The organism is Pseudomonas lijiangensis (assembly GCF_018968705.1).
GTDB lineage: Bacteria > Pseudomonadota > Gammaproteobacteria > Pseudomonadales > Pseudomonadaceae > Aquipseudomonas > Aquipseudomonas lijiangensis.
The window spans coordinates 4471170-4586512 of record NZ_CP076668.1; the positions used below are offsets into that span (position 1 = coordinate 4471170).

The 115343-nt window shown below is 57.9% G+C and carries 106 protein-coding genes and 1 pseudogene (2 of these 107 cut by a window edge); 60 read left to right on the top strand and 47 right to left on the bottom strand.

Annotation, left to right across the window (positions count from 1 at the left end; translation table 11 throughout):
• From KQP88_RS18665 to KQP88_RS18690, 6 genes are all read left to right on the top strand, one after another.
• Positions 1 to 737: the end of a penicillin acylase family protein gene (locus KQP88_RS18665; protein ID WP_216703873.1), read on the top strand. The gene continues 1741 nt to the left of window position 1, outside the view; only the last 737 of its 2478 coding nucleotides appear in the window; its start codon lies off the left edge, out of view; it ends in the stop codon at positions 735 to 737.
• 298 nt (positions 738 to 1035) lie between these two features.
• Entirely contained in the window at positions 1036 to 1818 is a 783-nt protein-coding gene (locus KQP88_RS18670) for a transporter substrate-binding domain-containing protein (protein WP_200992741.1), read from the top strand.
• Positions 1819 to 1901: 83 nt separating this feature from the next.
• Complete coding sequence (locus tag KQP88_RS18675; RefSeq protein ID WP_216703874.1) at positions 1902 to 2630, top strand: ABC transporter permease; 729 nt, start codon at positions 1902 to 1904, stop codon at positions 2628 to 2630.
• Complete coding sequence (locus KQP88_RS18680) at positions 2627 to 3337, top strand: ABC transporter permease (RefSeq protein WP_200992743.1); 711 nt, start codon at positions 2627 to 2629, stop codon at positions 3335 to 3337. Before KQP88_RS18675 ends, KQP88_RS18680 begins: the two co-directional genes overlap by 4 nt.
• 15 nt (positions 3338 to 3352) lie before the next feature.
• Complete coding sequence (locus KQP88_RS18685) at positions 3353 to 4471, top strand: succinylglutamate desuccinylase/aspartoacylase family protein (protein ID WP_216703875.1); 1119 nt, start codon at positions 3353 to 3355, stop codon at positions 4469 to 4471.
• Positions 4472 to 4480: 9 nt separating this feature from the next.
• Positions 4481 to 5245, top strand: a complete 765-nt coding sequence (locus KQP88_RS18690) for an ABC transporter ATP-binding protein (protein WP_200992745.1) — start codon at positions 4481 to 4483, stop codon at positions 5243 to 5245.
• 46 nt (positions 5246 to 5291) lie between these two features.
• Here the strand turns inward: KQP88_RS18690 and KQP88_RS18695 are convergent, their stop codons facing one another.
• Complete coding sequence (locus tag KQP88_RS18695; protein ID WP_200992746.1) at positions 5292 to 5504, bottom strand: hypothetical protein; 213 nt, start codon at positions 5502 to 5504, stop codon at positions 5292 to 5294.
• A 114-nt stretch (positions 5505 to 5618) separates the two neighbouring features.
• Positions 5619 to 6185, bottom strand: a complete 567-nt coding sequence (gene dcd, locus KQP88_RS18700) for a dCTP deaminase (protein ID WP_200992747.1) — start codon at positions 6183 to 6185, stop codon at positions 5619 to 5621.
• A gap of 315 nt (positions 6186 to 6500) precedes the next feature.
• On the opposite strand from dcd, the gene KQP88_RS18705 reads away from it, so the two are divergent.
• Positions 6501 to 6710 carry a cold-shock protein gene (locus KQP88_RS18705; RefSeq protein ID WP_002554837.1) on the top strand — a complete coding sequence of 70 codons (210 nt, stop codon included), beginning with the start codon at positions 6501 to 6503 and terminating at the stop codon, positions 6708 to 6710.
• A 189-nt stretch (positions 6711 to 6899) separates the two neighbouring features.
• Here the strand turns inward: KQP88_RS18705 and apbC are convergent, their stop codons facing one another.
• The gene (gene apbC / locus KQP88_RS18710) at positions 6900 to 7994 is read right to left on the bottom strand and encodes an iron-sulfur cluster carrier protein ApbC (RefSeq protein ID WP_216703876.1); all 1095 of its coding nucleotides are present in this window, start codon (positions 7992 to 7994) and stop codon (positions 6900 to 6902) included.
• A 160-nt stretch (positions 7995 to 8154) separates the two neighbouring features.
• Here apbC and metG point away from each other — a divergent pair, with 160 nt between their 5' ends.
• The 8 genes from metG to KQP88_RS18750 all read left to right on the top strand — a co-directional run bounded on the left by metG (position 8155) and on the right by KQP88_RS18750 (position 14911).
• The gene (gene metG, locus KQP88_RS18715) at positions 8155 to 10197 is read left to right on the top strand and encodes a methionine--tRNA ligase (RefSeq protein WP_200992749.1); all 2043 of its coding nucleotides are present in this window, start codon (positions 8155 to 8157) and stop codon (positions 10195 to 10197) included.
• A 123-nt stretch (positions 10198 to 10320) separates the two neighbouring features.
• Positions 10321 to 10899, top strand: coding sequence for an Rnf-Nqr domain containing protein (locus KQP88_RS18720; RefSeq protein ID WP_200992750.1), 579 nt, complete (start codon positions 10321 to 10323; stop codon positions 10897 to 10899).
• Positions 10896 to 11903, top strand: coding sequence for an electron transport complex subunit RsxB (gene rsxB, locus KQP88_RS18725; protein WP_216703877.1), 1008 nt, complete (start codon positions 10896 to 10898; stop codon positions 11901 to 11903). The genes KQP88_RS18720 and rsxB overlap by 4 nt, the downstream gene beginning before the upstream one ends.
• Positions 11890 to 12870: an RnfABCDGE type electron transport complex subunit D gene (locus tag KQP88_RS18730; protein ID WP_216703878.1), complete on the top strand. Its 981-nt coding sequence runs from the start codon at positions 11890 to 11892 to the stop codon at positions 12868 to 12870. Before rsxB ends, KQP88_RS18730 begins: the two co-directional genes overlap by 14 nt.
• On the top strand, positions 12867 to 13421 hold the full coding sequence (locus KQP88_RS18735; protein ID WP_200992753.1) for an RnfABCDGE type electron transport complex subunit G: 555 nt from the start codon (positions 12867 to 12869) through the stop codon (positions 13419 to 13421). The genes KQP88_RS18730 and KQP88_RS18735 overlap by 4 nt, the downstream gene beginning before the upstream one ends.
• Positions 13418 to 13987: an Rnf-Nqr domain containing protein gene (locus KQP88_RS18740; RefSeq protein WP_200992754.1), complete on the top strand. Its 570-nt coding sequence runs from the start codon at positions 13418 to 13420 to the stop codon at positions 13985 to 13987. The genes KQP88_RS18735 and KQP88_RS18740 overlap by 4 nt, the downstream gene beginning before the upstream one ends.
• Positions 13984 to 14622 (top strand): endonuclease III, encoded by a 639-nt coding sequence (gene nth, locus KQP88_RS18745; RefSeq protein WP_200992755.1) that lies wholly within the window; start codon positions 13984 to 13986, stop codon positions 14620 to 14622. Before KQP88_RS18740 ends, nth begins: the two co-directional genes overlap by 4 nt.
• 106 nt (positions 14623 to 14728) lie before the next feature.
• Positions 14729 to 14911: a PA3496 family putative envelope integrity protein gene (locus tag KQP88_RS18750; RefSeq protein WP_025261489.1), complete on the top strand. Its 183-nt coding sequence runs from the start codon at positions 14729 to 14731 to the stop codon at positions 14909 to 14911.
• A 110-nt stretch (positions 14912 to 15021) separates the two neighbouring features.
• Here the strand turns inward: KQP88_RS18750 and KQP88_RS18755 are convergent, their stop codons facing one another.
• Entirely contained in the window at positions 15022 to 15648 is a 627-nt protein-coding gene (locus KQP88_RS18755; protein WP_025261490.1) for a response regulator transcription factor, read from the bottom strand.
• A 1304-nt stretch (positions 15649 to 16952) separates the two neighbouring features.
• Here KQP88_RS18755 and KQP88_RS18760 point away from each other — a divergent pair.
• Positions 16953 to 17480 (top strand): hypothetical protein, encoded by a 528-nt coding sequence (locus tag KQP88_RS18760; RefSeq protein WP_236249856.1) that lies wholly within the window; start codon positions 16953 to 16955, stop codon positions 17478 to 17480.
• A gap of 292 nt (positions 17481 to 17772) precedes the next feature.
• Here the strand turns inward: KQP88_RS18760 and KQP88_RS18765 are convergent, their stop codons facing one another.
• Both KQP88_RS18765 and KQP88_RS18770 read right to left on the bottom strand, forming a co-directional pair.
• Entirely contained in the window at positions 17773 to 18990 is a 1218-nt protein-coding gene (locus tag KQP88_RS18765; protein ID WP_200992757.1) for an argininosuccinate synthase, read from the bottom strand.
• Between the two features lie 129 nt (positions 18991 to 19119).
• The gene (locus KQP88_RS18770; RefSeq protein WP_025261493.1) at positions 19120 to 20028 is read right to left on the bottom strand and encodes a flagellar protein MotY; all 909 of its coding nucleotides are present in this window, start codon (positions 20026 to 20028) and stop codon (positions 19120 to 19122) included.
• A 147-nt stretch (positions 20029 to 20175) separates the two neighbouring features.
• Between KQP88_RS18770 and pyrC the strand changes: the two genes are divergently transcribed.
• The 4 genes from pyrC to bfr all read left to right on the top strand — a co-directional run bounded on the left by pyrC (position 20176) and on the right by bfr (position 22954).
• Positions 20176 to 21222, top strand: coding sequence for a dihydroorotase (gene pyrC / locus KQP88_RS18775; protein ID WP_025261494.1), 1047 nt, complete (start codon positions 20176 to 20178; stop codon positions 21220 to 21222).
• Positions 21219 to 21896 (top strand): ribonuclease T, encoded by a 678-nt coding sequence (rnt, locus tag KQP88_RS18780; protein ID WP_025261495.1) that lies wholly within the window; start codon positions 21219 to 21221, stop codon positions 21894 to 21896. The genes pyrC and rnt overlap by 4 nt, the downstream gene beginning before the upstream one ends.
• Before the next feature lie 167 nt (positions 21897 to 22063).
• Entirely contained in the window at positions 22064 to 22282 is a 219-nt protein-coding gene (locus KQP88_RS18785; protein ID WP_025261496.1) for a bacterioferritin-associated ferredoxin, read from the top strand.
• A 201-nt stretch (positions 22283 to 22483) separates the two neighbouring features.
• Entirely contained in the window at positions 22484 to 22954 is a 471-nt protein-coding gene (gene bfr, locus KQP88_RS18790; protein WP_025261497.1) for a bacterioferritin, read from the top strand.
• 78 nt (positions 22955 to 23032) lie between these two features.
• Here bfr and grxD read toward each other — a convergent pair whose 3' ends face one another.
• The 3 genes from grxD to KQP88_RS18805 form a co-directional block, all read right to left on the bottom strand.
• Positions 23033 to 23359 carry a Grx4 family monothiol glutaredoxin gene (grxD, locus tag KQP88_RS18795; RefSeq protein ID WP_200986172.1) on the bottom strand — a complete coding sequence of 109 codons (327 nt, stop codon included), beginning with the start codon at positions 23357 to 23359 and terminating at the stop codon, positions 23033 to 23035.
• A gap of 87 nt (positions 23360 to 23446) precedes the next feature.
• Complete coding sequence (locus tag KQP88_RS18800) at positions 23447 to 25555, bottom strand: molybdopterin oxidoreductase family protein (RefSeq protein ID WP_216703879.1); 2109 nt, start codon at positions 25553 to 25555, stop codon at positions 23447 to 23449.
• A 119-nt stretch (positions 25556 to 25674) separates the two neighbouring features.
• Positions 25675 to 25968 carry a hypothetical protein gene (locus KQP88_RS18805; protein ID WP_025261500.1) on the bottom strand — a complete coding sequence of 98 codons (294 nt, stop codon included), beginning with the start codon at positions 25966 to 25968 and terminating at the stop codon, positions 25675 to 25677.
• Between the two features lie 414 nt (positions 25969 to 26382).
• On the opposite strand from KQP88_RS18805, the gene argF reads away from it, so the two are divergent.
• The gene (gene argF, locus KQP88_RS18810) at positions 26383 to 27303 is read left to right on the top strand and encodes an ornithine carbamoyltransferase (protein ID WP_200992760.1); all 921 of its coding nucleotides are present in this window, start codon (positions 26383 to 26385) and stop codon (positions 27301 to 27303) included.
• Positions 27300 to 28373, top strand: a complete 1074-nt coding sequence (locus tag KQP88_RS18815; protein ID WP_198727490.1) for an ABC transporter ATP-binding protein — start codon at positions 27300 to 27302, stop codon at positions 28371 to 28373. Before argF ends, KQP88_RS18815 begins: the two co-directional genes overlap by 4 nt.
• 50 nt (positions 28374 to 28423) lie before the next feature.
• Here the strand turns inward: KQP88_RS18815 and ybaK are convergent, their stop codons facing one another.
• The gene (gene ybaK / locus KQP88_RS18820; protein WP_200992761.1) at positions 28424 to 28894 is read right to left on the bottom strand and encodes a Cys-tRNA(Pro) deacylase; all 471 of its coding nucleotides are present in this window, start codon (positions 28892 to 28894) and stop codon (positions 28424 to 28426) included.
• 349 nt (positions 28895 to 29243) lie between these two features.
• On the opposite strand from ybaK, the gene KQP88_RS18825 reads away from it, so the two are divergent.
• The 11 genes from KQP88_RS18825 to KQP88_RS18875 all read left to right on the top strand — a co-directional run bounded on the left by KQP88_RS18825 (position 29244) and on the right by KQP88_RS18875 (position 41515).
• Positions 29244 to 30095, top strand: a complete 852-nt coding sequence (locus KQP88_RS18825) for an MIP/aquaporin family protein (RefSeq protein WP_200992762.1) — start codon at positions 29244 to 29246, stop codon at positions 30093 to 30095.
• 28 nt (positions 30096 to 30123) lie between these two features.
• Positions 30124 to 31629 (top strand): glycerol kinase GlpK, encoded by a 1506-nt coding sequence (gene glpK, locus KQP88_RS18830; RefSeq protein ID WP_216703880.1) that lies wholly within the window; start codon positions 30124 to 30126, stop codon positions 31627 to 31629.
• A 92-nt stretch (positions 31630 to 31721) separates the two neighbouring features.
• Positions 31722 to 32477, top strand: coding sequence for a DeoR/GlpR family transcriptional regulator (locus KQP88_RS18835; protein ID WP_200992764.1), 756 nt, complete (start codon positions 31722 to 31724; stop codon positions 32475 to 32477).
• Between the two features lie 274 nt (positions 32478 to 32751).
• Positions 32752 to 34278, top strand: coding sequence for a glycerol-3-phosphate dehydrogenase (gene glpD / locus KQP88_RS18840; RefSeq protein WP_216703881.1), 1527 nt, complete (start codon positions 32752 to 32754; stop codon positions 34276 to 34278).
• A 328-nt stretch (positions 34279 to 34606) separates the two neighbouring features.
• Positions 34607 to 35521: a glutamate/aspartate ABC transporter substrate-binding protein gene (locus KQP88_RS18845; protein WP_200992768.1), complete on the top strand. Its 915-nt coding sequence runs from the start codon at positions 34607 to 34609 to the stop codon at positions 35519 to 35521.
• A gap of 192 nt (positions 35522 to 35713) precedes the next feature.
• On the top strand, positions 35714 to 36460 hold the full coding sequence (locus tag KQP88_RS18850; RefSeq protein WP_025261518.1) for an amino acid ABC transporter permease: 747 nt from the start codon (positions 35714 to 35716) through the stop codon (positions 36458 to 36460).
• The gene (locus tag KQP88_RS18855; RefSeq protein WP_200992902.1) at positions 36457 to 37125 is read left to right on the top strand and encodes an amino acid ABC transporter permease; all 669 of its coding nucleotides are present in this window, start codon (positions 36457 to 36459) and stop codon (positions 37123 to 37125) included. Before KQP88_RS18850 ends, KQP88_RS18855 begins: the two co-directional genes overlap by 4 nt.
• The gene (locus KQP88_RS18860) at positions 37122 to 37856 is read left to right on the top strand and encodes an amino acid ABC transporter ATP-binding protein (RefSeq protein WP_025261520.1); all 735 of its coding nucleotides are present in this window, start codon (positions 37122 to 37124) and stop codon (positions 37854 to 37856) included. Before KQP88_RS18855 ends, KQP88_RS18860 begins: the two co-directional genes overlap by 4 nt.
• 68 nt (positions 37857 to 37924) lie before the next feature.
• Complete coding sequence (gene aauS / locus KQP88_RS18865; protein ID WP_216703882.1) at positions 37925 to 39820, top strand: two-component sensor histidine kinase AauS; 1896 nt, start codon at positions 37925 to 37927, stop codon at positions 39818 to 39820.
• Positions 39821 to 39831: 11 nt separating this feature from the next.
• Complete coding sequence (gene aauR / locus KQP88_RS18870) at positions 39832 to 41157, top strand: two-component response regulator AauR (RefSeq protein ID WP_198723826.1); 1326 nt, start codon at positions 39832 to 39834, stop codon at positions 41155 to 41157.
• Between the two features lie 19 nt (positions 41158 to 41176).
• The gene (locus KQP88_RS18875) at positions 41177 to 41515 is read left to right on the top strand and encodes a GlpM family protein (protein ID WP_198723792.1); all 339 of its coding nucleotides are present in this window, start codon (positions 41177 to 41179) and stop codon (positions 41513 to 41515) included.
• Between the two features lie 121 nt (positions 41516 to 41636).
• Here the strand turns inward: KQP88_RS18875 and KQP88_RS18880 are convergent, their stop codons facing one another.
• Positions 41637 to 42302: a GntR family transcriptional regulator gene (locus KQP88_RS18880; RefSeq protein WP_216703883.1), complete on the bottom strand. Its 666-nt coding sequence runs from the start codon at positions 42300 to 42302 to the stop codon at positions 41637 to 41639.
• Positions 42303 to 42554: 252 nt separating this feature from the next.
• On the opposite strand from KQP88_RS18880, the gene KQP88_RS18885 reads away from it, so the two are divergent.
• The 6 genes from KQP88_RS18885 (at position 42555) to KQP88_RS18910 (ending at position 51374) form a co-directional block, all read left to right on the top strand.
• Entirely contained in the window at positions 42555 to 43787 is a 1233-nt protein-coding gene (locus KQP88_RS18885) for an NRAMP family divalent metal transporter (RefSeq protein WP_216703884.1), read from the top strand.
• Positions 43788 to 43807: 20 nt separating this feature from the next.
• The gene (locus tag KQP88_RS18890; RefSeq protein ID WP_216703885.1) at positions 43808 to 44566 is read left to right on the top strand and encodes a LamB/YcsF family protein; all 759 of its coding nucleotides are present in this window, start codon (positions 43808 to 43810) and stop codon (positions 44564 to 44566) included.
• Positions 44567 to 44574: 8 nt separating this feature from the next.
• Positions 44575 to 46179: a 5-oxoprolinase subunit B/C family protein gene (locus tag KQP88_RS18895; RefSeq protein WP_216703886.1), complete on the top strand. Its 1605-nt coding sequence runs from the start codon at positions 44575 to 44577 to the stop codon at positions 46177 to 46179.
• Positions 46176 to 47915, top strand: a complete 1740-nt coding sequence (locus KQP88_RS18900) for an acetyl/propionyl/methylcrotonyl-CoA carboxylase subunit alpha (RefSeq protein WP_216703887.1) — start codon at positions 46176 to 46178, stop codon at positions 47913 to 47915. Before KQP88_RS18895 ends, KQP88_RS18900 begins: the two co-directional genes overlap by 4 nt.
• 149 nt (positions 47916 to 48064) lie before the next feature.
• On the top strand, positions 48065 to 49306 hold the full coding sequence (locus tag KQP88_RS18905) for an OprD family porin (RefSeq protein ID WP_216703888.1): 1242 nt from the start codon (positions 48065 to 48067) through the stop codon (positions 49304 to 49306).
• 184 nt (positions 49307 to 49490) lie between these two features.
• A complete protein-coding gene (locus KQP88_RS18910; RefSeq protein WP_216703889.1) occupies positions 49491 to 51374 on the top strand; it encodes a methyl-accepting chemotaxis protein in 1884 nt (627 codons plus the stop codon).
• Positions 51375 to 51547: 173 nt separating this feature from the next.
• Here KQP88_RS18910 and KQP88_RS18915 read toward each other — a convergent pair.
• The 3 genes and pseudogenes from KQP88_RS18915 to metE form a co-directional block, all read right to left on the bottom strand.
• Positions 51548 to 52195, bottom strand: a pseudogene (locus tag KQP88_RS18915) (DsbA family oxidoreductase).
• A 46-nt stretch (positions 52196 to 52241) separates the two neighbouring features.
• Positions 52242 to 53234, bottom strand: a complete 993-nt coding sequence (locus KQP88_RS18920) for an alpha/beta fold hydrolase (protein WP_200992779.1) — start codon at positions 53232 to 53234, stop codon at positions 52242 to 52244.
• Between the two features lie 126 nt (positions 53235 to 53360).
• Positions 53361 to 55670, bottom strand: a complete 2310-nt coding sequence (metE, locus tag KQP88_RS18925) for a 5-methyltetrahydropteroyltriglutamate--homocysteine S-methyltransferase (RefSeq protein ID WP_216703890.1) — start codon at positions 55668 to 55670, stop codon at positions 53361 to 53363.
• Between the two features lie 106 nt (positions 55671 to 55776).
• On the opposite strand from metE, the gene metR reads away from it, so the two are divergent.
• A complete protein-coding gene (gene metR / locus KQP88_RS18930; RefSeq protein WP_200992781.1) occupies positions 55777 to 56694 on the top strand; it encodes a transcriptional regulator MetR in 918 nt (305 codons plus the stop codon).
• 173 nt (positions 56695 to 56867) lie between these two features.
• Here metR and KQP88_RS18935 read toward each other — a convergent pair whose 3' ends face one another.
• The 3 genes from KQP88_RS18935 to KQP88_RS18945 form a co-directional block, all read right to left on the bottom strand.
• Complete coding sequence (locus tag KQP88_RS18935) at positions 56868 to 57275, bottom strand: NUDIX hydrolase (protein ID WP_216703891.1); 408 nt, start codon at positions 57273 to 57275, stop codon at positions 56868 to 56870.
• Complete coding sequence (gene ddlA, locus KQP88_RS18940) at positions 57272 to 58363, bottom strand: D-alanine--D-alanine ligase (protein ID WP_198723819.1); 1092 nt, start codon at positions 58361 to 58363, stop codon at positions 57272 to 57274. The genes KQP88_RS18935 and ddlA overlap by 4 nt, the downstream gene beginning before the upstream one ends.
• A 155-nt stretch (positions 58364 to 58518) precedes the next feature.
• Entirely contained in the window at positions 58519 to 58797 is a 279-nt protein-coding gene (locus tag KQP88_RS18945) for a type B 50S ribosomal protein L31 (protein ID WP_200992784.1), read from the bottom strand.
• Between the two features lie 321 nt (positions 58798 to 59118).
• On the opposite strand from KQP88_RS18945, the gene KQP88_RS18950 reads away from it, so the two are divergent.
• From KQP88_RS18950 to KQP88_RS18965, 4 genes are all read left to right on the top strand, one after another.
• On the top strand, positions 59119 to 59484 hold the full coding sequence (locus KQP88_RS18950) for a hypothetical protein (RefSeq protein WP_198723822.1): 366 nt from the start codon (positions 59119 to 59121) through the stop codon (positions 59482 to 59484).
• 126 nt (positions 59485 to 59610) lie between these two features.
• Positions 59611 to 59808, top strand: a complete 198-nt coding sequence (locus KQP88_RS18955) for a hypothetical protein (protein ID WP_216703892.1) — start codon at positions 59611 to 59613, stop codon at positions 59806 to 59808.
• Between the two features lie 157 nt (positions 59809 to 59965).
• On the top strand, positions 59966 to 61579 hold the full coding sequence (locus tag KQP88_RS18960; protein WP_216703893.1) for an FMN-binding glutamate synthase family protein: 1614 nt from the start codon (positions 59966 to 59968) through the stop codon (positions 61577 to 61579).
• Between the two features lie 162 nt (positions 61580 to 61741).
• Entirely contained in the window at positions 61742 to 62878 is a 1137-nt protein-coding gene (locus KQP88_RS18965; protein ID WP_216703894.1) for an OpgC domain-containing protein, read from the top strand.
• A 60-nt stretch (positions 62879 to 62938) separates the two neighbouring features.
• On the opposite strand, the gene KQP88_RS18970 is transcribed toward KQP88_RS18965, so the two are convergent.
• On the bottom strand, positions 62939 to 63859 hold the full coding sequence (locus KQP88_RS18970) for a hypothetical protein (RefSeq protein WP_253950503.1): 921 nt from the start codon (positions 63857 to 63859) through the stop codon (positions 62939 to 62941).
• A 312-nt stretch (positions 63860 to 64171) separates the two neighbouring features.
• Here KQP88_RS18970 and KQP88_RS18975 point away from each other — a divergent pair, with 312 nt between their 5' ends.
• The 3 genes from KQP88_RS18975 to KQP88_RS18985 all read left to right on the top strand — a co-directional run bounded on the left by KQP88_RS18975 (position 64172) and on the right by KQP88_RS18985 (position 66548).
• Entirely contained in the window at positions 64172 to 64858 is a 687-nt protein-coding gene (locus tag KQP88_RS18975) for a hypothetical protein (protein WP_216703895.1), read from the top strand.
• A 158-nt stretch (positions 64859 to 65016) separates the two neighbouring features.
• The gene (locus KQP88_RS18980; protein ID WP_216703896.1) at positions 65017 to 65703 is read left to right on the top strand and encodes a hypothetical protein; all 687 of its coding nucleotides are present in this window, start codon (positions 65017 to 65019) and stop codon (positions 65701 to 65703) included.
• Between the two features lie 158 nt (positions 65704 to 65861).
• Complete coding sequence (locus tag KQP88_RS18985) at positions 65862 to 66548, top strand: hypothetical protein (RefSeq protein ID WP_216703897.1); 687 nt, start codon at positions 65862 to 65864, stop codon at positions 66546 to 66548.
• Between the two features lie 58 nt (positions 66549 to 66606).
• On the opposite strand, the gene KQP88_RS18990 is transcribed toward KQP88_RS18985, so the two are convergent.
• Positions 66607 to 67509 (bottom strand): hypothetical protein, encoded by a 903-nt coding sequence (locus tag KQP88_RS18990; RefSeq protein WP_216705996.1) that lies wholly within the window; start codon positions 67507 to 67509, stop codon positions 66607 to 66609.
• A gap of 303 nt (positions 67510 to 67812) precedes the next feature.
• Between KQP88_RS18990 and KQP88_RS18995 the strand changes: the two genes are divergently transcribed.
• From KQP88_RS18995 to KQP88_RS19005, 3 genes are all read left to right on the top strand, one after another.
• Positions 67813 to 70920: a transglycosylase domain-containing protein gene (locus KQP88_RS18995; RefSeq protein WP_216703898.1), complete on the top strand. Its 3108-nt coding sequence runs from the start codon at positions 67813 to 67815 to the stop codon at positions 70918 to 70920.
• A gap of 71 nt (positions 70921 to 70991) precedes the next feature.
• Positions 70992 to 71588, top strand: a complete 597-nt coding sequence (locus tag KQP88_RS19000) for a PadR family transcriptional regulator (protein WP_200992791.1) — start codon at positions 70992 to 70994, stop codon at positions 71586 to 71588.
• On the top strand, positions 71585 to 72355 hold the full coding sequence (locus KQP88_RS19005; protein WP_216703899.1) for a siderophore-interacting protein: 771 nt from the start codon (positions 71585 to 71587) through the stop codon (positions 72353 to 72355). Before KQP88_RS19000 ends, KQP88_RS19005 begins: the two co-directional genes overlap by 4 nt.
• A gap of 29 nt (positions 72356 to 72384) precedes the next feature.
• Here KQP88_RS19005 and KQP88_RS19010 read toward each other — a convergent pair whose 3' ends face one another.
• Positions 72385 to 73047: a Pr6Pr family membrane protein gene (locus KQP88_RS19010; RefSeq protein WP_216703900.1), complete on the bottom strand. Its 663-nt coding sequence runs from the start codon at positions 73045 to 73047 to the stop codon at positions 72385 to 72387.
• A gap of 38 nt (positions 73048 to 73085) precedes the next feature.
• Positions 73086 to 73313 (bottom strand): VF530 family protein, encoded by a 228-nt coding sequence (locus KQP88_RS19015; RefSeq protein ID WP_025261551.1) that lies wholly within the window; start codon positions 73311 to 73313, stop codon positions 73086 to 73088.
• Between the two features lie 253 nt (positions 73314 to 73566).
• Between KQP88_RS19015 and KQP88_RS19020 the strand changes: the two genes are divergently transcribed.
• Together KQP88_RS19020 and KQP88_RS19025 are read left to right on the top strand one after the other, a co-directional pair.
• On the top strand, positions 73567 to 75597 hold the full coding sequence (locus KQP88_RS19020; protein ID WP_216705997.1) for a TonB-dependent receptor: 2031 nt from the start codon (positions 73567 to 73569) through the stop codon (positions 75595 to 75597).
• Between the two features lie 346 nt (positions 75598 to 75943).
• Entirely contained in the window at positions 75944 to 78364 is a 2421-nt protein-coding gene (locus tag KQP88_RS19025; RefSeq protein ID WP_216703901.1) for a glucose/quinate/shikimate family membrane-bound PQQ-dependent dehydrogenase, read from the top strand.
• A gap of 70 nt (positions 78365 to 78434) precedes the next feature.
• On the opposite strand, the gene KQP88_RS19030 is transcribed toward KQP88_RS19025, so the two are convergent.
• The 5 genes from KQP88_RS19030 to KQP88_RS19050 all read right to left on the bottom strand — a co-directional run bounded on the left by KQP88_RS19030 (position 78435) and on the right by KQP88_RS19050 (position 83785).
• Positions 78435 to 78932 (bottom strand): cupin domain-containing protein, encoded by a 498-nt coding sequence (locus KQP88_RS19030; RefSeq protein ID WP_200992795.1) that lies wholly within the window; start codon positions 78930 to 78932, stop codon positions 78435 to 78437.
• A gap of 539 nt (positions 78933 to 79471) precedes the next feature.
• Positions 79472 to 79894 (bottom strand): group I truncated hemoglobin, encoded by a 423-nt coding sequence (locus KQP88_RS19035; RefSeq protein WP_216703902.1) that lies wholly within the window; start codon positions 79892 to 79894, stop codon positions 79472 to 79474.
• Positions 79894 to 80757, bottom strand: a complete 864-nt coding sequence (locus KQP88_RS19040) for a DUF3034 family protein (RefSeq protein WP_216703903.1) — start codon at positions 80755 to 80757, stop codon at positions 79894 to 79896. Before KQP88_RS19040 ends, KQP88_RS19035 begins: the two co-directional genes overlap by 1 nt.
• A 2-nt stretch (positions 80758 to 80759) precedes the next feature.
• Entirely contained in the window at positions 80760 to 83114 is a 2355-nt protein-coding gene (locus tag KQP88_RS19045) for a bifunctional diguanylate cyclase/phosphodiesterase (protein WP_216703904.1), read from the bottom strand.
• Positions 83114 to 83785, bottom strand: a complete 672-nt coding sequence (locus tag KQP88_RS19050; protein WP_200992799.1) for a methylamine utilization protein — start codon at positions 83783 to 83785, stop codon at positions 83114 to 83116. The genes KQP88_RS19045 and KQP88_RS19050 overlap by 1 nt, the downstream gene beginning before the upstream one ends.
• A gap of 259 nt (positions 83786 to 84044) precedes the next feature.
• Here KQP88_RS19050 and lon point away from each other — a divergent pair, with 259 nt between their 5' ends.
• On the top strand, positions 84045 to 86462 hold the full coding sequence (gene lon / locus KQP88_RS19055) for an endopeptidase La (protein ID WP_200992800.1): 2418 nt from the start codon (positions 84045 to 84047) through the stop codon (positions 86460 to 86462).
• Between the two features lie 49 nt (positions 86463 to 86511).
• Here lon and KQP88_RS19060 read toward each other — a convergent pair whose 3' ends face one another.
• From KQP88_RS19060 to KQP88_RS19085, 6 genes are all read right to left on the bottom strand, one after another.
• Positions 86512 to 88506, bottom strand: a complete 1995-nt coding sequence (locus KQP88_RS19060; protein WP_216705998.1) for a polysaccharide biosynthesis protein — start codon at positions 88504 to 88506, stop codon at positions 86512 to 86514.
• 153 nt (positions 88507 to 88659) lie between these two features.
• A complete protein-coding gene (locus KQP88_RS19065) occupies positions 88660 to 89628 on the bottom strand; it encodes a UDP-glucose 4-epimerase family protein (RefSeq protein ID WP_216703905.1) in 969 nt (322 codons plus the stop codon).
• Positions 89625 to 90881 carry a glycosyltransferase family 4 protein gene (locus KQP88_RS19070; RefSeq protein WP_216703906.1) on the bottom strand — a complete coding sequence of 419 codons (1257 nt, stop codon included), beginning with the start codon at positions 90879 to 90881 and terminating at the stop codon, positions 89625 to 89627. The genes KQP88_RS19065 and KQP88_RS19070 overlap by 4 nt, the downstream gene beginning before the upstream one ends.
• 14 nt (positions 90882 to 90895) lie before the next feature.
• On the bottom strand, positions 90896 to 92026 hold the full coding sequence (wecB, locus tag KQP88_RS19075; RefSeq protein WP_025261563.1) for a non-hydrolyzing UDP-N-acetylglucosamine 2-epimerase: 1131 nt from the start codon (positions 92024 to 92026) through the stop codon (positions 90896 to 90898).
• A 23-nt stretch (positions 92027 to 92049) separates the two neighbouring features.
• Positions 92050 to 93168 carry a UDP-2-acetamido-2,6-beta-L-arabino-hexul-4-ose reductase gene (gene wbjC / locus KQP88_RS19080; protein WP_122321324.1) on the bottom strand — a complete coding sequence of 373 codons (1119 nt, stop codon included), beginning with the start codon at positions 93166 to 93168 and terminating at the stop codon, positions 92050 to 92052.
• 2 nt (positions 93169 to 93170) lie between these two features.
• Entirely contained in the window at positions 93171 to 94205 is a 1035-nt protein-coding gene (locus KQP88_RS19085) for a polysaccharide biosynthesis protein (RefSeq protein WP_216703907.1), read from the bottom strand.
• A gap of 746 nt (positions 94206 to 94951) precedes the next feature.
• Between KQP88_RS19085 and KQP88_RS19090 the strand changes: the two genes are divergently transcribed.
• The 3 genes from KQP88_RS19090 (at position 94952) to cmoB (ending at position 97144) form a co-directional block, all read left to right on the top strand.
• Entirely contained in the window at positions 94952 to 95344 is a 393-nt protein-coding gene (locus KQP88_RS19090; protein WP_095068631.1) for a protease inhibitor I42 family protein, read from the top strand.
• A 100-nt stretch (positions 95345 to 95444) separates the two neighbouring features.
• Positions 95445 to 96188 carry a carboxy-S-adenosyl-L-methionine synthase CmoA gene (gene cmoA, locus KQP88_RS19095; RefSeq protein ID WP_200992802.1) on the top strand — a complete coding sequence of 248 codons (744 nt, stop codon included), beginning with the start codon at positions 95445 to 95447 and terminating at the stop codon, positions 96186 to 96188.
• The gene (gene cmoB / locus KQP88_RS19100; RefSeq protein WP_216703908.1) at positions 96185 to 97144 is read left to right on the top strand and encodes a tRNA 5-methoxyuridine(34)/uridine 5-oxyacetic acid(34) synthase CmoB; all 960 of its coding nucleotides are present in this window, start codon (positions 96185 to 96187) and stop codon (positions 97142 to 97144) included. Before cmoA ends, cmoB begins: the two co-directional genes overlap by 4 nt.
• A gap of 52 nt (positions 97145 to 97196) precedes the next feature.
• On the opposite strand, the gene pdxJ is transcribed toward cmoB, so the two are convergent.
• The 11 genes from pdxJ to rpoE all read right to left on the bottom strand — a co-directional run bounded on the left by pdxJ (position 97197) and on the right by rpoE (position 107548).
• Positions 97197 to 97937, bottom strand: coding sequence for a pyridoxine 5'-phosphate synthase (gene pdxJ / locus KQP88_RS19105; protein ID WP_198726163.1), 741 nt, complete (start codon positions 97935 to 97937; stop codon positions 97197 to 97199).
• Positions 97938 to 97987: 50 nt separating this feature from the next.
• Entirely contained in the window at positions 97988 to 98671 is a 684-nt protein-coding gene (gene recO / locus KQP88_RS19110; protein ID WP_095068608.1) for a DNA repair protein RecO, read from the bottom strand.
• Between the two features lie 65 nt (positions 98672 to 98736).
• Positions 98737 to 99639 carry a GTPase Era gene (era, locus tag KQP88_RS19115; RefSeq protein WP_095068607.1) on the bottom strand — a complete coding sequence of 301 codons (903 nt, stop codon included), beginning with the start codon at positions 99637 to 99639 and terminating at the stop codon, positions 98737 to 98739.
• On the bottom strand, positions 99632 to 100321 hold the full coding sequence (rnc, locus tag KQP88_RS19120) for a ribonuclease III (RefSeq protein ID WP_025261572.1): 690 nt from the start codon (positions 100319 to 100321) through the stop codon (positions 99632 to 99634). The genes era and rnc overlap by 8 nt, the downstream gene beginning before the upstream one ends.
• Entirely contained in the window at positions 100318 to 100695 is a 378-nt protein-coding gene (locus KQP88_RS19125) for a DUF4845 domain-containing protein (RefSeq protein ID WP_025261573.1), read from the bottom strand. Before KQP88_RS19125 ends, rnc begins: the two co-directional genes overlap by 4 nt.
• 116 nt (positions 100696 to 100811) lie before the next feature.
• Complete coding sequence (gene lepB, locus KQP88_RS19130; protein WP_025261574.1) at positions 100812 to 101666, bottom strand: signal peptidase I; 855 nt, start codon at positions 101664 to 101666, stop codon at positions 100812 to 100814.
• 9 nt (positions 101667 to 101675) lie between these two features.
• Positions 101676 to 103472, bottom strand: coding sequence for a translation elongation factor 4 (lepA, locus tag KQP88_RS19135; protein ID WP_025261575.1), 1797 nt, complete (start codon positions 103470 to 103472; stop codon positions 101676 to 101678).
• A gap of 171 nt (positions 103473 to 103643) precedes the next feature.
• Positions 103644 to 105023 carry a DegQ family serine endoprotease gene (locus KQP88_RS19140; protein WP_253950618.1) on the bottom strand — a complete coding sequence of 460 codons (1380 nt, stop codon included), beginning with the start codon at positions 105021 to 105023 and terminating at the stop codon, positions 103644 to 103646.
• A 355-nt stretch (positions 105024 to 105378) separates the two neighbouring features.
• Entirely contained in the window at positions 105379 to 106335 is a 957-nt protein-coding gene (locus tag KQP88_RS19145) for a MucB/RseB C-terminal domain-containing protein (RefSeq protein ID WP_025261577.1), read from the bottom strand.
• A gap of 8 nt (positions 106336 to 106343) precedes the next feature.
• Positions 106344 to 106934, bottom strand: coding sequence for an RseA family anti-sigma factor (locus KQP88_RS19150; RefSeq protein ID WP_025261578.1), 591 nt, complete (start codon positions 106932 to 106934; stop codon positions 106344 to 106346).
• Between the two features lie 32 nt (positions 106935 to 106966).
• Positions 106967 to 107548, bottom strand: a complete 582-nt coding sequence (rpoE, locus tag KQP88_RS19155) for an RNA polymerase sigma factor RpoE (RefSeq protein ID WP_002554912.1) — start codon at positions 107546 to 107548, stop codon at positions 106967 to 106969.
• A 586-nt stretch (positions 107549 to 108134) separates the two neighbouring features.
• Here rpoE and nadB point away from each other — a divergent pair.
• Complete coding sequence (gene nadB, locus KQP88_RS19160) at positions 108135 to 109751, top strand: L-aspartate oxidase (protein WP_216703910.1); 1617 nt, start codon at positions 108135 to 108137, stop codon at positions 109749 to 109751.
• Here the strand turns inward: nadB and KQP88_RS19165 are convergent.
• Both KQP88_RS19165 and KQP88_RS19170 read right to left on the bottom strand, forming a co-directional pair.
• Complete coding sequence (locus KQP88_RS19165) at positions 109720 to 110184, bottom strand: protein YgfX (protein WP_216703911.1); 465 nt, start codon at positions 110182 to 110184, stop codon at positions 109720 to 109722. The two genes, nadB and KQP88_RS19165, sit on opposite strands and share 32 nt — an antisense overlap.
• Positions 110168 to 110422 carry an FAD assembly factor SdhE gene (locus KQP88_RS19170; protein WP_025261581.1) on the bottom strand — a complete coding sequence of 85 codons (255 nt, stop codon included), beginning with the start codon at positions 110420 to 110422 and terminating at the stop codon, positions 110168 to 110170. The genes KQP88_RS19165 and KQP88_RS19170 overlap by 17 nt, the downstream gene beginning before the upstream one ends.
• Before the next feature lie 142 nt (positions 110423 to 110564).
• Here KQP88_RS19170 and ygfZ point away from each other — a divergent pair, with 142 nt between their 5' ends.
• Together ygfZ and KQP88_RS19180 are read left to right on the top strand one after the other, a co-directional pair.
• Positions 110565 to 111506, top strand: a complete 942-nt coding sequence (ygfZ, locus tag KQP88_RS19175; RefSeq protein WP_216703912.1) for a CAF17-like 4Fe-4S cluster assembly/insertion protein YgfZ — start codon at positions 110565 to 110567, stop codon at positions 111504 to 111506.
• Between the two features lie 110 nt (positions 111507 to 111616).
• On the top strand, positions 111617 to 112438 hold the full coding sequence (locus KQP88_RS19180; RefSeq protein ID WP_198726145.1) for an HDOD domain-containing protein: 822 nt from the start codon (positions 111617 to 111619) through the stop codon (positions 112436 to 112438).
• On the opposite strand, the gene KQP88_RS19185 is transcribed toward KQP88_RS19180, so the two are convergent.
• Positions 112432 to 113817, bottom strand: a complete 1386-nt coding sequence (locus KQP88_RS19185; RefSeq protein WP_216703913.1) for a sensor histidine kinase — start codon at positions 113815 to 113817, stop codon at positions 112432 to 112434. The two genes, KQP88_RS19180 and KQP88_RS19185, sit on opposite strands and share 7 nt — an antisense overlap.
• Positions 113810 to 114481: a response regulator gene (locus KQP88_RS19190; protein WP_200992816.1), complete on the bottom strand. Its 672-nt coding sequence runs from the start codon at positions 114479 to 114481 to the stop codon at positions 113810 to 113812. The genes KQP88_RS19185 and KQP88_RS19190 overlap by 8 nt, the downstream gene beginning before the upstream one ends.
• A gap of 432 nt (positions 114482 to 114913) precedes the next feature.
• Between KQP88_RS19190 and KQP88_RS19195 the strand changes: the two genes are divergently transcribed.
• Positions 114914 to 115343 carry the 5' end (the start) of a Bug family tripartite tricarboxylate transporter substrate binding protein gene (locus KQP88_RS19195; protein ID WP_200992907.1) on the top strand. The gene runs 557 nt beyond the window's last position, so only the first 430 of its 987 coding nucleotides appear in the window; it begins with the start codon at positions 114914 to 114916; the stop codon falls past the right edge of the window.

Genomic DNA, 115343 nt, shown 5'->3' on the forward strand with positions numbered 1-115343 from the left:
CAGAAGCCGAGCGGGCCAAGGCTCGGGAAGCCTACAGCCGGCTGATGGCCTTCGACGGCAAGCTCACCCCGAACTCCGCCGATGCAGCACTGTATGAGCTGTTTCTGCTGGAAAGCGCCAAGCTGACCTTCCTCGATGAGCTGGGTCCGGAAAGCAGCCTGGCCTGGCAAGCCCTGAGCGCCAACGCCAGCTCGTCCTACTCGCCACAGGCCGATCATTTGCTGGGCCGTGAAGACAGCCCTTTCTGGGACGACCTCAAGACCCCGCAAAAAGAAGACAAGCCGGCCATTCTGGCCCGCAGTCTGGCAGCCGCCATCACCGCTGGCGACAGCCTGCTGGGCACGGACCACAAGGCCTGGCAATGGGGCAAGCTGCATCGCGAGAACTGGACGGCACATACCAGCCCTCTGGCCAAGGCGTTGGGCGGCAACCACTTCAATCGCAGCGCCAGTGCGGCAGGTGGCGATCACAGCACCATCAATGTTTCGGGCTATGAGTGGGGCAAGAGCCTGGATGCTCACGCGGTGCCTGCCTTGCGCATGATCGTGGACTTCAGTCAGGCAGAGCCGATGATGGGACTGATCAGCACCGGCCAGTCGGACAACCCGGCCAGCCCGCACTATGCCAACAGCATCGAGCCGTGGATCAAGGCGCAGTACCAGACGATTCCGCTGCAACAGTCCAACTATGAAAAAGGCTATGGCAAACAGCGCCTGACCCTGACGCCCGGCAAGTAACCCTCACAAGGCACCAAAATGGAGCGACATGCATGTGGCGCCCCATTTTGGACAGCCCTCTTGAGCAACAATCGTCCCTGTTGTCCCGACCTTACACAACACGTCCAATCCTGCGGCTTCTGCGTGCGCAGGCAGAAACACCGATGATGGCAAGCTAATGCAGCATTGCGACAACTGCTTACATTTAAAACGCACGTTCGTCTCTTTGGTTCGGAAATTGCTACTTCTTGCCCGTCTGGCATCCGCCGGTAGCAAGCCTGGCGTGTTCTCTACGCTCAATCTGGTTAAGGACTGAATAATGAAAAAAGCATGGCTGACCCTTTCCGCACTGGCTCTGTGCCTGGCCGCTGGTAGTTCCATGGCCAAGGAATACAAGGAGCTGCGTTTTGGCGTCGATCCTTCCTACGCTCCTTTCGAATCGAAAGCCGCTGACGGCAGCCTGCAAGGCTTCGATATCGACCTGGGCAATGCGATCTGTAAAGAACTGAACGTGACCTGCAAATGGGTCGAAAGCGATTTCGACGGCATGATTCCGGGCCTCAAGGCCAAGAAATTCGACGGCGTCATATCTTCGATGACCGTTACCCCGGCCCGTGAGAAAGTCATCGACTTCTCCAACGAGCTGTTCTCCGGCCCGACGTCGCTGGTGTTCAAAAAGGGTGCAGGCTTCACCGCTGACCCGGCCAGCCTGAAAGGCAAAACCGTCGGCTACGAGCAAGGCACCATCCAGGAAGCCTACGCCAAAGCCGTTCTGGACAAGGCAGGCGTCAACACCAAGGCCTACGCCAACCAGGATCAGGTTTACGCTGACCTGACTTCCGGTCGTCTGGATGCTTCCATCCAGGACATGCTGCAAGCCGAACTGGGCTTCCTGAAATCTCCGGCAGGCGCCGGTTATGAAGTCAGCGAGCCAGTAGACAGCCCTCTGCTGCCTGCCAAGACCGCCATCGGTATCGCAAAAGGTAACAAAGAGCTCAAGGCTCTCCTGGATAAAGGTATCAAAGCGTTACACGATGACGGCACCTACGCCGAAATCCAGAAGAAACACTTTGGCGACCTGAATCTGTACAGCGGTAAATAACACCCCCAACGCCCATCGATTTCGGCGATGATCCGCCGCCCTCGATGGGCGTTTTTGTTTGTTGCCCGCTCAAGGCTTGATCCATGCTCGATGCATTAATGCAAAACCTGGGACTCTCGGCATTCAGCTTGAAAGGCTTCGGCCCGCTGCTGCTTCAGGGTACCTGGATGACCATCAAATTATCGGTACTGTCGCTGTTTCTGAGCATTGTGCTCGGGTTGATCGGCGCCAGTGCCAAGCTGTCCAGCTCGGCGCTGCTGCGCGTGCCGGCACAGATCTACACCACCCTGATCCGCGGCGTGCCGGACCTGGTGCTGATGCTGCTGATTTTCTACAGCCTGCAAACCTGGCTCACCAGCTTCACCGACGCCATGGAATGGGAATACATCGAAATCAATCCTTTCGGTGCTGGGGTCATCACCCTCGGCTTCATCTATGGTGCCTATTTCACGGAAACCTTCCGCGGCGCCATTCTTTCGGTGCCACGCGGTCAGGTCGAAGCCGCCATCGCCTACGGCCTCAAGCGCGGCCAGCGTTTTCGTTATGTCGTGTTCCCGCAGATGATGCGCTACGCACTGCCGGGCATCGGCAATAACTGGCAGGTGCTGCTCAAGGCCACTGCGCTGGTGTCGATCATCGGTCTGGCCGATCTGGTGAAGGCTTCCCAGGACGCCGGTAAAAGTACCTATCAACTGTTCTACTTCCTGGTGCTGGCGGCCTTGATCTATCTGGTGATCACCAGCGCCTCGAACCTTGCCTTGCGTTGGGCCGAACGGCATTACGCCGCCGGCAGCCGGGAGGCCAGACGATGATCGAATTGCTTCAGGAATACTGGAAAGCCTTCCTTTATACGGACGGCGTCAACATTACCGGTCTGGCGATGACCATGTGGCTGCTCAGCGCCTCCATTGCCATCGGCTTCTGCCTGTCCATTCCGCTGTCCATCGCCCGCGTCTCGAACAAGCGCTGGGTACGCTGGCCGGTGCAGTTCTACACCTACCTGTTTCGCGGTACGCCGCTCTATATCCAGTTGCTGATCTGCTACACCGGTATCTACAGCATCGCGGCGGTACGTGAGCAGCCACTGCTGGATTCGTTCTTCCGCGATGCGATGAACTGTACGATCCTGGCGTTCACCCTCAATACCTGCGCCTACACCACCGAAATTTTTGCCGGAGCCATACGCACCATGGCTCATGGTGAAGTCGAAGCCGCCAAGGCCTATGGCCTGAGCGGCTGGAAGCTCTATGCCTATGTGATCATGCCCTCGGCGCTGCGGCGCTCGCTGCCTTACTACAGCAACGAAGTGATCCTGATGCTGCACTCGACCACCGTCGCTTTCACGGCCACGGTGCCGGACATTCTCAAGGTCGCACGCGATGCCAACTCGGCAACTTTCATGACCTTCCAGTCCTTCGGGATCGCGGCAATCATGTACCTGACCGTCACCTTCATTCTGGTCGGACTGTTCCGTCTTGCCGAACGTCGCTGGCTGGCCTTCCTCGGCCCGGCTCACTAGACAGGACGACAACTCATGGATCATCGGACCCACGACTTGCTGTCGCCGGTGCCTGGCACTGCGCGGCAAGTCCACAGCTTTCATTACGGGCCGCAAGACGGCACCTGCAAGATCTACATTCAGGCCTCACTGCATGCCGACGAATTACCCGGCATGCTGGTGGCCTGGTACCTGAAGCAGCGCCTCAGCGAGCTGGAAAATGCCGGGCGCTTGCGTGGGGAAATCATTGTCGTCCCGGTTGCCAACCCCATCGGCCTGGAACAGATCCTGATGGATACCCCGCTGGGCCGCTACGAGCTGGAAAGCGGGCAGAACTTCAATCGCTGGTTCACCGACCTTGGCGAACAGATCGGCGATGAAATCGAAAGCCGGCTCACCAAGGACGCGCAGCACAACGTGACGCTGATCCGCGACAACCTGCGCCTGGCGCTGGAAGCCCAGATCGCCACGACGCAGTTGCAATCCTTGCGACTGACCCTGCAAAAGCTGGCCTGCAAGGCTGACATGGTGCTGGACCTGCATTGCGACTTCGAATCGGTGGAGCACCTCTACACCACGCCCGAGGCCTGGCCGAAAGTCGAGCCGCTGTCGCGCTATCTGGGCGCACAGGCAAGCCTGTTGGCAACCGATTCGGGCGGGCAATCGTTCGATGAGTGCTTCACGCTGGTCTGGTGGCAATTGCAACAACGCTTCGGCGAGCGCTTCCCGATCCCCATGGGCAGTTTCTCGGTGACGCTGGAGCTGCGCGGCCAGGGTGATGTCAATCACGCTCTGGGCAGCCGCGACTGTCAGGCGATCATCAATTACCTGATCGACTTCGGCGCCATCGAAGGTCAGGCCCCCGAGCAGCCCGAGCTGCTCTACCCGGCCACGCCACTGGCAGCGGTCGAACCGGTTTTTACCCCGGTGGGCGGTCTTCTGGTGTTCTGCGCCCTGCCCGGTGAATACATCGAGGCCGGGCAACTGATCGCCGAAGTCATCGACCCGATCAGCGACGCCGTCACTTCCATTCACGCACAGAATGCCGGTCTGCTGTATGCCCGCTCATTACGACGCATGGCAACGGCAGGCATGGTCATCGCTCATGTCGCTGGCACTCAGGCCTATCGCAGCGGCTATCTACTTTCTCCTTGAGGACCTGACATGTACAAACTGACCATCGATGGCCTGCATAAAAGCTATGGCGACAACGAGGTACTCAAAGGCGTCTCGCTCAAGGCTCAAAGCGGTGATGTGATCTGCCTGATAGGCGCCAGCGGTTCGGGCAAGAGCACCTTCCTGCGCTGCATCAACTTTCTGGAGCAGCCCAACGACGGCGCCATGAGCCTGGATGGCCAGCAGATCCGCATGGTCAGCGACAAGGACGGCATGCGAGTCGCCGACGCCGACGAGCTGCAACGCATCCGCACACGGCTGGCCATGGTGTTCCAGCATTTCAACCTGTGGGCGCACATGACCGTGCTGGAGAACATCACCATGGCACCGCGCCGGGTGCTGGGCGTACCCAAGGCCGAAGCCGAACAACGCGCCCGCAAGTACCTGGAAAAGGTCGGCCTGCCCGAGCGTGTCGCCGATCAGTACCCGGCCTTTCTGTCAGGCGGCCAGCAGCAGCGCGTGGCCATTGCCCGCGCCCTGGCGATGGAGCCGGAGATCATGCTGTTCGACGAGCCCACGTCTGCACTCGACCCGGAACTGGTCGGTGAAGTGCTCAAGGTCATTCAGGGTCTTGCCGAGGAAGGCCGGACCATGATTCTGGTCACCCATGAAATGGGCTTCGCCCGCAAGGTCGCCACGCAAGTGGTGTTCCTGCACAAGGGGCAGATCGAAGAATCAGGTCATCCGGACGAAGTCCTCAACAACCCCAAGAGCGAACGCCTGCAGCAGTTCCTGAGCGGGAACCTGAAGTAAGGGGAAAAGCGCCAGAGCACACTGGCGCTGTTCCACCAGAAGACATTCAGGCGACAGGAACAGGCGGAGGCTCGTCTGGTAGCGTCGGCTCACCTGGCTCAGGTGGCTGAGGAGGAAACGGTGTGTCCGGCCCCGGATCGCCCGGAATACCGCCACCCACCATATTGAATTGAGAATCAGCCATCAGTGACCAGGCGAGCAGCCCGATCTCGTTGAGCTGAGGAAGCCTTTCCTGGCCAGAGGGTTTGAAATCTGTCATAGGGCACTCCCGATCATCTTCCCCCACACACGCTATGTATGAGGGGGGTCATGTCAGGAAATAGAGTGCATAAGCAGGCAGAAATTCAATTGCCCGAATGCCGCACCCCAAAAATCAGGTGCGTGGCAGGGTCACGCCACGCTGGCCCTGATACTTGCCACCGCGATCCTTATAGGACACTTCACATTCCTCATCGGACTCCAGGAACAGCATTTGCGCCACGCCTTCGTTGGCGTAGATCTTGGCCGGCAGCGTGGTGGTGTTGGAGAACTCCAGGGTCACATGACCTTCCCATTCCGGCTCCAGCGGCGTGACGTTCACGATGATGCCGCAGCGCGCATAGGTGCTCTTGCCAAGGCAGATGGTCAGGACATTGCGCGGGATGCGGAAATACTCAACGGTGCGGGCCAGCGCAAAGGAGTTGGGCGGGATGATGCACACGTCGCTCTTGATATCGACGAAGCTTTTTTCATCGAAGTTTTTCGGATCGACGGTCGCCGAATTGATATTGGTGAAGACCTTGAACTCATCTGCACAGCGTACGTCGTAACCGTAGCTGGAGACGCCGAAGGAAATCAGACGGTCGGGACCTTCGCCACGCATCTGGCGTTCGACGAAGGGCTCGATCATGCCCTGCTCTTGCGCCATGCGGCGAATCCACTTGTCCGATTTGATGCTCATGGCGATGTCCTGAATAGCGAGGTGAAAAAGATGTCCGCATCTTACCGGGCCGAGGCGTCCTGTTCAAAGCCAACAGATCCAGAGTTTACGGCTCCCGTACCTGTACCGGTCGTGAATGGAAATAATCCTCATAAGACCATTGGCACGTCCCGTAAAAAGGGTTAAGGTGTGGTCACTGTGTTGCTTGTGTCACTGAGAATCTCTACACGATGTTGAATTTCGATCCAACCATGTCCGAATTTTCCAGCTCTTTGCACTCAGTCTCGGCCAGGGCTTTTCCTGAGCCGCAGTTAACTTTGTACAAGGAGATATAATATGTCCAATCGCCAAACCGGTACCGTTAAGTGGTTCAACGATGAAAAAGGCTTCGGCTTCATCACTCCACAATCCGGTGACGACCTGTTCGTACACTTCAAAGCTATCCAATCCGACGGCTTCAAAAGCCTGAAAGAAGGCCAACAGGTTTCTTTCATCGCTACCCGCGGTCAGAAAGGCATGCAAGCTGAAGAAGTTCAAGTTATCTAACTTGTACTGATTCGCTTAAAAACCCCGCCCTCAAAAGCGGGGTTTTTTGTGCGCGCGTGGTTTGTGGCTACAAGCTACAAGCTACAAGCTACAAGCTACAAGCTACAAGCTACAAGCTACAAGCTACAAGCTACAAGCTACAAGCTTTTGACTTGAAGCTTGCAGCTCAAAGCTTACCGCTGCCCCGGCTCAATCATCGCTGACCGAAATGGTCGGCATCGCCGGGCTTGCAGCTTCCTGCAACACGATCCGGGCGCCCACATGCCGCGCCAGTTCCTGATACACCATCGCAATCTGGCTTTCCGGTTCGGCAATCGCCGTCGGTTTGCCGCCATCGGCCTGTTCGCGGATCAGCATCGACAATGGCAGAGAGGCCAGCAGTTCGACGTCATATTGCGAAGCCAGCTTTTCACCGCCCCCCTCACCGAACAGATGCTCGGCATGTCCGCAGTTCGAGCAGATATGCACCGCCATGTTTTCCACGACGCCCAATACCGGAATATTGACCTTGCGGAACATCTCGACGCCTTTCTTCGCATCCAGCAAAGCCAGGTCCTGAGGTGTGGTGACAATCACGGAGCCGGCAACCGGCACTTTCTGCGCCAGGGTCAGCTGGATGTCGCCAGTGCCGGGCGGCATGTCGATGACCAGATAATCCAGATCATTCCAGGCCGTCTGGGTGACCAGTTGCAGCAAGGCACCGGACACCATCGGGCCGCGCCAGACCATCGGCGTGTTGTCATCGGTCAGGAAAGCCATGGACATGACTTCGACACCATGGGCCTCGATAGGCACGAACCATTTCTGGTCCTTGATGCGCGGCCGGGTGCCTTCGGGAATACCGAACATCACGCCCTGGCTCGGGCCATAGATATCCGCATCCAGAATGCCGACTCGCGCCCCTTCGCGGGACAGGGCCAGCGCCAGGTTGGCAGCGGTGGTGGATTTTCCGACCCCGCCCTTGCCCGAAGCCACGGCAACGATGTTCTTCACATTGGCCAGCCCAGGAACCTGCGACTGAGCCTTGTGAGGATGGATGACCGTACGGATATCGACCTTGGCCGAAGCGACGCCATCGAGACCTTCGATTGCCGTCTGCAGCACCTGAGCCCACCCCTTGCGGAACAGTTCGGCGGCATAACCCAGCTCAAGCTGCACGCTGACTTGTGCGTCCTGAATATCAATGGATCGAACGCAACCGGCACTGACCGGGTCCTGGTTCATGTAAGGGTCGGTGTACTGGCGAAGAATCGTCTCCACCGCTGCGCGATTGACTGCGCTCATGGGCTTACTCCGAAAAGAGACTGACTAAAACAGGCGGCTATCCTACCCGTTATGTGGAAGGCCGACATGGTTTCACTGCGAGGGCCCGTTGCAAGGTGAAAAAAATCGCTCAGCCCTTTATAGTGGCCGACCTCCGTTCCAGTACAAGTAGCCGAGCCCCATGTCCGAGCCACGCAAGATTCTCGTTACCAGCGCCCTGCCCTATGCCAATGGTTCCATTCACCTTGGCCACATGCTCGAGTACATCCAGACCGACATGTGGGTGCGTTTCCAGAAGCATCGCGGCAACCAGTGCACTTACGTCTGCGCTGACGACGCCCATGGCTCGGCCATCATGCTGCGCGCAGAAAAGGAAGGCATCACACCGGAACAACTGATCGACAACGTCAAGGCCGAACACAGCGCCGACTTTGCCGACTTCCTGGTGGACTTCGACAACTTCCACTCGACGCACGCCGAAGAAAACCGTGAGCTGTCGAGCATGATCTACACCCGCCTGCGAGATGCCGGGCACATTGCCACGCGCTCGATCACTCAGTATTTCGACCCGGAAAAGAAAATGTTCCTGGCCGACCGCTTTATCAAGGGCACCTGTCCGAAATGCGGTACCGAGGATCAGTACGGCGACAACTGCGAAAAATGCGGTGCAACCTACGCGCCGACCGACCTGAAAGACCCGAAATCGGCGATTTCCGGCGCAACGCCTGTGCTGAAGGATTCCAAGCACTTCTTCTTCGACCTGCCAGCCTTCGAGGACATGCTCAAGAGCTGGACCCGCAGCGGCACCCTGCAGGACGCCGTCGCCAACAAGATCGCCGAATGGCTCGACAGCGGCCTGCAACAGTGGGACATCTCCCGTGACGCGCCGTATTTCGGTTTCGAGATCCCTGACGAGCCGGGCAAATACTTCTATGTCTGGCTGGATGCGCCTATCGGCTACATCGCCAGCTTCAAGAACCTGTGCGCACGTCGCCCGGAACTGGACTTCGATGCCTACTGGGCCAAGGACTCCACCACCGAGCTGTACCACTTCATCGGCAAAGACATCGTCAACTTCCACGCCCTGTTCTGGCCAGCCATGCTCGAAGGCGCCGGCCTGCGCAAGCCGACCGGTATCAATGTCCACGGCTACCTGACCGTGAACGGGCAGAAGATGTCCAAGTCGCGTGGCACCTTCATCAAGGCGCGCACCTACCTTGAACACCTGTCGCCCGAGTACCTGCGTTACTACTACGCGGCGAAGCTGGGCCGTGGCGTCGATGACCTGGACCTGAACCTCGAAGACTTCGTGCAGAAGGTCAACTCCGACCTGATCGGCAAGGTGGTGAATATCGCCAGCCGTTGCGCAGGCTTCATTCACAAGGGCAACGGCGGCGTTCTGGTCGAGACCAATGCCGCACCGGAACTGACCGACGCGTTCCTGGCGGCTGCGCCGGGCATCGCCGAAGCCTACGAGGCTCGCGACTTCGCCCGCGCCATGCGTGAAACCATGGCCCTGGCCGACCGTGCCAACGCCTACATCGCCGACAAGGCTCCGTGGTCCCTGGCCAAACAGGAAGGCAAGCAGGATGAAGTCCAGGCCGTATGCGCCCTGGGTATCAACCTATTCCGCCAACTGGTGATTCTGCTCAAGCCGGTTCTGCCTCTGCTGGCAGCCGACGCCGAGAAATTCCTCAACGTCGCACCGCTGACCTGGGACGATCACAAGACGCTGCTGGCCAACCACCAGCTCAATCCGTTCTCGGCCCTGATGACCCGTATCGACCCGGCCAAGGTGGAAGCCATGACTGCAGCCTCCAAGGAAGACCTGGCCGCCAGCTCTACCGATGCTGCACCAACAGGCAACGGTGAACTGACCAAGGATCCGCTGTCGGCGGAAATCGATTTCGATACCTTCGCCGCGGTCGACCTGCGGGTTGCACTGATCCTCAAGGCCGAGCACGTGGAAGGCGCCGACAAGCTGCTGCGTCTGACTCTGGATATCGGCGACGAACAGCGCAACGTGTTCTCGGGCATCAAGAGCGCTTACCCGGACCCGAGCAAACTGGAAGGTCGCCTGACCATGATGATCGCCAACCTCAAGCCACGGAAAATGCGTTTCGGCATTTCCGAAGGCATGGTGATGGCGGCAGGCCCTGGTGGCGAAGAAATCTACCTGCTGAGCCCCGACAGCGGCGCCAAGCCAGGCCAGCGCATCAAGTGATGTGAACCAAGGCCCGATAGCCACATGCGTGCGGCTATCGGGCCTTTGTATGTCCGCCACCTTCTTGCCGGATAATGTCTACTTTTAAAAGGCTCATCAGCCTGTTCGCCACCCGGCAAGATCATGACCGATTTCATCTACACACTCCTGAGCGCTGCCCTGATCAACAACTTCGTGTTGCAGCAACCGCTGGGCGCCGATTCCCTGAGGGGAGCGCACACGCTGCCACGGCATCGCCTGCATGCACTGGGTATCGCTACCTGCTGCTTGATGCTGGCGAGCAGCTTTGTCAGTTATCTGATCCTGCATTACGCATTGAAGCCTTTGAACCTGGGTTACCTGAGGCTGTTCGTGATTCTGCCGGTGATTGTGTCCTTACTGAATCCCGGCCTGACGGTGCTCAAGAGGCTGTTTCCACGGCTGGACTTCGACGGCTTGCGGCCTCTGCTGCTGGCTAATGCGGGCCTGGCTGGCGTTGTGCTGCTCGGTATCGAACCTGATCAGGGCCTTGGGCATCTGCTGGCACTGGCTCTGGGTGCCGGTCTGGGTTTCTGGCTGGTATTGAGCCTGCTGGATGATCTTGGACAACGGATACGCTCGGCCGATATTCCACAACCGTTTCGCGGGCTGCCGATCCAGTTGATCAGCGTGGGCCTCATGGGACTCGCCTTTATGGGCTTCAACGGGCTGGTCAAGGCATGAACCTGATACAACGCATCGACGCCCTGCTGCCACAGACCCAATGCGGCAAATGTGGCCATCCCGGTTGCAAGCCTTACGCCGAAGGCATTGCCAGTGGCGAGGCCATCAACAAGTGCCCGCCCGGCGGCGAGGAAACCATTGCGCAACTCTCGCAGTTGCTGCGGATCCCCGCTTTGCCGCTGGATACCGAACGCGGCTCGGCACCTGCGCAGGTCGCGTTCATTCGTGAGGCGGAATGCATCGGCTGCACCAAGTGCATCCAGGCCTGTCCGGTGGATGCCATTGTCGGCGCCGCGAAACAGATGCATACAGTCATCATCGACGAATGCACGGGCTGCGACCTGTGCGTAGCGCCCTGCCCGGTGGACTGTATCGAGATGCATCCATTGCCCCTGGCAAGCGTTACGCCCATTGTCGGCGGCCTTGCGTCGGGCACCGAGCAACTTGAGGCCCGCGCCCAGAAGCGCAACCATGCCCGCTATCGCTTCGAGGCGCGCAATGCAAGGTTGCATCGCGAACAGGAGCAGCGCCTGGCAGAGCGTCAGGCTCGGGCGCAAAAGCCGTTACCGGTCAGCACCCCGGTCATCGAGCGCAGCCGCGCCGACAAGCCCGCCGTGGAAGACGAAGCGCTGAAAAAAGCCCGCATCACCCTGGCCATGAGCCGTGCGCAACTGAACAAATCCCTCAAGGCTTTCGGCCATCCGCCAATCGCAGAGCAGGCTGCACGGCTGGTGGAGCTGCAACGGGAGTTCGAGGACGCCGAACAGGCGCTGGAAAAACTGCTTGCTGCAGCAGCCGGGCAACCTCGGCAGCCCGTGGCCAAGGTCGACAACAGCGGGGTAAAACGCGCCAAGATCCAGCTGGCCATGGCTCGCTCCGCGCTAAAGAAAGCCGAAGCGGCAGACGCGCCCCCAGAACAGCTCGCAGCCCTCGGCGCAGAACTGCAAAACGCTGAAATGGCATTGAGCGCAGCCGAAGCGGCACTGGCCGATGCAAACGCCTGAGCACCTGCAAAAAACCATGGGCACAGTTCTGTTGGCCGTGGTGCCCGGCGCGCTGACGCTTCTGTGGTTATATGGCTGGGGAGTATTGATCACCTGGCTGCTGGCCGCCAGCACGGCGCTGCTCGTAGAGTTCGCCTGCCTTCGATTACGCGGGCAATCTGCGCGGCCAGGTTTGATGGACGGCAGCGCACTGGTCAGCGCCACCCTGCTCGCCCTCGCCTTGCCACCTTACTCGCCCTGGTGGCTGACAGTCCTGGCCAGCGGCTTCGCAATGGTTTTTGGCAAGCACCTGTATGGCGGCGTCGGCAAGAACCCGTTCAACCCGGCCATGCTCGGTTATGCCTTTGTGCTGGTGTGCTTTACGCCGCAGATGAACCACTGGCCTGCCAGTCATGGCCTGAACCTGCTGGGCGGCCTGCAACAGATCTTCGGTTTCAGCACAGCTCCGCAACCGGATGCATGGTCCCAGGCCACGGCTCTGGATGTGCTGCGCATCAACACCCACCTGACCATCGACGAGCTGTTCGCCACTCACCCCGCGTTTGGAAGCATGGGCGGTCGCGGCATTGAGTGGGTGAACCTTGCCTTTTTTGCAGGCGGTGCGTTACTGCTGCAAAAGCGGATAATCAGGTGGCATGCACCGCTGGGGATGCTCGCCAGCCTGTTCGTGATCAGCCTCTTGTGCTGGAACGGCTCGGGGTCGGACTCCAATGGCTCCCCCATCTTTCACATGCTGACCGGCGCCACGATGCTGGGTGCCTTCTTCATCGCCACCGAGCCGATATCCGGCCCCTCCAGCCCAAGAGCACGCCTGCTGTTCGGGGTCGGCATCGGGTTGATGACTTACGTGATACGCACCTGGGGCGGCTATCCGGATGGTGTGGCTTTCGCGGTGCTGCTGATGAATCTGGCTGTACCGGCACTGGAACGACTGGCCAGGCGCTCATCAACGGAAGCGACATCATGAAGCTCCTTGGTATGGTCGTTATTGTCGCCATCACCGGGCTGGGGCTCGGTGTCAGCATCGCGCTTCAGCAGGCTGCAGAACCGCGCATTCAGACGGCACGGGAAGAAGTCCGCGACCAGGAGTGGTCGAGTGTTCTGCCGGTCGGCAGCTACGACAATCAGCCATTGCGTCATCCCTTGGCGTTGCCCGTTGGCGACTCCTCGGTGCACGCTGCCTTTCTCGCCAGCCGAGAGGGCAAGCCTTGCGCTGTGATCTTTCATAGCCAGGACCAAGGTTATGCCGGCCCCGTGGAGTTGCTGGTGGGCGTATCGGTTGAGGGCAGGTTGCTGGGGAGCAAAGTGCTTGAACAGCATGAGACACCAGGCATGGGGGCCCGCATCGTGACCGAGCCTCAGTGGTTGCAGGGGCTCTCGGGCAAATCGCTGAACGACGGGACCTTCGACCAGATCGCCGGAGCAACCATCACGTCCAGAGCGGTTGTCGGAGCCATCCAGAACACCTTGCGCTACTTCGACGAGCACAAGGCCGTGCTTGTGGGGACGCAACCATGAAACGGCCCATGCCCTACCTGATTCTGCTCGTGCCGCTGATTGGCGTCACAGACTCGCTGATCAAGGCGCTGGCTTTCCTGCTGATCTTCGCCGTGATCGCGACCTTGCACAGAGTCTTGTTACAGACACTTGCGCCATGGCTGGATGCCAGCCAGAAGTGCCTTGCCAGCGCCCTGATTGCTGCCACGCTGGTCACCTGCGCAGAAACAGGCTTACAACTTCAGACCCCCGACCTGCATCAGGCCTTGGGAATCTATCTGCCCTTGATGGCCCTTCATTGCATGCAGATCCAGACCGTACAGCTCGGCAGGTACTCGCTGGGCGGATACGCCTCCCTGATGCTCACCCTGGGGTTCGTGCGCGAACTGCTGGGCAACGGGACGATCCTGAGCAATGCCCACTGGCTGTTTGGCAATTCTGCAATCCAGTGGCACATTAGCCTCCCGGCTCCAGCCTTGCACATGACAGTTCTGGCACCCGGTGGCTTTATTCTTCTGGGCCTTCTGCTTGCCGCATACAACGCCTTGACCAGGCCGACACCTTCCAAGGAAATACCCTTTTCATGAATGCCGCAAAACGTCTGGAAATCTTCCGCAGGCTCCACGAAGACAATCCCGATCCCAAAACCGAGCTGGCTTACACCACACCGTTCGAGTTGTTGATATCGGTGATCCTGTCAGCCCAGGCGACCGATGTCAGCGTCAACAAGGCCACGGCAAAACTGTATCCGGTCGCCAATACGCCACAAGCCATCTATGAACTGGGTGTCGAAGGGCTGTCCGAGTACATCAAAACCATCGGGCTCTATAACAGCAAGGCCAAAAACGTCATTGAAACCTGCCGGCTGCTGATGGAACGGCACAACGGCGAAGTACCAGAAACCCGTGAAGCTCTGGAAGCATTGCCGGGCGTGGGCCGCAAAACCGCCAATGTCGTGCTCAACACGGCTTTTCGTCAGGTAGCCATGGCGGTCGACACGCATATTTTCCGCGTCAGCAATCGCACCGGCATCGCGCCGGGCAAGAACGTGGCTGAAGTGGAAAAGCAACTCATGAAGTTTGTCCCCAAAAACTACCTGCTCGATGCCCACCACTGGCTGATCCTGCATGGGCGTTATGTATGCCAGGCGCGCAAGCCACGCTGCGGCAGTTGCCGGATCGAGGATCTGTGCGATTACAAGGAAAAGACCTCGGACGATTGAGCGATAGAAAGGCCAGAGCTCAATCGATTGAAAAAATCTTTTTTACCGGCATCGGGATTATCGATATAAGGTGCGCCAACGACAGCCAAAGCCTGGAGTCACTTTCATGAGTACCGGCAAAGAGCAATTGGATGTAGAAGACGATTTCATCGCTGTCGATTCGGACGAAAGCGAGCAACCACCGGTCGAGCCTGCCAAGACCAACCTGAGCAAGCGACGCACCATCGATAACATGCTTGAAGAACGGCGCTTGCAGAAACAACTGGCCGATTACGACTTCGACCTTTAGGCGCCCCCTTGTAAAACCTGATCTCAAAGCCTCTCATCGGGAGAGGCTTTCACATCGGCTTGCCTGATCGATACTGCACAGGCCTGCAGGATGCTTTCCCGGCATGACTGTCAGACCAGCCCGTTACGCTGGGCGAGCTCGATGAGATCGACCAGTGAGTGTGCATTGAGCTTGAGCAGCAGACGCGTCTTGTAGGTACTGACGGTTTTATTGCTCAGGAACATGCCATCGGCAATTTCCTTGTTGGTTTTCCCCCTGGCCAGTTGTTGCAGCACCATCATCTCGCGTCCAGAGAGGCGGTCGACCATATCGGCCTCACTGGCATTCCCCATGCTCGAACGAACGGTATGCAAGGCCTGGTTGGGGAAGTAGCTATACCCTGACAACACCGCCTTGATGGCGCTCAGCAATTCGGTCAGGTCCTGTTGCTTGCAGACATAACCCGCCGCTCCCGCCTGCATGCAGCGCATTGAAAAATGGCCAGGTGCCTGCGACGTCAGAATCAGCACCTTGAATGGCAAGGTCATGGCAGACAGACGAGCAATGACTTCCAGGCCATCGAGCTTGGGAATCCCTATATCCAGAATGACGATATCCGGCAGATGTTCACGAGCCAGTTGCAACGCATCCACTCCATTGTCCGTCTCCGCAATGACCTCATAGCCATGGCGCTCCATCAGCATGCGTACAGCAAGGCGAATGACAGGATGATCATCCACGATCAGCACTTTATTCATGGGCAGTCCAATTTTCGCTATTCGAATTTTCAGAGTCAGCACAATAGCTTAGTCGTTTAGTGCTTTGCATGACGCTCACCCTCGAGGACTAACAGCCAAAGACCGTTCCCACATATACAACAGAAAATTCCTACAAATTTCGCTATTAACGAACTATTTTTTATATTTTTCATAGAGCCTCCCCTTCGGAATTCGCCGAAATTATTACCGTCTGGAGTGCTGAGATAGAGCATCGCAACTCAGGTAAAACAATTATTGCCATAACGTCAAGCATTAGTCCTTTGCCTCTGAAGTCCAAACGGACAATCGCCGATGAACATCGAATCGCCTCCATGGTTACGCCGCCTTGATAATTGTAATTATCCAGTCAGATGCCATGACCATAGCTCCTTGCCACTACTTCATACCTGAAGCGAAAAGAACAAGGATACGAACACTGCTGGCAGATACTTTCTCGAATACGGGCTCAATGACATCAGGCTTCACGATCAGGGGGTATCAATGGCACCGCCTTTCCTCAAGACCTGCTGGCCTGACCGGGTACGCGTCAGAAGACAAGAGCCATAATGAGTGAATTCAGGAGTTCTCTCTTGAAAGTTATATACCAGCATAACGTTTAAAAAATACACACATAAATACACCTTTCTTATACACCCCCCGGTGAAAAGACCAAAACCACGAAAGACTCGGAATATTCCTACATGGATGCGCCCCAAGACTTCCAAACACCCGATATTCCGCGAGAAGTATTCAAGATACTGACTTTACGCTATCACCACGTTAAAAGTGATACATAAATACTCCCCACAGCCGAGTTTCATGCCTTTCTCCAGGGCGCCTTGCACACTTCATTTCTGCGAATGGCTCATTCGACAAGTAGCTAATACTATATTTCATTCCGCTTCCATCCCCGCCACCGCAAAGAGGAAACGTACTACACAACTAGCAGACGGTAGATGGCGACATGTAAGACCACTTCAAACCCACTAAGTCAATTCATGTAACGCACCGTTTTTTCACTTGCAAATTCTATTACCAGTCGTTACTTTTTTAACAACGAACTCATTACTTTCTGCCAACAATTATGTGCAGTTAGATTGGAGCGACCCAACAACCGACGTCATTTTAATGACGTTATGAATAACATTGCTTTATATGGACTCGGCTTATCAAGAGAGTCGAAAGGATTCGGGCAACATGAACATGGCCGATCAGGAACACCCTCCCTTTGACAAGCCCGAAGCGGGCCTGACAATTCTTTTGAATTGGCCATGCGTATAACCATGTTCAAAAAGGGATATACCATGAACAACAAAACTTCTCACTCATCCTCAAAAAATATAACCCCCCTTGATCTGACTGCGGCGGTCGAACAGTTTGTTGCGCAAGGAGGTGTGATTGCCGTGATACCTGATGGTGAAACAGCAGAATCCACCGTGCTTTCGGTGGCGGAAGATACTACACCGCTGGACGCCGAACTTGAAAAGAGTTCCAAACTGGAATTACTCAGAAGTCTGGTTGCCAAAGGTGCCGGAGTTTCCGCCTTGCAATACTCATTGAGGATGAACAAAAAAGAAATTCGCCAACTGGCACTGGAAAATGATGTAAAGATAAAATTCAGTCGCCCAATAAGAGAGATCAATAAAGAACCCCACTATGACACAACTGATATTGATGATGTGGTGGCCGGTCATGCCATGCATTATTCCAGTCTCGGTTACACCGCACCGGAGATTGCACAGATACTTGATCTGAGTGTGCGACAAGTCTGGAATATCGGCAAAGCCTACCGTTTCGAGTTCAAACAGAAGAGGGACAGTGATACCCCCTGAATACGCTTAATCCAAACAGATAACCGACGCGGTATCGACTGGACTTCGTGTCGATACCGCTCACCTGCCCCGCAAAGCCCTTCACGACAGCGTTCCGGCAAGACCCGCAACGCCCCTCCCCATTCAGCGTCCTTTCAGATGCACACGCAAACGCCCTCTGCACCGGCCTCAAAAGCTCGTGCGGGAAATATCGATACGCAGGAATGGGGGGGTCGGAAAGCGTGACAGTGCATTGCGCACTGCAAACAAAAATGCAGCCCCGAGGGGCTGCATTTCAGACATCAGACCGGGTTCAGAAGAACTTGCGGCCCTTGTTCGCAGCGATGCGCATGCGCAAGGCGTTGAGCTTGATGAAGCCGGCAGCGTCCGCCTGGTTGTACGCACCGCCATCTTCTTCGAAGGTGGCAATGTTGGCGTCGAACAGCGACTCGTCGGACTTGCGGCCGGTAACGATCACATTGCCCTTGTACAGCTTCAGGCGCACGACACCGTTCACATGAACCTGGGACGCATCGATCATCTGTTGCAGCATCAGACGCTCAGGGCTCCACCAGTAGCCGGTGTAGATCAGGCTGGCGTACTTGGCCATCAGCTCATCCTTGAGGTGAGCGACTTCGCGATCCAGGGTGATCGACTCGATGGCGCGGTGAGCGCGCAGCATGATGGTGCCGCCAGGCGTCTCGTAGCAGCCACGGGACTTCATGCCCACATAACGGTTTTCAACGATGTCCAGACGACCGATGCCGTTCTCGCCGCCGATGCGGTTCAAGGTGGCCAGTACGGTGGCAGGCGACATTTCGACGCCATCAAGAGCAACGATATCGCCATTGCGATAGGTCAGCTCAAGGTAGGTCGGCACGTTTGGCGCGTCTTCAGGAGACTTGGTCCAGCGCCACATGTCTTCTTCGTGCTCGGTCCAGGTGTCTTCCAGCACGCCGCCTTCATAGGAGATGTGCAGCAGGTTGGCATCCATCGAGTACGGGGATTTTTTCTTGCCGTGGCGCTCGATCGGGATTGCATGCTTCTCGGCATAATCCATCAGCTTCTCACGGGACAGCAGGTCCCATTCACGCCACGGGGCAATCACTTTGACGCCTGGCTTGAGGGCGTAGGCGCCCAGCTCGAAACGAACCTGGTCGTTACCTTTGCCGGTAGCACCGTGAGAAATGGCGTCAGCGCCGGTTTCGTTGGCGATTTCGATCAGGCGTTTGGCGATCAGCGGACGAGCGATGGAAGTACCCAGCAGGTACTCGCCTTCGTAGACGGTGTTGGCGCGGAACATCGGGAACACGAAATCACGTACGAATTCTTCACGCAGATCGTCGATGTAGATTTCTTTCACGCCCATGGCCTGAGCCTTGGCACGTGCCGGCTCGACCTCTTCACCCTGACCCAGGTCAGCGGTAAAGGTCACCACTTCGCAGTTATACGTATCTTGCAGCCACTTCAGAATGACCGAAGTATCCAGGCCACCGGAATACGCGAGAACTACCTTGTTTACGTCCGCCATGCCATCACTCCACCGGGTTGTACGGAAAACCGCTGATTCTACCGTTCAAACCAGCAAATTTACAGGGGCGCGACAGCTTGTGACGACGAGGCGACAGGTTATGTCAGCCTCGTGAGGGGATAAAGAACGTTACGAAGTACGGGCAGCGCTGGCGGAGGAAGCGACTGGAACCGGCTTTTCTTCGGGAGCGACACGCTCCAGATGCACATTCACCCGACGATTGCGCGCCCGGTTGGCATCATTGGTGTTGGGCGCCAGCGGATAACGTTCGCCATGAAAACGCAGGGTAATCTGTTGCTCGGGAACCCCCTGGGCTTTCAGATAGTCCATCACCGCCAGCGCACGACGACGGGACAGGTCGCGGTTGGTCAGGCGATTACCGCTGTTGTCCGAATGGCCGTCCAGTTCGATATGGTTGACCGTCGGGTCGGCGCGCAGATACGCAATCATGTTGTCCAGACGCGCCTTGGCCTTGGCGTCCAGTTCGATGCCGCCGCCGGGGAAGCCTACTTCGGCCTGCTTGATCTGATCGAAATTCATGGGCAGCAGTTTGGTCGTGCACAACTGATAGTCGCTGAACGCCTTGCTGAACCTGACCGGCAACAGCCGAATCTCCATCGGACCACCGCCGTCACGGGTACTGTGACGGATGAGCGGAGTACGGCCTTCCATCAAGCCGCTGATCAGGCGTCCGGCCTGTGCTTCGGAGCTATTGAAAGGAATCTCGCCATTGCTGACCCGAACCGAGCCCAGGTTGATATCGCCGCGCCCCGGCTGCCAGGGTGCAGCCGCAGCCAACAGCGTGGCCGAGCCATTGCCCAACATGTTGTAGGACGGTTTGAGCCGGAATGTCGCCTGCTCACCGGCACGGCGCACGAACTCACCGACACCGAAGTCAGTGATCGGCTGGCTCAGGCGACACTCGAACTGATCCCCTTCGACCTTCCACTCGATACTCTCCAGACGGGTCTGGAAACTGACAGCCATCGCGGGGAGGCTGGCAAATACGCTGAGCAAGGCGAGATATAGCTGGCGCACGGGAGGCTCCACTTATAAAAATGACGCGAAACAAAAGTGCTTCTTACGTCGGGCTATCGGTAACTTCCTACAAAACTTGATAGCGAGTGCCTGAGAGAGTCTTTTCCGGTAGCATTCCCTGCGAGTTTGACCCGCCTGGAATCCCCAATGTCTGACCGCCTGACCCTTCTGCGTCCCGATGACTGGCACATCCACCTCCGTGACGGAGCTGTTTTGCCTCACACCGTTGCTGACGTTGCGCGCACTTTTGGCCGCGCAATCATCATGCCCAACCTTGTGCCACCAGTACGCAATGCGCAGCAAGCCGATGCCTATCGCCAGCGCATTCTGGCTGCTCGCCCGGCCGGCAGCCGCTTCGAGCCGCTGATGGTGCTTTATCTGACCGACCAGACCACGCCCGAGGACATTCGCACGGCCAAGGCCAGCGGCTACGTCCATGCGGCCAAGCTGTATCCGGCCGGTGCAACCACCAACTCCGATTCTGGCGTTACCAGCATCGACAAGATTTTCCATGTCCTGGAAGCCATGGCCGAAGTCGGCATGCTGCTGCTGGTCCATGGCGAAGTGACCCGCGGCGAGATCGATGTCTTCGACCGCGAGAAAATCTTCATCGACGAACACCTGCGTCGTGTGGTTGAACGCTTCCCGAACCTGAAAGTGGTGTTCGAGCACATCACCACCGGTGAAGCGGTGCAGTTCGTCAATGCGGCCTCGGCCAACGTTGCAGCGACCATCACTGCGCATCACCTGCTTTATAACCGCAACCACATGCTGGTGGGCGGAATCAGGCCGCATTTCTACTGCCTGCCGATCCTCAAGCGCAACACGCACCAGACGGCCCTGCTGGATGCCGCGACCAGCGGCAACGGCAAGTTCTTCCTGGGTACAGACTCGGCACCTCATGCCCAGCATGCCAAGGAAGCCGCCTGCGGTTGCGCCGGTTGCTACACCGCCTACGCCGCTATCGAGCTGTATGCCGAGGCTTTCGAGCAGCGTAATGCGCTGGACAAGCTGGAAGGCTTTGCCAGTCTCCACGGCCCGGCCTTCTATGGCCTGCCTGCCAACCAGGACACCATCACGCTGGTACGTGACGAGTGGACAGCCCCTGCCAGCCTGCCGTTTGGCGAGCTGAGCGTAATCCCGCTGCGCGCCGGAGAAAAACTGCGCTGGCGCCTGCTGGAGGAAAATGCGTGAGTGAAGATCATTACGACGACGAACACGACGGTCACGGCGGTGGCGGCGGCTCTCGTCACCCGATGGCGGCCCGTTTTCGCGGCTACCTGCCTGTAGTCATCGACGTGGAGACCGGTGGTTTCAATGCGGCGACCGATGCTCTGCTGGAAATTGCTGCCGTCACCATCGGCATGGATGAAAAAGGCTTCGTGTTCCCGGAGCACACCTACTTCTTCCGTGTAGAGCCGTTCGAGGGCGCCAATATCGAAGCGGCTGCACTCGAGTTCACCGGTATCAAGCTCGATCACCCGCTGCGCATGGCGGTCAGCGAAGAAACCGCGCTGACCGATATCTTCCGCGGCGTGCGCAAGGCGCTCAAGGCAAACGGCTGCAAACGCGCCGTGCTGGTCGGCCACAACGCCAGCTTCGATCTAGGCTTCCTGAACGCTGCCGTCGCTCGCCTGGACATGAAACGCAATCCGTTTCATCCGTTCTCCAGCTTCGACACCGCAACCCTCGCGGGCCTGGCCTATGGTCAGACCGTGCTTGCAAAGGCCTGTCAGGCTGCCGGCATGGACTTCGATGGACGCGAGGCCCACTCGGCTCGCTATGACACCGAAAAGACCGCCGAGCTGTTCTGTGGCATCGTCAACCGCTGGAAAGAAATGGGCGGCTGGGAAGAGTACGACGACTGACGTACATGCTTCATTAATAAACCGGCCTTGTGCCGGTTTTTTTATACCGGCGTTTCAACGACCGCTCATCGGAGTCAGGAAAGCGTATCCAAAACAGTTTTGACAAGCATTCTCATTAAGATTAACCTCGTCCGCACAAAGCAATAACCAGCGACGGTTACCGACTTATGTATGTTTGTCTTTGCCAAGGTGTCACTGACGGCCAGATCCGGGATGCAATCCTCGAAGGCTGCTGCAGTTATCGTGAAGTGCGTGAAACGCTGGGTGTTGCCAGCAAATGCGGTAAATGCGCCTGCCTGGCAAAGGAAGTGGTGCGTGAAACCCTGACAGAACTGCAAAGCAGTCAGGCATCGCTGGCGTATCCAGCAGAATTTTCAGCCGCCTGATTCCCCCTATTTCAAAGAACCGGACCTTGCGTCCGGTTTTTTTATGTCTGTAATTCAAGTGCTTAGCGTCAAGATGCGGAACTCAAACATTCTTATTCTTATTTAATTTCACTTAGTATTCAATAACTTAGGTTTGACAGGCTTCTAAGTGCAGCTCAAACTCGCGCTTTATATACACAAGCCATCGGCAGGACCTCGAACATGAAAGGCGACATTACAGTCATCCAGCATCTCAACAAGATCCTCGGAAACGAGCTGGTCGCGATCAATCAGTACTTCCTGCATGCACGCATGTACGAAGATTGGGGTCTGAAAAAGCTGGGCGCTCATGAGTATCGCGAGTCCATCGACGAGATGAAGCACGCTGACAAGCTCATCAAGCGCATCCTGTTCCTGGAAGGCCTGCCTAACCTGCAAGAGCTGGGCAAGATCCTGATCGGCGAGCACACCAAGGAAATGCTTGAGTGCGACCTGAAGATCGAAAAGAAAGGCCTGGCGGATCTCAAGGCTGCCATTGCACACTTTGAAACCGTTGGCGACTTCGGCAGCCGTGAACTGCTGGAAGACATCCTCGAATCCGAGGAAGAGCATATCGACTGGCTGGAAACACAACTGGGCCTGATCGAAAAAGTGGGTATCGAAAACTACCTGCAATCGCAGATGGGCGATTAAGCCTTTTCAGCGACCAACAAAAAGCCCCGCCTCTGATGAGAGCGGGGCTTTTTTATTGCAATCCCTGTAGGACTGAAATTACGACTTCGCGTTTTCGGCCGCTTGCTTGAGCAGTGGCTGCAATTCACCGTTCTGGTGCATTTCGGCGATGATGTCGCTGCCGCCGACCAGTTCACCGGCTACCCACAGTTGCGGGAAAGTAGGCCAGTTGGCGTACTTGGGCAGGTTGGCGCGGATTTCCGGATTCTGCAGGATGTCGACATAGGCGAATTTTTCGCCGCATGCCATCAGCGCCTGGGAGGCTTTGGCCGAAAAGCCGCACTGCGGGGCATTCGGAGCGCCTTTCATGTAAAGCAGAATGGTGTTGTTGGCAATCTGCTCTTTAATCGTTTCGATGATATCCATGGAGCACCTCGGCTGAACTTTCCGACTCAGTTGTCGGCACGGTGGCGCATTGTAACGGAATCCCGAGCCAGACGCTCAGTCTTGAACTCAACAGGCGCTCACCTGCACGGGCACACCATTGAGCACGGCATTGCCGGACAACGCATCAAGCTGTCGTTCGTCGGTCAGGTCATTGGCACTCACACCCGGCTGAGCCTGAGCGATTTCCATACGCACCCCGGCGCGGGAATGCCCCCAACCATGAGGCAGACTGACCACGCCGGGCATCATTTCTGTGCTGCCCAGCACCTGAACCTCGATCATCCCGACCCGCGAATCGACCCTGACCTGCTGACCGTCGCTCAGACCTCGACTGGCCAGGTCATCGGGATGCATCAGCAACTGATGCCGGGGCTTTCCCTTCACCAGGCGATGATAGTTATGCATCCAGGAGTTATTGCTGCGCACATGCCTGCGCCCGATCAGCAGCAATTCCCCGGCCTGTGGCGCTGGCGAGTCGATAAAGCGCTGCAGGTCGGCCAGGATCACGTCAGGTGCCGCCTGGACGCGCCCGTTGGCAGTTTTCAGACGCGGCGTCAGGTTGGACTTCAATGGCCCCAGATCAAGCCCGTGAGGATGATTGCCCAGCGCTTCGACCGACAAGGCATGTTCCGATGCCTCGCCATACCGCCCCTTGCGCAGGCCATGATCGATCATCAAGGCAGGCGCCATGGTCGGTTTCAGTTCCTTTTGAGCCTTGGCCGCAAAAGCCCTGGCCAGCCCGACAAAGATTTCCCAGTCATGCAAGGCGCCTTCGGGCTTGGCAAAGATCGCTCGATTGAACCGGGTCACGTTACGCACCGCCAGAAGGTTGAACGTCGTGTCGTAGTGATCGTTTTCCAGCGCTGAAGTGGAAGGCAGGATCAGATCGGCATAGCGGGTGGTTTCATTGATGTACAGATCGATGCTGAGCATGAAGTCCAGCCCGTCCAGAGCCTTTTCCAGCTGGCGACCATTGGGCGTGGACAATACCGGGTTGCCGGCAACCGTGACCAGCGCGCGTATCTGCCCTTCCCCTTCGGTCAGCATTTCCTCGGCCAGGGCCGAAACCGGCAACTCACCGCCATATTCTGGCAAGCCGGAAACCCGGCTCTGCCACAGGTTGAAATGCCCGCCCGAGGTCGAACTGACCAGATCCACGGCTGGCTCGGTACACAAGGTACCGCCCACCCGATCCAGGTTGCCGGTGACCAGATTGATCAATTGCACCAGCCAGTGGCACAGCGTTCCAAAGGCCTGAGTGGAGATGCCCATGCGGCCATAGCAGACAGCCTTGTCGGCGGCAGCGAAATCCCGGGCCAACTGACGAATCTGTTCAGCGGGAATACCACAGCGTGGACTCATGGCTTCGGCGTTCAGGGTCTTGATCGCTTCCCGAACCTGATCCAGACCATCGACAGGCAGATGACTCTCCCGAGTCAGGCCTTCCTCGAACAGGGTATTGAGCAGACCGAACAGCAATGCTGCATCGCCGCCAGGCCGGACAAACACATGCTGGTCGGCAATGGCCGCCGTCTCGCTGCGCCGTGGGTCGACCACCACCACTTTACCGCCACGTTTCTGAATCGCTTTCAGGCGCTTCTCGACATCCGGCACCGTCATGATGCTGCCATTGGAAGCCAGCGGGTTGCCGCCCAGGATCAGCATGAAGTCCGTGTGATCGATATCGGGAATGGGCAGCAGCAGGCCGTGGCCATACATCAGGAAACTGGTGAGGTGATGAGGCAGTTGATCCACCGAAGTGGCCGAATAGCGATTGCGGGTCTTGAGCAGCCCGAGAAAATAGTTGCTGTGGGTCGTCAGCCCATAGTTGTGCACGCTGGGGTTGCCTTGATAGACCGCGACCGCGTTCTGACCGTGTTGCTGCTGAATGGCGAACAGACGCTCGGCGACCAGTTCGAAAGCATCCTGCCACTCGATAGGCTGCCATTGATTGCCCACTCGTTGCATGGGCTGGCGCAAACGATCAGGATCGTTCTGGATATCCTGCAGGGCCACGGCCTTGGGGCAGATGTGGCCGCGACTGAAATTGTCGAGGGGATCGCCCTTGATCGAGGTAATGACCGGTGCCGCATCCGGGGATGCGGTGGTTTCGATGGTGAGGCCACAAATGGCCTCGCACAGGTGGCAAGCGCGGTGGTGCTCGGTCCTGATCATCCCAGCCTCATATTCTTGTCATGGCAGTCAGACAAGAATATGGAACGTTAGCGTTGAGCGCGCCAGAGACGTTCGTCTCGTGAATCGCGAGCCATCAGGCGGGCAGATGGCTTGGGCGATCAGTTGCCGATAGGGGTCACAACCTTGCGCTGCAACTGGATTTCCGTGACAGTTTCGATCTGTTCCTGGGCGACATGCACCCCGGTCAGTTCGCCGATCAGGCGCCAGTGATCGTCGAGGCCGGAACTGATGGTCGCCATGCGGTCGATCATGCGACGACCGGCGGCCCGGGTGACTTCGTCTTCACTGCGCAACAACTCAAAGGACATCGACGTCATCGAAGCGGTGAGGTGTGTCAGGGTACGAGCGGTCAACCCAAGCAGCTCCGTTAGTTGTCGTTCCTTTGAGTCCATTCCCAGCCCCTCGATTGAATTGAGCAGTTACTAGTAACTCTTTATAACTCACGCACGCTGTTAAGGAAACGGGCAACTTTTCAACGCCGTGAAGCGCGTCGCATAAGCATAGACGCACAAGACCGGACTTTTACAGTATCGGCATCAATTGCCAAGCACTGTTTGGTCAGTGTACAAATGCTGCCTTCTGCAATCAGCGGGCCGGCCACAGGGCTGTTTCAACCAGCGCCACTGCGGTTACGGACTTCGTTATCTCTGAAGTAAGCATGCTATTGGTAAGACGCGACATTTTTTTATACTATCGCGCCTTCCTTATTCGTCGCCCCCGTGCGGCTTTCGCCTCAGGTCATGCCGTTTTCTCGATAAAACCCGGCTTTCAGAACCTGCGGTCTGTTGCAAAAAAGGTAGTTAATAATGAGCGCCAGGCACTTTCTCTCGATGATGGATTACACCCCAGATGAGCTTCTGGGCTTGATCCGTCGTGGCGTAGAGCTTAAAGACCTGCGAAATCGCGGCGTGCTTTTTGAACCACTGAAAAATCGAGTGCTGGGGATGATCTTCGAGAAATCCTCGACACGTACCCGTCTTTCCTTTGAGGCGGGCATGATCCAGCTGGGTGGCCAGGCCATCTTTCTGTCCCATCGCGACACTCAATTGGGCCGTGGCGAGCCGATTGCCGACAGCGCAAAGGTCATGTCGCGCATGCTCGATGCCGTGATGATCCGGACGTTTGCCCACAGCAATCTGACCGAATTCGCCGCCAATTCCCGCGTCCCTGTGATCAATGGGCTGTCCGACGACCTGCACCCATGCCAGTTGCTGGCCGACATGCAGACCTTCCTGGAACACCGAGGCTCGATCAAGGGCAAGACCGTGGCCTGGATCGGTGACGGCAACAACATGTGCAACAGTTATATAGAAGCGGCCATACAGTTCGACTTCCAGTTGCGTGTCGCCTGCCCTTCCGGCTACGAACCCAACCCCGAGTTCCTGGCACTGGCCGGTAATCGCGTGACCGTCACCCGTGATCCGAAGGAAGCAGTTGCAGGCGCGCATCTGGTCAGCACCGATGTCTGGACCTCCATGGGCCAGGAAGAAGAAACCGCCAAGCGTATCGCGCTGTTCGCACCCTTCCAGGTCACCCGCGCCTTGCTCGATCTAGCTGCCGAAGACGTGCTGTTCATGCATTGCCTGCCGGCGCATCGCGGTGAAGAAATCAGCGTCGACCTGCTGGACGATGAACGCTCGGTCGCCTGGGATCAGGCTGAAAACCGTCTGCATGCCCAGAAAGCCCTGCTGGAGTTTCTGGTCGCGCCGTCCTATCAGCCAAAATGAGCCATACCCTGCTGCTGAATCTGCGCAACCTGGCCTGCGGCTATCAGGATCAACGTGTGGTGCAGGACCTCAACCTGCACCTCAACGCCGGAGACATCGGCTGTCTGCTGGGTTCTTCGGGATGCGGCAAGACCACGACCCTGCGGGCCATTGCCGGGTTTGAGCCGATCCATGCCGGCGAGATTACCCTGGCCGGTGAAGTCATTTCCCGACCCGGCTGGACCCTGGCACCGGAGAAACGCCGGATCGGCATGGTGTTTCAGGACTACGCGCTGTTCCCGCACCTGAGCGTGGCGCAGAACATCGCTTTCGGCATCCGCAAACATCCCCGCCTGAATCAGGTAGTCGACGAACTGCTGGAGCTGGTCAACCTGGGCTCGCTGGGCAAGCGTTATCCCCATGAGCTGTCCGGCGGACAGCAGCAGCGTGTCGCCCTCGCCCGTGCGTTGGCGCCAGAGCCGCAACTGTTGTTGCTGGATGAGCCGTTCTCCAACCTTGATGGCGAGTTGCGCCGACGCCTGAGCCATGAAGTGCGCGACATTCTCAAGGCTCGTGGCACCAGTGCGATTCTGGTGACTCACGATCAGGAAGAGGCCTTTGCGGTCAGCGATCATGTGGGTGTGTTCAAGGAAGGCCGACTTGAGCAATGGGATACGCCCTACAACCTGTATCACGAACCGCAGACACCTTTCGTGGCCAGCTTCATCGGGCAAGGCTATTTCATTCGCGGGCAGTTGATCGATCCACAATCAGTGCAGACCGAACTCGGCGTGCTGAGCGGCAATCGTGCCTATCCGGGTGTCAGCGGCAGTGCTGTGGATGTGCTGCTGCGTCCGGACGATATTGTCTATGCCGCGGACAGCGACCTTAAGGCACGAGTGGTTGGCAGGACATTCCAGGGCGCTTCAACCCTGTATCGCCTGCAATTGCCGACAGGCAGCCAGCTTGAAGCCATCTTCCCCGGCCATGCCGATCACATGACAGGGGAAGAAGTCGGGATCCGGGTTGCCACCGAGCATCTGGTGCTGTTCCCGGCGGCGGGGAGTGTTGCAGCGAGTGCGGTTTTGTAGTTTTCGCGAATGAGCGGAGCGCCGCCCGATTCGCGCGGTTTCGGAGCAAACTACTCCCGTCCGATCGCTGCAAACACCGCGCGGGTATGTTCCGCCAGCACTGCCGCCGACAACTCCACCTCCAGGCCGCGTCGCCCCGCACTGACGTAGATCGTCTCGAAAGGCTGGGCGCTCTGGTCGATGAAGGTGCGCAGACGCTTCTTCTGTCCCAGGGGGCTGATTCCGCCCAACAGATAACCGGTTGCCCGCTGAGCCGCAGCCGGGTCGGCCATCTCGGTTTTCTTCGCAGCGGCGGCACTGGCCAGAGCCTTGAGGTCCAGGGTTCCGGCAACCGGTACAACGGCCACCAGCAACTCCCCCTTTTCCGTGCTCGCGAGCAGGGTCTTGAACACCCGTGCCGGTTCAAGACCCAGTTTCTCGGCCGCCTCCAGCCCATAAGACGCAGCTTTCGGATCATGTTCGTAACTGTGAATCCGGTGTTCGGCGCGAACTTTCTTCAATAAATCCAGCGCGGGGGTCATCAGGACACTCCAGGTCACTCAAGGCGGCTTCTACTTTAGGCGAAATACGATGCAAAAGCCCTATCTCAAGGCACACTACCGAGTGATGGCCGTTTAAAATCAAAAAAATATTTCCTACACAGGATGGAGAAATCTCAAATTTAGCTGTCAGAAAATATCGTCAATGGTTCGCTTTCAACCTTTGACAGGTTTGTTTCTTGTCTATATTTTTTCGTTTACGAAAATTTTTGAAATTTATTTTTCAAAAGGGTTCGTAAAACCGTCCGGGAATGGGGTTTTCCCGAGACGGCAGATGATGAGCATCGGTGCTTTGCATACGAAGCCGCAAAAAACAAAAAATGAGGTTCATATGACCATGTCCATGCAACAACCGACGCTACGCGGCCAGTGTCTGGCCGAATTCCTTGGCACCGCTCTGATGATTTTCTTCGGCACGGGATGCGTTGCAGCGCTCAAGGTCGCAGGTGCTACATTTGGCCTGTGGGAAATCTGCATCATCTGGGGCCTGGCCGTCAGCATGGCGATCTATGTCAGCGCCGGTGTTTCGGGGGCTCACCTCAATCCCGCTGTCAGCATCGCCCTCAGCCTCTTTGCAGGTTTCGAAAAGAGAAAACTCCCCTTCTATATAAGCGCTCAAGTGGCAGGAGCCTTTTGTGGCGCGGGTCTGGTCTATCTGCTTTACATCAGCCTGTTCTTCGAATTCGAACATGCTCACAACATGGTTCGTGGCAGCGTGCAGAGCCTCGAACTGGCGTCCGTGTTTTCCACTTACCCCAACCCGTCCATTTCCGTAGGCCAGGCGTTTCTGGTCGAGGTAGTGATCACCGCCGTCCTGATGGGTGTGATCATGGCACTGGGCGATGACAGCAACGGTCTGCCACGCGGTGCGATGGCGCCTTTGCTGGTCGGTCTGCTGGTTGCCGTGATCGGCGCATCCATGGGGCCGCTGACCGGTTTCGCCATGAATCCGGCGCGGGATTTCGGTCCTAAACTGATGACATTCCTTGCAGGCTGGGATGAGATAGCCTTCACCGGTGGACGCGACATACCGTATTTCCTGGTTCCGATTTTTGCACCGATCCTGGGTGCCTGCCTCGGTGCTGCCGGCTATCGCGGGCTGATCGCCCGTCATCTGCCCAACGCCGTCGTCGCTGAAGAGGCTCCCGAAGCCATTCGCGGCAAAGCACAGACTTCCGTTTGAATACCCCCAATAACGCAAGGCAATCGAAATGACAGACTCTCAGAACAAGAACTACATCATTGCCCTTGACCAGGGCACCACCAGTTCCCGTGCGATCATTTTCGACCGCAACGCCAACGTGGTGAGCACTGCCCAGAGCGAATTCGTCCAGCATTACCCGCAGGCTGGCTGGGTCGAGCATGACCCGATGGAAATCTTCGCCACCCAGACCGCCTGCATGACCAAGGCATTGGCCCAGGCTGATCTGCACCATAACCAGATCGCGGCCATCGGTATCACCAACCAGCGTGAAACCACCGTGGTCTGGGAAAAGGACACCGGTCGCCCGATCTACAACGCAATCGTCTGGCAATGCCGCCGCAGCACCGAAATCTGCCAGCAGCTCAAGCGCGACGGCCTTGAGGAATACATCAAGGACACCACCGGCCTGGTCACCGACCCCTACTTCTCCGGCACCAAGCTCAAGTGGATTCTGGACAACGTCGAAGGCAGCCGCGAGCGCGCACGCAAGGGCGAGCTGATGTTCGGCACCATCGACAGCTGGCTGATCTGGAAATTTACCGGCGGCAAGATTCACGTCACCGACTACACCAACGCTTCACGCACCATGCTGTTCAACATTCATACCCTGGAATGGGACCAGCGCATGCTTGAGGTGCTGGATATCCCTCGCGAAATGCTGCCCGAGGTCAAGGCGTCTTCGGAAGTCTACGGCCACAGCAAAAGCGGGATTCCGATTGCCGGCATCGCGGGCGACCAGCAGGCAGCACTGTTCGGTCAGATGTGCGTAGAACCGGGCCAGGCGAAAAACACCTATGGCACCGGCTGCTTCCTGCTGATGAACACCGGCAAGAAAGCCGTCAAATCGGCCCACGGCATGCTGACCACAATCGGCTGCGGCCCACGTGGCGAAGTGGCTTATGCACTGGAAGGTGCTGTGTTCAACGGCGGTTCCACTGTGCAGTGGCTGCGTGACGAACTGAAAATCGTCAACGATGCCCTGGACACCGAGTACTTCGCCAACAAGGTCAAGAACAGCAACGGCGTTTATCTGGTCCCGGCCTTTACCGGTCTGGGCGCGCCCTACTGGGACCCGTATGCCCGTGGCGCCCTGTTCGGCCTGACCCGCGGCGTGAAAGTCGATCACATCATTCGTGCAGCGCTGGAATCCATCGCCTACCAGACCCGTGACGTCCTGGACGCCATGCAGCAGGACTCCGGCGAACGCCTCAAGTCGCTGCGTGTCGACGGTGGCGCGGTGGCCAACAACTTCCTCATGCAATTCCAGGCCGACATCCTCGGCACTCAGGTCGAGCGCCCGCAAATGCGCGAAACCACCGCTCTGGGTGCAGCGTTCCTGGCCGGTCTGGCGATTGGCTTCTGGAGCAGTCTGGACGAGTTGCGCAACAAGGCAGTGATCGAACGCGAGTTCGAGCCACAGTGCGACGAGGCCGAAAAAGAGAAGCTTTACGCTGGCTGGAAGAAAGCCGTAGAGCGCACTCGTGACTGGGAACCGCACGAAAACGAAGAGTAAGCAGAACGGGGGGCAGGATTATTGAAGCTGACAGCCAAGGCCCGGCTACGGCATCATGGGCGCCATTTGCAGAGGGCGCCCAAGGAAAAACAATGAACCTGCCTCCCCGCCAGCAACAGATCCTCGAACTGGTCCGCGAACGCGGTTATGTCAGCATCGAGGAAATGGCGACGCTGTTCGTCGTGACCCCACAAACCATCCGCCGTGATATCAATCAACTTGCGGAAATGAACCTGCTGCGTCGCTACCACGGCGGCGCGGCCTATGACTCGAGCATCGAGAACACCGCCTACGCCATGCGTGCGGACCAGATGCGCGACGAGAAACAACGGATCGCCGAAGCCATCGCCGCGCAGATCCCGGACAACGCCTCGCTGTTCATCAATATCGGTACCACCACCGAATCCATCGCCCGAGCCCTGCTCAACCACAACAACCTGAAGATCATCACCAATAACCTGCATGTGGCTTCGATCCTCAGCGGCAAGGATGATTTCGAGGTATTGCTGGCCGGTGGCAACGTGCGCCGTGACGGCGGAGTGGTCGGTCAGGCCAGCGTGGACTTCATCACCCAGTTCAAGGTCGATTTCGCTCTGGTCGGGATCAGCGGTATCGATGAAGACGGCAGCCTGCTGGATTTCGATTATCAGGAGGTCCGGGTTTCCCAGGCGATCATTGCCAATGCTCGGCAAGTGCTGCTGGCTGCGGACTCCAGCAAGTTCGGGCGTAACGCCATGGTGCGGCTGGGCCCCATCAGCCTGATCGACTGCCTGGTGACCGATCAGGCCCCTGTTCCGGCCCTGCAGCACCTGCTGGCCCAACACAAGATCCGCCTCGAAGTGGTTTGATTCAAACCGGTTTTCACCACGGTAGGAGCGAATTCATTCGCGAAGGCTCGTAAACACTGGCCTCTTCGCGACTAAAGTCGCTCCTTCACGCCTTTCTTTCGCGAAATCGTCTTACGATGTTCGCTTTTTTTCCTTTCCCCTCTCCCTCATCAGTATTTTCAATAAATACTGACTGGCAGCGCCTTATTTATTGAGCTATGATTTTCACAAACGAACATTAATGTTCAAATTCGCCTTTCGAGCGTTATTCAAGAATTGTCCAGGAGGCCACCCAATGCCCCACTCCAGCGCGTCAGCACCATCGCTTTCCGAGGTCTACGACATTGCCGTTATCGGTGGTGGTATCAACGGTGTCGGTATTGCAGCAGATGCCTCGGGCCGCGGCCTGTCGGTTTTCCTTTGCGAAAAGGATGACCTGGCCAGCCACACCTCGTCGGCCAGCAGCAAGCTGATCCACGGCGGGCTGCGCTACCTGGAACATTACGAATTCCGTCTGGTGCGTGAAGCACTGGCCGAACGTGAAGTGCTGCTGGCCAAGGCGCCGCACATCGTCAAACCGATGCGCTTCGTCCTGCCCCATCGCCCGCACCTGCGCCCGGCCTGGATGATCCGTGCCGGCATGTTCCTGTATGACAACCTCGGCAAGCGCGAAAAGCTCCCGGCATCGCGCAGCCTGCGTTTCGGTGCGGACAGCCCGCTCAACGCCTCCATCACCCGCGGTTTCGAATATTCCGACTGCTGGGTCGATGACGCCCGTCTGGTTGTCCTCAATGCCATGGCTGCCCGTGAGAACGGCGCACACATCCACACCCGCACCCGCTGCCTGAGTGCCAGCCGCACCAAAGGCATGTGGCATCTGCAGATGGAGCGCGCCGACGGCACGGTCTTCTCGATCAACGCCAAGGCACTGGTCAACGCTGCTGGCCCATGGGTCGCCAAGTTCATTCGTGAAGATCTGAAGCTGGATTCGCCTTACGGCATCCGTCTGATCCAGGGCAGCCACCTGATCGTGCCAAGGCTGTACGAAGGCGAGCACGCTTTCATCCTGCAGAACGAAGATAAACGCATCGTGTTCACCATTCCGTACCTGGACAAGTTCACCATCGTCGGCACCACCGACCGTGAATACCAGGGCGACCCGGCCAAGGTGAAGATCACCGACGGCGAGATGGACTACATGCTGAAAGTGGCCAACGACCACTTCAAGAAGCAATTGAGCCGCAGTGACGTGTTGCACACGTATTCGGGCGTGCGCCCGCTGTGCAACGATGAATCCGATAATCCGTCAGCCATCACCCGTGACTACACCCTGTCGTTGTCGGGCAGCGAAAACGAAGCGCCGATCCTTTCGGTGTTCGGCGGCAAGCTGACGACCTATCGGAAACTGGCCGAATCGGCGATGGCACAACTGGCACCGTTCTTCCCCCGGATGAAACAGAGCTGGACAGCCGGTGCTGCACTGCCCGGTGGAGAAGAAATGACCACTGCGCAGGCTCTGGCAAGCGAGTTGAGCAAGCGCTTCCCATGGCTGCCTGCTTCCACAGCGCAACGCTGGTCCATCACCTACGGCAGCCGCACCTGGCGTCTGCTGGATGGCGTGAACGGTCTGGAAGACATGGGCGAGCATCTGGGTGCGGACCTGTACACCCGCGAAGTCGATTACCTGTGTGCGCAGGAATGGGCGACCAACGCTGACGATATTCTGTGGCGTCGCACCAAGCTTGGGCTGTTCACCACGGCTGAAGAACAGGCCAGGGTGCAGGGTTATCTGGAAACCGTGGTTCGTAACAAAGCGGCCTGATAGACAGCCTTTCGCGGATGAATCCGCTCCTGCGCGAATCGTGTGGGAGCGACTTCAGTCGCGAAAACTCACGCCTGCACTCCTCATTCGGTTTTCCGAACAGCCCGTTATCCGGAGTTCGGAAAACCGGACACAAAAAACTCGTCACATCCCCTCGAATCCCTATCAAACCCAATAAAATCAAATGCTTGGTCGAACACCAAGTCCTTGGCACGACTCCTGCTCTACACCTTTCGTCGATCGCTTCAACTGTCGCGTGTGTCTAGCCCGGACGCGGTTGAAGCATTCACTGAGAAATCTTAATAAAAACGAATTCGAGGATTCATCGATGCGTATCGTTCCCCAACTGTTGGGCGCAGCAATCGCTGCCACTCTGATCAGCACTCCAGTTCTCGCAGAAGAATTGACCGGCACACTGAAGAAGATCAAAGAATCAGGCACCATCACCCTCGGTCACCGTGACGCGTCCATCCCGTTTTCCTACATTGCCGATGCTTCCGGCATCCCGGTTGGCTACTCCCACGATATCCAGCTGAAAATCGTTGAAGCCATCAAGAAAGAACTCGACCTCCCTGACCTGAAGGTCAAGTACAACCTGGTCACGTCCCAGACCCGTATCCCGCTGGTTCAGAACGGCACCGTTGACGTGGAATGTGGTTCCACCACCAACAACGTCGAGCGCCAGCAGCAAGTGGACTTCTCGGTCGGCATCTTCGAGATCGGTACCCGCCTGCTGTCCAAGGTTGATTCGTCCTACAAGGACTTCGACGACCTGAAAGGCAAGAACGTCGTGACCACCGCCGGCACCACGTCCGAGCGCATCCTCAAGGCGATGAACGCCGACAAGCAGATGGGCATGAACGTGATCTCCGCCAAGGACCACGGTGAGTCCTTCCAGATGCTGGAATCGGGCCGTGCAGTCGCCTTCATGATGGACGACGCACTGCTGGCTGGCGAAATGGCCAAGGCCAAGAAACCCACCGACTGGGCTGTGACCGGCACGCCACAATCCTATGAAATCTACGGCTGCATGGTTCGCAAAGGCGACGCACCGTTCAAGAAAGCGGTCGATGACGCCATCGTCGCCACTTACAAGTCCGGCGAAATCAACACGATCTACAACAAGTGGTTCCAGTCGCCGATTCCACCAAAAGGCCTGAACCTGCAGTTCCCGATGAGCGACGAGCTGAAAAAGCTGATCGCCGAGCCGAACGACAAGGCTGCCGAAGCCAAGAAAATCTGAGTCACCGACACACCGTGAACCTACGGTTTTCCGAACGGGCCGCAGCCTGTTCGGGAAACCGCTCATCACTCACTGTACCCAGACGATAAGCGCCAGGACGGAGTCCGAAGGCGGGTCTGGTGTGCATAAGGGCTCGAACGGATTCATGCGAGACGGGTGCGTGCATTTCGACAACAAGAGGGGGAGACCCTGATGAATTACAACTGGGACTGGGGCGTATTCTTCAAGTCCACCGGTGTCGGCAGCGAAACCTATCTGGACTGGTTCATTTCCGGTCTGGGCTGGACCATCGCCATTGCCGTAGCCGCCTGGATCATCGCCTTGATACTGGGTTCCATACTCGGTGTCATGCGTACCGTGCCAAGCCGTCTGGTAGCTGGCATCGCCACGATCTACGTGGAAATCTTCCGTAACGTGCCACTGCTGGTGCAGCTGTTCATCTGGTACTTCCTGGTACCTGATCTGCTGCCTGAAAATCTTCAGGAGTGGTACAAGCAAGACCTCAACCCGACGACGTCCGCCTTCCTGAGCGTCGTGGTCTGCCTGGGTCTGTTCACCGCCGCACGGGTTTGCGAACAAGTGCGTACCGGTATCGAAGCCCTGCCAAAAGGCCAGGAATCCGCGGCTCGCGCCATGGGTTTCAAACTGCCGCAGATCTACTGGAACGTCCTGCTGCCCCAGGCTTACCGGATCATCATTCCGCCACTTACCTCCGAATTCCTGAACGTGTTCAAGAACTCTTCGGTGGCGTCGCTGATCGGCCTGATGGAGCTGCTGGCGCAAACCAAGCAGACCGCCGAGTTCTCCGCGAACCTGTTTGAAGCCTTCACCCTGGCGACACTGATCTACTTCACCCTGAACATGAGCCTGATGTTGCTGATGCGCCTGATCGAGAAGAAAGTCGCAGTGCCGGGCCTGATTTCCCTGGGGGGTAAATAATGGACTTCAGTGGAATCGTTCCAGCCCTTCCGGGCCTCTGGAACGGCATGGTCATGACCCTGCAACTGATGGCCCTGGGCATCGTCGGCGGTCTCGTCATCGGTACCATCCTGGCCTTGATGCGCCTGTCATCGAACAAGCTGCTGGCTAACATAGCGGGCGCTTACGTCAACTACTTCCGTTCGATCCCGCTGCTGCTGGTCATCACCTGGTTCTACCTGGCGGTGCCGTTCGTGCTGCGCTGGATAACCGGTGAAGACACACCGATCGGTGCATTCACCTCTTGCGTCGTGGCGTTCATGATGTTCGAGGCCGCGTACTTCTGCGAAATCGTGCGTGCCGGTGTGCAGTCCATCTCCAAGGGTCAGATGGGTGCCGCCAAGGCCCTGGGCATGACCTACGGGCAAATGATGCGCCTGATCATCCTGCCTCAGGCGTTTCGCAAGATGACTCCGCTGTTGCTGCAACAGAGCATCATTCTGTTCCAGGACACGTCTCTGGTTTACACGGTCGGTCTGGTGGATTTCCTCAATGCCTCGCGCGCCAGTGGCGACATTATCGGTCGCGCCAATGAGTTCCTGATCATCGCCGGTGTGGTGTATTTCACGATCAGCTTTGCCGCCTCGTTGCTGGTGAAGCGTCTGCAAAAAAGGTTTGCCATATGATTTCCATCAAGAACGTCAACAAGTGGTATGGGGACTTCCAGGTACTGACCGATTGCAGCACCGAGGTCAGCAAGGGTGAAGTGGTCGTGGTCTGCGGTCCGTCCGGCTCCGGCAAATCGACCCTGATCAAATGCGTGAACGCCCTGGAGCCTTTCCAGAAAGGCGACATCGTGGTCGACGGCACTTCGATCTCCGATCCGAAGACCGACCTGCCGAAACTCCGTTCGCGGGTCGGCATGGTGTTCCAGCATTTCGAGCTGTTCCCGCACCTGAGCATCGTGGAAAACCTGACCATCGCGCAGATCAAGGTCCTGGGCCGCAGCAAGGCCGAAGCCACCGAGAAAGGCCTGAAGCTGCTGGATCGCGTGGGTCTTTCTGCACACGCCCACAAGCATCCGGGTCAGCTTTCCGGTGGTCAGCAGCAGCGTGTGGCGATTGCCCGCGCCCTGGCGATGGACCCGGTGGTCATGCTGTTCGACGAACCGACCTCCGCCCTCGACCCGGAAATGGTCAACGAAGTGCTCGACGTGATGGTTCAACTGGCTCACGAAGGCATGACCATGATGTGCGTGACCCACGAAATGGGCTTCGCCCGCAAAGTGGCCAACCGCGTGATCTTCATGGACAAGGGCCAGATCGTCGAAGACTGCGCCAAGGAAGAGTTTTTCGGTGATGTGAGCGCACGTTCCGAGCGTGCCCAGCAGTTCCTCGCCAAGATCCTCCAGCACTAGGAAATACCGTTCGCTACCCTGCCCCGCCTCCCGGGGTATGGGTAGCTGTTCGGCTCAGGACGACTGTGATGAAATGCGACCCTCATATCTATAGCGCTGCGCCGCCATCACTCGCCGTGAAACCCCGTCTGATACGCCAACTGTTTCTGCCTCCGCTGATCCTGCTGCTGATGATCGGCCTGGGCTATATCGCTTATCTGTTCAGCGAGACCCACGGCATCAAGAGCCTCAGCGAAAATGGCGAACGCCAGCTGGAGCTGCATGCTCGTACGGTCGAAAGTGAAATCAACAAGTACACCTATCTGCCCAGCGTCCTGGAGCTTGAATCCAGCGTTTCGCAACTCCTGAAAAATCCGACTCCCGACCTGCAGGGCAAGGTCAACAGTTACCTCGAAGGCCTCAACCGCCGCAGCCGCAGCCGCGCCATTTATGTCATGGACACCACCGGGCGAGTACTGGCCACCAGCAACTGGCGCGATGCCGACAGTTACCAGGGCGAAGACCTATCGTTCCGTGCCTATTTTCAGGATGCGGTGCGTGGCTTGCCCGGCCGCTTCTACGGGATCGGCACCACCGTGGGCGAATCCGGTTATTACCTGGCTCACGGGCTGGAAGAAAGAGGCCGGATCATTGGTGTAGCCGTCATCAAGGTTCGCCTCGAAGCTCTGGAGGAACGCTGGCAACGGGCGCGCATGGAAGCCTTTGTCAGTGATGAGAACGGCATCATCATCCTGTCCAGCGACCCGGCCCGTCGTCTGAAGTCGGTGCGCCCGCTGAACCCCACCATCAAGGAACGCCTGGCGCGCAGCCTGCAATATTACTGGTGGCCGCTGAACGAACTGGTGCCACTGGAACGCGAAACCCTGGCCGAAGGTGTCGAAAAGCTCACCTTCCCGGCCAATGTCAGCGTCGACCGAGAACACACTCAAGTCAGCTATCTGGCCCAGACCCGCCAGTTGAACGATACCCCTTGGCACCTGACACTGCTGACGCCGCTTGAAGACCTGCGCCGCGAAGCCGCCAGCCAGGGCATGCTGGTCGCCGTGGCCTGTGCGCTGGTGGCCTTTCTACTGATTGCCTGGAACGAGCGTCGCAAGGTGATTTCCACCCGGCTTGCGGCCCGTGAAGCCTTGCAGGCCGCCAACGACGAACTGGAACGCAAGATCGCCGAGCGCACCGAGCATTTGCGTGCCAGCAACGAACGTCTCAAGGCGCAGATCCGTGAACGCCGACAGGCTGAAGACACCCTGCGCAAGGCTCAGGACGAACTGGTTCAGGCCGGCAAGCTGGCGGCTATCGGTCAGATGTCCACCAGCATCGCCCACGAACTCAATCAGCCGCTGGCGGCATTGCGCACCTTGTCCGGCAACACCGTTCGCTTCCTTGAACGTGGTGCTCTGGACACTGCCAGCACCAACCTGCGCACCATCAACGATCTGGTGGACCGCATGGGCCGCATCACTGCCAGCCTGAGGGCCTTTGCCCGACGCGGCAACGATCAGGGTCAGGCGCAACTGCGCAAGGCCGTGGACGCCGCCTTGCAGTTGTTGAGCGCCAGGCTCGAAAACGTTTCCCTGAACCTGCATCAGGACTTCACCGATGCCGGACTGGGAATCGACCAGACACGGCTGGAGCAGATTCTGGTCAACCTGATCGGCAATGCCCTGGACGCGATGCATGCCCAGCCGCATCCCGAATTGTGGCTTGAAGGCGAGATTGTCGAAGATCGCTATCGCCTGCGCGTGCGCGACAACGGCCATGGCATCGACGACGAAGCCCGCAAGCATCTGTTCGAACCGTTTTTCACCACCAAACCCGGTGAACAGGGCCTGGGGCTCGGCCTGACCCTTTCCGCCAGCCTTGCGGCTGCGGCTGGTGGCAGCCTGAGTGCAGAGTATCCGGCAGGCGGCACAACCTTCGTGTTGTGGCTGCCACTGGCCAAGGATGAGGAAGCTGATTCATGAGTAACTCCAAAATGAACACTGATCTGACTGTACTCATCGTCGAAGACGATCCCCATGTGTTGCTCGGCTGCCAGCAGGCGCTGGCGCTGGAAGACATTACCTGCGAAGGCGTATCCAGTGCCGAAGAGGCTCTGGCGCGCATCGGTGACAACTTTGCCGGAATCGTCATCAGTGACATCCGTCTGCCGGGTATCGACGGGCTGGAGCTGCTGACCCGCCTCAAGGCTCGCGACAGCAGCCTGCCCGTGGTGCTGATTACCGGGCATGGCGATATCTCCATGGCGGTCAATGCCATGCGCGACGGCGCCTATGATTTCATGGAAAAACCCTTCTCGCCGGAGCGACTGGTGGATGTTGCACGCCGCGCCCTTGAACAGCGCGGGCTGGCCCGGGAAGTCTGGGCGCTTCGCAAGCAACTGGCCGAACGCAACTCGCTGGAAGGCAAGATCATCGGCCGCTCACCGGCCATGCAGAACCTGCGTGCGCTGATCGCCAACATTGCCGACACCTCGGCGAATGTGCTGATCGAAGGCGAAACCGGCACCGGCAAGGAACTGGTCGCTCGCTGCCTGCATGACTTCAGTCGTCGCACCAGGAATCAGTTCGTGGCCCTGAACTGCGGCGGGCTGGCGGAGAGCCTGTTCGAGTCGGAAATCTTCGGTCACGAAGCCAATGCCTTCACGGGTGCCGGCAAGCGCCGGATCGGCAAGATCGAACATGCGCACAACGGCACGCTGTTCCTCGATGAAGTGGAAAGCATGCCGATCAATCTGCAGATCAAGCTGTTGCGGGTCTTGCAGGAGCGCACTCTGGAGCGCCTTGGGTCCAACCAGAATGTCGAGGTGGATTGCCGGGTGATCGCAGCAACCAAGTCCGACCTCAATGAGTTGAGCAAGGCCAACCAGTTCCGCAGCGACCTGTATTACCGCCTCAATGTGGTGACCCTTGAGCTGCCGCCTCTGCGCGAACGGCGCGAAGACATCCTGCAATTGTTCGAGCACTTCTTGCAGCTGTCTTCACTGCGCTTCGACCGCGAGCCGCCGCAACTGGACCGGCAGACGGCATCGACCCTGATGAGCCATGACTGGCCGGGTAACGTGCGCGAGCTGCGTAACGTAGCCGAACGTTATGCGCTGGGGTTGCCGGTGTTCAAGAAATCCGATCAGGCCGAAAGTCAGAGCCTGGGTTTTGCCGAAGCGGTGGAAGCCTTCGAGCGCAACCTGCTGCGCGAAGCCCTGCAACGCAGCGGTGGCAACCTCAGCCAGGCCAGTCAGGAACTGAGCATGGCCAAGACCACGCTGTTCGACAAGGTCAAGAAATACGGGCTGCAAGCCTGAAATCGCAAGGGAAGAAATCGTGGATCTGTTACTCAAGGCCCTGCTGGGCGCAGCCGTTGTCGTGATCCTGGCCGCACTGGCCAAAACCCGCAATTACTACATTGCAGGCCTGGTGCCGTTGTTCCCGACCTTTGCGCTGATTGCCCATTACATCGTCGGCAAGGGCCGCTCTCTGGATGACCTGAAAACCACCATCCTGTTCGGCATGTGGTCGATCATCCCCTACTTCGTCTATCTGGCGGCCTTGTACCTGCTGGTAGACCGCTGGCGCCTGGAAGTCTCACTGGCACTGGCCGCAGCGGCCTGGCTGGTGGCCGCCACGCTGCTGGTGACGTTATGGGTGCGGTTTCACGGGTGATGTCAGCGGCTGCCCGGCTACACACCCCTGGTAGGAGCGAATTCATTCGCGAGAGGTCATTGAAGGCGAGAGATTTCTTCAGCTTCGCGGGCCATCGCGAATAAATTCGCTCCAACTGTGATTAGCGCCGCTTGCTGCGCTCGTAAGCGGCCAGAACGGTGCGTTCCGATTGCACCAGATAGCTTTCGAGCATCACGGTCGCTTCCTCTACACGCCCTTCTTCGACGCAGCGCAGGATCGCCGCGTTCATGTCCAGATAAGGCACATGCAGGAATTCAGGATCGTCGAGCAACCCGAAGGCCAGTCGCAGTTCGGCTGATATCTGCCCGTAGAACACCACCAGTCGCGGGCTGTCGGCCAGTTCGACAATCGCCCTGTGAAACATCATGTTGGCAGTACCCACCGCCACCCAGTCCCTGGCTTCCCTGGCACGCATGCCGGCCTCGACCGCTTCACGCATCTTCAAGGCCCCAGGGTGCAGCGGAAAGCCCTGAGCGATGGCCTTGCACTCGATAAAGCGGCGTACGCGATAGATGTCGATGATCGACGCCATATCAGGCTCGGCAACGGTCACCCCACGATTGGGTTCGTGCTTGAGCAATCCTTCGCGGGTCAGGACCCTGAACGCTTCTCTCAAGGTGTTACGGGAAATCTGCAGGCTTTCGGCCAGTGCCGCTTCGGACAGGCGCTGGCCGGGAACCAGCTCGCCTTCAACCAGCATTCTGCGGATTTCCTGGGTGATGGTTTCTCCCAACGTGCGAGGAAGGGAGGGAGAAGCGTCGTTCATGAGCAATCCAGAATGAGAAAAACCGCCAGATGTTCCCTGAGAGCTTAGTGCGTGGCAAGGCACAAGCGTGCTGCGTGCTTCATTAAGTAGCGTCCATGAGTGAAAGGGTAACAATATGGTGCAAATGACTCACTCATAGAGATATGATTGTTCAACAATGCATTCGCTATATACCTACATCTCAGCGGTATTGAATGAGGCTTGGCACGCTCATTGCTCAAGCAAGATACCTCTCACTGTAGGAATCAGGCCGTGACACAGACCACTAAAGAGTTTACAAAAGCGCGGCGCGCTTCTTTGATCGCCGCCATTTTCATGATGGCCACGTCAGCTATAGGGCCAGGCTTCCTGACCCAGACGGCGACGTTCACTGCAACTCTGGGAGCGGCGTTTGCCTTCGGCATCCTGGCCTCGATCCTGATCGACTTTGTCGTTCAACTGAACGTCTGGCGAATCGTGACACTGACCAAAATGCGCGCGGCCGATCTGGCCAACGCGGCCATTCCGGGGAGCGGGTACCTGCTGTCGGTACTGGTGATCTGCGGTGGTCTGGTTTTCATGCTGGGTAACATTGCCGGTGCGGGCCTGGGTCTGAATGCCTTGACCGGTCTCGATCCCAAATGGGGCGGCTTGTTGAGCGCTATGCTCGCCATCGGGATCTTCTCGTCCCATCGGGCGGGCGTTGCCATGGACCGCATCATGATCGTGCTGGGGCTGCTGAAAGTGGGCCTGATCCTTTTCGCAGCCTTCGCAACCCATCCACCGCTGGGCGAAGCACTGCGTCAAACGGTCTTGCCCGATCTGATCGACTTCGCCTCCATCACCACCATCGTGGGTGGCACTGTCGGCGGCTACATCACCTATGCAGGTGCTCACCGCCTGCTCGATCGCGGCACCGTGGGTGTGGAAAACATTGAAGCGGTATCCCGTGCTGCGCTGACAGGCATTCTGGTCACCGGCATTGCCCGTTACGTCCTGTTTCTGGCTATCCTCGGGGTAGTTGCCAGTGGCGTCGTGATCGACGTGTCGGGCAAAGGCGCAAACCCTGCTGCCCAGGCCTTCCATGCGGCGGCAGGTGATATCGGCATGATGATGTTTGGTCTGGTGCTGTGGGCTGCGGGTATCAGCAGTGTGATTGGTGCGTCTTATACGACGATGTCCTTCACCACCGTGTTCTCGAAACGAATTACCGAGCGTGTCCGCAACCTGGCTACCGTCGGTTTCATTGTCATCACTCTGTCGGTGTATATGGTGTTGGGTAAACCACCGGCAGCGCTGCTGGTGTTCGCGGGCGGCTTCAACGGTCTGATTCTGCCGCTGGGCCTGAGCATATTCATGTACGTGGGCTGGCGCCGTTCGGACCTGATGGACGGCTATCACTACCCGCGCTGGCTGCTGATTCTGGGTGTGCTGACCTGTCTGCTGTCGTGGTTCATGGCCTACAAGTCGGCAGGTGCCATCTTTGCCTTCATCAGCGCGGCCTGATTTCAACGGAGATAATTTAGATGCGTGCAATTGACCTCAACAGCGACCTGGGCGAAAGCTTCGGCGCATGGAGCATGGGTGACGATGCGGCGGTTCTCGAAATCGTCAGCAGTGCCAACGTCGCCTGCGGCTTTCACGCCGGTGACCCGACCGGAATCCTGCGAACCCTGGAAGCGGCAGCCGCCCGTGGCGTTGCCATCGGTGCCCATGTGGCCTACCCGGACCTGGTGGGTTTCGGGCGACGCAACATGGACGTACCTTCCGACCAGTTGACCGCCGATGTGATCTATCAGATCGGCGCGTTGCAGGGCCTGGCCCGCAGCGTCGGCACCAGGGTGAGTTACGTCAAACCCCATGGCGCGCTGTACAACACCATTGCCGGCGATCAACGTCAGGCGGCGGCGGTTATCCAGGCGTTGCTGCGCATCGATCCCCAGTTGAAGCTGGTGTGCCTGGCCAATTCCCCACTGATCGGCTGGGCCACTGAAGCGGGCCTGTCCTGTGTGGCCGAGGCCTTTGCCGACCGTGCCTATACCGCCGAAGGCACGCTGGTATCGCGCTCGAAGCCGGGCGCCGTGCTGCACGACCCCGAACTGATCGCCCAGCGCATGTTGCGTCTGGTGCGTGATGGCGTCATCGAGGCCGAGAACGGCAGCCTGATCAATCTGCAAGCGGATTCGATCTGTGTACACGGCGACAACCAGGACGCGGTCGCCATCGCCCGCAACCTGAAAAACAGTCTGCTTGAAGCAGGCGTCACTATCCGCGCATTTACCTGAGGTGGACCATGCGTTTCTATCCGGTCAGCCTGGACGCACTCCTGGTTGAATTGGCGAATCTGGACGAGACTCTCGCCCTGTTCGATTCGCTACAGCAGGAGCCCATTGTCGGTGTGGGAGAGATCATTCCCGCCGCACGCACTGTGCTCGTGAGCTTTCGTCCCGCATCCATCAGCCGTGAGGTGCTGGCGGCAAAGATCGCTTCGCTCAATGTCCACGGTAAGGTTCGCGAAGCCGGCAAGCTGATCGAGATTCCCGTGCATTACAACGGCGAAGACCTGGCCGATGTGGCCCGTGAACTGGACATCAGTGTCGAGGAAGTGATCAAGCGCCACACCGGCAGCGATTACGATGTGGCCTTCTGCGGCTTTGCGCCGGGCTTTGCCTACCTGAGCGGCGGTGCCGGTTTCCAGGTGCCACGCCGCAGTACGCCGCGCACTCGCATTCCGGCAGGCGCCGTGGCGCTGGCGGGAGGATTCAGCGGCGTCTATCCACAGGCCAGTCCTGGCGGCTGGCAGATCATCGGCGTGACCGAGTCGAAAATGTGGGACCTGGGACGGGATGAGCCGGCCTTGTTGCAGCCGGGCTATCGCGTGCGTTTTTGCGATGCCGGCCCACTGCCTGTCACCAGCGTTTCGGTGGCTGCGCCAAGCCGTCCGGCAGCGTCACCCGTGACAGGAGACGCTCTGGAGATTCTCTCGCCCGGCCTGCAAACCCTGTTTCAGGACCTCGGTCGCCATGGCCGCGCCGGCCAGGGCGTATCGGCTTCCGGCACCATGGACCGGGGATCGCTGCGCGCTGCCAACCGCGCAGTGGGTAACGATCCGGGCAGTGCCTGCCTGGAAATCCTCATGGGCGGCCTGAGCTTTATCAGTCATGGCCCGTCGGTGATCGCCATCACCGGCTCCACTGCTGCGATAGAAGTGCATACCGCTGAAGGTCAATTGTTGCGCCCCGCGCTCTACACGCCGTTTGCCTTGCAGGACGGTGATCGGGTCAGCATCGACGCGCCCACTGCGGGGCTGCGCAACTATCTGGCGATTCGTGGCGGCTTTACCCATGAACCGGTGCTGGGCAGCCTGTCCACCGACACCCTGGCTCAGGTCGGCCCTGCGCCGCTGGCGACAGGTGACCGTATCGGCTTCAGACAGAGAATCGGCGGGCCTGCGGTATCGGTCACCGAGCAACCGGCGTTCGACATGCCACGCGCCGATCAGGTCATCACTCTGGATGTGGTCATGGGCCCGCGCAGTGACTGGTTCACTCCGCAAGCCCAGGCATTGCTGGCTGAACAGACCTGGCGGGTAACGCCACAGTCGAACCGCATCGGCATTCGACTGGCGGGTGACCATTCGCTGGAACGTGTCATTGAAGGTGAGTTGCCCAGCGAAGGCACCACCGTCGGCGCCATCCAGGTTCCACCCAGCGGACAACCCGTGCTGTTCCTGGCCGATCACCCGCTGACCGGTGGCTACCCGGTTATCGGCGTCGTCGCGCCTTACCACCTGGACCTGGCCGGTCAGATTCCGGTCAATTCCCGTATTCGCTTCAAGCCGCTGGGCGCCTTTGAGCCCGTGCGTCCTGCCCTTTCAGACGAGACAAAAAACCAATGAAAAAGGTTCTGATTGCCAACCGTGGCGAAATTGCCGTCCGTATCGCCCGAGCCTGCCGCGACTATGGCATTGCCTCGGTGGCGGTGTATGCCGATGCCGATATCGATGCGTTGCATGTGCGCCAGGCCGATGAAGCCTATGCGCTGAACGGCGAGCGCCCTTCCGACAGCTACCTGAATATCGAAAAGCTGCTGGCGGTAGCGTCCCGCGCCGGTGCCGACGCGATTCACCCCGGTTATGGCTTTCTCTCGGAACGCGCCGACTTTGCCCGCGCCGTGATCGATGCCGGTCTGACCTGGATCGGCCCGGACCCGAGCACCATCGACGCCCTGGGTGACAAGGTTCAGGCACGGCGCATTGCCCTGAAGGTTGGAGCCCCTCTGGTGGCCGGGACCGAAGATCCGGTGAAGGATGCCAGCGAAGTGGTTGCGTTTGCCGAGCAGCATGGACTGCCGATTGCCATCAAGGCAGCGTTCGGCGGTGGTGGTCGCGGCCTGAAAGTGGCCTGGAAACTCGAAGAAGTCAGCGAACTGTACGAGTCAGCAGTACGTGAAGCCGTCGCAGCCTTCGGCCGTGGCGAATGCTTTGTCGAGCGCTTCCTGGACCGCCCTCGCCATATCGAGGCGCAGATCATCGCCGACCGTCATGGCCGGGTCGTGGTGGTGGGCACTCGCGACTGCTCGCTGCAGCGCCGCAATCAGAAACTGATCGAAGAAGCACCGGCGCCTTATCTCGACGAGGCCTTGCGTCAGCGCATCCACGATTCGGCCCGCGACATCTGCGCCGAAGCCGGTTATGTCGGTGCAGGCACAGTGGAGTTCCTGCTCAGTGGCGATGGCACCTTGTCGTTCCTCGAGGTCAACACTCGCCTGCAGGTAGAGCATCCGGTGACCGAAGAAACCAGCGGCATCGATCTGGTGATCGAGCAGCTACGGGTTGCCGAAGGCCTGCCCCTGTCGTTCGAGGGTACGCCGACACCTCGCGGGCACAGCTTTGAATTCCGTATCAACGCCGAAGACGCAGGCAATGGCTTTTTGCCGACACCGGGTGCCATCGACCTGTTCCAGGCGCCGTCCGGTCCGGGGGTTCGACTGGACACGGGTGTGGTCGAAGGCTCGCGAGTGTCACCGAACTTCGATTCGATGATCGCCAAACTGATCGTCACAGGCGCCACCCGCGAGCAGGCCATTCGCCGTGCCCGCCGCGCCCTGGCCGAGTTCCGCGTGGACGGTGTGGCGACTGTACTGCCGTTCCATCGCGCCGTGATGGACCATGACGACTTCACCGCCGCCAATACGTTCGCCGTGCATACCCGCTGGATCGAGACTGACTTCGCCGAAAAAGTAACCATCGCTCCGCGCAGCGCTGCATCCGCCGACCCAGGCGTGCTGCGCACGTTCGTCGAGATCGACGGCAAGCGTCATGAGCTGGGTCTGCCTGCGGCACTTCTGCGTGGCGTCAGCCTGAACGCGGCAGACCCCGGCACTGAAAGCGTGGCAACTGCTCAAGCACATGACCCGCAAGCGATTGTCACTCCGGTCGCAGGCAATCTGCATGCCTGGGTTGTTGCCGATGGCGAGTCGGTCCAGGCCGGGCAAGTGATCGCCGTGATGGAAGCGATGAAGATGGAAACTTCGATTCTAGCGCCTTGTGCCGGTCAATTGCAGATTGCCGAACAGCCCGGCAGTTACTTTGAAGCCAAGTCCCGGATCGGGCGCATAGAAACAACGCTCTGACTTAATAGTTTCCTGCTGGCAAGTTACGCACAACCGGGTAATCACCTGGTTGCTGCGTGCTGCCCGCAGGAATGTTCCAGGCAACGTTGCACTCCCAATAAAAACAAAACGTATCGATTGAATCTGCCATCACTCGGAGCATAACAAACATGTCGATAAACAAGACTTTTGCACTTGTCAGTACTTGCGCGCTGTTTATTCCAATGACGGCCTCGGCGGACTTTATTGCCGATAGCAAAGCCAGTATCGATCTGCGCAACTTCTACTTTAACCGTGACTTCCGCAACGGGCCGCCCACCGCCCAGCGCGACTCGGCCCAGGAATGGGCGCAAGGGGCGATGCTGAAGTTCGAGTCGGGTTACACCGCTGGCACCCTGGGCCTGGGCATCGATGCCCTGGGCATGGTCGGCCTCAAGCTTGACGGCGGCGACGGCTCCGGTGGCACCGGCTTGCTGCCAGCCGACCTGAGTTCCAGAAACGGTCGTGGCTCACAGGATGAATACTCCAAACTGGAGCTGACGGCCAAGGCCAAGGTGTCCGAAACCGTGCTCAAGGTCGGCTCCCTGGCCTTCCGCACCCCGGTGGTATCGAGTAACGACACGCGCCTGCTGCCATCGACCTTCGAGGGCGCGATGCTGACCTCAAAGGATATCGACAAACTGGTCTTGCAAGGCGGCAAGCTGGAGCAGATCAAATTCAACAGCTCCTCGAACTATCAGGACTTCACCGGTAACCGCATCGGCGGTGTCAGTGATGATTTCAACTTTGCCGGCGGCACTTACAACTTCAGCAAAACCCTCAGCACCAGCCTGTATTACGGCAATCTGGAAAACGTCTATCGACAGTTCTTTGGTGGCGTGGTCTACGAGATTCCGCTGGCCACGCAACAGTCCCTGAAGTTTGACCTGCGCTATTCAAAAAGCACCGAAGACGGCAACTTCCGCAACCTCGATAACCGTGCGGCCAACGGTATGCTGTCTTACACACTGGGCTCAAACGTGTTCAGCGCCGCCTACCAGCGCATGAGCGGCGATGACCCGTTCCCGTACATCGCCAACACCGATCCGTATCTGGTCAACTTTGTGCAGATCAACGATTTCGCAAATATTGAAGAACGTTCCTGGCAGTTGCGTTATGACTACAACTTCGCTGCATTGGGCATTCCCGGCCTGACCTTCATGAGCCGTTATGTCAGCGGTGACAATGTGCGTGTGGCGGGCAGTAATTCGGGCAAGGAATGGGAGCGTAATACCGATATCGGTTATGTCATCCAGAGTGGTTCGCTGAAGAATGTCGGTATCAAACTGCGCAATGCCACCGTTCGCTCGAACTTCGGCAATGACCTGGATGAAACCCGGTTGATTCTGAGTTACACCGTCGCCCTGTGGTAAACCCGATACGCGTCAAAGACTTTCAACGATAGCGACTGTTATTTAACTGAAAAAACTTCACATGCAGCCTTTGCACGTGCGGGATGCGTGCACCCGGAAGTTACCGATAGCAAGGATGCTTTTAATCGTTGGCGACCACTCCGACAGACCGTTGTGCAACCGATCCATACGCAGAGAAACAGCGATGAGACATCTCAGGTTCAACCAGAAGATATTACTGATCGCCGCACTGGTGATCATGACGGTGTTTTGCGCATTCTCCGCGCTGAATGACGTTCGCTTGCGTGACGACAACCTACAGAGAATCGAACAGAACACACGTGCCCTCTCGGCTTCCATGGCCCATGACATTCAGAGTTGGCTGGATGGCCGTATGATTCTGATCAAGAACGTGGCCGAGTTCATCGGCCAGGATCCCACGCCCGAAAACATCCTTGGCAAGTTGCAGGGTCAGGTGTTGATGGAGCAGTTCATTGCCGGTTACGTCGGCACTCGTGACGGCAGCTTCCATATCTATCCCCCGCGCCAGATGCCTGCCGGGTACGACAGCCGGGAACGGCAGTGGTACAAGGACGCAATCGATCAGGGCACAGCGATGACCGAACCCTATGTCGGTGCAGGCATCGATTACCGGATCATCACCCAGGCGGCTGCCATTCGCTCCGGCGGGCAAACCCTGGGGGTTCTGGGTGCCAGCCTGAACATCGAGACGATTTCCCGGACCATCAATGCGCAGGAGTTCGATGGTGGCGGTTACGCCATGCTGGTGAGCAAGTCGGGCAAGATTCTGGTTCACCCGGACAAGGCGCTTATCGGCAAGACACTGGCCGACCTGTTTCCCGAACAGACGCTGGCGCTGAGCGACAGACTGGTCGAAGCCGCGTCGGTGGAGGGTCCGACATTCACCCTGTTCACGCCCATCAAGGGCCTGCCCTCGCAAGACTGGTACATCGGCATCGTGCTGGACAAGCAGGCGGCCCTGGCCAGTATTTCGGCGTTCCGCACTTCGGCGATCATTGCCACCATCGTGGCGGGCCTGATCACCCTGCTATTGCTCGGATTGCTGATGCGTGTGCTGATGAAACCCCTGCACTCGATCAACCACGCCATGGAAGACATTGCTCAGGGCGATGGCGACCTCACCCGGCGTCTGTCGATTGTCTCCCACGATGAGTTCGGGCACCTGGCCGAAAGCTTCAATCGCTTCGGCGACCGGATCCATGCCTCCATCAGCGAAGTTTCATCCACGACAAAGGCCTTGAACGAAGCCACTCGCCGGGTTCTGTCGACATCCAATTCCTCGGTGGAGAAGTCAGAGCACCAGTCGGGTTACACCACCACGGTTGCCGCGGCCATCGAAGAGCTGGGAGCCGCCGCACAGGAAATAGCTTCAAGCGCATCGTCAGCCTCAAGAGGTGCATCCAGCGCCAGAACCCAGATCGACTGGACCAGCACGCTGGTGGAAAAAACCGTCGATACGATGAGTCAGTTGCAGCAGAACATCGAAACGACCCGCACCCAGATCGAAGACCTCAACGCCAAGAGCGCCAATATCGGCAAAGTGCTGGAAGTGATTTCGACGATTTCCGGCAAGACCAACCTGCTGGCCTTGAACGCAGCCATCGAAGCAGCCAGGGCTGGGGAGGCAGGCCGTGGGTTCGCGGTGGTGGCGGACGAAGTCAGAAGCCTGGCCCATCACACTCAGGACGCGACTGAAGAAATCCGCGCAGTGATCCAGGCCTTGCAGGACGGTGCCACCCAGGCAGCCCAGACCATGCTGCTCAGCCATGAGATGGGCACCCAGAGCGTACGGGTGGCTACCGAGGCCGGGGCTAGCCTGCTGAGCGTGGTATCACGCATCAGCGAGATTGACGATGTATGCCTGACGGTCGCTGCTGCGACCGAAGAACAGACCACCGCCGTCGATCAACTGACCCGGGATGTACATGCCATCAGCCAGCTGAACCATCAGGCCACCGACAACCTGAACGCCACCCTGAAGGCCTGCGGCGAACTGGACTTTGAAGCCGGGCGGCTAAGAAATGTTGTCGAAACCTTCAAGCTGTAATGCAGCTCTCCATCCGTAGGACCGGATTTATCCGGGAAGGCTGTGTTTCTGCCGATGAAGAGGCAGAGTATGTGCAGGCCTCTTCTCGGCTGAAGCCGGTCCCACAGACTGATGCCAGCCCATCAAGCTGACGGCAGCTCCCAATCCGGTCCCACAAGCAGGAAAGCGCAGTTCTACACGCTTTTGCTGACGATCTGCCGGATCGCCCCAACGAACACATCCACCGGCTGGCCGCCGGACACAGCGTATTCGTCATTGAAGACGATGGTCGGAACCGAGCTGACGCCGCGAGAGATCCAGAGTTGTTAGGCCTCGCGCACTTCAGCAGCATATTCATCGCTGGCCAGGATGGCTTCGGCACGCAGGCGATCCAGCCCTACTTTTTGCGCCACGCCAGCCAGAGTCTGGTGGCTGGACGGGTCGCCCAGATCGGTAAAGTAAGTGGCAAGCAAGGCGTGTTTCAACGCTGGCTGCTTGCCTTCCAGTTCAGCCCAGTGCAACAGGCGATGGGCGTCGAAGGTGTTGTAGATACGACGCTCGCCCGGAGTAAAGACAAACCCCAGCTCTGCGCCACGCGCCCGGATGTTCTCGTGAATGTCGTTCATCTGCTCAGGCGTGGAGCCGTATTTCTCGGCGAGGTGTTCCTTGATGTCCTGGCCTTCGGCAACCATATCCGGGTTCAGCTCGAAGGGCTGGAAGTGAATCTGTGCCTGCACTTCATCACCCAGCGCCTCAAGGGCCTGCTCCAGCGCACTCAAGCCGATGGCGCACCACGGGCAGGAAACATCGGAAACGAAATCGATTTTCAGGGGAGTGGTCATGATGACGCTCGCGGTTGGCAGAAAACAGTCACCATACACGTGCCTCTTACAACTGCGCCATATGCCGCCCGTCTTCGTGCTGAGCCTTGAGATAGGGCAACACGGCAGCCAGCAACGGCGCCTTGAACGCCTCCTGGAAGCGATGCGCCAGACCGGGAATCAGGCGCAACTGGCTGCCCTGAATGTGAGCAGCCACATGCACGCCATGCATGACCGGCAATAGCGGATCGGCCGTGCCATGCACCACCAGCACCGGAAGGCGCAGGCGGTTGAGCAGTTCGACACGGCTGGGCTCGGCCAGAATCGCGGTGATCTGGCGCTTTACGCCTTCGGGGTTGAAAGCCCGGTCATAAGACGCGGCAGCCTGTTGCAGCAGCATGGCCCGGTCATCCTTGATCTGCGGGCTGCCCAGCGCGGCCAAAAGGTCAGCCTGTTGTTCGATAGCTATCTCGCGGTTGGGCGCACCACGGCGGGCCAGCAATTGCAGCAAGGCGGCATTGGGCATCGGCAAGCCCTGGGCGCCGGAACTGGTCATGATCAGGGTCAGGCTTTCGACCCGTTGCGGGGCCAGGTCGGCAAGGTGCTGGGCAATCATTCCGCCCATGCTCGCACCCAGCACATGGAACTGGTCCACATGCAATACATCCATCAAGCCCAGCGCATCATCGGCCATGTCGGTCAGGGAATACACCGCAGACACCGGCAAACCCAGCTTGTAGCGCAGCACTTCATACGTGAGATTGGCATCTGCCGGTGGCTGGACCCAGGACGACAGGCCGACATCGCGGTTGTCGTAGCGAATCACCCGATAGCCTTGCTGACACAGGGCAACCACCACTTCGTCCGGCCAGTGAATCAGTTGCCCGCCAAGGCCCATGACCAACAGCAAGGCAGGGTCGGACTCATCGCCGATGCTTTGATAGGCAATCCGCACTTCCTTGAGTTCGGCAATCTGTACAGGAGCACTGATATCGCATCGTGAGGCCGCAAAAGACGGCAAGCCGCACAAGAGCGCGGCCAGAAAAAGTAAAACCCGCATGAAAAACACCAAAAAACAGATCCCCAGTAGGCAACAAGTCTGATGATGTTTTTCAAAGCGCGCTGCCACAGTTGCGTGACAGTTTGATGAATCGGGATCAACGGCAACGCTGGCGCTGAAAATCCCTTACAACAGCTCGACTCGCAACTGCCGCGCTGCCGCGACCATGTTCACCAGCGCCGCTTCGGTTTCCGGCCAGCCACGGGTCTTGAGGCCGCAGTCGGGATTGATCCACAGACGCTCGGCCGGGATGCGTTGCACGGCCTTGGTCATCAACCGGACCATCTCGGCGGTGTCCGGAACCCGTGGCGAGTGAATATCGTAGACACCCGGCCCGATATCGTTCGGGTAATCGAAGGCCTCGAAAGCCTCCAGCAACTCCATGTCCGAACGCGAAGTTTCAATGGTGATCACGTCGGCATCCATGGCCGCGATGGACTCGATCACATCGTTGAATTCGCTGTAGCACATGTGGGTGTGAATCTGGGTTTCGTCACGTACGCCCGAGGCACACAGACGGAATGCTTCCACAGCCCAGTCCAGATACTCCTGCCATTGCGCCTTGCGCAGCGGAAGACCTTCACGAAAAGCAGCTTCGTCGATCTGCACGATCCTGATGCCGGCTCGCTCCAGGTCCACCACTTCGTCGCGAATCGCCAGGGCCAGTTGCTGCGCCTGGACTTTGCGCGATACGTCTTCACGGGGGAACGACCACATCAGCATGGTCACCGGGCCGGTCAGCATGCCCTTCATGACCTTGTCGGTCAGGCTCTGGGCATAGCGAATCCACTCCACCGTCATGGCCTGGGGACGACTCAGATCGCCAAATATCACCGCTGGCTTGACGCAACGCGAGCCGTAACTCTGCACCCAGCCAAAGCGGGTAAACACGTAGCCATCCAGTTGTTCGGCGAAGTATTCGACCATGTCATTGCGCTCGGCTTCACCGTGTACCAGTACATCCAGGCCCAGACGCTCCTGGACCTGCACGGAATGGCGAATTTCATGGCGCATGGCATCGGTGTAGTCATTGAGCGACAGCTTGCCTTGCTTGTACGACTGACGCGCCAGACGGATCGAAGAAGTCTGTGGGAATGAGCCAATGGTTGTCGTCGGAAAGGCTGGCAATTGCAGGTGGGCACGCTGCACTTCCATGCGTTGGGCAAAGGCTGACCGACGCTGGCTGTCGGCTGCAGTGATAGCCGACAGACGCGCCTGTACATCCGGCTTGTGGATACGCGGCGACTGCTCACGACTGGCCTGTACCGCACGGCTTTGCACCAGAGCTGCCTGCACGTCGGGACTCTGTGGCTCATTCAGCGCCTGGCTGAGCACAGCAATTTCTTCGCACTTCTGCACGGCAAATGCCAGCCAGCTTTTCAGTTCAGCGTCGAGTGTGTCTTCACGCTCCAGGTTGACCGGGCTGTGCAGCAGCGAGGACGAACCGGCAACCCACAGGTTGTCGCCAAACCGGGCCTGAGCCTGTTGCAGAGCCTCAAGGGCTTTGTCCAGATCGCAGCGCCAGACATTGCGCCCGTTGACCACGCCCAGGGACAGCACTTTATAAGTCGGCAGGCGGTCGAGCACCGTTGCAAGCTGCTCGGGAGCGCGTACCAGATCAATATGCAAACCATCCACCGGCAGGGAAACCGCCAGCCCCAGATTATCTTCCAGACCACTGAAGTAAGTGGCGATGAGTTTTTTCAGCGGTGAATATTGCAGGCTGTGATAAGTGCGCTCGAAGGCATTTTTCCAGTCCTGAGGCAGATCAAGGGTCAGGATCGGCTCGTCGATCTGTACCCACTCGACGCCTTGCCCGGCCAGGCGACCGAAGATTTCGCCATACAGCGGCAGCAGACGATCCAGCAGGTCCAGCTTGTCGAAGCTGTCTCCTTTGGCCTTGCCCAGCCACAGGTAGGTCAGCGGTCCGATCAGCACCGGCTTGACCTTGTGGCCCAGCTCATGAGCTTCATCGACTTCTTCAAACAGTTGTTCCCAGCTCAGCTGGAAACGTTGATCCCGGGAGAACTCAGGGACCAGATAGTGGTAATTGGTATCGAACCACTTGGTCAGCTCCTGGGCATATTGAGTCTTGGCCTGGGCACCGCCACAGCAAGTGCTCGCGCCACGAGCCATGGCGAACAGGGTGTCGAGGGTCGGCAGACCTGCAGCGTCTCTGGATTGGGCGAAGCGCTCGGGAATGACACCGAAGGTCAGGGAGTGGGTCAGCACCTGGTCGTACCAGGCGAAGTCGCCCACAGGCAGCAGCTCTATACCGGCGTCCTTCTGCAACTGCCAATGAGCAGCACGCAATTCACGACCTGTGGCACGCAAGCCGTCCTGATCCAGGTCGCCCTTCCAGAAGGCTTCCAGTGCTTTCTTCAATTCACGATCAGCGCCGATGCGCGGAAACCCGAGGTTGTGTGCCAGAGCCATGCTGCGTTCTCCATAAAAGATGGCGCTATTGTCGACAGCCAGGCAAACATGAGACAAACTCATTGTTTTCTTGTTGATCACAAATTTTATTCATGGAGCGCTGACGGTGCTTGAAATACGCCACCTCAAAACCCTGCACGCCTTGCGCGAGGCCGACAGCCTTGTGGAGGCAGCCGAGCGCTTGCACCTGACCCAGTCCGCCCTCTCCCATCAGTTCAAGGAGCTGGAGGAGCGCATGGGCATGCAACTGTTCGTGCGCAAGACCAAGCCGGTGCGCTTTACCAGCGCCGGGCTGCGCCTGCTGCAACTGGCCGACTCGTTGCTGCCGCAACTGCGCAGTGCCGAACGCGACATCGCGCGACTGGCGGGCGGTACGGCCGGACGTCTGCACATGGCTATCGAATGCCACAGCTGCTTTCAGTGGCTGATGCCCACCATCGACCAGTTCCGCGACTCCTGGCCGGAGGTGGAGCTTGATCTGTCCTCGGGCTTCTCCTTCGCACCTTTGCCGGCTCTGGCCCGAGGCGATCTGGATCTGGTGGTCACGTCGGACCCGCTGGACATTCCCGGCATCACCTATGTGCCGCTGTTCACGTACGAAGCGATGCTTGCCGTGGCGAATCAGCATGCGCTGGCGAGCAAGCCTTACATCGTTCCGGAGGATCTGGTGAGCGAAACGCTGATCACTTATCCGGTGGAGCGGGATCGACTGGATATCTTCACGCGTTTTCTGGAGCCGGCCGACATTGAACCGGCGCAGGTCCGCACCTCGGAACTGACGGTCATGATGATGCAACTGGTGGCCAGCGGACGCGGCGTGTGCGGCATGCCGCACTGGGCACTGCACGAGTACAGCTCGCGTGGCTATGTAAAGGCCAAGCGGCTGGGGGAAAAGGGACTGTTCGCGACGCTTTATGCAGGTATTCGCGCCGACATGCTGGATGCGCCTTACATGCGCGATTTCCTGCTGACCGCGAAAGACACGTCGTTCTCGACTCTGGACGGGGTCAGTGCGGTGCGTTGAACCCACTAGGCGTAATGCCGATCAGTTAAGGCACAAACAACACTTGTGGGAGGCAGCTTGCTGGCGAAAAAGACCTGAAACTGGCAGACATTCTGCGTCGTAGGCTGAAGTCGCCAGCAAGCTGCCTCCCACAAAGTGATGTATTGACCTTAACTGATGGGCCCCTGCCGTGATCACGCCTCTTCGCGCATCTCGCGATACAGCGGCAGGATCAGGTCACGGGTCAAAGGAGCCAGTACCAGATCCGGGTGTTGCTCCGGCCCGACCCAGATGACTTCCTCGATCTCGGCAGCCGGTACGACCTGGGCATCGGTGCGAACGCCGAACAACTGGCAGTGCACTTCAAAGCCCGGTTCGTTGGCCGCCGGTGCTCTGAACTCGCCGAGGAAAATGGCCTGCTGGGGATCAATCACCAGACCCAGTTCTTCTTCAAGCTCACGAACCAGCGCGTTCACCGCTGGCTCGCCTGCTTCAATCTTGCCGCCCGGCTGCATGAAGGCCTCGGTGCCGCGCTTGCGTACCAGCAAGGTCTGGCCATCCGGGGCAACCAGCAAGGCAGCGGCAATACTGATGGTCTTCATGCAAAGATATCCGTCTTCAGCAAACGAGCCTCATCATCGCGCTCCAGTGCCAGTACGATCAAGCGGTCGATCAGGCCGGCGTAGGACAGACCGCTGGCCTGCCAGAGCTTGGGATACATGCTGATGGAGGTGAAACCGGGGATCGTGTTGATCTCGTTGATGATGATCTCCCGCGCCTCGGTGACGAAGAAGTCGACACGCGCCAGACCGGCACAGCCCAGAACACGGTAAGCCTGCAAGGCAACCTCGCGCACCTGCTCGCCGAGTTCGGGCGCAAGTTCGGCGGGGATGGCAATACGGGCCTGATCGCCGTTGAGGTATTTGGTGTCGTAGGCGTAGAACTCGTCGTTGGCGATCACTTCGCCGCAGACGCTGACCTGCGGCTCGCGGTTGCCCAGCACCGCACATTCCACTTCACGACCGACAATGCCCTGCTCGATGAGCACCTTGTGGTCGAACTCGAAGGCCAACGCCAGAGCCGCGTCGAAACCGGCTGCGTCGGTCACTTTGCTGACGCCCACCGAAGAACCCTGGCTCGCCGGTTTGACGAACATCGGCAGCCCCAGTTGCCCGGCCACGTCGCTGAACTGCGCCGTCTGGCCACGCATCAGCACCACGAACGGCGCGACGCTGATGTCGGCATCGCGCAGCAGGCGTTTGGTCACGTCTTTATCCATGCAGGCCGCAGAGCCCAGTACATCCGGCCCGACAAACGGAATCGCCAGCAGGCGCAGCAGGCCTTGCAGGGAGCCGTCTTCGCCATAGGCACCGTGAATCAGCGGGAACACGACGTCGATACGCTTGAGTTGCTCGCCCGATTCGACCTCGACGAACTGCCCACCCGCGCTGCCTGGCAGCAGGGCCAGCAGCTTGCCGGATGTGCTCAGCCGGATCCTGGCAGGGTCGCTGGCATTGAGCAGGTAATCGCTTTCCTCGAACCGCAGCCAACGGCCCAGCTTGTCGATGCCGATCAGAGTCAGCTCGTAGCTTTCGCGATCAATCGCATTGATCACGTTGCGTGCCGACTGCAACGAAACCTCATGCTCGCTGGATTGCCCACCGAAAACGATGGCGACTGATTTTTTCAACGCGGGTACTCCTGTTTTTCAGGCCGCGAAGATAAAAGCAATGCCCGGCATTAGTCCAGAGGCTCAGTGGTCGCATGTCCGAAAAGCAGGCAAAAAAATCCCCGATCCGGGCAATCCTGCACAGATCGCCCGAAATCGGGGGTTGGGGCATCGCATCAAGCGGACGGAGTGGCCGCTTTGCTGCCGGAACCGAAGCCTGCGAAACGCTTGTTAAAGCCTGCAATACGGCCTTCGGTGGTGGTCTTGCGCTGCTGGCCGGTGTACATCGGGTGCGAGGCACTGGACACGTCGAGCGCCACGTAAGGATAGGTATTGCCGTCGGTATGCTGTTGCGTGCGATCGGTATCGACCGTGGAGCCGATCAGGAAATACACGTCGGCTGCCGTGTCGTGGAACAGCACGGTGCGGTAAGCAGGATGAATGTCAGGTTTCATGGGGCCTCCAGGTGAGTCATTGCAGTATTGTTATACCATAACATAATAATTTGCATTAATGATAATCAGTGCCGTTTGCCGCTCTCCCCATGAACTTGATCGGGCTGACGCTTGAAGCTATGGTTCGCCCCGCCTCTGCCAAATCAGCGGCCCGGGATGGGTCTCCCGGCTTACTGGTAGCCAGGACAGCACGCCCGCCGGCACGGCATCCAGTCAAGGGCGAGCCGTGGGCACGCCAGCGCCTACTACTCACAGCCGCACGGATCCGTCCACAGATCGGTTCTGGACTGCGGATGAAATAACACGTCAGTAGGATTTCTCATGCCTGATATCACCCACTATGACCTTCCTCATTCGGCTTACGAGCGCCTGATCGAAGCCCGCGACTCGCTGCGACTGCTCGATGGCTACGTCAACAAGACCGATGTGCTCTGCAACCCTTCGATGCTGGTGGGTTATGTCTCGATGCTGCAAAGCGCCTTGCAGGAAGTGATTGCTGCCAGCACCCCCGCAGAACCACGCGACAGCTTCATGCGCAAGGCCGACGAACTGGGCTTCGTTGCGCTGAACCCCAAAGAGCAGGCATTGATCCAGCATCTTCGCTGGACCAGCCTGGAGGGACGTGAAGATATCTATGCAATGGCCGAACGGCTCCGACATATCAAACCGTGGGTATTGGAAAGTTGAGTCACTGAACTCACAACTTGATATTTATCGAGTCGCTGTATGAATAACAGCCACCTCATCATGAAACACGCTATAAACCTGGGGAAGCAGCCGTGAAAACTCATTGAACATGAGTACATTCCCCCGTTGTTTCATCTTGATATTTCTATCGAAGAGTCCCGTTCGATTACTCTATTTTTTCTTATCAATGCGGCGCAGACCATGAAGTCACCTGGTTTGAAACTGCCTTTTCAAGCTGTCGGCACTGGACAGGCCTTGATGCAACTTGCCCTCGGCGGACAAACCAACGACCTGTCCACTGACATTCTCCCCGATCAGTGGTGAAGAACCGCAAGATAGCAGCCTTCGCCCTTATTCATTTATCGCCCGCCTGCTACATTTCTCATGCAACGGCTCGTGAGCCGACCATCGATGTATGCAGTCCTGCGGCAAAAAGACGGGGCGCATGTGTAGAAAACCGTTATCAGCCCAAGGATGTCGTATGAGCCTATCGCTACTCAGTCGTTATGCAGTCTTCGTTGGTTGCGTGCTGTTTACCCTGTTGAGTCTGCCGTTCTGGCATCACGAGTGGCTTTGGCCGTTTACCTTGCTGACCGCGGTGCTGAGCGTGGTCGGTATCATCGACTTGCTGCAGTCCCCGCATTCGGTACGTCGCAACTATCCGATCCTGGGCAATATCCGTTATGCCGTGGAGGCTATCCGCCCGGAGATTCGCCAGTATCTGCTGGAATCCGACAGCGACGCCCTGCCCTTCCCCCGCGCCCAGCGCTCGCTGGTGTATTCACGGGCCAAGAACGAAACCGCCGACAGGCCGTTCGGCACGCTGATCGATGTCTATGAAACCGGCTTCGAGTTCATCGGCCACTCCATGCGCCCGGCACCGCTGAGCGATCCGAATTCGTTCCGCGTGCAGATCGGCGGCCCGCAATGCACCCAACCGTATTCAGCGTCGATCTTCAATATTTCGGCGATGAGCTTTGGTTCCCTCAGCGCCAATGCCATTCGGGCCTTGAATCAGGGTGCCAAGCTGGGCAACTTCGCCCATGACACCGGCGAAGGCAGTATCAGCCCGTATCACCGGGAACATGGCGGCGACCTGACCTGGGAGCTGGGTAGCGGTTACTTCGGCTGCCGAGGCGCAGACGGCCGCTTCGATCCAGAACGCTTCGCCGCTCAAGCACGTGACCCGCAGGTGCGCATGATCGAAATCAAGATGAGCCAGGGAGCCAAACCGGGTCATGGCGGTATTCTGCCCAAGCACAAGGTCACCCAGGAAATCGCCGATACCCGTGGCATTCCCATGGGCGAAGACTGCATCTCGCCGTCCCGGCACAGCGCTTTCTCGACACCTTGTGAATTGATGCAGTTCATCGCTCAACTGCGCGAGTTGTCTGGCGGCAAGCCGATAGGCTTCAAATTCTGCCTGGGCCATCCGTGGGAGTTCATGGGGATCGCCAAGGCCATGCTGGAAACCGGTATCTACCCCGACTTCATCGTTATCGACGGTGCTGAAGGAGGCACCGGTGCAGCGCCTGTCGAGTTCACCGACCACATAGGCTCACCGATGCGTGAAGGCCTGCTTTTCGTACACAACACCCTTGTGGGTCTGAACCTGCGGGACAAGATCAGGCTCGGTGCCAGCGGCAAGATCGTCAGCGCCTTCGATATCGCCAGCGTACTGGCCATCGGCGCCGACTGGGCCAACTCGGCACGGGGGTTCATGTTCGCCATCGGCTGTATCCAGTCGCAAAGCTGCCACACCAATAAGTGCCCGACCGGTGTTGCCACACAGGACACCTTGCGACAACGCGCCCTGGTCGTGCCGGACAAGGCCCAGCGGGTCTTCAACTTCCACCGCAACACCCTCAAGGCCCTGGCCGAAATGCTCGCGGCAGCCGGGCTTGACCAGCCATCGCAACTGGAACCCAAACACTTGGTACGCCGTATGTCGGCGACGGAAATCAAACTGTTCTCGCAGACGCATGTATTCCTGCAACCGGGCCAGTTGCTCAACGGCGTGCAGGACGACAGTTTCTATTCACGGATGTGGCAAATGGCACGTTCGGACAGCTTCGAGCCAGCCGAACTCAACTGAACCGGCCACAATGGAGACATTCTGTAATAGCCCGGCTTTTGCATTTCTCGTTGATTAACGCCACCCTGCCGCGCCGCCGCCCCTCACTGACTGGCGGCGCGGAACCTCAACCCTCTGCGGTTGATCCTTAATCAATCGACAAACTTTCAAGAGCTTACCGTTATGACTAACGGACGCGATTATCGAATCGACTTCTTTCGAGGTTTGGCGCTGATCTTCATTTTCTGGGATCACGTGCCCGACAACCCATTGGCGCAACTGACCTTGCGCAATTTCGGCTTCAGCGATGCAGCGGAGGTATTCGTCTTTCTGGCTGGTTACGCCGCGATCCTGGCTTACGGGGGAATCGCCCGGCGTGACGGCATGCTGGTCGCCTGTGTACGTATCCTGCGCCGCACCTGGGTCTTGTATGTGGTGCATATCTTCCTGCTGACACTGTTGATGGGCATCGTGTTCGTGGCCAACAACCATGTCGAAACCCGCGATATGGTCCAGCAGATGGGCCTCGAATACTTCGTCGGCAATCCGCAACAGGCGCTGGCCGACGAATTGCTGCTGCGCTTCAAACCCAACCTGACTGACCCGTTGCCGCTCTACATCCTTCTGCTGCTGGCGCTGCCGCTGATTCTGCCGCTGATGCTTCGCAAGGTTGAAGTGGCGGTGGGCCTGTCCATTGCGCTGTACATGATGGTGCCGCTGTTTGGCTGGAACCTGCGCGCTTACGAAGGTGGCGGGGTCTGGTATTTCAATCCGGTGGCCTGGCAACTGCTGTTCGTACTGGGCGGTGCCTGTGCATTGCAAACCACGAAGCCGGCCATCGCCAGGGTCGAACAACGCCCATTGCACCAACAACCACTGTTTCTGCTGAGCACCCTGTATGTGGTGATCGCAGGCGCACTGACCTTCAGCGAAAAATGGCCCGAACTGCATGGCGTACTGGTTTCGACACTGGGCCTGGAAGCCCTTTACCCCATCAGCAAGACCGACCTGGCCCCTGCCCGCCTCGTGCATTTCCTGGCTCTGGTCTACGTGGTCGCCAAACTGCTGCCGACGCGTCATACCTGGCTCGACAACTGGCCCGCACAACAGACCTGCCGCATGGGACGCTACTCGCTGGAGGTCTTCTGCCTCGGCGTATTACTCGCACCACTGGCGGATATGGCCAACGCCCTGGCCGGCGATACCTGGCCGATGCAAGTCACCACCGCGCTGGTCGGGCTTGGCTTGATGGTATTGATGGCCAATGGACTGGAGCTGAATAAACGCCTGGGAAGGCCGCAGAGAGCGGTCACGGCCTGAGGCCAAGGCTCAGGGCTGACAAACGCGAGCTTGTCGGCCTTGAGCTTGAGCGTTCTACTCTCAGGCCTGATCCTGACGACCTGACCGGCTGACCAGCGAACGTTTGCAGATATGCCCGAAAGTGTACTCCTGCGGCGTTTCATCCAGCCGCTCAAGAAGCCAGTTACGCGCACTGTACTTTCCGACCTTATAACGAGTACTCCAGATATTACGGCCCGTGCTCTCATGCACAAAGGTCCCCGCAAGCTTTCCACCCTCACAGCGTCCGAACTCGATGAACCTTGAAATCTTCCCGCGGCTATCAGAGGTGAATACTTTATGGATCTCTGTATCTCCCTCATGCGGCTCCAGCCTGAAATCCATTACCCCGCCCGCCAAGGGATAAGCCTTGCTATCGGTGAACGTGACCTCAAGCAATACCCTGGTATAAGCCTGGGTGGCCAGAAAAGGAGGCTCGGTCAGGCCATAAGGAATCTTCAGAAAACCGGCTTCATGATTGAGGTGATACTGCATATGAGGATACGAACCCAACACCATGCGGTAGCCAGCCTTTTCAAAACGGGCACCCTCGGCAGCTGTCACCCGGACATTGACTCTCGCCCCCGGCTTCAGGTTTTGAATGACTTCGGGGTCCTTGTGCGCCTTGGTTTTCCATTCGCCATCATCGATCTGGTATTCGACCTTCCAGACAGAACCTGATGCGTCATAGTCCGGCGTTGCCAACAACACATCCTGACCGCGTAGCGATATGAAGCGATAACGATGGACCGACCCGACACTCTGTAATGTCTGATTGATCTGATTGAGACGGTCCCCCAAAAAGGTTGAGGCCCGGCCTGAAACTTCCTGAACGAGCGGTTCTTGCATGGCCGGTGAAACGGGAGAGTCGACTGCCGGAAGCTGTGCGTAGGACTGACATGAAGCAACCCATAAAGCGCTCGATACAAGGACTTGACGCAAAGACTTTTTGTTTTTATTCATGATAATTTTCTCGATATTCCATTATTAAAAAACAGGGCTCTCTGCCACTGACAAGCCGGACATAATCATCAGAAAACACAAACATCAATCCCGACCGGCCTAAAAAGAGAAACTTCCTACAAAGTATAAAACCTGCACCATTACGCACCCGCTCGGCCCGATTCAACGAGTAAGAGATGGCTCCCGTTCTTTAGCTTGAGAACAGCGTCTCACTACGCCCCTTTCTCGGAAATATCCCACAACATCATCAGGACAAGTTTTACTTTCAGCAGCCGCTAATAACAGGGAGTCAACCCAATAAAGGAGCAAGATATGAATATCGGCAGCGTCGTATCAACTGTAGTGAAACCTCAACTATCTTCTGTTCAGCCTGGTGCTTCAACATCCATGAAAGCGGCTGCTCCAGAAGCAGAGCCCGGTATGAGCGCCAAAGAGGCACGGGCCAAAGAGTTTTATACGCGGGAGGAAGAGCCATGGGAGGGGAAATTTTATATATATGGTGACGACTTTATAAAATCAGAAAAACGCCCCATGACTAAAGAAATCTATCTAGGAAGCCTGGAATCGAGTGCATGGATCAATATGACTATCCAGCAAAGCTACTACGATAGTTTTAGAAAGGAGCTTGTCGAACTGAGGCCAGACCTTGCCAGCAAAGGCTTCGGCTATACATTGGGAGACGATGCCCAGATAAAAATAATCTCGTATGAAAATAGCCTGAACGAGGATGAGATAAAGTGGCTTACCAAGACACTTAACAATATTGAAGACTTCAAGGAAAGCGTTCAGTCTCATGCAAGAACCCTGATGAAACTTGTCGACCATGACACAGAAAAATTTGGCGGAAAATACATTCTGAACCTCATGAACTTTCAAGACACTATTGATTACGGAAAAATCGTAGCCATCAGAAAAAATGACCTGAGCGAAGAGTGGATACGACAAATCCATGAGAATGCAGAGAAACGAGAGCCCTCACTGATTGATATCAGGGCTTGATTGATAAAAGACTGCATCACCGCAACAGGCAGCTCCCAGTCGTGAGAACAGCGTCTCATGAAAGTACCTTCTCGGAACTTTCCCACATGGTTATCAGGACAAGTTTTACTTTCAGCGGCCGCTACTGACAGGGAGTCAACCCAATAAAGGAGCAAGATATGAATATCGGCAGCGTTGTATCAACCGCAGTTAAACCTCAACTACCTTCTGTTCAGCCTGGTGTTTCAACGCCCATGAAAACGGCTGCCCCGGAAGCAGAGTCCGCCCTGAGCGCCAAAGAGGCACGGGCCAAAGCATTTTATACCCGGGAGGAAGAGCCATGGAAGAACAGGCTTTACTACAGTTGTTCTGGAGACCCTGACGAAGTCGGGACTCCCATGACCAAAGAAATTTTTCTGGGCTTTGAAGAAATGCGCGCCACCTCATTCCTTTCTCTTCAACAGTCCTATTACGATCGTTTCAGAAAAGAACTCATCGAGTTGAAACCGGATCTGGCGAAAAAAGGCTTTAGCTATACCCTTGGTGATGATGCTCAAATAAAAGTAATCTCATATGAAAACAGCCTGAGTGAGGATGAGATAAAGTGGCTTACCAAGACACTTAATAATATTGAAGACTTCAAGGAAAGCGTTCAACTCCATGCTAAAAGCATGATGATTCTGGTGGATCACGACACAGAAACATTTGGGGGAAAATACAATCTTAATCTCATGAATTTTCAAGACACCATTGATTACGGAAAAATCGTATCCGTCAGAAAAAATGACCTGAGCGAAGAGTGGATACGACAAATCCATGAGAATGCAGAGAAACGAGAGCCCTCACTGATTGATATCAGGGCTTGATTGATAAAAGACTGCATCACCGCAACAGGTAGCTCCCAGTCGTGAGAACAGCGCCTCATGAAAGCACCTTCTCGGAACTTTCCCACAAGGTTATCAGGACAAGTTTTACTTTCAGCGGCCGCTACTAACAGGGAGTCAACCCAATAAAGGAGCAAGATATGAATATCGGCAGCGTTGTATCAACCGCAGTTAAACCTCAACTACCTTCTGTTCAGCCTGGTGTTTCAACGCCCATAAAAACGGCTGCCCCAGAAGCAGAGTCCGCCCTGAGCGCCAAAGAGGCACGAGCCAAAGCGTTTTATACTCGGGAGGAAGAGCCGTGGAAGGGAAAATTTTACAATTATGGCGACAACTTTATAAAATCAGAAGAGCGCCCCATGACCAAAGATTTCTATCTAGGTCAACTAGAAACGGATGCCTCGATAGATTTGACTCTTATGCAATGTTACTACGATGACTTTAGAAAAGAGCTTGTCGAGCTGAGGCCAGACCTGGCCAACAAAGGTTTCGGCTATACACTGGGAGACGATGCCCAGATAAAAGTAATCTCGTATGAAAACAGCCTGAATGAGGATGAGATAAAATGGCTTACCAAGACACTTAACAACATTGAAGAACTCAAGGAAAACGTTATCTCCCATGCCAAAATCATGATGGAGCTTGTCGATCATGACACAGAGAAGTTTGGCGGCAAATACATTCTGAACCTCATGAATTTTCAAGACACCATCGACTACGGAAAAGTCGTGGCTGTCAGAAGAAATGAGATGAGTGATGAATGGGTACGACAGATTCATCAAAATGCAGAGAAACGAGAGCCATCATTGATTGATATCAGGGCTTGATTGATAAAGAGGTGATCTGCCTCTCAGGCAGATCACCTTGTTTATAGAAAGATGAAGCTCAGTTCCTGGACCAATTGATCAGCGTTCGCTTGCAGATATGCCCAAAATCGTACACATGAGGCTTATCTGCCATACTCTCCAACAATACATTCACTGCACTGTATGTTCCAGCCAGATACTGAGTGCTCCAGGTATTACGCCCATTGTGTTTATGAACGAAATTACCGGCATAATTACCGCTCTCGCAACGATCAAACTCGAAAAGCTCCGAAATCTTGCCCATTGCATCAGAGGTAAAAGTTTTAGGAATTTTTTTCATCCCACGATGGGGCTCCAACTCAAAATACATCACCCCACCCTCCAACGGATAAGCCTTGCTATCAGTAAATGTCCCCTCAAGCAATGTCTTCGTAAAAGCCTGCGTAGCCAGGAAAGGTGGCTTGGTCAAACCATAAGGTATTTTCAGAAAGCCCTCTTCATGATGAAGTTCATAGCGCATATGGGGGTACGAGCCGAAAACGATACGGTAGCCTGCCTTATCAAAAACAGCCCCCTCAGAAGCCATCACCCGGATATTGATCCGTGCGCCCGGTTTCAAACTCCGGATAGCCTCAGGCCCGCTGTATCTCTTGAGTACCCACTTGCCACCATCAACCTGATACTCGACTTTCCATGCGCGATTCAATGCACCGAGCCCCGGCGTTGCGAGCAGTACATCCTGACCGCGAACCGCTGTGAAAGTATAACGGTCGACCGAGGTGACGCTCTGCAATGTCTGTTCGATCTGATGAATACGGTCGCTCAATACCGTAAACGCTTCGCCGTCGATCTCTTGCACTTGGGCAGCAGTCGAAGCGGAAGGCTCGACAGCCCCTTCAGTCTGCGCGAGGGAATGACATGAAAACACCCATAACACTCCGGATAAAAACGCAGGGTAAAACCAGTTCCTGTTTTTGTTCATGATAACTTCCTTGGTATTTATTTTATGCCGGGCACCCTTGCCACTGACAGGCTGAAAATAATCACCAAGTTCCATCAGGTTCAATCCCGAATAAAATAAAAGGAATACTCCTACATACTGTAATTTCAGAGATAACTGACGCCTTTGCGGGCAACATCCTTATCCATGAATAACGATACAGTGAAGGAACCATCCCCCCTTCTGCCCGAAATGTCCCACACCCCAAGACATTTTTTCCCGCCGCCCCGGCCAGCGTCTAAGCTTGAGACAAGTGCGACTACAGGGTGACCGGGCCAATCGATCATGGGCGTATTACGGCATTCCGATACCAGGCAAGGTGTGATTTCTGCTGAGCGTCAGGATGACCCTCCCATGTCCAGCCCTCCCCGGCGAAAGCGTTACGGGTGGCGGGTGTTCTGGGTTGTGGTGGTCATGGGCGGCGTTGCATTGGGAGCAGCCATTGCCGTCGAGAGCCGCAGTTCCAGGCTTCAGGCCAAGGAGTTCAGCCGCTTTGCCGCCAGCTTGAGTTACACCCTGGAGCCCGGTCCGAGCGATGCGGTGGTCTATCCCGGTGCGGGGCCGTTCGACAAGCGTCTGGGCTATTCGTCGATGGATGAATTCCTGTCGCGCCTGCTCAAGCGTGACTATCTGATTACCCGGCAGACACGCTTCTCTCCCGAACTGTTGCGCTACAGCCAGCACGGTTTTTTCGTGCCTTACGAGGAGAAAATCCAGGCGGGCCTGTCGATTACCGACTGCCGCAGCGAGCCGCTGTATGAGTTTCGCTATCCCCAGCAACTCTACGCCGACTTCGCCTCTATCCCGCCCCTGGTGGTAAGCAGTCTCTTGTTTATCGAGAACCGTGACCTGCTCGATGAGCAACAGCCCCTGGCCAACCCGGCCGTGGATTGGCCGCGCTTCGCCAAAGCGGCACTGTCACAGGTGGCCAAGGTCTTTTCGATCCCCGGGCAGTCGGCAGGCGGCAGTACCCTGGCGACACAACTGGAAAAATACCGCCACTCGCCAGACGGTCTGACGCAATCGGGTTCGGAGAAGCTGCGGCAGATGATTTCTGCCAGTGTGCGGGCCTATCTGCCGGGCGAGCAGACCTTGCAGGCGCGTCAGCATGTGGTGCGCGATTACCTGAACAGTGTGCCGTTATCTGCCGTGCCCGGGCATGGCGAAGTCCATGGCATGGCCGAAGGCTTGCGGGTCTGGTTTGGCGCCGACTTTGCCAGAACCAATCAGATCCTTGCCTCTGATCCCGAAGACGCAAAAGGCCTGGCTGAAAAAGGTCTGGCATTACGCGAAGTGTTATCGCTGTTCATCGCGCAGCGCCGTCCATCCTTTTATCTGACCAAGGGTCGGCTGGAACTGGCGGACCTTACCGATAGCCATATCCGCCTGCTCGCTCAGGCCAAAGTCATCGATGAGCCTCTGGCTAATGCCGCACTGGCCAGCACCGTCACCTACCGTAACTGGGTGCAGCAACCGACGATCCAGCCCATCGAAACCAACAAGGGCATCAGCGTTGCCCGAAGCCGACTGTCCAACCTCCTCAATCGTCCGCTCTACGATCTGGACCGGCTCGACCTGTCGGCCACCAGCACGTTGCAGGGCGAACTGCAAAACAGCGTCAGCCAGTACCTGCGCGACCTGGCGAACCCGGAGTTCGCGGAAAAGATCGGTCTGTTCGGCGAGCGGCTGCTGTCACCGGCCAGTACGGCTCAGGTGCGCTACAGCTTCACCTTGTTCGAACGCGGTCCGGACGGTTCTCGGGTACGGGTGCAAACCGACAGCACCGATCAGCCGTTCGACATCAACGAAGGCAGCAAACTGGAACTGGGCTCCACCGCCAAGATGCGGGTGCTGACCACCTACCTGGAGATCATCGCCGAACTGCATGAACGCTACGCAGCCATGAGCGTGACCGAGTTGAGAAAGACGCCGGTGGAAGAGCCCGACCGGCTGACCCGCTGGGCCGTGGATTATCTGATACAGAACAAGGACCGGGACCTGTCGAAAATGCTCTCCGCGGCACTGGATCGGCAGTACTCGGCCAGCCCCGGCGAAAGCTTTTTTACCGGCGGCGGTCTGCATCGCTTCAACAACTTCCGTCGCGAAGACAACGAGCGGATTCCGACACTGCGCGAGTCATTGCGCGAGTCGATCAACCTGCCGTTCATTCGCCTGATGCGCGATCTGGTGCGCTACAGCACCTATCAGGCACCGAACAACAGCGCCGCGTTGCTCAAGGACGACAACAACCCGCGCCGTCAGGAATACCTGAGCCAGTTTGCCGATCGCGAAGGCACGGTTTTCCTGCTCAAGTTCTGGAAGCGCTACAAGGACAAATCTACCCAGGAGCGGCTGGACACCTTTCTCGATGGCATCCATCCCACCGCAATCCGCCTGGCTGCGGTGCATCGTTACTTGTTGCCAGGTGCCGACCAGGACGCCTTCAATGCCTTTGTCCGCGCCCATCTGGTCGAGAGCGGAATCAACCAGAAACTCACTGATAAACGCCTGGCCGAGCTGTACAAGAACTATGGGCCTGGTGCCTACGACTTGCCGGATCAGGGCTATATCGCTCGTGTCCATCCTCTGGACCTGTGGCTGCTCGGCTACCTGCTGAAATACCCCGAAGCACAGTTCAAGGATGCAGTTGCCGCCAGCCGTCATGAACGCCAGGAAGTCTATGGCTGGCTGTTCAAGAGCCGGCACAAGAGCGCTCGGGACAGTCGCATCCGCACGATGATGGAAGTCGAGGCGTTTCTGGATATCGAACAGCGCTGGCAGCGAGTGGGTTATCCGTTCGATCATCTGGTGCCCTCACTGGCGACGGCCATCGGCAGTTCGGGCGACCGCCCTGCGGCATTGGCCGAACTGATCGGCATCATCCAGAACGATGGCATCCGCTTGCCCGCCCTGCGCATCGACAGCCTGCATTTTGCTGCCGGCACACCTTATGAAACCGTGCTGGTCAGCAACCCGGAGCTGGGCAAGCGCGTGCTGCCTTCCGAAGTGGCAGCCGCCATGCGCGAAGCACTGTCGCAGGTGGTGGATGGCGGGACAGCCAAGCGTGTGCAAGGTACGTTCAAATTGCAGGACGGCAGCATCCTGGCCATGGGCGGCAAGACCGGCACCGGCGACAACCGTATCGAAAGCATTGGTGCGGGTGGACGGGTGATCAGCTCGCGCGCCATCAACCGCACAGCCACTTTTGTGTTCTACCTCGGTGAAAACCACTTCGGCACCCTGACCGCTTTTGTACCTGGCCGCGCCGCCGAAGGCTTCAGGTTTACCTCGGCCTTGCCGGTGCAAGTGCTCAAGGGCATGGCTCCCATTCTCGTGCCCTATCTGGAAAATGGCGGGCATGCCATGTGCGGTGCGCCCTCTCCACGCGCATGAGACCGTTCGTCCGTATCTCTTTGCGAAACATTTAAGATATATCTTAAGGTATATCTAAATCGTAACGAGAGATGAAAAGAATGCGTGATGACCCTCACCACCCCCACGACCGTCCCCTGCTTCGCGAATATGGCGATGGCCGCGACGGTTTTGAAAAACGCCCTGGCCGTGAACGCGGCGGACGCGGCCCTCGGGTGTTCGCGCCCGGCGACCTGAAGCTGCTGCTGCTGGCCTTGATTGCCGAACAGCCTTGCCATGGCTATGACCTGATCCGCCAGATCGAAGGCATGTTCGATGGTGCCTACAGCCCAAGCCCCGGCGTGATCTATCCCACCCTGACCTTTCTTGAAGAAAGCGAACTGATCCTGGGCGATGCCCAGGGCGGCAAAAAGCTCTACACCATCACGGCTGCCGGTCTGGAATCGCTGACCGAACAGGCCGTTGCGCTCGATGGCGTAAAGATGCGGATCGAAGTCAGCAAGCGCTCCCTGCGCGGCCACGACCGTCCACCAGAAATCCATGAAGCGGTTCATAACCTGCGGCATGCGCTGCAGATGCACCACGGTCGCTGGAGCCCGGAAGAAATTCTTCGTGTTCGCGACCTGCTCAACGAGACCGCCAAATCCATCGTCGATGGCCCCCAATCTGCGTCGGAGAAGTCCGTATGAATTCGCAACAATCGATCCATCGCGTCAACCATGAAATCCGAGTGCGCAAGCTTGAAGTCTTGCGTGTCACCGACCTGACCCCGCTGATGCGTCGCGTCACCCTGCACGGGCCGCAACTGGCGGGCTTCATCAGCATGGGCACCGATGACCACGTAAAACTGTTGTTCGCCCAGACGCCCGAAGAGCAGACGGCGCTGGACAACTTCACGCCCGGCAGCAACGGCGACGGCCCCCGCCCGGCCATGCGCGACTACACACCGCGTCGTTACGACGAAGCGGCCGGCGAACTGGATATCGATTTTGTCCTGCACGGTGACGGCCCTGCCGCGACCTGGGCGGCGCAGGCCGAGCCGGGGCAGTTCCTGCATATCGCCGGCCCACGTGGCTCGATGGTGGTGCCGGATATCTTCGACAGCTATCTGCTGATCGGCGACGAAACCGCCATCCCGGCCATTGCCCGCCGTCTGGAGTCGCTGTCGGCAAATCGCATCGCCCGGGTGGTGATCGAGATTGCCAACAAGGATGAGCAGCAGGTTCTCGCAAGCCAGGCAAAGGTGGACGTTACCTGGGTCGTTCGCGGTGAACAGGACTTGCTGGAAGTTGCCCGCGGTCTGGAAATACCTCCAGGCAAGCTCTACGCCTGGGTCGCCACCGAAGCGGCCTTGTCTCGCAAGATCCGCCGTGTGCTGCTGGACGAATTCGGGCTTGATGAGGGGTTCGTCAAGGCGGCTGGCTACTGGCGTCTGGATGAGAATGACGAAGGCTGATCAGGCTGCTTCCTCGCGAATGAACGCGCTCATCGAGGCGTTCTTTCGCGAAACCCTTTATCAATCCCCAGCAAAACCAGCGCAATCACCATAAACCCCAGCAGCACGCCACCCGCATTGATAAAAGCCTGCCCATACCCGAGCGTGCCGACATCGATGAAGGGGTACATGTAATCCCCCAATGCATCGCCGCGCAGCAGGACATAGCCGAAGTAGAGGATCGGGTACAGCGTCCACAGCAGCACATGGTTAAAACGCAGCCTGCCTCTGGGCACATACAGCCACCAATACACCACGAAGATCAGCGGCATGACGTCGTGCAGCAATTCGTCCGCGATCCACTGCAAGCCTTGTGGTTGCCACAGATGGCGCAACAGCAGGTTATAGGCGATGCCCACCAGCGCAATGCTGGCAGCAATGCCGCCGCACACGACCGGGTTGCGAAAGAACTCATGCCCGCGGGACTGGCGGTGACTCAATGCACAGGTGAGCGCCACCGCGACCAGCGTGTTGCTCAAGACCGTAAAGAAGCTGAAAAACCGGACCAGACCGCCCAGCAGGCTGGCCTGATCGGCCCAGCGCGCCCAGAAAATCAGATACATCTGGATAGCCAGGCCGGACCAGCCCAGGCAGGCGGCAACCAGCGTGTAGCGACGCTGTCCCTGCGTCAGTTGCGGATGTTCGCTGTGCATCTTTTGATCCTTGAAGGCCAGCGTCCATGCCGAGTGTCTTACCAACCCTTGCTGCGATGCAGCTTCACGTACAGCGCTTCGACTTTCTCGCGAGCCCAGGGCGTCTTGCGCAGAAAAGTCAGGCTGGACTTGATACTCGGATCACTCTTGAAGCAGCGAATATCGATGCGCTCAGACAAACCGGACCATTGATAGTGCTCGACCAGAGCCTTGAGGATCTGTTCCAGCGTGACGCCGTGCAGAGGGTCGTTCTGGGTTGTTGTCATGACTGACCTTGAAGCTTGATGAATGCGAAGGTGCGCACCTTAGCCGAGCCATCAGAAGGTAGGAAGAGCTTAGCGTGAGATGGCCGAAGTTTCGTTGGCTCCGACCACAGGAAAGCTTCAGGGCTCTTGGCAGAAAGTTCCCCTTCTCAAGCCAAAAAGAGATGTTATATTGTAACCATAAATTACACACCCACACTTGCTCTCGACCTGGGGTTCTGCTGCACACCCCGCCAAGGAAATCACCATGTCACCGATGCACCGCAACCTGCTCTGGCGCCTGACGCCATTGGCAACCGCCCTGCTGCTTGCCGCTCCAGCCCATGCCGCTGAAAGCCTTGAACTGCAACCTCAGGTCATTACGGCCAACCCGCTGGGCAGCGATCAACTGGCAACGCCGACAACGGTTCTGGAAGGCGATGCCCTGACCCTTGAACAGAAAGGCAGCCTGGGCGAAACCCTGAACAAGCAGCCGGGAGTTTCTTCGTCTTATTTCGGCCCGGGCGCCAGCCGCCCGATCATTCGCGGCATGGACGGTGACCGGATTCGTATTCTGCGCAACGGCGTAGGCGCGCTGGATGCTTCGTCCCTGTCCTACGACCACGCCGTCCCGCTGGACCCGGTCAATGTCGACCGTGTCGAAATCGTGCGAGGCCCGGCTGCCCTGCTCTACGGCGGCAGCGCCATCGGTGGCGTGGTCAACACCTTTGATAACCGCATCCCCACCGAAGCCATCGAAGGCATTCACGGCGCTGGCGAGCTTCGCTACGGTGGAGCGGATACGACCCGTAGCAGTGCCGGCAAACTGGAAGCCGGTAATGGCCAGTTCGCCTTGCATATCGATGCCAACGCCCGTGAGTTCAATGACCTGCGCATCCCCGGCTACGCCCGTACCCGCGAACTGCGCGCCCAGGGCAGCGAAGACGGCGACAAGAAAAACCGTCTGAGCAACAGTGATGGACGTCAGGACGGCGGCGCTGTCGGTGGCTCCTACACCTGGGATGACGGCTATGCAGGCGTGTCGTACAGCAACTACGACTCCAACTACGGCTCACCCGCCGAGCAGGACGTGCGTATCCGCATGCAGCAGGAGCATTACGCTTTCGCCTCCGAGATCCGCAATCTGTCCGGGCCTTTCACGTCGGTCAAACTGGACGCGGGCTACACAGACTATGAACACCGCGAGATCGAAGGCGGCGAAGTCGGCACCACCTTCAAGAACAAGGGTTACGAAGCCCGCATCGAAGCCCGTCATCAACCCATCGGGCCAGTCAATGGCGTGGTGGGCGCACAGATAACCCGCAGCGAGTTTTCTGCCCTGGGTGAAGAGGCCTTCGTGCCGCAGACCGATACCGATGCCGGCGCGCTGTTCATTCTTGAAGAACTGCAAGCCACCGAACGCTTGAAGCTGAGCCTGGGCGGACGCATCGAACACACCACGGTCGATCCCGATGCCCAGGGCAAGGATCGTTTCGCCGCAGCCGACAACTCCAGCAAGTTCACGGCCGGCAGCCTGTCGTCGGGCGCGGTCTACACCCTGACGCCGGTCTGGTCCCTGGCTGCGACACTGGGTTACACCGAACGCGCTCCAACCTTCTATGAGCTCTATGCCAACGGCGCTCACGTGGCCACCGGCACTTACGAGCGCGGCAATGCCGACCTGTCGAAAGAGAAAGCGGTTTCCAGCGACCTGGCCCTGCGCTTCGACAATGGCACCCACAAAGGCAGCGCGGGTGTTTTCTACAGCCACTTCTCCAACTACATCGGCTTGCTGGGCAGTGGTCGCACCGTCGATGACGATGGTCAGGACGATGCCAGCGGCATCCCGGAATTCAACTACGCAGGCGTTCGTGCACGCTTCAGTGGTTTCGAGGCCCAGGACCACTGGAAGCTGGGTGAAAACCGCTACGGCAGCCTGGCGCTGGAGCTGTCCGGTGACTACACCCGCGCCACTAATCTGGATACCGGAGAAGCCTTGCCCCGTATCGCCCCCTTGCGCCTGAACAGTGGCCTGCTGTGGGAACTGGACAAGTGGCAGGCTCGCATTGATATCGAACATGCCAGCGCTCAGCGCCGGGTCCCGGATAACGAATCCACGACCGATGGCTACACCACGCTGGGGGCCAGTGCCGGTTACCGCTTCAATCTGGGCGGCAGCCAATGGCTGGCTTTCGTCGATGGCGAGAACCTGACCAACCAGACCGTGCGCTACGCCAGCTCGATCCTGCGGGATATCGCACCGGCCCAGGGCCGTAGCGTACAAGTCGGTTTACGCACCACGTTCTGATCGCCTTGAAAAGCACCTGCGTGCAATGCGCAGGCGCTTTCGAGCGGCACTGTTGCCAATGGCGCAACAGTGCCTGTCAGGTTTGTGTCTGGTCAAAAATTAGTTAGCTCCCTATCATTCTTCACCCTGGCCTGACGCCGTACGCCCTCGGGCTGTACCTGTCATCGCCATTTCAATGCACGAACTCCAGCCATGGCGGTCTACGCCTCAATGCCGCTTTCTGACCAATGGTTGATATCGGCTGTCGGAAATTCGTTTCAAGAACTAGCGTTCAAAAACATGACGCCAATGTGCGATGTGCACAACAGCGTCAATAAAACATTCAATCGTCACGGAGATTCGCATTATGAGCACTGAAGGTGCTTTGAGTAGAAATCGCCTGTTACCCACATTGCTCGGTCTGGTGATCGCGCTGATGGGACTGGTCCTCTTGGTTGGCGGCCTCAGACTGATGCAACTGGAGGGTTCGCTCTACTACCTGCTGGCAGGCATCGGTTTCACGGTAACCGGCGTGCTGCTCATCCTGGGACATCGCTCCGCTCTTGGCCTGTATGCGCTCCTGCTGTTTGCGAGCACGGTCTGGTCCTTGTGGGAAGTCGGCCTCGACTGGTGGCAACTGGTACCACGTCTGGCGCTCTGGTTTGCATTGGGCATCGTCCTGCTGTTGCCATGGTTTCGTCGGCCTCTGCTGCGTGGCGAACCTGCCCGCCTGGGCACTGGTGCCCTGACGGTCGCAGTCGTGCTGGCAGGCCTGACCGCACTGGCCAGCCAGTTCACAAACCCCGGCCGTATCGAAGGACAACTGGACCGCGAAACCGCAGGCACCACCAACACGGCTCCTGCCATGCCCGATGGCGACTGGCAGTCCTATGGCCGTACCGGCTTCGGCGACCGTTACTCGCCACTGGCACAGATCACGCCGCAGAACGTCAATACCCTGGTGCCCGCCTGGACCTATCGCACCGGCGACATCCCGGGACCGAACGATCCGGGAGAAACCACAGCCGAGAACACGCCGCTCAAGGTCAACGGCATGTTGTACGTGTGTACACCGCATAGCCAGGTGATCGCCCTGGACCCTGACAGCGGCAAGGAAATCTGGCGCTTCGATCCGAAGATCAGCACCCAGAATGCAGAAAACTTCAAAGGTTGGGCGCACATGACCTGCCGTGGCGTCTCGTATCACGATGACACCGCCTATGCCGCGAGCAGCCCAGCTCAAAGCCCGGCCACACCGGCTGCCGAAGGCACTGCCGGCAATGCATGCCCGCGCCGTATCTTCCTGCCCACTGCCGACACCCGCCTGATCGCTCTGAACGCCGATACCGGCAAGATGTGCGAAGACTTCGGCAACAAAGGCTCGATCGATCTGAGTGCCAATATCGGCACCTTCGCACCGGGCGGTTACTACTCCACGTCGCCACCGGCCGTGACCAAAGATCTGGTGGTGATTGGCGGCCATGTCACCGATAACGTTTCCATCGACGAGCCTTCGGGCGTCATTCGTGCCTACGACGTTCACACCGGTCGCCTGGTCTGGAACTGGGACAGCGGCAATCCGGACGATACGACGCCTATCGCCGAAGGCAAGACCTACACCCGCAACTCTCCGAACATGTGGTCCATGTTCAGCGTCGATGAAAAGCTGGGCATGCTCTACCTGCCGATGGGCAATCAGATGCCCGATCAGTGGGGCGGCAACCGCACGCCAGCCTCGGAGAAATACAGCGCAGGCCTGGTGGCACTGGATATCGCCACCGGTAAAGTGCGCTGGAATTACCAGTTCACCCATCACGATCTGTGGGACATGGATGTGGGCGGTCAACCGACCCTCATGGACATGAAAACCGCCGATGGCGTCAAACCGGCGGTGCTGGCTTCGACCAAACAAGGCAGCATCTATGTACTGGACCGCAGCAACGGCCAGCCGATTGTGCCGATCAATGAAGTACCCGTACCGCAAGGCGCGGTCGAAGGGGATCGCACCTCGCCGACCCAGCCCAAGTCCGACCTGAACTTCATGCCACCGCCCCTCAAGGAGCGTGACATGTGGGGTGTGACGCCATTCGATCAGATGCTGTGCCGGATCGATTTCAAATCCTTGCGCTACGAAGGCGCGTTCACCCCGCCATCGCTGCAGGGCTCGATCGTTTATCCGGGCAACTTCGGTGTGTTCGACTGGGGCGGCATCTCGGTAGACCCGGTTCGTCAGATCGCGTTCGTCAACCCGAGCTACATGGCGTTCCGCTCGAAACTGGTACCTGCCGCCGAGGTTGAAGCCGGGCCGGGCCGCAAGAGCGAAACCGAAGGCGTACAACCGAACAAGGGCGCACCTTATGGCGTGATCCTCGAAGCGTTGCTCTCGCCGATGGGCTTGCCTTGCCAGGCGCCAGCATGGGGTTATGTGGCAGCCGTAGACCTGACCAACCACAAGACCATCTGGATGCACAAGAACGGCACCGTGCGCGACAGCTCGCCGGTCCCGATTCCCCTGACCATGGGCGTTCCAAGCCTGGGCGGCACCTTCACCACCGCCAGCGGCGTGGCGTTCCTGAGCGGCACCCTGGATCAGTACCTGCGCGCCTACGACGTCCGTAACGGCAAGCAGTTGTGGGAAGCGCGCCTGCCAGCAGGTGCCCAGACCACTCCGATGACTTACACCGGCAAGGACGGCCAGCAATATGTGCTGGTGGTCGCCGGTGGTCACGGCTCCCTGGGGACCAAACAGGGTGACTACGTGATGGCGTTCAAACTGCCGAAGTCATAGTTCGTGCAACAACAAAAAGGCGGCTTCCCCTGAAGGGGAGCCGCCTTTTTTACATCAGCCGTCAAACCGGTCAGCAGCCCTTGGAACCAGCCTTGGGCACGAATGCGGTTTTCACACCCGGTTTGAGAGTGATGTAGGCGCGACGCCATGGCTCGTCGCCGACCATCTGCCAGCGGTGCCCTTCGCCTGTGGTGTCCTGGGCAACCAGCACATCGCCCGGGCGCAGGACAAAGGTTTCGCCACCGGTCGTGAAGAACTCGAGCGTGCCGCTCAGAGTGATCACGTATTGCTCCTCGGGAGCGGGATGCCAGTCGTAGGACGAATGAGGTGCCGTTTCCTTGAAATGGATGATGTCCACATTGGTACGAAACTTCTGATCGACTGTCCCTTCCTGGATATGAGCACGGTTGTCAGTGCCTGTGCACAACTTGAACGCTCTTATCCCCTGCTGCGCAACCTCTGTGGTCGGCGTCGCAGCGTGAGCGGCACCCAGAGGCAGCATGACCACAGCTGCCATGGCGACTCCGGTACCCAATACGCGAATCAACTCAAGTTGACGAGAGATCATATTTTTCAACAGCACATTCTGTTTCTGCAGCATATAACTTCCCTGGGAATGAAAAACACACTGAAAACGGCCCTGGTTATCCGAAGAGATGACCAAAGCAAAAAAGCTTGAATAGGCACTGCTGTTTTTGAAGACGCGCAGTTCGCCTTACATATGTACAACTGCGTATAAAACCCGATACAAAAGCGTTATGCACAGACGGGTAGCTGTTTATAACGCCAGGGCCTTAGGACGGGGGATAGCCTGTCTTGAGCGTGTGAAGGAAATACCATATCTCTGAAAAATTTAGAAATACTTTCTGAAGGGTATTTCTTTATTTAAATTTCATGAGGCTTTGGCGCATGGATTTTATCCGGGCAATTGAATTGCTTCAGCCAGTCAAAACCACAAGTTAATATTTCTTCACAAAAGCAGAACCTCTGCTTTAACAGAAAAAATCAAAAGACAAATAGACTTCGGGAGGGGAATAGCGGTTTGGCCCGTCTCACAATCGAGTCGACAACGTGAACGACTTGATTGTGAACAGGCCTGCAAGAAGATTACTTCTCGATCACTTCGCCACGCATCGGCGCGAGCCGGGCGATCAGACGGTTTTGCACCGACACCGGAATTTTCTCGGCATCCATGGCATCGATCAGGTTTTCCACCAGCGCATTGAAATCACTGCGGGTCAGGTTCTGGCCCTTGTGGGATTCAGCCATGCTGGAACCGGTATATTGGCAAGGGCCACCAGCTTCGACACAAAACTGCTCAACCAGCTTGTCCCGCAGACGCACGATATCGATTCTCTTGAAACGCTCGACGATCCGATCATCCCGGGCAATGTTCATCAACATGCCCTCGACAATACGCTGGATACCGGCGCGCTGTCCGAGGTCCTGATAGAGGCTGTCATCCTTGGGCGGTTGCTGGGCGCACCCCGCCAGCAAGGCAATCATCAGGCACATCAACAGATGTCTCATCAGAAACTCCCCTGAATAGACAGATACGTGCCGTTCTGGTTATCCAGCGTGGCGATTTCGCCCAGTCGGGCGTAGGCCAGGACAACAGACAAGTGCTTGTTGGGGAAATAGCCGACAAAAATATCCGCCCAGTCACTCTCTCCGGCAAACGAGAGGTTGTCCGGCTTTTCGCGGTACTCAACCCCCATGGCCCAGCGAGGATTGAACAGCACGGCCACCGAACCTTCCTTGAGAACGCTGCGGCTGTCGCGGCGGTCGCCACCAAAGCCCAGCAGACCGGTTTCGTTGGCACGGCTGTAACGCACGCCGCCGTTGACCACCACGTTGTAACCAAAGGCAGCGCCCATGAACAGACGGCTGGCGGTCAGATAGCCCTCGACATCCGAATCACGCTTTGAACCGATGAGGCTCGGGATCAGGAAATCGTTCTGGTGCTTGTACTGCACCCCAAGAGAAACCTGCGGCAGGGAGTCGTAGATCAGGTCGCCGAACAACCGAACCTTGATCCCGAAAACATCCTGGGTCAGGTTGTCGTCAGGCAGGCTCAGCTTGTGCTGCAAGGTGCCCAGATCGAAACGCTGATGGGCATAGGACAGCTCGACACGGTTGCCGTAGGCCACCGCCATACCCGCTACATCAAGGGTGTAGTCAGGCAGATCGACATGGGTGGCGAAGGCACTGGCGCCCCACTCGCCCTGCTCGCCATAACCGGTGATCACCGCCCATGGCGTGATCCCGCCGCCGGCAGCACCTTCTATGCTGCTGGCACCTCCGGTGGCGATCAGGCGACCGTTATCGGCCATGGAAAAGGACGAGAAAGCGCCCAGAAAACAACCCAACAACAACGAAATTCTGCAGGTCATAGTCAATTAACCATCAGACTGGGTGGAGTCAGAGACGTGGCAATCCATGCCTCGAACGCGGGGGCGGTCAAAGGGCGACTGATGAGGTAACCCTGAGCCGTATCGCAGTGCCAACGCTCAAGCAAATCCAGACTGTGCTGATACTCGACACCCTCAGCGACCACCTTGAGCCCCAGGTTGTGGCTCATCTCGATGGTGGAACGCACGATCACGGCGTCCTCGCTGGTTTCATCCAGGTTACGAACAAAGGACTGGTCGATTTTCAACTCCTGTACCGGCAATCGCTTGAGGTGCGCCAATGAAGAGTAGCCGGTGCCGAAGTCATCCACCGAAAGACTGATACCGCAATCGCGCAAACGATGGAGCACGATCAGGGCTTTTTCAGGCTCGCTCATCACGGCGCTTTCCGTGATCTCGAAAATCAGCTGCTCGGCCGGCACGCCATAGAGACTGAGCAATTCGACAACGTGCCCCACCAGATCGCCGCTGAGCAGGTCGTCGGCAGAAATATTGACCGATAGCTGGATGAACAGACCGCGCTTGTTCCACTCGGCCAACTGACGCATGGCTTCTTCGATCACCCAGTTGGTCAGCAACTGGATACTGCCGGTACGCTCGGCCAGGACGATGAATTCGGCAGGCGAGACATTGCCAAACTGCGGATGGCTCCAGCGCAACAAGGCTTCAGCCTGACGCACATGGCCTTTGCTGATATCCAGCTTGGGCTGGTAATGCAGCATCAACTCGCCATTCTGTGCAGCCTTGCGCAGGTCACGAATCAGGCTGATCTGGCGCTGGTGAGCGAGGTCCCGGCCATCTTCATAGATCTGCATGCGGCCCGGCAGGCTCGCCGCATCCTTACGGGCGATGGCCGCACGGCTGAGCAGTTCTTTGGGGGCATCGCCGTTTTCCGGGTAGGTAGTGATACCGATGCAGCAGTCCAGGGAAACGTCCTGGCTGTCCACACGATGGGGTTCGCTGAGGATGCGCTGCAGGGTATCGCCCATGGCCACTGCACCATCGCTGGTGGTGTGATCCAGCAACAAGAGGAACTCATCGGCCGCCAGACGGGCCACGGTATCGCCGGAACCCAGGGCATCCTGCAATTGCTGCCCCACCTGGCGCAACAACTGCTCAACACCTTCGGCGCCACAGCTGTCGTTGATCGATGCCATGTTCTCGATGCCCAGGTACATCAAGGCAACCGGGCGGTGCGCAGCAATCGCACTGCCCAGACGCTCCATGACCAGTGCACGGTTAGGCAGACCGGTTACCGCATCGTGCAAGGCGTTGTGCGCCAATTGCCCTTCACGCACGGCAATACCCTGCTGCATGGTGTTGATGGAATCTGCGAGCATGCCCAGTTCGTCGCTGCGCTTCATCACCACCGGCGTTTCATAATCGCCGTCACCGATACGCTGTGCCGCCAGTGCCAGCTCACGCACCGGAGTGGATACGCTGCGGGCCAGCGCCAACGTACCCAGCAAAGAGCCAAACAGCGCCGCCAGGGATATCCAGAAGATTCTTTCATCCAGTGGCGCAAAGGCCTGCAAGGCCTTGTCCAGCGGGCTTTGCAGCAAGGCAATCACTTGCCCGTCGCTGACCTGACCGGTGTTGGCCAGCATCAGTGACTGGCTGAGAAAGTTCTGATTCAACTGCTCGGTGACGCGCATCTGCCCCTCGGACAAACTACGCATCAACTCGACCATGCCGGGACGCAACGCCTCAGGCTGGGTACTGATCAACTCGCCAGGCTGGCCGTGCTCCACGGTCAGGAACGACACTTCAAGGCCACTGAGGGAACGCAGTTCCTGAGCGATATCGTTATCGATGGCAAAACCCATCACGACACGTCCGATGGGCAAGGGAGCCAGGACCGTACTTTCAACCAGCAAGTGCGGTATGCCGCCACCCGGGACGATCAGCACCGACTGTTTATTGCGCTTGGCATTGCGCAATGCCTGGTCATAAACGAACTTCGAGCCTTCCGGCACATTGGCTTCGGTACTGGAAATCACCGTACCGTCCATGCCCAGCAGAAACATGTCGCTGGCATTGATCCGACCGCCATGGTTCAACAGCACCGAGCGGATGGTCGATGAGTCCTCGCTGGCTACCGCATCGCGAAAGCCGAAATCGGCAGAGAGCAATTGCACCGTATCGCGCAAGCGCTTGCCACGCAGCTCGATCAGGCGTTCAAAAACCCGACTGCCCACTTCCAGTTGCGCCTGGGCCTGAGTACGAACCGCATCGCCCGTCGCGATCTTGACGGCAAAGTACACCGCGCTGACCACGATAAGCAGCATAGCGATCAATACGCAGGCAATGCGCGCCTGAAAGCTGTTACGAAGATTCATCAATGAGCAGCCTTGTGGAAAGCTTCGCCAAACGCTCCCGGAGCAGGCTTGGCAGGTTTGTCTTCATCCTTGACCTCGACATCAAGGTTGAAGCGCTGGGTCAGGCCCGACGCTGGAATATCGAACTCGCCCCCCGCAACCGGCTGCATGTCTTCAGCCTGGGGATGCCAGAGCGTTGCCACGTAATGGCCGGCAGGTAACTGATCAAGCTTGAGGGTTCCATTGCTGTCGGTCACCCCGAACCATGGCTCGTCGGTGACATAGATGTAGCCGACCATCCAGTCATGGATGTTGCAGCCAAGCACCACGACACCCGCCTTGTCGAACAGCAACGGCTCGGAAGGCGTGCCTTCGTAGAGGCGCAGTTCGAAACGTTTTGCCGGGGAGAAGGAATAAACCTGGTGACGAATGTTGTCACTGTTGGGAAATTTGACTTGCGCGCCGGTGTGCACAGCCAGCACATGAGGCGAAAACTCCTGGTCGCGCTGGTCCATTTCGGCCTTGCCACTGCTGACAGCACCTGCGGCAGGTCCTTTGAGCGTAATGACCGCATCGGCAAGCGGTTTGCCTTGCTTGTCGAATACCTGGGCAGTCAATGCCGCAGCCGACGCCTGTGCAGCGCACAACGTCAAAAGGCCAGCCAGGACAACGGAGGAAAATACTCTGGTCATACTCGATTCAATCCAAAACGGCAGTACTGATAACAAGAACGCCAGCCTTGGCATGGTTTTGCATGCAGATGAACTGTCGACCCATTAAGAGCACGCAACATCAGGCATTTGCCATCCAGCAAGCAGCCCCTGAAAAACACAGGCCAATACCCTGCATTTCATTAGCTGATTGCCTCCTACTCACGCTATCGACCGCCCCCATTGAAACCTGAGGGCACTTGCCCCATCTAAGCATCATGTTCAATTTCGCAGGTGCCCTATGAGTGACCAGCAGAAAGACTCGCAAGATTTGCCTGATGGCTCAGCCGAACACACGATTCATCTGAACTCCGATAGCACCTCTCTTGCCCTTCCGGGCCAGAACCTGCCGGACAAGGTCTACATCATTCCGATCCACAACCGCCCTTTCTTTCCGGCACAGGTTCTGCCTGTGATCGTCAATGAAGAGCCGTGGGCCGAAACCCTGGAGCTGGTCAGCAAGTCCGAACATCACTCGCTTGCGCTGTTTTTCATGGACACTCCTCAGGAAGATCCTCGCCACTTCAATACCAAGGCGCTTCCCGAGTATGGCACTTTGGTCAAAGTTCACCATGCCAGCCGCGAAAATGGTCGATTACAGTTCGTGGCCCAGGGCTTGAGCCGCGTTCGTATCCGCACCTGGCTCAAGCACCATCGCCCGCCTTATCTGGTGGAAATCGAATACCCGCAGCAGCCCAACGAGCCGACCGACGAGGTCAAGGCCTACGGCATGGCCCTGATCAACGCGATCAAGGAACTACTGCCGCTCAATCCGCTTTACAGCGAAGAACTGAAGAACTACCTCAACCGCTTCAGCCCCAACGATCCCTCGCCCCTCACCGACTTCGCCGCCGCCCTGACCTCCGCCACTGGCGTCGAGCTGCAGGAAGTGCTCGATTGCGTCCCCATGCTCAAGCGCATGGAGAAAGTCCTGCCGATGCTGCGCAAGGAAGTCGAAGTCGCACGCCTGCAAAAAGAGATCTCCGCCGAGGTCAATCGCAAGATCGGCGAACATCAGCGCCAGTTCTTCCTGAAAGAACAACTCAAGGTCATCCAGCAGGAACTGGGCCTGAGCAAGGACGATCGCAGCGCCGATATCGAACAGTTCGAGCAGCGCCTGGAAGGCAAGACCCTGCCGCCTCAGGCCCGCAAGAAAATCGATGAGGAAATCGGCAAGCTCAAGGTCCTGGAAACCGGCTCTCCCGAATACGCCGTGACCCGCAACTATCTGGACTGGGCCAGCTCTCTGCCCTGGGGTGTCTACGGCGAAGACAAGCTGGACCTCAAGCACGCCCGCAAGGTGCTCGACCAGCACCATGCCGGACTCGACGATATCAAGGCGCGTATTCTCGAATTCCTCGCCGTGGGAGCCTATAAAGGCGAAATCAGCGGCTCGATTGTCCTTCTGGTCGGCCCGCCGGGCGTGGGTAAAACCAGCGTCGGACGTTCGATTGCCGAATCCCTTGGCCGCCCTTTCTATCGTCTGAGCGTAGGCGGCATGCGCGACGAGGCCGAAATCAAGGGCCACCGTCGCACCTACATCGGCGCCCAACCGGGCAAGCTGGTGCAGGCGCTCAAGGACGTGGAAGTCATGAACCCGGTCATCATGCTCGATGAAATCGACAAGATGGGCCAGAGCTACCAGGGCGACCCGGCTTCCGCGCTGCTGGAAACCCTGGACCCGGAACAGAACGTCGAATTCCTCGACCACTACCTGGATCTGCGCCTGGACCTGTCCAAGGTGCTGTTCGTCTGCACCGCCAACACACTGGACTCGATTCCGGGCCCGCTGCTGGACCGCATGGAAGTGATCCGCCTGTCCGGCTACATCACCGAAGAAAAACTCGCCATTGCCAAGCGCCACCTGTGGCCCAAGCAACTGGACAAGGCCGGTGTCACCAAGAACAAACTGTCGATCAGCGACAGCGCCCTGCGCGCAGTCATCGAAGGCTATGCCCGCGAAGCCGGTGTGAGACAACTGGAGAAGCAACTGGGCAAGCTGGTGCGCAAGGCGGTGGTCAAGCTACTCGACGAACCCGACTCGGTCATCAAGATCGGCAACAAGGATCTGGAGGCGTCACTGGGCATGCCGGTGTTCCGCAGCGAACAGGTACTGTCCGGCACCGGCGTGATTACAGGCCTGGCCTGGACCAGTATGGGCGGCGCCACCCTGCCTATCGAAGCGACACGCATCCACACCCTGAACCGCGGCTTCAAGCTGACCGGGCAACTGGGCGACGTGATGAAAGAATCTGCAGAAATAGCCTACAGCTACGTCAGTTCCAACCTGAAAAGCTTCGGCGGCGATGCGAAGTTCTTCGACGAGGCCTTTGTCCATCTCCACGTTCCGGAAGGCGCAACGCCCAAGGACGGCCCGAGTGCCGGCGTGACCATGGCCAGCGCCCTGCTGTCTCTGGCGCGCAATCAGCCGCCGAAGAAAGGCGTGGCCATGACCGGCGAGCTGACCCTGACCGGGCATGTCCTGCCGATTGGTGGTGTGCGAGAAAAGGTCATTGCGGCACGGCGCCAGAAGATCAACGAGCTGATCCTGCCGGAACCCAATCGTGGAAACTTCGAGGAGCTGCCCGATTACCTGAAGGAAGGGTTGACCGTTCACTTCGCCAAGCGCTTTGCGGATGTGGCGAAAGTGTTGTTCTGAAGATGTGCCTTCGTGAAGGGTTCGCACCCTTCACGAAGCTCAACCCGCGCTATTGATTGGCGCGTTGTTCAATATGCTTCCAGTCGACAATCTCGCCCTCTGGCGTATAACCGGCGACCAGTTCGCCGAGCATTTGCCTGACGCGTGGATAGTCGTCCGAGGACACCGCATCCAGCAGCAACGCCAGCTTGTCCTTGAGAACTTCCCATGGCAGGAAGTCTTCGTCAGCACTCATGATCATGGGGTGACGGGTTGGCACTACGTTATCGCCGATCAACAGCTCCTCGTAGAGCTTTTCCCCTGGACGCAGGCCGGTGAACTCGATGGCGATATCGCCATGGGGATTGCGTTCGGAACGCATGCTCAGACCTGACAGATTGATCATGCGCTCGGCCAGCTCGACGATCTTGACCGGTGCGCCCATATCAAGCACGAAGACATCGCCGCCCTGCCCCATGGAGCCTGCCTGAATCACCAGTTGAGCCGCCTCCGGGATGGTCATGAAGTAACGGGTGATATTCGGGTGTGTCACCGTCAGCGGGCCACCGCTCTTGATCTGCTTGTGGAACAGCGGAATCACCGAGCCGGAAGACCCCAGCACATTGCCGAAGCGCACCATCGTAAAGCGTGTCTTGTTGACGTGGGCAACCTTGTTGCTGCCACTGAACAGGACCGGCGCGACCTCGCGACTGAGCGCCTGCAGGATCATTTCCGCGAGTCGCTTGGTACTGCCCATGACGTTGGTGGGACGAACCGCCTTGTCAGTGGAGATCAATACGAAATTGGCCACACCAACCTGAACCGCAGCCTGGGCGGTATGCAAGGTTCCCATGACATTGTTCAGCACACCTTCGGCACTGTTGTGCTCGACGATCGGCACATGCTTGTAGGCCGCAGCGTGATAGACCGTCTCGACCTTCCAGGTCCGCATCAGATCGACCATTTTCTCGAAGTAGCGCACCGACCCGAGAATCGGCAGGACTTCAACCTCAAGAGCTTCTTGCCGAACCTGCTTCTCCAGCTCGCCGAAAATGCTGTAGAGGTTGAACTCGCTGTGCTCGACCAGCAGCAGCCGGGAAGGCTTGAGCATCAGGATCTGACGGCACAGCTCGGAGCCGATCGAACCACCAGCACCGGTGACCATCACGACCTTGCCGGTAATACAGTGCTCCAGCAGGTCTTCCTGAGCCGATACCGAATCGCGCCCCAGCAAGTCGGCGATGCCCACTTCCTGAATGTCATCGACCTTGACCCTGCCGCTGGCCAGATCCATGAAGCCGGGAACACTGCGCACATGCAGCGGATAGCCTTCCAGGTACTCGAGAATCTCGCGACGACGCGCACGGGTCGCTGACGGAATGGCCAGCAGAATCTCCTGGGCACCGGTGGCATCGATCATTTGCTGAATATGCCGGGGTTTGTAAACCACCAGCCCGGCGATGGTGCGCTTGGTCACGCTGCTGTCGTCATCGATGAACGCCACCGGGCGCATCATGCGACCCAGACGCAAGGCTGCGACCAGTTGATTGCCCGCAGCGCCAGCACCGTAGATGGCGACTTTGGGCAACCCGTTGTCCCGTGAAGTAAAGGGTACATGCTGGGAAGCCATGAACCAGTCACCCAGAAAGTACTGGCGCATGATCAGGCGCAAGCCGCCGATCATGATCAGGCTCAACCACCAGTAATTGAAAATGACCGAACGCGGGACCACCACTTCATGGTCGCCATACCAATACACCACAAGCGACACCAGCAACGCCGACAGACTGACGGCTTTGACGATGGTGATCAGCGCATCGTTACCGAAAAAGCGCATGACGGCGCGGTACATGCCAAAGCGGATGAAAATGGGGATGGTCAGCACCGGCGCTGCGGCGAACAACCAGAGATGATCGAAGAGGGAGGTGAAGGTCGCGTCAAACCCCAGCCGCACGACAAAAGCGAGCAGCAAGGCGCCCCAGACCAGCACAATGTCGGCACCGACCTGCACGATTCGCTTGTTCTTGCGCGAAAGACCCAGCATTCGCGAGCGTAATTTCATCATCATCCCTCTACCTCCACCTGACTCCATGTCGCAATGTGCGGACTTCATGGTGTGCGGCGTCGTTGAAAACCATTTATCGCAATTTGGCTACAAGGCGCTTTGCCTGCTACCGCACTGAATTTGAATACCACTCCCCGAAAAACCGGTGCGGGGCTATTTGCCTTGATGTTCCTGATAGTGACGGGCGACCGCCGACAAGGCCTGATCCACGCTTGCCACAGGCGTCCAACCCAGTAACGAGCGCGTTTTCTCGATATCGACCTGCAAGAAACCACAAAGACGCTGGGACAATGCCCGTTTGCCCAGCGATCTGGCTGCCAGCACGAGCAAGGCAGACGGTATGGGCAGCAGACGCGCCGACTTGCCGAGTGCACTGGCCATACGTTTTAGCAGCATGGTCGTCGACAGGTCCTCGCCATCGCTGACCAGAAATGTCTGGTTGGCAGCGGCCGGATGCGACGTGCAGGTAACGATCAGATCGACCAGATTGTCGAGGGCGACCAGGCTGCGTCGATTGTCGATGGCTCCGAAAGGCAGCGGAACGCCTTTGTCCAGCCAGCGCATCATCGACAGGAAGTTGGCCTTCACTCCAGGCCCGTAGACCAGCACCGGCCGGATGATCACCACCTCCAGCCCCGTCTGCTCGGCCAGAGCCCGCAATCCCTGCTCGGCTTCCATCTTGGAGATCCCGTACGGATCGATCGGAGCAGGCGTATCGTCAGCCCGGTAAGGCTGGCCGGGCAAGGTGCCCTCACCGTTGACCTTGATGGAGCTGATGAAGACAAAACGGCGTACGCCAGCCTCTGCTGCCTGACGCGCAAGATTCAATGTCCCTTCGACATTGACCTTGCGAAATGCTGCCAGCGGATCGGCTTCGGTGTCGTTCATGACGTGCACGCGGGCTGCAGCATGGATCACCACCTGCACGTCCCGGAGACTGTCCTGCCACTGCGTCTGTCCATCCAGGCTGGAAACCTGGCAAAGCGTGGCTCGGGGATCGATTTGTGCCGAAGAGTCGCGTACGGCGGCAGTCACTTTATCGCCTCGCGTGAGCAGACTGGCGAGCAGTGCCTTACCGACAAAACCGGTTGCACCTGTCAGTAACACAGAAGAGGAACTCATGACTGACTCACTTTGCGAAGGGTAGCTTGACGAAAAAGGGTTTCCAGACGCATCAGAAGGTTGCCCTTGGCGTAGTGCTGCTCATAATAGTTGCGCCCTGCACGGCCCATGCTTTCGCGCTGGGTCTGACCGGCATCTGCAAGTGCTCGGGTAATCGCTGCCAGCCCCTGGGCATCACCGGAATCACAGGCGAAACCGGCACCTGACTCGTTGATCACCCGTGCAGCTTCACCATTGATCATTCCCAGTATGGGTCTTCCTGACGCCAGGTATGCCTGAACCTTGCCCGGAATGGTCTTTTCAAACACATCATTGGTCTTCAGCGACACCAGCAAGGCATCGGCCTGGGCAAACAGCCCTGGCATGGCTTCCAGTGGATGACGTCCCAGAAGGTGCACATTGTCCAGTTGTCTGGTCGCAATCTGCTCGGCAATCCACTCGCTCATGCGGCCATCCCCGACAATGACCCAGCGCACGGCATTACTGGCCCGCAGCGACTCGGCAGCATCCAGTACGGCAGGGAAATCCTGAGCCTCGCCCAGATTGCCGGCAAAGACGACCGTGAATACATTCGGGTCCGGCTTGATCAAATCACACATTGGCGGCGATGAAGATGAAAAATCGTCTTCAGCCCAGCTTGGAAAGTAAACCAGGCGATCATCGGTAATCGGTCGGGTGCAGTAGCGCCTGACGTTGTCCAGAAAACCGTGGGATTGCAGCAACAGATAATCGGTGCGGTTGTAGATCCACGACACGACCTTGCCGACCCATCCCAGCAGCAAAGGCTGTTTGAGCACACCGACTGCACGCAGGGTTTCGGGCCACAGATCCAGTACCCATACAAACACCGGCGCACGCTTCAACCACCCGATCACCAGCGCCGGAATGGCGGCCATGACAGGCGAGACGGCATACACGAAGATCGTATCGAACTTGCGCCCACGCAGCTTGAAAGCACCCAGCGTCGAAGCGCTGATGAAGAACGACAGGTAGTTGAGCACCAGAGTCAGGCTGCGCTTGCCCCGTGGGACAAGCGGCACCCTGATGACTTCGGCACCGCAGTACTGACTGAATCCTTCAGGCTTCTCGCGGTAACTTTCGAATACCTTGCCTTCAGGGTAATTCGGCAACCCCGTCAAGACGGTGACCTCATGCCCCTTTGCCGAAAGATCGCGGACCAGATCATTGATCCGCATGTTCTCCGGCCAAAAATACTGCGTTACGACAAGAACTTTTAACGCTTTTTCAGCCATTTCTACCACTCGGATCAGTAACGCTTCCAGACAACGCGGTTCACGTAGTCGGTGTAACTGTGCAGGATACGCACGACCTTGTCCGAGACGTTGGGCATGCTGTAGTCGCCCACCAGACGCAGACTGCGCTCGTCACCACGAGACTGACTGTCGAGAATGTTCAAGCCCTGCAATACGCGCTCGGTTTCCAGCCCGACCATCATGGCCGCAGCTTCTTCCATGCCTTCAGGACGCTCATGAGCCTCACGCAGGTTCAATGCCGGGAAGTTCAGGATGGAAGCTTCTTCGTTGATCGTGCCGCTGTCGGACAGTACGGCTTTCGATTCGAGCTGGAGCTTGTTGTAATCCTTGAAGCCCAGTGGCTTGAGCAGGCGCACATTGGCATGGAAAGTCACACCCATGGCGTCAACCCGCTTCTGGGTACGCGGGTGGGTGGAGACGATCACCGGCAGGTCGAACTGCTCGGCCACGGTATTGAGCACGTCCACCAGCTTGAGGAAGTTCTTGTCCGAGTCGACGTTCTCTTCGCGGTGCGCACTGACCACGAAGAACTTGCCAGGCTCAAGCCCCAGACGGGTGAGAACGTCCGAATTGTCGATACCTTCACGGTAATGTCCCAGCACTTCGAACATCGGGCTGCCGGTCTTGATCACGCGATCCGCAGGCAGACCTTCGCGCAGCAGATAATCCCGGGCGATGGTGCTGTAAGTGAGGTTGATGTCGGCCGTATGGTCGACGATACGACGGTTGATTTCTTCCGGAACCCGCATATCGAAGCAACGGTTGCCCGCTTCCATGTGGAATGTCGGGATCTTGCGACGCTTGGCTGGCAACACGGCCATGCAGCTGTTGGTATCACCCAGCACCAGCAGAGCTTCAGGCTGGATTTCAGCCAGCACGCGGTCGACAGCGATGATCACGTTACCGATGGTTTCTGCACCACTGGCACCGGCGGCATTCAGGAAGTGGTCCGGTTTGCGGATGCCCAGGTCCTGAAAGAAGATCTCGTTCAATTCGTAATCGTAGTTCTGGCCGGTGTGGACCAGAATGTGATCGCAATGCTCGTCCAGTGCAGCCATGACCCGCGACAGACGAATGATCTCAGGCCGCGTACCCACGACAGTTACAATTTTCAGCTTTTTCATTTCAATATCCTGTCAACAGCGGCTCAGGCTTCAGTACCGACGGGGCGCGCATAAGTGTCCGGGTGTTCCCGGTCAAAGATTTCATTGGCCCAGAGCATGACGATCATCTCGTCCTCACCGACATTGGTGATGTCGTGGGTCCAGCCGGGTACGGTTTCAACGATCTGCGGTTGCTCACCGGTAGTGAACAGCTCATAGAATTCGCCGGAAACAATATGGCGGAAGCGGAAACAGGCCTTGCCCTTGATGACCAGAAACTTCTCGGTCTTGGAGTGGTGGTAGTGACCGCCACGGGTAATGCCCGGATGCGCAGTGAAATAGGAAAATTGCCCGGAATCACGGGTCTTGAGCATTTCCACGAACACGCCACGCGGATCGCCATGCTTGGGCACTTCATAAGTGAAGCGGTCCGGTGGCAGGTAGCTCAGGTAAGTCGAGTACAAGGCTCGCACCAGACCCGTGCCGACCGGCTCGGTGATCATCGTCTGGCGACTGTCGCGGAACACATGCAGTTGCTCGGCCAGTTCACCCACAGAGATCGCGTATTGCGGCTCGACATTCACAAAAGGCGTACCCGCCAGCTTGCCATCCATGACGGCCAGGAAATGCCTGACCACGTCATCGATGTAAACCAGACTGATACGCGCCTGTGGATCGTTGATGCTGATCGGCAAGCCGCGGGAGACGTTGTGGCAGAACGTCGCGACAGCCGAGTTATAGTTCGGCCGCGCCCATTTGCCGAAAACGTTCGGCAGGCGAAACAGGTGAACCGGCACGCCATGGCTGGCATTCAGAGCCAGGAGTGCGTCTTCGGCACCGCGCTTGCTGCTGCCATAGGCATTGTCCAGCTCGGCCTGGCTCGAAGAGGTGTACAGAATCGGCACCTGACGACCACTGCTCACAATGGCATCGCACAGGGCACGAGTCAGATCGGTATTGCCTGTCTGGAACTCCTGCGGATCCTGTGGACGATTGACACCCGCCAGGTGAAAGATGAAATCCACCTGTGCAACCAGCGCTGGCAGGCTTTCCAGAGAGTCGTCACGGGTAAAGCGCAGAACCTGCACATCGGCCCGTTCCCCGAGATGGGAAACAAGATTCTGGCCAACGAAACCATTGGCGCCCGTAATCAGAACCTTCATCTTCACTCCTCCGGCGTAGCGTGCTCGCCACGCTGGATGGCGCGCATGAAGTCCAGTTTGAGCAACAGACGCTGCATGCCTTCAACATCCAGGCGCTCGGTATTGTGCGAGTTGTAGTCTTCGGTGCGGGAAATCCTGGTTTCGCCCTGTTCGACGAACTTGGCGTAGTTGAGGTCGCGCAAGTCTGGCGGAATGCGGAAATAGTCGCCCTTGTCTTCGGCGCAGGCCATTTCTTCACGGCTCAGCAGCGCTTCATACAGTTTTTCGCCATGGCGTGTGCCGATCACCTGAATCGGGTGATCAGGCTTGCCAACCAGTGCAGTCAGCGCCTTGGCCAGGACTTCGACGGTCGCTGCCGGAGCCTTCTGCACGAACAGATCACCGTTGTTGCCATGCTCGAACGCATAGAGCACCAGGTCGACAGCGTCGCCCAGGGTCATCATGAAGCGGGTCATGTTCGGGTCGGTCAGGGTCAGCTCTTTACCGGCACGAATCTGATCGATGAACAGAGGAATCACGGATCCGCGCGAAGCCATGACGTTGCCATAGCGGGTACCGCAGATGACGGTCTTGTTGTCGTCGACATTGCGCGACTTGGCGACCATGACCTTTTCCATCATCGCCTTGGAAATACCCATGGCGTTGATTGGATAGACGGCCTTGTCGGTGCTGAGGCAGACAACGCGACGGACTTCGTTCTGGATAGCCGCTTCCAGCAGGTTTTCGGTACCGATGACGTTGGTCTTGACCGCTTCCATCGGGTGGAATTCGCAGGACGGAACCTGTTTCAGGGCTGCGGCGTGGAAAATGTAATCGACCCCGCGGGTGGCATTGAGCACGCTCTGGTAATCACGCACATCGCCAATATAGAACTTCAGCTTGCTATTGGCATAGCGCTTGCGCATGTCGTCCTGTTTCTTCTCGTCACGACTGAAAATACGGATTTCCGCAATATCACTGTCGAGGAAGCGCTTGAGGACAGCGTTGCCAAAAGAACCGGTACCGCCAGAGATGAGAAGTTTTTTTCCGCTAAACATAATAATTCCTGAAAATGAGGCAGGCTGTCCTGGGATTAACGAGACTTCAAGGTCAAAAAAACCAATTTGTCTTACTGCTGAGCGCCGGGATAACTGATCGATAAAGCCCGATCAACGCCCTGAAAACAAAAAAGCCGCCCGCAGCAACGCCTGCTACGTCCACGCTGCGACCATCCTGTGCATATTGTCCAACGAACCGTCGTCGAGAGTCGTGAGCCAGATACTGTGCTCGCGGCCGCTCGCAACCGACTGGCTGCGGCTTGCAAGGCAGCCGCCATCTGCGGTCGATTAAACCGTAAATGGACTGCCATACAAAAAACCTTGGCGATTGTGCCACTTCCCTATCGAAATGCCACCTCATTCTAGACTTTACGCCGCCTGCAATCCCCTTCTTTTGCCGTACACGCATTCAAGGCAGATCCAACTCACCCTGTATTGGCTGATAAAGCAGGCTCAAGGAACATCAGAATCCCCTGTCAGCGACACTGGAATGACACAAAACAATTACGCTCTCGACGACTGCAATCTACTCGTAACTCCATGTTTTATATCGGGAGCCTGAATACGCTATCCAGAACAGGAACAAAACCAGCAATGTGCGATGAATGCTGTATGAATTTTCCGAAGCTCACAAAACTTCCCACTTTGCCGACCCTAACGCCAATTGCCAGGCAGCACAGTTCTTCATCGTGCCCACACATCAATGCGTTATGCTCCAGCATCGTCACGCAAAACCGGAACTTGCCATGACCCACACCCGTCTCCTCGCCCCCTTGGGCCTTGCCCTGCTGACCGCCTGCGCGCAAACACCGAAGACCATCGTTTCTGTGGAAGCCCAGAGCGACTGTCCGCTGACACTCAAGAGTGGACAAACCCTGATACTCACTCTGCCCAGCAACCCCACCACCGGCTTTCGCTGGCTGATCCAGAATCCGGCACAGAGCGTGCTGCGCAGCCTGGGCCCCGAGGTTTATAAAAACTCGCAAAACACGGAAATGGTGGGCAGTGGCGGGCAATCGGTATGGCGTTACAAGGCGACCGATGCTGGCACGGGACAACTGGTGATGATCTACCAACAGCCCTGGACACCGGAAGCGGCTCCCGAACAGACTTTCGAGTGTGCAATCACCGTGAACTGAGGCGTTTTGCGCGCTCTGTCAGACAACACGCTCTGCCTCATGCATCCCGGCGACAACTTGGCTAGAATGCCCGCCTTTCAAAGCCTTCGCCGGAACCGCCGTGAGCAAAGAACCCGACCGCATTTTCGCCCAGCCATTGGCTCAGGTGCCTGACTTCGCCTTCAACGAGGATGTGGTGCGGGTCTTTCCGGACATGATCAAGCGCTCGGTCCCCGGCTACCCGACGATTGTCGAGAACCTGGGTGTGCTCGCCGCACAGTTCGCCAGACCCGACACGGTTCTGTATGACCTGGGCAGCTCCCTCGGCGCCGTGACTCAAGCCCTGCGCCGCCATGTGCGCAGCGAAGGCTGCAAGGTCATCGCCGTGGACAATTCGGCCGCGATGGTCGAGCGCTGCCGTGAATACCTCAATGCGCAGAACTCGATGTTTCAGGAGTTGCTGCCAGTGGAAGTGATCGAGGGCGACATTCTGGCGTTGCAGTTCCAGCCCTCTTCGGTGGTGGCCTTGAACTTCACCCTGCAATTCATTGCCCCGCAGCAGCGACTCGCGCTGCTGACCCGCATTCGTCAGGCACTGGTGCCTGGTGGCGCCTTGATCCTCTCGGAAAAGCTGCGTTTCAGCGACGAGCAGGAGCATGCCCTGCTGACCGACCTGCATATCGCATTCAAGCGCGCCAACGGCTACAGCGATCTGGAAATAGCCCAGAAGCGCAGCGCCATCGAAAACGTCATGAAACCCGACAGCCTCGAAGAACACCGCCAACGCCTGTTGGCCGCCGGTTTTTCAAAGGTCGTCCCATGGTTCCAATGCCTTAACTTTGCCTCGTTGATTGCCCTGCCATGATTGATCTCGCTCCACTTGTCCGCCGCCTTGCAGGCACGCCACTCGCTGAATGGGCCAACGGCCTGCAGGCACAACTCGACACCAAGATGGCCAAGGGGCACGGCGACCTGCAACGCTGGCAAAGTGCGCTGGATGCCTTGCCCCCGCTGACAGCGGAACGTGTCGAGCTGGCCGACAGCTTTACCCTGGAAGTCGAGTGTGACGACGAAACCCGCTCCCGGCTGCGTCAGGCCCTGATGGGCCTGTCACCTTGGCGCAAGGGGCCGTTCGATGTATTCGGCGTGCATATCGATACCGAATGGCGCTCGGACTGGAAATGGTCCCGCGTCTCGCCGCACCTGGATCTCAAAGGCAAACGCATCCTGGATGTAGGCTGCGGCAACGGCTATTACCAGTGGCGCATGCTGGGTGCAGGAGCCGAGAGCGTGATTGGTGTGGACCCGAACTGGCTGTTCTTCTGCCAGTTCCAGGCCATGCAGCGCTACCTGCCGGACCTGCCCGCCTGGCACTTGCCGTTTGCCCTGGAAGATCTGCCTGCCAATCTTGAAGGCTTCGATACCGTGTTCTCCATGGGCGTGCTGTATCACCGCAAATCGCCTGTCGACCATTTGCTGGCCTTGAAAGACTGCCTGGTCAAAGGCGGTGAGCTGGTCATGGAAACCCTGGTGGTGCCGGGTGATGCACAGCAAGTGCTGGTCCCGGAAGATCGCTATGCACAGATGCGCAATGTATGGTTCCTGCCGTCAGTAGCGGCACTGGTACTGTGGCTGCGGCGCGCCGGATTCGTCGATGTACGTTGCGTGGATGTCAGCACCACCACCGTGCAGGAACAACGCAGCACCGAATGGATGCGCTATCAGTCGCTGGGCGACTTCCTCGACCCCGAGGACCACAGCCGCACCGTGGAAGGCCTGCCTGCACCGATGCGTGCCGTGATTGTCGGGCGCAAGCCTTGAGTCTTCGCGGATGAATCCCGCCAGGAGAGAATTCATCCGCGCAGGACGGTGATTATTTCGCTGCTGCCACGATCAACGCCTTCATTTCTGCCACGGCAGCCTTGAAGCCTACGAACAAGGCATGCGCCACCAGCGCATGACCGATGTTCAGCTCATTGATACCTTTGATCGCTGCCACCGCTTCGACGTTGTGGTAATGCAGGCCGTGACCGGCATTGACGATCAACCCCTGAGCCACCCCGAACGCCACACCATCGGCAATGCGCTTGAGCTCTTCTGCGACTTCAGCTGGCGTCTGCGCGTCGGCGTAGCGGCCAGTATGCAGTTCGATGGCCGGAGCACCGACGCGCCTGGAAGCGGCGATCTGCTGTTCGTCGGCATCGATGAACAGCGAGACTTCGCAGCCGATCTTCGACAGCCGCTCCACCGCCGCCTTGATACGCTCTTCCTGACCGGCGACATCCAGGCCACCCTCGGTGGTGAGTTCCTGACGGGTTTCCGGGACCAGGCATACATGGGCCGGACGAATGCGCTCGGCAAAAGCGAGCATTTCTTCGGTCACGCCCATCTCGAAATTCATGCGTGTCTGCAGCACGTCCTTGAGCAGCAGGACGTCGCGCTCCTGGATGTGACGACGGTCTTCACGCAAATGCACGGTGATGCCATCCGCGCCCGCCTCTTCGGCATCCAGCGCGGCTTTCACCGGATCCGGATAACGTGTACCGCGAGCCTGACGCAAGGTGGCAACGTGGTCGATGTTAACGCCAAGAAGGATGCGAGTGCTTTGGGTCACGGGTGTCTCCTGAAATTTGATCGAAGCAGGCCGCAGAGCATAAAGCCTGTTCACGGCTTGCGAAACAGTTCACGGCTCACTAATGGACGTCCGCCCAGATGCACGGCCAGTGCCTGACGCATCAGACGCTTGGCGGCAGACAGCGCACCCGGAGCACTCCAGTCGGCCTCGGCCATGGCCAGTAGCTCAACGCCTTGAAACAGTCCGGGCTGCAACAGATAGACCCGCTCAAGCCCTGCATCCACTTGCAGGCGATACAAACCATCGGCAGCAAGCGGCTCGCCATTGATATCCACGTCCAGCGCAAAGCCATAGCCCAGATCGTCCAGCAGTCGCCATTCGAATGAACGCAACAGAGGCTCAAGAGGACGACCTTGCGCCAAGGCTGTCAGGGTCGCGGCATAGTGGTCGAAGACGGCGGGATGAGGATCTTCCGATGGCAACAGGCGAATCAGCAGTTCGTTGAGGTACATGCCACTGAACAAGGCCTCGCCGGATAACCAGATGGCAACGCCGACACCTTCCATGCGCCCGACATTCTTGAGCTCGCCACGCCCGCGAAACTCTGCCTCAAGAGGCACGAAAGGACGCGCCAGCGTACCGGCCTTGCCGCGAGCATTACGCAGCACAGCGCGCAAACGGCCTTGAGGTGTGAGGAAATCGACCAGAGCGCTGTTTTCGCGATAGGCCCGGCTGTGAAGCACATAAGCAGGTTGGCCGGTTGGCGTGCTCATCGGGGTGGCTCGCAAGAAAGGAGATTCACCCGGTCACGAAGATTCATGACCGGATGACAGGACACTTACAGGTCGCCGTAGCCCAATGAACGCAAGGCGCGCTCATCATCGGACCAGCCGCCTTTGACCTTGACCCACAGGTTGAGCATGACCTTGGAATCGAACAGCAGCTCCATGTCGCGACGGGCATCGCTGCCGATGCGCTTGATCCGCTCACCCTTGTCGCCAATGATGATTTTCTTCTGGCCGTCACGCTCGACAAGAATCAGGGCATGGATATGCAAGGTACGTCCCTGCTGCTTGAACTCTTCGATTTCGACGGTGATCTGGTACGGAAGCTCGGCACCCAACTGGCGCATGATTTTCTCGCGAACCAGCTCCGCAGCCAGGAAGCGGCTGCTGCGGTCGGTGATCTGGTCTTCCGGGAAGAAGTGATCGTTTTCCGGCAGGTGGGAAGCGATCAGGCCTTCCAGCGCATCGAGGTTGTGCCCGTGCTGCGCAGAAATCGGCACGATGGACGCATTGGGCAACTGGCCTTGCAGCCATTCCAGATGCGGCATCAGCTCGCCCTTGTCTTCGATGCGATCGGTCTTGTTGATCGCCAGGATGACAGGGCCCTGCACATACTGGACACGTTCCAGAACCATCTGGTCCTCGTCGGTCCAGCGGGTACGGTCAACCACGAAGATCACGACATCGACGTCTTTCAAGGCAGCCGAAGCGGTCTTGTTCATGTAGCGGTTGAGCGCTTTTTCGCTGTTCTTGTGCATGCCTGGGGTATCGACATAGATCGCCTGCACGGCGCCTTCGGTCTTGATACCCAGCATGTTGTGACGAGTGGTCTGAGGCTTGCGCGAGGTGATCGCCAGCTTCTGGCCAAGAATATGGTTGAGCAGCGTGGACTTGCCTACGTTGGGGCGGCCGACGATGGCAACATAGCCACAGCGAGTTGCAGTTGTATCAGTCATGACCGTTCTCCACGCCCAGGGCAATGAGTGCTGCGGCCGCGGCTACCTGTTCGGCAATGCGACGGCTGACACCCTGACCTCGACTCTTTTCATTCAGTAAGGTGATCTCGCATTCGACGAAAAACGTCCGGCAATGCGGTTCGCCCTGGATATCCACCACTTCGTAACGCGGCAATTCACAGGCACGGGACTGAAGGAATTCCTGCAGTCGGGTTTTCGGGTCCTTGTTGGTATCGACCAGTGTCAGGCTGTCGAACTCGTTGGTCAGCCATGCCAGGACACGCTCACGCGCAACCTCCATGCCCGAATCGAGATAGATGGCACCGATCAACGCCTCAAGGGCATCGGCCAGGATCGACTCGCGACGGAAACCGCCGCTCTTCAATTCGCCGGAGCCCAGACGCAGATATTCGCCCAGATCGAAACCACGGGCCAGCAATGCCAGGGTTTCCCCTTTCACCAAGCGTGCGCGCAAACGCGACAACTGGCCTTCGCGGGCCTGGGGAAAGCGCTCGAACAGGGCTTCACCGGCTACGAAGTTGAGGATCGCATCACCGAGAAACTCCAGACGCTCATTATTGCGGCCAGCAAAACTGCGGTGGGTCAGGGCCAGGATCATCAGTTCCTGATCCTTGAAGGTATAGCCGAGCTGACGCTCCAGGCGGCTCAAGGATACGCTCACAGTTTACCCACGCTGAATTGCTGATCGAACTTCATCACCAGATCGATATTCTGGATCAACGGCTCACGCTGTTCATAGTTCAAATGGGCGCTGAACTTGCCGTTCTGCACCGTCACCTTTAAAGCCTTGTTCAAATCCACATCCCGAATATTGTTGACCTGCATGTTTTTACCGACATAACTGTAAAAATCGTCGACCGTGGTGATTTCCAGGGCCTGATTGCTCTCGACCGACTCGATGATCTTCTTCATCGACATGTAGTCAAGATAGTGCGGGATCAGCTTGAAAGCCGTGCTCGTCACAAATGCGACAAGCGCCAGCGCAATCAGCCACCCCACGAACGACAAACCTTTCTGAGAAGCGGAAAACGTCATGTTTCGACCTCGACCCCAAGGATAGCCCGTTCACGCAACCGACATGACTTATCGATCAGAAACGTTTCGGGCCAGCCCAAATGAGATACGGCGCTGCTCTAGCAGCGCCGCATTGATTACTTGATCAGCCCGACCCGTGAAAAGTTAGGGAAGTGACTGAGCTTGGGCTCCGGCCAGCTCATCCAGACAGCAAACGCCTTGCCGACGATGTTCTTGTCAGGAACCATGCCCAGTTCGTTCTTGGGAATGTTCGGATCGTCCCAGTAACGGCTGTCATTGGAGTTGTCGCGGTTGTCGCCCATCATGAAGTAATGCGCAGCCGGCACGGTCCACTCGCTGTCAGGCGGCGCACGGTAGCGGCTCATTTCCTGACGGATCTGGTGCTCGACATCGCCCAGCAGCTCTTCATAAAGCTCGGCACTGCCCAGAGTGCCCGGCTCGCTACCGATCAGCTTCTTGGCAACCAGCTCACCATTGACGAACAGACGCTTGTCGCTGGTGTAGCGGATATGGTCGCCCGGCAGGCCCACTACACGCTTGATGTAGTTGACGCTCGGGTCGCTCGGGTAGCGAAACACCATGACGTCGCCACGCTTCGGGTCGCCGATCTGGATCACTTTCTGATCCAGCACCGGCAGACGGATGCCGTAGGAGAACTTGTTGACCAGGATGAAATCACCCACCTCCAGTGTCGGTTTCATGGAGCCCGAAGGAATCTGGAAGGGTTCGACCAGAAACGAACGGAGCACCAGCACGAGAAACAGCACCGGAAAGAACGATTTGCCGTATTCAACCAGCAAAGGCTCTTTGTTCAATTGCTCAACAACCGCGATGTCAGGCTGACTGACACTGCCCTGATAGGTCGAGATGGCAGCCCGGCGACGAGGCGCCAGGAAAACCAGATCGATCAGTGCGAGCACGCCACAGACAAAGACTGCGATGACCAACAACAGCGGGAAATTTAGTGACATAGGACCTGACTATTCCAACCTGAGCACTGCAAGGAAAGCTTCCTGTGGGATCTCCACGTTGCCGACCTGCTTCATGCGTTTCTTACCGGCCTTTTGCTTCTCCAGCAACTTGCGCTTACGGCTTACGTCGCCGCCATAACATTTGGCCAGTACGTTCTTTCTAAGTGCCTTGACGGTTGTACGCGCCACAATCTGACCACCAATGGCGGCCTGGATTGCCACATCGAACATCTGCCGCGGAATCAGCTCTTTCATTTTCTCGGTCAACGCACGCCCTTTGTAGTGCGCGTTGTCACGATGCACGATCAACGCCAAGGCGTCGACCTTCTCGCCGTTGATCAACACATCGAGTTTCACCAGATTGGCTGACTGGTAACGATCGAAATGATAATCCAGCGAAGCATAACCACGGCTGACAGACTTGAGACGATCGAAGAAGTCCAGGACCACTTCGTTCATCGGCAGGTCATAGCTCACCTGAACCTGGGTACCCAGGAACAACATGTCGTGCTGAACGCCACGCTTCTCGATGCACAGCGTAATGACGTTACCCAGATGCTCCTGAGGCACAAGAATATTGGCCCGCACGATCGGCTCGCGCATGTCCTCGATAGCGGACAGGTCAGGAAGCTTGGACGGGTTGTCGACGTAAATCGTTTCACCGTTCTTGAGCAACAGCTCGAAAATTACCGTTGGCGCAGTGGTAATCAGGTCCAGATCGTATTCACGCTCCAGACGCTCCTGGATGATCTCCATGTGGAGCATGCCCAGGAAGCCGCAGCGGAAGCCGAAGCCCAGGGCATCGGAGCTTTCCGGCAGGTATTGCAGCGAAGAGTCGTTGAGCGTCAGCTTTTGCAGAGCTTCACGGAAATCTTCGAAATCGTCCGAACTGACCGGGAACAGGCCGGCATAGACCTGAGGCTGAATGCGCTTGAAGCCTGGCAGCACATCGACATCGGGAGTGGAGCTCAGGGTCAGGGTGTCACCGACCGGAGCACCATGAATGTCCTTGATGCCCGCGATGATGAAGCCTACTTCACCGGCCTTGAGGTCAACGGTCGCAGTGTGCTTGGGGTTGAACACACCCACGCTGTCGACCAAGTGCACCTTGCCGGTGGATTTGACGAGGATCTTGTCGCCTTTCTTGACACGGCCATGGCGAACACGCACCAGGGAAACAACGCCCAGGTAGTTATCGAACCACGAGTCGATGATCAACGCCTGCAGCGGATCTTCGATATTGCCTTCGGGTGCTGGAATGGTCGCAACCAGGCGCTCCAGCACTTCGTCGACACCCATGCCGCTCTTGGCGCTGCATGCCACTGCATCGGTGGCGTCGATGCCGATGATCTTCTCGATCTCTTCCTTGACGCGGTCGGGATCGGCCTGCGGCAAGTCCATCTTGTTCAGTACCGGCATGACCTCAAGGCCCTGCTCGATAGCGGTGTAGCAGTTGGCAACCGACTGTGCCTCCACGCCCTGACCGGCATCGACGACCAGCAGCGCGCCTTCACAGGCGGCCAGGGAACGGCTGACTTCATAGGTGAAGTCCACGTGGCCCGGGGTGTCAATGAAGTTCAGCTGGTAGGTCTTACCGTCTTTGGCCTTGTAGTACAGGGTTACGCTGTGGGCCTTGATGGTGATCCCGCGCTCGCGCTCAAGATCCATGGAGTCGAGGACCTGCGCTTCCATTTCGCGCTCGGACAGGCCACCGCACATTTGAATGAAGCGGTCGGCCAGCGTCGACTTGCCATGGTCAATGTGGGCGATGATGGAGAAATTGCGGATATGACTCAAATCACTCACGGATCAACACTCAAAAAGGTTGCAGGCAGATTGCCCGCCGAAAAATAGCCGGGAATTGTACCTGAAGGAAGCAAGAGGCGTCACGCCCAGAGGGATACAGAACAATACCCATCCGGCAGACACCCACAAAAAAGGGCGGTATAGACCGCCCTTTTTCGTCAAACCTGCCGATTACTCAGCCAGTTTGAAGGTAATGAAACTTGCCCGCCCCTGACGCAGAACGCGCATGGAGACGGAACGATCCTTCGGAAGGCTCTTGGCGACTTCGGTGAATTGCTTCGCCGAAACGATGGCCTGATTGTTCAGGTGAGTGATGACATCACCCGCCTGCAGACCGATCAGTGCTGCCGGACCACCCTGCACTTCCTTGATGACCACGCCACCCTTGAGGTCGAAGCTCTTCTTCTGCTCGGCAGTCAGCTCGATCACCGAAACACCCAGGCGATTGCTGCTGCGCTCGGCTCCCGGGCCTGTAGCACCCATTTCCTGACCTTCGTCCGGCAGGGCGCCGACGGTGACGGTCAGATTCTGACGCTTGCCATCACGGATCACTTCAAGCTCGGCCTTGCTGCCATCCTTGAGATTGCCGATCAGGTGCGGAAGGTCTGCGGACATGACAATCGGCTGACCGTTGGCACTGAGGATCACATCACCGACCTGCAGGCCACCTTTTGCTGCCGGGCCATCTTCAAGCACCTGCGCAACCAGGGCGCCAGCAGGCTTGTCGAGACCGAAGGATTCGGCCAGGTCCTTGTTGACCTCCTGGATCACTACACCCAGCCAGCCACGATTGACCTTGCCATTGGCCTTGAGCTGATTGGCGACATCCATGGCCACATCGATAGGGATCGCGAACGACAGGCCCATGAACCCGCCGGAGCGGGTGAAAATCTGCGAGTTGATACCCACGACTTCACCAGCCATGTTGAACAGCGGACCACCCGAGTTACCCGGATTGATCGCCACGTCGGTCTGGATGAACGGCACATAAGTATCGTTCGGCAGACTGCGACCCTTGGCGCTGACGATGCCTTTGGTCACCGAATGATCAAAGCCGAACGGCGAACCGATGGCCAGCACCCACTCACCCACTTTCAGCTTGTTGGAGTTACCCAACTTGGCGGTAGGCAGGTTCTTGCCATCGATCTTCAGGACAGCAACGTCGGTACGCGGATCGGTGCCGACCAGCTTGGCCTTCAATTCACTGCGATCGGAAAGGCGAACGATGATTTCATCGGCGCCATCGATCACATGGTTGTTGGTCAGGACATAGCCATCACCGGAAATGATGAAGCCCGAACCCAGGGATTGAGCTTCGCGCTGGCGATCCCCCTTCCCGGGAGCACGAGATCCAGGTGGCATGCTGCGTTCGAGAAACTCGCGCAACATGGGCGGCAGGCCTTCCATATCAGGAATCTGACCGGCGACCGCACGATCAGGCATTTTTTGACGGGTGCTGATATTCACTACCGCAGGCGAAGCCTGTTCAACCAGTCCGGTGAAATCCGGCAAGTCCTCGGCCTGAGCCACAGCGACCTGGCCGAGCATCATCACGGCGGCAATCAGCGAAACATAAGATTTCAAACGTGGTATCGACATACGGCTCCCGTTAACAACGAGCAAAGTTAAGCAGTACAGAGCGACTGGCTCAAAGACTCATGCGCCGCATAGGATGCGACACCTGGACCAGCTTTCCGGCCCCAGAAACGACAAAGGCCAGAGCTGCAAGGCTGTGACCTATAGAAAAAAACGAGAGTTTTTGCAACTTGCAAACCTCACCAAACATTTCAGTATCTCTGCCCAAGGCCAGGTGAACTGCGGTCTGGCGTGTTATCGAGCCCAAGATGAAACCTTTTATACATCCCGGGCATTGACATCATTTCCAACGTTACCTGTCAGGACAGGATTACTTGCTGGCCTGCATATCGGTGCTGCGCATGGACAGAGCCACATGCTCAGCGGTCCCCATGGGAATCTCGCCAACCACAGTCACCATCACGACACCACGCGGCGTGGTGAGCCTGCGCGACACGGCGACCGTAGGCCCAAGCTGGGTACGGATATCCGTCGTCGAGCCATCGCTCACCGACTCGATGAATACCGAGAAACGCGCCAGGCCATCGCTGTACATCAGGCTGGAGACTAGCGCTTTCGAAGCAGGATCCTTGCGGGCGGCACTGCTGCTGAGCTCGAAACCTGGCGGCAGCCATTCGGAGCGCCACGCAACAGGCGCGCTTGAAGGCTCAGCCTTGGCCTTGACGGCACTCACCGCCTTGCAATCGGAACTGGGCTGCAGCGACGCTGCGGAAGGTGCGACTGTATCGAGCTCGGTAAACTGGAAACGCTCCAGCAACTGCCCTTTCTCGCTCAACAGAAGAGACTTCAGAGGCAGACCGGTTTCGTTATCCACATGCAACTCGATCCCGTAGCGGTGCTGGTCCTTGGGCGTAATGGCCACAATAGTAGCCGCCCGACCTGCAACTCTGGACTTGCCGACAATCGTCATGTCGTACCAGGCCGAGAGTTTTTGGGTATCGAAAATACGCGCAGTAGAATCGGAGGGATTGGCAACGCCCGAAACAAGCGTGCCACTGACACATTGTGTCAGACCGTCAACACGCAAGACTTCCTGAGCAGAGCCATCGAGCTGCAGCAGCCTCTCACTGACCTTACCGTTACCGACACTGTGCCAGATACGGTGAGTGGAGAAGCTGCCGTTACGTTCGTAAACGAAAGTACCCTGGTAGCTCTGTTGCTGATTGGCTTGCGCAAGACGCTTGAACATGTCTTGCGCATCATCGGCATGCGCGGGAAGGGCAAGCCATCCACCGAGCAGAAGCGGTAATAGCGGGACGGCTCGCATGCTCTTCCTTAACGGTTTTCCAGACTTGCAGCACGTGCGTATGGCAGCGCGCTTTCAGTGCCTTTCAACGCTGCTTCCTGAGCGTGTTGACGCAGATAACCAGGCAGACGCTGATCGCCTTCACCGGCCTGACCCTGCAAGACACCATTGGCCATAGGACCGGTCTGCTCGGTTGGCTCGGTGTAACCGGCCAGTACTGCCGGGCCTTTGACTTGCGGCACGGACAGGTTGGCTGGCTGCTGAACCTGCTGAGCCAACTGGGCACCGGCGATTTCGTCCTGGTTATAGAGACGAACACCTGCCAGAACGGCGACAGTTACCGAAGCGGCAACGGCCAGACGACCCAGAGTGCGCCACGGGCCGCGAGCGACCTTCAGCGGGCTCACTTCATCGGCGATTGCGGCAGATACAGCAGCCGAAATATCCAGATGAGGCACCAGCAACTCTTTATGCATGGCTGCACGGGCAACCTGATAACGCGACCACGTTGCACGTGTTTCGGCGTCGTCAATTGCATTCAGTACCCGACGTAATTCCAACTCATCCGCTTCGTTATCCATCACTGCGGACAGCGATTCCTGCAGGGCTTCACGACTCATGGCGGTTTCCTCTCTTGGCTATCGCCGCTGTCTCAGGATTCCTGCAACAACGGCTGCAGGGCTTTGTCGATGGCTTCCCGAGCGCGGAAGATCCGGGAGCGCACGGTACCAACGGGACATTGCATGACGCTCGCAATGTCTTCGTAACTCAGACCATCAAATTCACGCAAAGTTAGTGCAGTGCGCAAATCTTCCGGGAGAAGCTGGATGGTCCGATGGACAGTGCCCTCGATCTCATCCCTCAACAATGCACGCTCTGGCGATTCGATGTCCTTGAGGCCATGATCGCCATCGTAGAACTCCGCATCTTCAGACCTTACATCGCTATCTGGTGGTCGCCGACCGCGCGACACCAAATAGTTTTTCGCCGTGTTGATGGCGATGCGGTACAGCCATGTATAGAAAGCACTGTCACCGCGAAAGTTGCCTAGTGCACGATAGGCCTTGATAAAGGCTTCCTGTGCAACGTCTTGAGCCTCATGGGTGTCGTGCACGAATCGCACGATCAACCCTAGAATCTTGTGCTGATACTTCAGCACCAACAGATCAAATGCTCGCGTGTCACCGCGCTGAACGCGCTCGACAAGCTGCTGATCCTCTTCCTGGGTTAGCATGAACACTCCTCGTTGAGCATGGAGGGGTGTTGCATCAGCCATTGTTCAGGCTTGCAAACATAGACTCGGGCTTTTCGCAAAAGTTCTCCCCTTCCAAGCAAGTTTCCTGCAGGCAGTGATTAGACCTGCACGAAAAACGCAGCTCGACCAAGGTCGGCTGCGTGAATAGTCTTGTCGCCGGTCCCACTGTCGATGATCGATCGACTTCGTGCAGACCGGCGCTGTTCCTTTATAGGCAACCCGCTATTGAGCATAGGCCCGATTAAAAGTTCCCATGCTCATTCACAGGCGCAAGACACCTTTCTCCCGGAATCAGGCCAATGCTGCAGCCCTGATAAGCGACTCAATGGAAAACGGTATGCATGACATCAGGGACTGGCGCACAATCCTGTGCCGCAATAGTCTCAGATTGCCATAAAGGCGAGGCTATTGTGCCGATACCCCCTTACTTATACTAGGGCCTGTTGCCGTTTCAGCACGAACTCCATGACTGCGCAAAACAAAGCATGTCCACCCGATCCGTGGCATAGCGCAAAACCATACTGAAATCACAGAACCTGATGGCCGCCAAAGGCAGAATTCATAGATGAGTCAACATTTTCAGCACGATGTACTGGTGATTGGCAGCGGCGCGGCAGGGTTGAGTCTGGCGCTGACCCTTCCCGGACATTTGCGCATTGCCGTCCTGAGCAAGGGCGACCTGTCCAATGGCTCTACATTCTGGGCCCAGGGCGGCGTCGCGGCCGTGCTCGACGACACCGACACCGTACAATCCCATGTCGAAGACACCCTCAATGCCGGCGGCGGCCTGTGCAATGAAGAAGCGGTGCGCTTCACGGTCGAACACAGCCGTGAATCCATCCAGTGGCTGATCGATCAGGGCGTACCTTTTACCCGTGGCGACCATTCGGACACCGAAGAAAGCGGTTTTGAATTCCACCTGACCCGCGAAGGCGGCCACAGCCATCGCCGGATAATCCACGCCGCCGACGCGACCGGTGCCGCCATTTTCAAGACCCTGTTCGAGCAGGCCAGCAAGCGCCCGAATATCGAGCTATTGGACCAGCGCGCCGCCATCGACCTGATCACCGAGCGACGCCTGGGCCTGACGGGCCAACGCTGCCTGGGCGCTTATGTACTCAACCGCAAGACCGGAGAAGTCGACACCTACGGCGCGCGCTTCACCATTCTGGCCTCGGGGGGTGCAGCAAAGGTCTACCTCTATACCAGCAACCCGGACGGCGCCTGTGGCGACGGCATTGCCATGGCCTGGCGTTCCGGCTGCAGGGTCGCCAACCTGGAATTCAACCAGTTTCACCCGACCTGCCTGTATCACCCGCAGGCCAAGAGCTTTCTGATTACTGAAGCATTACGTGGCGAAGGCGCGTATCTCAAGCTGCCCAACGGCGAACGCTTCATGCCACGCTTCGACGAGCGCGCCGAACTGGCCCCACGGGATATCGTCGCCCGGGCCATCGACCATGAAATGAAGCGCCTGGGCATCGATTGCGTCTATCTGGACATCAGCCACAAGCCTGAAGCCTTCATCAAGACCCACTTCCCGACGGTCTACGAGCGCTGTCTGGAATTCTCCATCGACATCACCCGACAACCGATTCCGGTGGTGCCGGCCGCGCATTACACGTGCGGCGGCGTGATGGTCGACAACAAGGGACGCACCGACGTGCCCGGTCTGTACGCCATCGGCGAAACCAGCTTCACGGGCCTGCACGGCGCCAACCGCATGGCCAGCAACTCGCTGCTCGAATGCTTTGTCTACGCACGCTCGGCGGCTGCCGACATCGAAGAGCAACTGACCCATATCCAGATGCCGGACAACCTGCCCGCCTGGGATGCCAGCCAGGTGACCGACTCGGACGAAGACGTGATCATCGCGCACAACTGGGATGAACTGCGGCGTTTCATGTGGGACTACGTCGGCATCGTGCGCACCAACAAGCGCCTGCAACGCGCCCAGCATCGGGTTCGCCTGCTGCTCGACGAGATCGATGAGTTCTACAGCAACTACAAAGTCAGCCGCGACCTGATCGAGCTGCGCAATCTGGCGCAGGTAGCAGAATTGATGATCCGCTCGGCCATGGAGCGCAAGGAAAGCCGTGGCCTGCATTACACCCTGGATTACCCGGACATGCTGCCTCAGGCGCTGGACACTATTCTGGTACCGCCCACCTACGCGAACTGAATTTCAGGCGTACGCGCAGGCGCCGATGGGTATCCGGCGTCAGTGCGTCACGAGGGATGCAGATGCTTTGCGTACAGCGCCCGACTCGCCCCTCTTTTACGGGACGAAAGCGCAAAATGACGATCCATGGCAAAGCCAGGCTGTCACGACAGAGCTGCACAGACTGCCAGCCGCCCTGCTCGCTCCATAACTGCCACCCCTTGCGATTACGCCGCAAGGCCGTCACTGCCGTGGGGTGACTGAGCAGGATCGATCGGGGAACGACCCACAATCCATGGACAACACAAAGCACAGCGCCGGGAACAGAAGCCCAGCCGGGAATATCGAGGTAAAACAGGGCAACGAGCGCCAGCAACTGGGCGCTCAGGTACCCGACCAACAGCAGGCTTGAAGCCTGCCAGTGGCACTCGAAACCATCACTTGGGCTGGACACGGTCCAGAATCATGCGAACCATGCGCTGCAACTCGGGATCTTCGGACTCGGCGCGCTGCATGAACCAGCCGAACATGTCCTGATCCTCGCAAGTGAGCAGGCGACGATAAAGGTCACGATCTTCCTGATTCAATTGCGGGTAGACTTCCCGGACAAACGGCACAAGCAGCACGTCCAGTTCAAGCATGCCGCGGCGGCTGTGCCAATAAAGGCGGTTGAGTTCTACGTCTTCGACCATGGAGCGCTCCTCAAAGTAGGCCGCGAGTATACAGGCGCGAGCCGATTGAGCGAATTGCCCAATGGTCGCAGCAGTTTTCATATACCCATATTCACGACTCGGCACTATGATGTGCCCCAGACTTTTTCCTCTTGCGATGACCATGGCCCACTCAGCTTTCTTCAGCACGCTATCCCATGAGGGCATTCTTGCCGTTCGCGGCGTGGATGCCAGCAAATTCCTGCAAGGTCAACTGACCTGCAACCTCAACTACCTGAACGATGGCAAATCCAGCCTGGGTGCCCGCTGCACACAAAAAGGCCGCATGCAGTCGAGTTTCCGCATCGTGCTCGAAGGCGATGGCTGCCTGCTGGCAATGGCCAGCGAGCTGATCGAACCGCAACTGCTGGACCTGAAAAAATATGCGGTCTTCTCCAAATCCAAGCTGACCGACGAGAGCGCCGCCTGGGTGCGTTTCGGCCTGCAGGATGGCGATGGCGCCCTGGTCAGCCTCGGGCTGGACCTGCCTCAGGACACCGACGCACTGGTGCGCGCCAACGATTTGCTTGCCATTCGCGTCTCCCCTGCCCGCGCCGAACTCTGGGTTCGTGCCGAACAGGCAGAAGAGGTGAAATCGCGACTGGCCGCCCAACTGCCTGAAGGCCCGCTCAATGACTGGCTTCTGGGCCAGATCCGTGCCGGTATCGGTCAGGTCGTGGGCACCACTCGCGAAGAATTCATCCCGCAGATGATCAATCTGCAGGCCGTCGGCGGTGTCAGCTTCAAGAAAGGCTGCTACACCGGCCAGGAAATCGTCGCCCGCATGCAGTATCTTGGCAAACTCAAGCGCAGGCTTTATCGCCTGACACTTGAAGCCAGCGAGCTTCCCGAACCCGGCACGTCACTGTTCTCACCTGTACACAACAGCGCCGTGGGCAATGTCGTTATCGCAGCCAGTGCCGAACAAGGCATCGAGTTGCTGGCGGTGCTGCAGGCCGATGCTGCCGAAAGCGGCAACCTTCATCTCGGCTCGCCAGACGGACCCACCCTGCAATTGAGCGAACTGCCCTACACCCTGGACAGCAAGCTCGAAACCCAGCGTTAAGTCACGCAGCGAACACCCGCGCGCTACAACTGTCACAAAAGTTATCAGGCCTCCTGACGCCCACCCGGCGCCAGGCGGTCTGAACACCCCTAACGGCTGCGAGATGCAACATGAGCAAGATGGCTGACGAGGTGCAGAGAAACCTGATCAAGGCAATCGATAGAGATGCCTTGTTTCTGCCTACCCTGCCAGAGGTAGCCTTGAAAATCCGCATGGCTGCCGAGAACACCGAAATAAGCATTGCCGAACTCAGCAGAGTCATCGGCAGTGACACCGCCCTGTCCGCACGCCTGATCAAGGTTGCCAACAGCCCGCTGCTGCGTGCCAACTTTGAAGTCAGCGACGTGAACACTGCGATCCGTCGCCTGGGGGTCAATTACACCTGTAACCTGGCCATCGGGCTCGTGGTCGAGCAGATGTTTCACGCCAAGTCGGAAGTCGTCGAACAGAAGATGCGGGAAATCTGGAAACAGAGCCTGCAGGTGGCCGGGATCAGCTACACCCTCTGCCATCGGCACACCAACCTGAAGCCGGATCAGGCGACGCTCGCCGGGCTGATTCACCTGATCGGCATCCTGCCGATCCTGACGTATGCCGAAGACCATTTCGACCTGCTGTCCGACGCAATCAGTCTCAACCATGTGATCGACAACATTCACCCGATCATCGGGGAACGCCTGCTGCGCTCATGGGATTTCCCGGAGCCGCTGGCAGCAGTCCCGGCGCAGTTCCAGGACTTCACCCGAGTGTCCCGGAGCGCCGACTACATCGATCTGGTGCAGGTCGCGACCATCCATATCCACAGGAACACCAATCACCCTTTCAGCCAGATCGACATTGTCGACCTGCCAGCCTTTCATCAATTGGGACTGAATGTGGCAGGTGGACTGCTGAGTGCGGAAATGGACGAAGCCATGGGCATGCTTTACTGATAGGCCGCAAAGCTGACCCGGACCTTGAGACCACGCTGCGCCCCGTCATGCAGGGATATCTGCGCCAGATGGGCGCGGCAGATCTCACCGACTATCGCCAGCCCCAGCCCGGAACCGTTGCCCTGCTGATTGCGACGGTAGAAACGCTCGAACACCCGCTCGCGGTCTTCCTGTGGAATGCCTGAACCATCGTCCTCGACCTCAAGAATGCACGGCGCATAGACCCGCAACACCACGTTGCCGCCTACCGGGGTATGCGCCAGGGCATTGTCGATCAGGTTGCTCAGCAATTCATTGAGAAGCGTCGGCTCCCCCCGCAACCAGACCGGCTCATCCGCTTCAAGAGCCAGGGCAACGCCGCGTGAATGGGCCAGTGGCGCCATGGCCATGCCCAGCTCGCGGGCCAGCTGGCTCAGATCCAGCTTCTGCACCCCGCCTTCGGCAATCGCCCGGGCACCATTCTCGATGCGCGCCAGTGACAACAACTGATTGGCCAGAGACGTCAGTCGATCCGTTCCCTGGGCAGCGGCCTCAAGGGTTGAACGCCACTGCACAGGGTCGGGATCGCGCAAGCCAAGCTCGACCCTGGCCTTGAGTGCAGCCAGTGGCGTGCGCAATTCATGGGCCGCATCGGCAATGAACTGAGCCTGCCGCTCGAACTGCAAACGCAGGCGCTCGGTGAAGTGGTTAAGCGCATTGACCAGCGGACGCAGCTCACGCTGGACCTCGACCATGGGCAGAGCGCGCAGGTCATCGGGTTGTCGCTCCTCCACGGCGGTGCGCAATCGCTCCAGCGGACGCAAGGTGGAACTGACCGTGATCCAGACCAGTAACAAGGCACCGCCGCCCAGCATGCCCAGGCGCAGCAGGGTGTCGGCCATGAGGCTGCGGGCCATGCGCACCCTGGCCTCCTGGGTTTCAGCCACGCGAATTTCCGCCATTCCGTTCATGCCGGGTTCGCTGACCGGCTTGAGCAGGCTGACCACTCGCACATCCTGGCCCAGGTAAACCCCGTTGTAGAACTTGGCGAGTGCCGGGTAATCGTCGGTGCGCAAGGTTCCGGACGGCGGAGAAGGCAGGTGTTCATAGCCCGAAATCAGCGTCTTGTTGATGTCGTTGACCAGGTAATAAATGCGGCCCTCGCTGTCGTAGGCAAAGGTATCGAGGGCCACATAAGGCACATCGGCACTCAGCGTACCGTCACGCTGGGTCAGGCCGGCCGCGATGGTCCGCGCCGAAGCCAGCAACGTGCGGTCATAGGCCGTATCGGCCACTTCCCGCCCATTCCAGTAGGCACTCATGCCGCTGGCCAGCATCAGCACGATCAGCAGCAATGCCAGGTTCCATAACAGTCGCCAACGCAGGCTGTCGTTATGCATCGCGATTTTCCAGCAGGTAACCCAGGCCACGGAAAGTCACGATCGCGATGGGGTGACCATCAAGCTTCTTGCGCAGGCGATGGACGTAGATCTCGATGGCATCCGGGCTGGCTTCTTCATCAAGACCAAACACCTGGGCCGCCAGTTGCTCCTTGCTCATCACCCGGCCCGGCCTGGCAATCAACACTTCGAGCACGGCCTGCTCACGGGAGGTCAGCGTCAGCAGATCGCTGCCCAGCGTGAAGCGCCTGGTGTCCAGATCATAGGCCAGCACACCGCAGCGCTGTTGCCGCTCACCACCCAGCACACTGCGACGCAGCAGCGCCTTGACCCGCGCCTCCAGCTCCGAAAGCTCGAACGGCTTGGCCAGATAATCGTCGGCCCCCAGATTGAGGCCGTGAACCCGATCCTTCACGTCGCTGCGTGCGGTCAGCATCAGCACCGGCAGATTCTTGCCCCGCGCCCGCAGACGCCCCAGCACTTCGAACCCATCCAGGCGCGGCAGCCCTACATCGAGGATTGCCACTGCATATTCCTCACTGCCCAAGGCCAGGTCGGCAGCCACGCCATCGTGCAGTACATCAACGTTCAAACCCGCGTTCTTGAGCGCCTGGGCGATACTTTCAGCCAATTGCAGATGGTCTTCGACGAGAAGAACACGCATCGCCGTCTCCTGAATCATGAATGGTGTAATGAAGGCACGAAGACGGAGTGTACAGGCGTGCCACAACCTGTGAAGCATTGAAACAACTGGAGGCTATTGAGTAGACACCTGAAAGATAGTTGAAAGGTTTTTGAAAGGTTCACCATTTAGCATCGCGATACGGCCCGCAAAAAGGGGCACGTAAATAAAGGCGCCCGGATGCGTCTGTAAAATAAAAACAATAAACGGAGTCAACCATGTCCAAGCCATCCCAGGCTTTGCAACCCGTCTACCGTGTCGAACCCTCGACCACCTCACTCCTGCTCTGCGATCCCACATCCCGCTTGCGATGCCCTCATCTGCGTCAACGATAAAGCGTGTCGCTCAACAGTCCGTTCGACACAAATCGTACTGAACAGCTTCTCTATCCAAAAACAAAAACGTTTCAGGAGACTGACCATGATTTTATCCTTGCGTCATTTGAGCCTGGCCGCCGGCTGCATGCTGGTTGCTACCCAATTGTTCGCCGCAGAACCCAAGCGCCCGGAATGTATCGCGCCGGCCTCGCCCGGTGGTGGCTTCGACCTGACCTGCAAGCTGGTACAGAGCGCGCTGATCAACGAAAAAATCCTGAGCACCCCGATGCGCGTGACCTACATGCCAGGCGGTGTCGGTGCCGTGGCGTACAACGCAGTGGTCGCGCAACGACCCTCCGATGCCGGGACACTGGTGGCCTGGTCCAGCGGTTCGCTGCTCAACCTGGCCCAGGGCAAGTTCGGCCGCTTCGATGAAAATGCCGTGCGCTGGCTCGCTGCAGTAGGCACCAGCTATGGCGCCATCGCGGTCAAGAGCGATTCGCCTTACAAAAATCTCGATGACCTGG

Bases quoted from the DNA above. Each gene is read 5' to 3' on its own strand.
- KQP88_RS18670 (WP_200992741.1), top strand. From the start codon at position 1,036: ATGAAAAAAGCATGGCTGACCCTTTCCGCACTGGCTCTGTGCCTGGCC.
- KQP88_RS18675 (WP_216703874.1), top strand. From the start codon at position 1,902: ATGCTCGATGCATTAATGCAAAACCTGGGACTCTCGGCATTCAGCTTG.
- KQP88_RS18680 (WP_200992743.1), top strand. From the start codon at position 2,627: ATGATCGAATTGCTTCAGGAATACTGGAAAGCCTTCCTTTATACGGAC.
- KQP88_RS18685 (WP_216703875.1), top strand. From the start codon at position 3,353: ATGGATCATCGGACCCACGACTTGCTGTCGCCGGTGCCTGGCACTGCG.
- KQP88_RS18690 (WP_200992745.1), top strand. From the start codon at position 4,481: ATGTACAAACTGACCATCGATGGCCTGCATAAAAGCTATGGCGACAAC.
- KQP88_RS18695 (WP_200992746.1), bottom strand. From the start codon at position 5,504: ATGACAGATTTCAAACCCTCTGGCCAGGAAAGGCTTCCTCAGCTCAAC.
- dcd (WP_200992747.1), bottom strand. From the start codon at position 6,185: ATGAGCATCAAATCGGACAAGTGGATTCGCCGCATGGCGCAAGAGCAG.
- KQP88_RS18705 (WP_002554837.1), top strand. From the start codon at position 6,501: ATGTCCAATCGCCAAACCGGTACCGTTAAGTGGTTCAACGATGAAAAA.
- apbC (WP_216703876.1), bottom strand. From the start codon at position 7,994: ATGAGCGCAGTCAATCGCGCAGCGGTGGAGACGATTCTTCGCCAGTAC.
- metG (WP_200992749.1), top strand. From the start codon at position 8,155: ATGTCCGAGCCACGCAAGATTCTCGTTACCAGCGCCCTGCCCTATGCC.
- KQP88_RS18720 (WP_200992750.1), top strand. From the start codon at position 10,321: ATGACCGATTTCATCTACACACTCCTGAGCGCTGCCCTGATCAACAAC.
- rsxB (WP_216703877.1), top strand. From the start codon at position 10,896: ATGAACCTGATACAACGCATCGACGCCCTGCTGCCACAGACCCAATGC.
- KQP88_RS18730 (WP_216703878.1), top strand. From the start codon at position 11,890: ATGCAAACGCCTGAGCACCTGCAAAAAACCATGGGCACAGTTCTGTTG.
- KQP88_RS18735 (WP_200992753.1), top strand. From the start codon at position 12,867: ATGAAGCTCCTTGGTATGGTCGTTATTGTCGCCATCACCGGGCTGGGG.
- KQP88_RS18740 (WP_200992754.1), top strand. From the start codon at position 13,418: ATGAAACGGCCCATGCCCTACCTGATTCTGCTCGTGCCGCTGATTGGC.
- nth (WP_200992755.1), top strand. From the start codon at position 13,984: ATGAATGCCGCAAAACGTCTGGAAATCTTCCGCAGGCTCCACGAAGAC.
- KQP88_RS18750 (WP_025261489.1), top strand. From the start codon at position 14,729: ATGAGTACCGGCAAAGAGCAATTGGATGTAGAAGACGATTTCATCGCT.
- KQP88_RS18755 (WP_025261490.1), bottom strand. From the start codon at position 15,648: ATGAATAAAGTGCTGATCGTGGATGATCATCCTGTCATTCGCCTTGCT.
- KQP88_RS18760 (WP_236249856.1), top strand. From the start codon at position 16,953: ATGAACAACAAAACTTCTCACTCATCCTCAAAAAATATAACCCCCCTT.
- KQP88_RS18765 (WP_200992757.1), bottom strand. From the start codon at position 18,990: ATGGCGGACGTAAACAAGGTAGTTCTCGCGTATTCCGGTGGCCTGGAT.
- pyrC (WP_025261494.1), top strand. From the start codon at position 20,176: ATGTCTGACCGCCTGACCCTTCTGCGTCCCGATGACTGGCACATCCAC.
- KQP88_RS18785 (WP_025261496.1), top strand. From the start codon at position 22,064: ATGTATGTTTGTCTTTGCCAAGGTGTCACTGACGGCCAGATCCGGGAT.
- bfr (WP_025261497.1), top strand. From the start codon at position 22,484: ATGAAAGGCGACATTACAGTCATCCAGCATCTCAACAAGATCCTCGGA.
- grxD (WP_200986172.1), bottom strand. From the start codon at position 23,359: ATGGATATCATCGAAACGATTAAAGAGCAGATTGCCAACAACACCATT.
- KQP88_RS18800 (WP_216703879.1), bottom strand. From the start codon at position 25,555: ATGATCAGGACCGAGCACCACCGCGCTTGCCACCTGTGCGAGGCCATT.
- KQP88_RS18805 (WP_025261500.1), bottom strand. From the start codon at position 25,968: ATGGACTCAAAGGAACGACAACTAACGGAGCTGCTTGGGTTGACCGCT.
- argF (WP_200992760.1), top strand. From the start codon at position 26,383: ATGAGCGCCAGGCACTTTCTCTCGATGATGGATTACACCCCAGATGAG.
- KQP88_RS18815 (WP_198727490.1), top strand. From the start codon at position 27,300: ATGAGCCATACCCTGCTGCTGAATCTGCGCAACCTGGCCTGCGGCTAT.
- ybaK (WP_200992761.1), bottom strand. From the start codon at position 28,894: ATGACCCCCGCGCTGGATTTATTGAAGAAAGTTCGCGCCGAACACCGG.
- KQP88_RS18825 (WP_200992762.1), top strand. From the start codon at position 29,244: ATGACCATGTCCATGCAACAACCGACGCTACGCGGCCAGTGTCTGGCC.
- glpK (WP_216703880.1), top strand. From the start codon at position 30,124: ATGACAGACTCTCAGAACAAGAACTACATCATTGCCCTTGACCAGGGC.
- KQP88_RS18835 (WP_200992764.1), top strand. From the start codon at position 31,722: ATGAACCTGCCTCCCCGCCAGCAACAGATCCTCGAACTGGTCCGCGAA.
- glpD (WP_216703881.1), top strand. From the start codon at position 32,752: ATGCCCCACTCCAGCGCGTCAGCACCATCGCTTTCCGAGGTCTACGAC.
- KQP88_RS18845 (WP_200992768.1), top strand. From the start codon at position 34,607: ATGCGTATCGTTCCCCAACTGTTGGGCGCAGCAATCGCTGCCACTCTG.
- KQP88_RS18850 (WP_025261518.1), top strand. From the start codon at position 35,714: ATGAATTACAACTGGGACTGGGGCGTATTCTTCAAGTCCACCGGTGTC.
- KQP88_RS18860 (WP_025261520.1), top strand. From the start codon at position 37,122: ATGATTTCCATCAAGAACGTCAACAAGTGGTATGGGGACTTCCAGGTA.
- aauS (WP_216703882.1), top strand. From the start codon at position 37,925: ATGAAATGCGACCCTCATATCTATAGCGCTGCGCCGCCATCACTCGCC.
- aauR (WP_198723826.1), top strand. From the start codon at position 39,832: ATGAACACTGATCTGACTGTACTCATCGTCGAAGACGATCCCCATGTG.
- KQP88_RS18880 (WP_216703883.1), bottom strand. From the start codon at position 42,302: ATGAACGACGCTTCTCCCTCCCTTCCTCGCACGTTGGGAGAAACCATC.
- KQP88_RS18890 (WP_216703885.1), top strand. From the start codon at position 43,808: ATGCGTGCAATTGACCTCAACAGCGACCTGGGCGAAAGCTTCGGCGCA.
- KQP88_RS18895 (WP_216703886.1), top strand. From the start codon at position 44,575: ATGCGTTTCTATCCGGTCAGCCTGGACGCACTCCTGGTTGAATTGGCG.
- KQP88_RS18900 (WP_216703887.1), top strand. From the start codon at position 46,176: ATGAAAAAGGTTCTGATTGCCAACCGTGGCGAAATTGCCGTCCGTATC.
- KQP88_RS18905 (WP_216703888.1), top strand. From the start codon at position 48,065: ATGTCGATAAACAAGACTTTTGCACTTGTCAGTACTTGCGCGCTGTTT.
- KQP88_RS18910 (WP_216703889.1), top strand. From the start codon at position 49,491: ATGAGACATCTCAGGTTCAACCAGAAGATATTACTGATCGCCGCACTG.
- KQP88_RS18920 (WP_200992779.1), bottom strand. From the start codon at position 53,234: ATGCGGGTTTTACTTTTTCTGGCCGCGCTCTTGTGCGGCTTGCCGTCT.
- metE (WP_216703890.1), bottom strand. From the start codon at position 55,670: ATGGCTCTGGCACACAACCTCGGGTTTCCGCGCATCGGCGCTGATCGT.
- KQP88_RS18935 (WP_216703891.1), bottom strand. From the start codon at position 57,275: ATGAAGACCATCAGTATTGCCGCTGCCTTGCTGGTTGCCCCGGATGGC.
- KQP88_RS18945 (WP_200992784.1), bottom strand. From the start codon at position 58,797: ATGAAACCTGACATTCATCCTGCTTACCGCACCGTGCTGTTCCACGAC.
- KQP88_RS18950 (WP_198723822.1), top strand. From the start codon at position 59,119: ATGCCTGATATCACCCACTATGACCTTCCTCATTCGGCTTACGAGCGC.
- KQP88_RS18960 (WP_216703893.1), top strand. From the start codon at position 59,966: ATGAGCCTATCGCTACTCAGTCGTTATGCAGTCTTCGTTGGTTGCGTG.
- KQP88_RS18965 (WP_216703894.1), top strand. From the start codon at position 61,742: ATGACTAACGGACGCGATTATCGAATCGACTTCTTTCGAGGTTTGGCG.
- KQP88_RS18970 (WP_253950503.1), bottom strand. From the start codon at position 63,859: ATGAATAAAAACAAAAAGTCTTTGCGTCAAGTCCTTGTATCGAGCGCT.
- KQP88_RS18975 (WP_216703895.1), top strand. From the start codon at position 64,172: ATGAATATCGGCAGCGTCGTATCAACTGTAGTGAAACCTCAACTATCT.
- KQP88_RS18980 (WP_216703896.1), top strand. From the start codon at position 65,017: ATGAATATCGGCAGCGTTGTATCAACCGCAGTTAAACCTCAACTACCT.
- KQP88_RS18985 (WP_216703897.1), top strand. From the start codon at position 65,862: ATGAATATCGGCAGCGTTGTATCAACCGCAGTTAAACCTCAACTACCT.
- KQP88_RS18990 (WP_216705996.1), bottom strand. From the start codon at position 67,509: ATGAACAAAAACAGGAACTGGTTTTACCCTGCGTTTTTATCCGGAGTG.
- KQP88_RS18995 (WP_216703898.1), top strand. From the start codon at position 67,813: ATGGGCGTATTACGGCATTCCGATACCAGGCAAGGTGTGATTTCTGCT.
- KQP88_RS19000 (WP_200992791.1), top strand. From the start codon at position 70,992: ATGAAAAGAATGCGTGATGACCCTCACCACCCCCACGACCGTCCCCTG.
- KQP88_RS19005 (WP_216703899.1), top strand. From the start codon at position 71,585: ATGAATTCGCAACAATCGATCCATCGCGTCAACCATGAAATCCGAGTG.
- KQP88_RS19010 (WP_216703900.1), bottom strand. From the start codon at position 73,047: ATGCACAGCGAACATCCGCAACTGACGCAGGGACAGCGTCGCTACACG.
- KQP88_RS19015 (WP_025261551.1), bottom strand. From the start codon at position 73,313: ATGACAACAACCCAGAACGACCCTCTGCACGGCGTCACGCTGGAACAG.
- KQP88_RS19020 (WP_216705997.1), top strand. From the start codon at position 73,567: ATGCACCGCAACCTGCTCTGGCGCCTGACGCCATTGGCAACCGCCCTG.
- KQP88_RS19025 (WP_216703901.1), top strand. From the start codon at position 75,944: ATGAGCACTGAAGGTGCTTTGAGTAGAAATCGCCTGTTACCCACATTG.
- KQP88_RS19030 (WP_200992795.1), bottom strand. From the start codon at position 78,932: ATGATCTCTCGTCAACTTGAGTTGATTCGCGTATTGGGTACCGGAGTC.
- KQP88_RS19035 (WP_216703902.1), bottom strand. From the start codon at position 79,894: ATGAGACATCTGTTGATGTGCCTGATGATTGCCTTGCTGGCGGGGTGC.
- KQP88_RS19040 (WP_216703903.1), bottom strand. From the start codon at position 80,757: ATGACCTGCAGAATTTCGTTGTTGTTGGGTTGTTTTCTGGGCGCTTTC.
- KQP88_RS19045 (WP_216703904.1), bottom strand. From the start codon at position 83,114: ATGAATCTTCGTAACAGCTTTCAGGCGCGCATTGCCTGCGTATTGATC.
- KQP88_RS19050 (WP_200992799.1), bottom strand. From the start codon at position 83,785: ATGACCAGAGTATTTTCCTCCGTTGTCCTGGCTGGCCTTTTGACGTTG.
- lon (WP_200992800.1), top strand. From the start codon at position 84,045: ATGAGTGACCAGCAGAAAGACTCGCAAGATTTGCCTGATGGCTCAGCC.
- KQP88_RS19060 (WP_216705998.1), bottom strand. From the start codon at position 88,506: ATGATGAAATTACGCTCGCGAATGCTGGGTCTTTCGCGCAAGAACAAG.
- KQP88_RS19065 (WP_216703905.1), bottom strand. From the start codon at position 89,628: ATGAGTTCCTCTTCTGTGTTACTGACAGGTGCAACCGGTTTTGTCGGT.
- KQP88_RS19070 (WP_216703906.1), bottom strand. From the start codon at position 90,881: ATGGCTGAAAAAGCGTTAAAAGTTCTTGTCGTAACGCAGTATTTTTGG.
- wecB (WP_025261563.1), bottom strand. From the start codon at position 92,026: ATGAAAAAGCTGAAAATTGTAACTGTCGTGGGTACGCGGCCTGAGATC.
- wbjC (WP_122321324.1), bottom strand. From the start codon at position 93,168: ATGAAGGTTCTGATTACGGGCGCCAATGGTTTCGTTGGCCAGAATCTT.
- KQP88_RS19085 (WP_216703907.1), bottom strand. From the start codon at position 94,205: ATGTTTAGCGGAAAAAAACTTCTCATCTCTGGCGGTACCGGTTCTTTT.
- KQP88_RS19090 (WP_095068631.1), top strand. From the start codon at position 94,952: ATGACCCACACCCGTCTCCTCGCCCCCTTGGGCCTTGCCCTGCTGACC.
- cmoB (WP_216703908.1), top strand. From the start codon at position 96,185: ATGATTGATCTCGCTCCACTTGTCCGCCGCCTTGCAGGCACGCCACTC.
- recO (WP_095068608.1), bottom strand. From the start codon at position 98,671: ATGAGCACGCCAACCGGCCAACCTGCTTATGTGCTTCACAGCCGGGCC.
- era (WP_095068607.1), bottom strand. From the start codon at position 99,639: ATGACTGATACAACTGCAACTCGCTGTGGCTATGTTGCCATCGTCGGC.
- KQP88_RS19125 (WP_025261573.1), bottom strand. From the start codon at position 100,695: ATGACGTTTTCCGCTTCTCAGAAAGGTTTGTCGTTCGTGGGGTGGCTG.
- lepB (WP_025261574.1), bottom strand. From the start codon at position 101,666: ATGTCACTAAATTTCCCGCTGTTGTTGGTCATCGCAGTCTTTGTCTGT.
- KQP88_RS19140 (WP_253950618.1), bottom strand. From the start codon at position 105,023: ATGATGCTCGGCCAGGTCGCTGTGGCTCAGGCCGAGGACTTGCCGGAT.
- KQP88_RS19145 (WP_025261577.1), bottom strand. From the start codon at position 106,335: ATGCGAGCCGTCCCGCTATTACCGCTTCTGCTCGGTGGATGGCTTGCC.
- KQP88_RS19150 (WP_025261578.1), bottom strand. From the start codon at position 106,934: ATGAGTCGTGAAGCCCTGCAGGAATCGCTGTCCGCAGTGATGGATAAC.
- rpoE (WP_002554912.1), bottom strand. From the start codon at position 107,548: ATGCTAACCCAGGAAGAGGATCAGCAGCTTGTCGAGCGCGTTCAGCGC.
- nadB (WP_216703910.1), top strand. From the start codon at position 108,135: ATGAGTCAACATTTTCAGCACGATGTACTGGTGATTGGCAGCGGCGCG.
- KQP88_RS19170 (WP_025261581.1), bottom strand. From the start codon at position 110,422: ATGGTCGAAGACGTAGAACTCAACCGCCTTTATTGGCACAGCCGCCGC.
- ygfZ (WP_216703912.1), top strand. From the start codon at position 110,565: ATGGCCCACTCAGCTTTCTTCAGCACGCTATCCCATGAGGGCATTCTT.
- KQP88_RS19180 (WP_198726145.1), top strand. From the start codon at position 111,617: ATGAGCAAGATGGCTGACGAGGTGCAGAGAAACCTGATCAAGGCAATC.
- KQP88_RS19185 (WP_216703913.1), bottom strand. From the start codon at position 113,817: ATGCATAACGACAGCCTGCGTTGGCGACTGTTATGGAACCTGGCATTG.
- KQP88_RS19190 (WP_200992816.1), bottom strand. From the start codon at position 114,481: ATGCGTGTTCTTCTCGTCGAAGACCATCTGCAATTGGCTGAAAGTATC.